The sequence below is a fragment of the Mesorhizobium sp. NFR06 genome, assembly GCF_900115245.1.
In the GTDB taxonomy this organism is placed as follows: domain Bacteria; phylum Pseudomonadota; class Alphaproteobacteria; order Rhizobiales; family Rhizobiaceae; genus Mesorhizobium.
This window is the reverse complement of record NZ_FOVT01000008.1, coordinates 110,176-222,014: the sequence shown is the minus strand read 5'-3', so window position 1 is coordinate 222,014 and position 111,839 is coordinate 110,176. Positions and strand designations below refer to the sequence as shown.

The window sequence follows — 111,839 nt, the reverse complement described above, 5'->3', positions numbered from 1 at the left end:
AACCTGCCGGTGCCGATGATCGGCTCGGGCAGGAACCCGTACCAGTTCATCTCGGTGTTCGACTGCGCGGAAGCCGCCCGCGCTGCCTGGAAAGCCGGCGTGCCGAACGAGGCGTATAATCTCGGCTCGCTTAATCCGCCGCCGGTCAAGAAACTGCTGGGCGACCTGATCCGGCATGCCGGCTCGAAGTCGGTCCTGCTGCCGACACCGGGCTGGGCGGTCAAGCGCACGCTCGACCTGCTCGACCTGATGAACATGCCGATCATGGATCCGGAGCAGTATCTGATCGCCGACGAGGAGTGCGTGCTCGACGTGTCGAAGGCCGAGCGCCAGCTCGGCTGGGTGCCGCAATATCGCGACGAGGACATGCTGATCGCCGCCTACAGCGAATATCGCGCCAAGAAGGACGGCCATGCCGTCGCCACCAACCACGTGCCTGCCGAATAAGGCGACGAAGGGGAGATTTCGAAATGACCGTCATGGCCAAGCCGGAACACAAGGGCACGCGCACGCTGGTCGAGGCGCCGGCGCTTTCGCCCACCACCATCGCCAAGCCCGACCTGATCAGCGTCGACCAGGCCAAGGCGATGGACGTCGCCCGCATCACCGATTTGTTCAAGGCGCATCTCAACCCTGGGCAGCTGCATTTCATGAAGCTGCTCGGCTTCCACAAGGTCAAGATCGAGCGCGCCGAAGGCATGTTCTACATCGACCAAAACGGCCGCAAGATCCTCGACTTCTTCGGCGGCTTCGGCTCGTTGGCCTTCGGCCACAACCATCCGCGCATCCTGGAAGCACGCAGGAAATTCCAGGAGGAAAAGCGCCAGGAGATCGCCATCGCCTTCATGTCGCAATATGCGGCGGCCCTTGCGCACAATATCGCCAAATGCTCGCCCGGCGATCTCGACATGGTGTTCCTCGGCTCATCCGGTTCGGAGGCGATGGAAGCGGCGGTGAAGCTTGCCGAGCGCGCCGCGGGCCTGAAGCGGCCGAAGGTCGTCTATGCCGAGAATTCCTTCCACGGCAAGACCAAGGGCGTTTTGGCGATCACCGACGGCCAGCTCTACCGCGCCGATTTCAAGGTGGCGGACAATGTCGTGCGCGTTCCCTTCGCCGACATCGACGCGGTCGAGCGCCTGTTCAAGAGCGATCCTGAGATCGGCGTCATCGTGCTGGAGACCATCCAGGGCGGCGGCGGCATCATCCAGGCGCCGGCCGAATACTGGCAGAGGCTGCGCGCGCTTTGCGACCGCTATGGCGTGCTGTGGGTCGCCGACGAGGTGCAGTGCGGCTATGGCCGCTCGGGCCGCTTCTATGCCTTCGAACATTACGGCGTGGTGCCGGATGTGACGGCGCTGGCGAAATCGCTCGGCGCCGGCAAGGCCGCCGTCGGCGCCATGATCGCCAAGCGCGATGTCTACATGAAAGCCTATGGCACGCCGAAGACCGCCATGATCCATGCCATGGCGACCTTCGGCGGCATGGGCGAAGCCTGCGTCACCGCGATCGAGGGGCTGAACGTGCTCTACGACGAGGGGCTGATCGACAACGCGGCCTCGACGGGCGAGTACCTTTTGCAGCGCCTGCAGGCGCTGAGGGAGAAGTATCCGAAGATCGTCAAGGACGTGCGCGGCAAGGGCTTTATGATCGGGCTCGAGTTCCACGATTTCTCGCAGACCCTGCCGATGGTGCTGCGTCCGGTGGTGAGCGTGCTCGACGACAAGCTGAAGGGCTCGCTGTCGGGCTTCGTCGGTTCGCTGCTGTTGCGCGACTACGATGTGCTCGTCGCCTTCACCGAGTACAATCGCAACGTCATCCGGCTCGAACCGCCGCTGATCTGCCAGCGCGAGCATGTCGACCGCTTCGTCGACGCCTTCGACAGCTTGCTGTCGCGCGGCATCGTGGCGATCGTGAAGGATTTCGTCAAAAGCCAGGTCGGCAAATAGAGGCCGCTGAGGATGCTGACCAGGCCGTCCGCTCAGACCAATCCGCTGGAACGGTTGACCGGCGCCGGCCTGGCGTGGGGCGAGGGGGCTTACGTGAAATCGGCGGCATCGATCGGGGCGGTTGCCTTCTCGCTCTATATCCTGCTCACCGCGGCGACGGCCTGGTTCATGCCCGACGCCAACTGGGACATGCTGCCCTATCTGGCGATCGCCGAGGAAGGCATCTATCCCGATCCCCAGGCGCTGCATGACTCTGCCTACAGCACGGTCAAAGCCGGGGTATCGGCGGGCGATTACAAGACGCTGACCGACGACGGTGGTGGCTTCCGCAGTCACATGACCGAGAATGCCAGCGACTTCCATTCGCTGCTCGGCATGTACCGGATCAAGTTCCTCTATGCCGGGATCCTGTCCGGCTTCAACCACGTCGTCTCGCCGGTCGGGGCGATGCGGCTGGTGCAGGTGTTTTCGGTGCTTCTGTTCGGCGCCGTCACGCTCGCCTGGCTGCGCGCGGAAAGTGCGCTGGCGCTGGCGCCGGTCGTCGGCGCGATCCTGATCATGGCCAATTTCGGCGACGCGGCTCGGGCGGCGACGCCCGATCTGTTGTGCTCGGCCCTGTTCCTCGGCGGGCTGTTTGCCTATGCGCGCAAGCGCGAGGCGGCGACGGCGGTCCTGCTTTTCCTCGCTTTCATGGCGCGGCCGGACAACATCGTCTTCCTAGCCGTCTTCGCCGCGCTGCTCGTCGCCTTCCGCGAGAGGGCGTGGGGCGCGCTGGTGGGCTTTGCAGCGTCCTTCGTCGCCTATTTCGCCATTTCGCATTGGGCCCAGCATCCCGGCTGGTGGCCGCATCTTTGGTTTTCCAGCATCGAGCAGCATTACAACATGGACGGGTTCGAGCCGCCGTTCTCGGCGGCCGCCTATCTGAAGGCCTTTGCCGCCTCGGTGATCCGCGCGATCAGCGTCAATAGCTGGGTCGGCGTGTCGGTGTTGGCGTTAGCCGGCTGGTTCGGGCTCGAGCGCGCCGGCTTCCGGCTCGAGCGTCGCGCCGGCATCCTGCTTGCGACGCTGGTGCTCGGCGTGCTGGCAAAGTTCGCCGTCTTCCCGATCCACGATACCCGCATCTATTTCCCCAATCTTCTGCCGCCCTTCCTGCTGCTGGCCGCGCCGCTGACGGCTTTGTGGGCAGCGGCGAGCCAGGGCGGGCGCCGCGCCGCGCCGCAGGTCGTTCCCGGAGACAAGTCATGAGCTCGCTTTCCAGCCTCGCGCGCATATTGTTGTCGCTCGGCCTGCCCGCCGGTCTGCTCGACCTCGGACCCTCGCTGCATGGCACGAAATTCCTCGCAAAGGCGGCGCTCAAGGCGCGCTTCGGCGGCCGGCCGTTCCAGATGGTCAATGTCGGCGCCTGCGACGGCGCGCTCTTCGACGATGTGACGCCATGGCTGCACCGCATTCCGGGCGCGCGCGCCATGTTGGTCGAGCCGATTCCCTACAACCAGAGGCGGTTGCGTTCCAACTATCCTGATACCGACCGCTTCATCATCGAGCCTGTCGCGGTGACAAGGACCAAGGGCACGATCACCGTCCATACCTTCGATGCCGCAGCGCTCGAAGCCGGCGCGCTGCCGATCGAGTTCATCGGCTGCTCGTCGGTCACCGACACTAATTTGATGTCGGGCAAGAACGCCTGGGGCGAGGTGGACGCCAACTTCAACAAGTTCGCGCCGCATCTGAAGGACATCGAGGTGCCGTCGGATACCTTGCAGGCGCTGCTCGACCGCAACGGCATCACCCATATCGACGCCTTCCTGGTCGATTGCGAAGGCGCCGACTGGATGGTGTTCGAGCAACTCGACCTCCAGCGCTACCGCCCCGGCATGGTCAAGATCGAGGTCGGCGCGCTGCCCGCCGCCGAGATCGGCCAGGTCGTGGTCAAGCTGAAGACCGCCGGCTACCAGGTCGGTTTCCAGGCCGAAGACATCTGGGCCTTCGCCTGAGGGAAACGCCTTCGGCGCCAAGCCTGCGTGCGCCGTCGCGCCGTACCTGCGGCGTGTCGCAAACAGGCGGTAGCCCAACCGTCGTCCTCTGCATATTGTGCGCCATTCGAACGGGCGCCAGCACGCCCGCTTTACCCTTTGGAGTTGCGGGCCATGGCAGAATTTCCGAAAAAGGCGAAGGTCGTCATCGTCGGTCTGGGCGGTATTGTCGGCGCGTCCGTCGCCCATCACCTGATCGAGCGCGGCTGGGACGACATTGTCGGCATCGACAAGTCGGGCATCCCGACCGATATCGGCTCGACCGCGCATGCTTCGGACTTCTGCTACACGACCAGCCACGACTTTCTGTCCTGCTGGACGACGCTCTACTCCATCGATTTCTACGAGAAGATGGGCCATTACGCGCGGGTCGGCGGCCTCGAGGTCGCGCGCGTCGGCGACGACGCCCGCATGGACGAGATCAAGCGCAAGATCGCCTCGGCCAAGTCTTTCGGCACCCGCGCGCGGCTGATCGAGCCGGCCGAGATCAAGCAGAAATTCCCGCTGATCGAGGAACATCTGGTGCAGGGCGGCCTGTGGGACCCGGATGCCGGCCTTGTCATTCCACGCTCGCAGACGGTGGCCGGCAAGCTGGTCGACCAGGGTGTCGCCGCCGGCAAGCTGCAGGCTTTCGCCAACACCTCGGCAAAGGAACTCATCGTCGAGAACGGCCGCATCAAGGGCGTCGTCACCGAACGCGGCACCGTCGAGGCCGATTATGTGGTGGTCTGCACCGGCATCTGGGGCCGCCTCACCGCGGCGCTGGTCGGCGAGGACCTGCCGGTGATGCCGATCGACCATCCGCTCACCTTCTTCGGCCCCTACAACGAGTTTGCCGGCACCGGCAAGGAGATCGGCTGGCCGCTGCTGCGCGACCAGGGCAACTCGGCCTATATGCGCGACACCGGCGATCCCAAGACCGCCGAAGGCGGGCAGATCGAGTGGGGCTACTACGAGGAGACCAATCCGCGCCTTTGCCATCCGCGCGATCTTCTCGAAAAGGATCAGGCGCGGCTGTCACCGTCGCAGCGCGACATCGACATGGAGCAGATCATGGCGCCGCTGGAGCGCGCCATGGAACTGACGCCGATCCTTGGCGAACTCGGCTACAATGAAGGCCATTCCTTCAACGGCCTGTTGCAGGTGACCACCGATGGCGGCCCGTCGATGGGCGAAAGCCAGAAGGTGAGGGGCCTCTGGTATGCCGTCGCCATCTGGGTCAAGGACGGCCCGGGCATGGGCAAGCTCATCGCCGACTGGATGACCGACGGCCGCACGTCGATTGATCATCACGCGATCGACTATGCGCGCTTCTACCCGCACCAGACCAAGGAACAGTTCATCTGGGATCGCTGCACCGAGACGGCGATGAAAGTCTACAATCCGGCAGTCCATCCGCGCGAGCCGTTCTCCAAGGGCCGCAACATCCGCCGCTCGCCGTTCTGGGAGCGCGAGAAGGAACTCGGCGGCTATTTCATGGAACTGGGCGGTTGGGAGCGCGCCCACGGCTACGCCGCCAACGAGCCTCTCCTGGAAAAATACGGCAACCGCGTGCCGGTGCGCGAGAACGAATGGGACAACCGCCATTTCTGGCGCGTCTCCAATGCCGAGCATCTGGCGATGAGCGAGGATTGCGGCATCGTGAACCTATCGCACTTCTCGATGTACGATGTCGAAGGACCCGACCATGTCGCGCTGCTGGAATGGTTGTGCGCGGCCAAGATCGGCGGCGACAACAACATCGGCAAGGGCATCTACACCCACTTCCTCGACGAGGAAGGCATGGTGCGCGCCGACTTCACCGTGATCCGCATGGCCGACCGCTGCCGGGTGATCGACGGCGCCGATGCCGGTCCGCGCGACTTCCGCTATATGCAGCGTACCGCGCAGGACAAGGGCTTCAACGCCACGGTTACCGACGTGACCGAGAAATACGTCACCATCGGCATCTGGGGGCCGAACGCCCGCACGACCTTGCAGAAGGTGGTGGAGGACCCGAACGGGTTGACGCCGGAGAATTTTCCGTTCGCCGCGATCAAGCCGATCAAGATAGCCGGCAAGGACGTCACCGCCTTCCGCATCTCCTATGTCGGCGAGCAGGGCTGGGAACTGCATATGCGCTACGAAGACGGCCTCGCCGTCTGGGACGCGCTGCGCGCCACCGGCGTCATGCCGTTCGGCGTCGAGACCTACGCCAATACGCGCCGCATGGAAAAGAGCCTCAGGCTGCAGAACGCCGACCTCCTGACCGAATACAACCTGCTCGAGGCCGACCTCGCCCGCCCGAAGGTCAAGGAGAACGACTTCTGTGGCAAGGCCAAGCACCTGGAATATCGCGCCCGCGAGCATCAGCCGGCGATGCTTTGCACGCTGGTGATGACCGAGAACACCGATGCCAAGGGCGTCGCGCGCTATCCTGTCGGCACCATGCCGGTGCTTGATCCGGCGACCGGCGAGACGCTGGTCGACGAGCTCGGCCGCCGCTCCTTCACCACCTCGGTCGCCTATGGCCCGACAATCGGCAAGAACATCGCGCTTGCCTATCTGCCTTGGGCCTACTGCCAGGAAGGCCGCAAGCTCAATGTCGAGTATTTCGACGAGACTTATCCGGTCGAGGTCGCCGCCGTCGGCTACAAGCCGCTCTACGACCCGGAGAACCTCAAGCCGAGGAGTTGAGGATCGCGGACCCAGAAACATGCAAAGCCCGGCTTCGGTCGGGCTTTTGCTTTTGTGCCGGCCGAGATTCTCGCGTAGAGCGGTTCACCGTTTCACGGAAACGGTGAACCGCTCTATCTCTTTGTTTTGACGCAATTCCGGACGGAAAACCGCTCACACTTTTCCTGGAATTGCTCTAGCGTTGCGCCGGGCGGAGTGGGCATAGTGCAACGGTTCGGCTGGGACAGGAAAAACGACGCGTTCGTCTTCACGCTGAAGGGGAACATTCCCGTTCATGTCAGTTGGACCTTTGCCATTCCCGCCGCACTCCCGTTCCTGCATGAATGGTCGAGGCGTCCCCAGGCCGCCCTGACCAATACCCTCATCTTTGCCGCGCTGCTGTTCCTGTCGGTGTTTCTGCATGAGCTTGCCCATGTCTGGGCGGCGCGGCGGCAAGGCATCGGGACCCAACGGATAGACCTCTATTTGTTCGGTGGAATTGCCTGGTTCAAGCCCGGTGTGGCCTCGCCTTATGGCTGGGCATGGATCGCCTTCGCCGGGCCGTTGGTGAACATCGTCCTGGCGACGGGCTTTGCCGCCGCCTATTACCTTTTTGCCTGGCCCTTGTCGCCTGTCGATCCGGACGGTCTTTTCAGTTTGCCGCCTCCGAGGCCGGACACGCTTCTTGAGTGGACGCTTTGGCTTGGCGTTCTGGTGAATACGGCTTTGGCCGTTCTCAACCTCCTCCCAGCCTATCCCCTCGATGGCGGTGCGATCGCCAGGCATCTGCTTGCGCCGCGCTTCGGCGCGGATACCGCCACGCGGATCGTCGGCTTCTGCGGGGTCGTGCTTTCAATCTTGCGTTTCGCGGTCATTGTGCCTGCGGCAACAGCCGGAATTCTGTTGTGGATTCCACCTTCCTTCAGGCCGAACTGGCGAGCGTTTCGCGCTGTTGGCAACAAGAAGCCTGTTCCGCAGCATCCGGCTTGATGTGCGGGAGGCCAGCGGCTTATGTGGCCCATCAGAGAACGCGAAAGCAACACGACCCATGCGCATCCTGTCCGACGCCTTCATTCCCGAACTTCCCAATCGCTACAACGGCAAGGTGCGCGAAAACTACGACCTGCCGGACGGGCGCCGCATCATCATCGCCACCGATCGTTTGAGCGCTTTTGACACGATCCTGGCCGCGATCCCGTTCAAGGGACAGGTCCTTACCCAGACGGCGCGCTACTGGTTCGAGGAAACCGCCGATATCTGTCCCAACCATGTGTTGGAATATCCCGACCCCAACGTCGTCGTCGGCACGCGGCTCGACATGCTGCCCGTCGAGATGGTCGTGCGCGGCTATCTGGCGGGAACCACCAGCACCTCCATCCTGACCAAGTACAGGAAAGGCGAACGGAGCTTCTACGGCCACACCTTTCCGGATGGGCTGCGCGACAATGAACGGCTGCCGGCGGCGATCATCACGCCGACCAGCAAGGCCGCCCATGGCGGCCATGACGAGCCGCTGTCGGAAGCCGAGATCATCGGACAGCGGCTGCTCACGCAGGCGCAATGGGACACCGTATCGCGCTATGCGCTGCAATTGTTCGCCCGCGGCCAGAAGCGCGCCGCCGAGCGCGGCCTGATCCTGGCCGACACCAAATATGAATTCGGCACGGCGCCGGACGGCGCCATTGTGCTTGCGGACGAAATCCACACACCCGACAGCAGCCGATACTGGATCGCGGCGAGCTACGACGAGGCTTTCGAAAGCGGCGCACGGCCGCAGAGCTTCGACAAGGATTTTGTCCGTTCCTGGGTGTCGGCCCGGTGCGATCCCTACAAGGACCCGATCCCCAAGATTCCCGACGAGATCATCAACCAGGCCTCGGCGGTCTATATCCAGGCCTACGAGGCGATCACCGGCGCGAAATTCGTGCCTGACCTTTCCGGAGACAGCGTGCTGGAACGCATCCGTTCGAATCTGGCGCGGTATTTTTAAGGGGCCTCGCGCCGGCTGAAATCCAACGCTGCGGAATTCTCGGCTTTTGCAGGCGGCGATTTTCGCCTAACCTTTCGCGCATGTCTGCTTATGCCCGCGCAAGGCATATCGTCTTGGGCAGCGCCGTGCTGGCGCTGGCACTTTGGCTGACGCCGGCAGCTTCTCCCGCCGAACCGGTCGATGTCGAACTGGTGCTGGCGGTCGATGTTTCGCTATCCATGTCGCCGGCCGAGCTGGAGATCCAGCGCCACGGCTATGCGGCGGCGCTCACGCATGACAACGTGCTGAAGGCCATCGCCGACGGCGTCTATGGCAAGATCGCCGTCACCTATGTGGAATGGGCCGGCACGACCTGGCAGCGGGTGATCGTGCCGTGGACGGTGATCGCCAACCGCAACGATGCCGAGAAGGTGGTGGCGCAGCTCAATGCCCGCCCGCCGGACAGCGCCCGGCGGACATCGATCTCCGGCGCGCTGAGCTTCGGCAGCGATCTCTTCGCCGAGAGCGGTTTCCAGGGCACGAAGCGCGTCATCGACGTTTCTGGCGACGGGCCCAACAACCAGGGCGCGCCGGTCGACCTCACGCGCGACGAGGTGGTCAAGCAAGGCATCACCATCAACGGTTTGCCGCTGATGACGCGCGGCGGCTTCAGCAGCGCCTTCGATGTCGCCAATCTCGACCGCTATTACAGTGATTGCGTCATCGGCGGACCGGGCGCCTTCATGATCCCGGTCAACGATTGGACGCAGTTTCCAGAAGCGATCCGCCGCAAGCTGGTGCTGGAGCTTGCCGGTCCGGCTTCACCGCAATGGGCGGCGGAGGAGGCCGCGCACCCGCCGGTCGTGCTCGCCGACGACACGCCCGCCACCGACTGCCTGGCGGGCGAGAAGATGTGGCGCAACCGCGGCTGGGGCATGCCGTGACGGATCGAGGAGCCGCGCTGGGTCCGCCGCCGCCCGGCATCGGATTGGACCATCGTCCAGTGGGGCTTGTGCTTCATTGACAAGCCTTTGGGCGTCTGTGAGACAATTTGTGCTCACCAAAAAAGGGGAACCACAATGAAAAGAACCACCATTTTAGCGGCGGCGCTGATGGCGGCCGCCGTGTTCGGCGCGCCAGCGATGGCTGCAACGTCGCTCACCATCGGCATCAGCGGCTGGACCGGCTTCGCGCCGCTGACTTTAGCCAAGCAGGCCGGGCTTTTCGAAAAGCACGGGCTCGACGTCACGCTCAAGAAAGTGCCGCAGGCGAGCCGCCCGCTGGCGATTGCCAGCGGCGACCTGCAATGCGCGGCGACCACGGTCGAGACCTGGATGGTGTGGAACGCCAGCGGCGTCGCCACCAAACAGATCTTCCAGCTCGACAAATCCTATGGCGCCGACGGCATCGTGGTGCGCAACGACATCAAGACCGTCGCCGATCTCAAGGGCAAGAATGTCGCCTCGTCCGCGCCTGGAACCTCGCCCTATTTCCTGCTCGCCTGGGTGCTCATCAAAAACGGCATGTCGACCAAGGATGTGACGGTCGTCAATCTGGAGCCGGATGCGGCGGCGCAAGCCTTCCTGGCCGGCCAGAACGATGCCGCCGTCACCTATGAGCCGTTCATTTCGGCGGTCCGCGACAAGACCGATCAGGGCCACATCCTGGCGACCACGCTCGACTATCCGATGGTGCTGGATACCGTCGGCTGCACGCCGGACTTCCTCAAGGCCAATCCCGACGCCGCCAAGGCGCTGGCCGACAGCTATTTCGACGCGCTCGAGCTGATCAAGAAGGATCCGCAGAAGTCCTATGAGATTATGGGTGCCGATGTGAAGCAGTCGGCCAAGGAGTTCGAGGATTCGGCCAAATACCTGAAATGGGCCGACAAGGCGGAGAACAAGCAGTTCTTCACCAAGGATTTTCAGGATTTTTCCAAGACCGCGGCTGAGCTGTTGCTGCAGATGGGGCTGATCAAGGAAGTGCCGGACGTGACGACGCTTGCCGACACCAGCGCAGTGGCCAACTGATCGCGCACACCCGATCGGCGGCGTCAGGCCGCCGATCCTTCTCCTTAAAGCGCGACCGTCCAGATACATTTTTGATTTCTACGCATGTCCCGAAACCGGTTCCCACCTTCAGGAGACATGCTTTAAGGACAGGGCCTGATGCTGCGTCCCTTGCATTCCGTTGCGCCGGGCACGCGAACCGTGCTCGGCATCTCCTTCTTCGTGCTGTTCGTGGCGTTCTGGGCGTGGATCACGCTCGGCGGTCATGTGAACCGGATTTTTCTCGCCGATCCGTTATCGATGCTGAAGGACGGCTGGCGGCTGCTCACCGAGGATCGTTTCTGGCTCGATATCCTGATCACGATCTGGCGCGTCTTCGGCGGCTTCGTGCTGGCCTCGATCGTCGCGGTGCCGATCGGCATCGCCATGGGCGCATGGAAGCCGGTGGAGGCGTTCCTGGAGCCGTTCGTGTCCTTCGCACGCTACCTGCCGGCGTCCGCCTTCATCCCGCTGCTCATCCTTTGGGCCGGCATCGGCGAACTCGAAAAGCTCCTGGTGATTTTCGTCGGCTCGGTGTTCCAGATCATCCTGATCGTCGCGGTCAAGGTCGGCAGCACGAGGCGAGACCTGGTGGAAGCCGCCTACACGCTGGGGGCGACCGACAATGGCATCGTCAAGCGCGTCATCATGCCGGCCAATGCACCGGAGATCGCCGAAACGCTGCGGCTGGTGCTCGGCTGGGCCTGGACCTATGTGATCGTCGCCGAGTTGATCGGCTCGTCGTCGGGCATCGGCTACATGATCATCAACAGCCAGTCGCGGCTGGCGACCGGGCAGATCATCTTCGGCATCATGGTCATCGGGTTGATCGGGCTCTTGTCGGACTTCGCCTTCAAGGCGCTCAACCGCTGGCTCTATCCATGGAGCCTGGCATGAGCAAGCTTCTCATCGAAGGCGTTTCGCGGACGTTTGCCGGGGTCAGGGGCGGGGAGCCGGTGCGGGCGCTGCAGCCCGTTGACCTGTCCGTCGCCGCCAATGACTTCATCACCATCCTCGGGCCGTCCGGCTGCGGGAAGTCGACGCTGCTCAGGATCGTCGCCGGACTTGAGGCGCCGAGCACCGGCAGCGTTCTGCTCGACGGCAAGGCGGTCACCCGGCCCGGACGGGACCGCGGCATGGTGTTTCAGTCCTACACCTTGTTTCCCTGGCTGACAGTCGCCGAAAACATCGGCTTCGGCCTGCGCGAGCAAGGTAGGCCTGAGCGCGAGCGCAACGAGATCGTCGCTTCTTACGTCGACCTCGTCGGGCTCAAAGGTTTCGAGAACCACTGGCCGAAGCAGCTTTCGGGTGGCATGCAGCAGCGCACGGCGATCGCGCGGGCGCTCGCCAACGATCCCGAGATCCTTTTGCTCGATGAGCCGTTCGGCGCACTGGACAACCAGACGCGCGGGCTGATGCAGGAACTGCTGCTCGGCATCTGGGAGCGGCGCAAGAAGACGGTGCTGTTCGTCACCCACGACATCGAAGAAGCGATCTTCATGGCCTCGCGGGTGATCGTCATGAGTGCCCGGCCCGGCCGCATCAAATCGGACGTGCCGGTCGACCTGCCGCACCCGCGCCATTACACGCTGAAGACCAGCCCGGAATTCTCCACGCTGAAGGCGCAGCTTACCGAAGACATCCGCATCGAAGCGATGCGGACCGCGCAGGCGCAATCCGCCTAGGTTTTCGACCCCTCAGGCCGCCAACAGTTGCTTGCGGTCGACGCGCTCCTGCTGCGGCGAGCGGGCGTAGAGCTCGCGATAGCATTTGGAGAAGTGCGAGGCGGAAACGAAGCCGCAAGCCACCGCCACTTCGACCACCGGCATCGACGACTGGATAAGGAGATGCCGGGCGCGATCGAGCCGGATCTCCAGATAGTAGCGGGCAGGGGAGCGGCCCATCTCCGTGCGGAACAGGCGCTCGATCTGCCGGCGGGAAAGATCGACATGGTCGGCGATCTCGATCAACGACAGCGGCTCGGAAAGGTTTGCCTCCATCAGCTCGATGATGGTGAGCACCTTGGAGTTCTGCACGCCGAGGCGGGCGCGCAACGGCAGGCGCTGGCGGTCGGTCGGGCTGCGCACGCGGTCGGTCAGCACCTGCTCGCAGACGCGATTGACGAGGCTCTCGTCGAAATCGTCGCCGATCAGCTTCAGCATCATGTCGAGCGCGGCGGTGCCCCCGGCGCAGGTATAGACGTTCTGATCGACTTCGAAGAGGTCGGCAAAGACGTTGGCTTTCGGGAAGGCCTCGGAGAAACCCGGCAGGTTCTCCCAGTGGATAGCGCAACGCTTGTTGGACAGGAGCCCGGCTGCGGCCAGGATATGCGCGCCGGTGCAAAGGCCACCCACGGCGACGCCGCGGTTGTATTCCTCGCGCAACCAGGCGAAGGCCGACTTGTTGTGGTAGCGCTCGACATTGATGCCGCTGCAGACGATCGCCATGTTCGGCCTGTCCGGCCCGGCCATCTTCTTGCGCTCTTCCTCGAGCGAGGTGTTGACGGCGCATTCGACGCCGTTCGAGGCGCGCACCGGCTTGCCGTCGATGCTGGCCAGCCGCCAGCGATAAGCCTCGTAACCGAGCATCCGGTTTGCCGAACGCAGCGGATCGAGCGCCGTCGCAAAGGCGATCATGGTGAAATCGGGAATGAGGAAGAATACAAACGATCTTTTGATCGGATGCTTAACGGCATTCACGGGAAACCTCACGCAGCCATGACGCGAACAGGATGTCGCGAACAGCATAGCGACATCAGGAAAAACCATTCCTGTCAATCGGGTAGGCGGCTAAGTGACGATTAAATTTGCGACACGGGTCGCAAATGGGCAATTGTCCGCGAGCAAGGGACACCGCCGGCCAGCCCATGAAGGTCGGCGCAGACGAAAACGCCGCCGCGGCGGTGCCGGGCGGCGTCTAAATCAGCTGAGTGCTGGACTTGTCTCAGGCAACGAAGCCGAGGCGCGCAGCAGCCATGGCGCCGGTCTGGCCGGGCATGGTATTGGCAAGGCGCTGACGCTCCAAAGCGGTCGTCAGGTTCATTTCGCGGCGGGTGAACAGGCGGGCAAAGAGCTTCATCATCATCTCCATTTGGTGCTCAGACGGGTCGCCTTCGCTTAATGGAGTGGGGCAGCTCGTTTCGGCTGACGGTGATATAGGCTCGCTTCAGCAGAAACTAAATCGCAAAAACGAAGCGCTTGTTATGAAAAGCGACATGGATTGCGACTTTTTTGGGCAGCCTGCCTGAAATTTACTATTGTTTACAGTGCTTTAATTCGCAAATTAACCCGCTATGCGGATGCTTCATATGCGTCATGCAAAGACCGCATGGCTGAAAAAAGTCGTTTGAGTGCAAATAAAAAGGCCTGCCGAGCTGACGCGGCAGGCCTTCAGAACTCCATACACACTTGGTTACTTTGCTCCGGCCCAGCTTCCGACGCCGTGACGCAGGCCGGTCTTTGCATCGGCGGCTTCCGGCCAGCCGATGTCCTTCTGCAGTTCGATCGGCAGCGCATGGATGGCGCGTTCGGTCTGGTAGCGGGCGCGGGCCGCGCTGAATTCGGTCGCAAGCCGACCAATGGACGACAGGATAGACATTTTCTTTCTCCTCTACGCGGGCAGGGAGGCGCCCGTCACTGTATTAAGTCAGGTCTGTTTCAGCTTCATTTCATGTCGATTGCAGGATTGTGTCGTGGCCCGTGAATGGCTGCTTTTGGCAGGATCCTGCATCGGTCAGGTTGACTATGCGCCTGGAGTGATGTTCAATCAAACGAAATGGAATGATCGATTGCATCAGAAAAATTGAAGGCAGGCTCCCATGAACGCCCCGCTCAATCACCCTTTGCCGCTGCTTGATCTCGATGTGCTGCGCACCTTCGTGGCGATTGCCGAGACGGGCAGCTTCACCACCGCGGCCAACGCGGTGTTCCGCACGCCGTCGGCCGTGTCCATGCAGATCAAGAAGCTGGAGGACATCCTCGGCCGCTCGGTCTTCGCGCGCGACGCGCGTTCGGTGACGCTGACCACGGACGGCGAAATGCTGCTCGGCTATGCCCGCCGGCTGTTGTCGATCAACCGCGAGGTGGTGTCGAAATTCATCATCCCCGACATTGTCGGCGTGGTTCGCCTGGGTTCCCCGGATGATTATGGCGAGCGTGTCCTGCCTCACGTGCTGAAGCGTTTCGCACAGTCGCATCCCTCGATTGCGGTCGACGTCACCATCGACCAGAGCATCAATCTGCGCCGCCGCATGGACGATCGCGCGCTCGACCTCACGCTGCTCACCAATTCCTACAAGACCAGCGCGATCGGCGCCGAGGTGCTTCTGACGGAGCCGATCGTGTGGGCCGGCGCCAAGGGCGGCTGCGCGCACCTGCGCGAACCGCTGCCGGTGTCGCTGTGGGAAGAAGGCTGCGCCTGGCGGGCCGGGGCGCTGGAAGCGCTCGGCCGCGAGGGCCGCAATTACCGCATCGCCTATATGAGCGCCCACACGGCCGGCCAGCGCGCCGCGATCATGGCCGACCTTGCCGTGGCGCCGCTGCCGAAGTCCTTCCTCGGCGACGACATGGTCTCGCTGGGCGCCAAGGACGGCATGCCGGACATCGGCACCTACAACCTCGCCATGGTGGTGGCGCCCGACGCCAGCGCGCCGGTGAAGGCCGTCGCCGACCATATCCGGGCGACTTTCGAACTGTTCCGCGAAACCGGCAAGTTCTGAGTTATTCGGCCGCCGGCGCGGGACCGGTTGCGAAGGCAGCTTTTGTCCCGCGTCGCGCGCGAGCCTGGCGCGCCGCAGGAACGGTAAGGAAGTTGACGATGCTGTCGCGGGCGCGGCGCGCCTCCGGCATCTCGATCAGCGGCCAGACGTGGAACATGCCTTCTTCATAGACCACGTCGACTTCGACGCCGGCGGCGCGCGCGCGTTCGGCGAAAATCAGATTGTCGGGGCTGAGCAGATCGCGCGAGCCGGTGAGCAGCAAGGTCTTTGGCAGCACCGATAGATCGCCGTAGAGCGGGCTGATGTGCCAGTCGGAGCGGTCGAAGCCGGCGCTGTAGAGCCGGATGGCCTCGAGCCCGCCGGGAATGCCGAGCCAGGGATCGTTGCGTTCCGCCTCGAACACTTCCGGATTTGACAGCGACATGTCGAGGCCGGGCGAGATCAGCACATGACGCGATGGCGAGGGCAGGCCCTCCTCGGCCGCCATCATGGTAAGCACGACGGCCATGTTGCCGCCGGCGGAATCGCCCATGAAGACGATGTCCTCGGCGCCGGTCTCTTCGAGCATGCGCCGGTAGACATCGCCGACCATGCCGAACATGTCATGGAAATCGTGCTCCGGCGCGATCGGATAGACCGGCACGGTGATACCGAAGCCGAGACGCTCAGCCATCTCGGCGATGAGCCCCCAATGGTAGGACGTGATCTGAAAGACAAAGGCGCCGCCATGCATGTAAAGGATGCGCCGGCGTTCGCCCGCTTTCGCGGCGATTTCATAGACGGGAAAGCCGTCGATTTCGGTCTCAGTGATGTCCAGCCGCGCTTTGAGCAAGGCGGGCGGATGATAGTCCTCGGTCTTGCGGGCATAGGCGATCCAGCGCTGCAGGTTCTCAGGACTGGAAAACGCCTTCTTGCGGCTGTGCCTCAGCACAAACGAAACGAGATGGCTTTTCAAACTGGGCATGCGAATACACGGACACCGACAGAGCCGACTAAGAGAATTCCCCCCGCTCTCCGAAGATTGTGCCACGGTTAAAAATGTCAAGGATTCACGCTGGCACATCGGCGTGATCCGATGGTGCCAGCTCTGTTTGAGCAATTCCGGAGGGACCTACGGCGAGTGACCGAGCTTATCCGCTGCGTACTTTTCCTGGGATTGCTCTAGCGCCGCGTCGGCAGCAGCGTCGCGCGCATTTTGTTGTCGCCGGTGGCCAAGGCCGCGTTGCGGCCCCGGCGCTTGCCGAGCAGCTTGCATTTGTCGGCGAAGGTCATCAGCGCGGCGTGCCCAGAAGCAGCGCATGAAGCGCTGCCTGCGGGTCGCTCGGTGGCGAAGCCGGCCAGCCGATATCCTTCTGTACATGCACCGGCAGGCTGTTCAGGGCATGGATGGCCTTGTTCCTGACATGAGCCTGCCTGATGGTCACACCGAAGCGACTGAGGCTATCGAACATAGACATTTTCATCTCCTTGAAGCGCGGCGACGGCCAAGGGTCTGATTTCATGCATGTCGCTTTCGGCCGCCATCCGATGTCCGTTAAATCGCTCACGCATGTATCGGATCGATTTCACGAAAACAGCGTTTCGGTTTCCGGATCGCGCGGATCCGGAAACATTTGCATACAAACAAATTGAGCGGAGCCGGCATGCCGGTTTCTGTCCGCATAACCGCCATCAGCGGTTGACAGTAGCGCGCGGCTGCATTGTTATTGTGCAATGCGATGTCGATTGTATGCGCTGCAACATAGCGCGAATTGGACCGGAGCATCGTGACGAGCATCCACAGTGTTCAATATCTGCGGGGCCTCGCCGCGTGCGCGGTGGTTTGCTTTCACGTCAGCGAGCAATTCGGCGGCCCGTTCGACGTCGGAGCGGCCGGTGTCGACGTCTTCTTTGTGATCAGTGGCTTCATCATGTGGGTGACGACGGCTGGCAGGCCCGCCGATCCATGGCGTTTCATGCGGCGCCGCATCACCCGGATCGTGCCCCTGTACTGGATCGTCACGCTCCTGACTGCGGCGGGCATCCTGCTCAAGCCGCAGTTCTTCTACGGCCATTTCTTCAGCGTCCAGAACTTCGTGGGCTCGCTGTTCTTCCTGCCGGTTCTACAAGAGAACGCGCTGCATCCGATCGTCATACAAGGTTGGACGCTTTGCTATGAAATGATGTTCTATCTGGTTTTCACCCTGGCCCTGTTCCTCGGGGAACGCTTGCGGTTCGGCTTCCTCACAGGCGCTCTTATTGCCATCGTGGCGCTGCATTTCGTCCTTCCCGCGGGATATGCACGTGCCTTCACCGATCCCGTCGTGCTGGAGTTTGCGGCCGGCGTCGTCGTGGGGCGCTTGTGGTTCCAGGGCGCCAGGCTACCGCTCGGAGCGGCGCTGGCGATGGCTGTCGCAGGATTTCTTCTGCTTGCGGCCAGCCCGCTGTTCGCTGTCGACATGCCTCGCGCCTTGCGTTGGGGGCTCCCGGCCACGCTGATCGTAGCGGGCGCCGTTTTTGCCGAGCGGGCGCGGCCATTCAAGCCCAGTGCCTTGCCCAGCTTTCTCGGCGACGCGTCCTATTCGATCTATCTCTGGCATGTCGTGATCGGTGTCCTGACGACGGGTGTCGTCCTCAGGATCGGGCTGCCGGCGGCGTTGCAGCCTGCGACTATCCTGGTCGGCACGCTTGCATTCTCGGCAATGCTTTATCTGGTCATCGAAAAGCCGTTGATCGCGCTGCTGCACCCGCAACGCGGTAAAGGCATCGTGAAGGCAAGCGGCGTCACGGCTGCGCGCGCCGCGGAATAAGGTCGAAAATCGGTAAGCCTAATCGCGGCCGCGCCGCGCCGCGCGCTCCTCGCGCGAGCGCCGGCGCGGGGTGGCGTCGCCGGCGGTGCCGTCCTCGCTCATTGCCTTGCGCGGCGGCAGCTTCACCGCGGCCGCCAGCTTCGGGAACGGGTCGACCTTATTCGGCAGCGCCATGGCGTAGACGAAGTGCTCCTGGAATTTTGATTCCAGCGCGGTCTCGATCTTCTCGATCCTGCTCACCGTCTCCTCGATCTCGCGGCGGTAACCGCGATTGAGAAGGGCCATGCGCGCGCCGGCGCCGGCGGCGTTGCCGACGGCCGAGACCTTGTCGAGGTCGCAATCCGGGATCAGGCCGAGCACCATGGCGTATTTCGGGTCGATGAAGGAGCCGAACGCGCCGGCGAAGTGGATGCGGTCGACATGGTCGGTGTGCTGTTTTTCCATCAACAGCTTGGTGCCGGCATAAAGCGCCGCCTTGGCAAGCTGGATGGCGCGCACGTCGTTTTGCGTGATGGTGATCTTCGGCCCGCCGTCCTTCAGCACATAAGAGAAGGTGCGGCCGTTTGGCACGATGCGCGGCGAGCGCGCGCCGAGCGATCCGTCGACGACACCGTCTTCCGAAATGATGCCGGCCAGATACATCTCCGCCACCACCTCGATGATGCCGGACCCGCAGATGCCGGTGACGCCGGTCGCCTGCACGCTTTCGGCGAAGCCCGGCTGATCCGACCACAGCTCCGAGCCGATGACGCGGTAGCGCGGCTCGAGCGTTTCGGGGTCGATGCGCACGCGCTCGATGGCGCCGGGCGCCGCGCGCTGGCCGCCGGAGATTTCCGCGCCCTCGAAGGCCGGCCCCGTGGGAGAGGAGGCCGCGACGACGCGCGTCGAGTTGCCGAGCACGATCTCGGCATTGGTGCCGACGTCGACGATCAGCATCATCTCGTCCTGGCGATGCGGGCCTTCCGACAGCGTTACCGCGGCCGCGTCGGCACCGACGTGGCCGGCGATGCAAGGCAGCATGTAGAGGCGCGCACCCTGGTTGAGCTTCAGGCCGATGTCGGAGGCCTTGATGCGCACCGCGCCGGAGACGGCAAGCGCGAAGGGCGCGCCGCCAAGTTCGGTCGGATCGATGCCGAGGAACAAATGATGCATGATCGGATTGCCGACGAAGACGGAATCCAGAATGTCGTTGCGCTGGACATTGCCTTCCGCGCAGACCTTGTCGACGAGGCCGGACACGGCTTCGCGCACGGCAACCGTCATGCCTTCGCGACCGTCCGGGTTCATCATCACATAGGAGACGCGGCTCATCAGATCCTCGCCGAAGCGGATCTGCGGATTGGACGTGCCCGAGGACGCGGCGACGCGGCCGGAGAGCAGCGAGACGAGATGCATGGCGATGGTGGTCGAGCCGATATCGCAGGCAAGGCCGTAGGCTTCGTTCTTCAGGCCAGGCCACAGCGCGATGACGCGCGCGATGTCGCTGTCGGCATCCTTGTGGATGGCGGCCGTCGCGGTCCAGTTGCCCTTGCGCAGGATGCCTTGCACCTGCGGCAACAGGTAGAAGTCGAACTCGAGGTTCTTGAAGCCCCAGTCCTTCATCAGCGCGATCTTGAGCCGGTCGAGATCGCCGAGCGGCTTGTGCATGTCGGGCTCTTCGATCTCGACATAGCACATGCGGATCGCCGTATCGCGGGCGATGATCCTGGTATCGGCGTCCTTGCGGATGGTCTGGGCGTTGATGACCGTATCCTGCGGCACGTCGATGACGAGGTCGCCGAGGATCTGCGCCGAGCAGGAGAGGCGACGCCGCTCGGGCAGGCCGCGCACGCGCTCGTAGCGCTCTTCCTTGGCGCCCTTGGGCGAGATGTGGTCGTCGGACGAGATGATCTTGTGCTTGGCGAAATTGCCTTCCTGGACCTCGATCTGGCAACGACCGCACGTGGCGCGGCCACCGCACACGCTTTCGACATAGACGCCAAGCTGGCGCGCGGCATCGAGCACCGGCGTTCCAATGGGGAACCGGCCGCGCTTGCCCGACGGCATGAACAATACGAGCGGATCGGTGATGTTGGGAGGAGGATTCATGCTGGCACGCGTTTCGATGGCAATGACCGATGCCGTTTAACGGATCGTTCTACTATTGGGCGGAGAGTCCGTTGGTCCAGGGGCCAGTCATGTCGGATCTTCTGCTCTCCGCAGTCTTCACCGCTTTCACCATGGTGCGCGTGCTGAAGGGTTCCGTGCTCAAGGGTTCTTGGCTGCGCAACCCGCAATACCTGGCCACCGGAATTCTCGGCGCAATAGCAGGAGCATTGCTGCTCAATGCGTATTGGCCCGCTTATGACGATGATTTCATCGTCGGCGGTGTGACGGCCATCTTCGGATCGTGGGCGGGAATGGCGTTGTTCGACGCCATCCTGGGCATCGCCTGACCGCAAAGCAGACTTGTCCGACCGCATCCATGATGCGATCGGACCGGCGCTGTTTGCGATGCGGCTCACGATTGCGCGCTTATCCCCTGGCCATGCGGGCTTCACGGCCGCCGCGCCGGCGTCCGCCATTGGCCGCACCTTCGCCCGGCGCGTTGACCGCGGTCGGAGCCGCGACGGCTTGGCCGCCTTCGGCCGGCTTGTAGTCCTTGTAGGTGCGGATCCAGTTGGTGCAGTTCTCGTCGGTGCCGTTCAGTACATTGGCGCCGCGCACGGCTTCCATTTCCTGCGGACGGACCGGGTTCATGATGGCGCTGGTCATGCCGGCGCCGATCACCATCGGGATGAAGGCAGCGTTGATGCCATGGCGGTGCGGCAGCCCGAAGGAGATGTTGGAGAGACCGCAAGTGGTGTTGACCTTGAGCTCTTCGCGCAGCCGGCGCAGCAGCGCGAAGACCTGGCGGCCGGCATCGCCCAGCGCGCCGATCGGCATCACCAGCGGGTCGACGACGACATCATGGGCGGGAATGCCGAAATCGGCGCAGCGCTGGACGATCTTCTTGGCGACGGCGAAGCGGACATCGGGGTCCATCGAGATGCCGGTCTCGTCATTGGAGATGGCGACGACCGGGACGTTGTACTTCTTGACCAGCGGCAGGATGGCTTCGAGCTTTTCTTCCTCGCCGGTGACGGAGTTGACCAGCGGACGGCCCTTGGCGACCTTGAGTGCCGCCTCGATCGCGGCTGTGACCGAGGAGTCGATCGAGAGCGGCAGGTCGACCAGGCCCTGCACGATCTCCACCGTCTGCACCAGCAGCGCCGGCTCGGTGGCGTTGGGGTCGACGGCGGTGACGCCGGCATTTACGTCGAGCATGGTGGCGCCGCAGGCGGCCTGCTCCAGCGCGTCCTTGATGACGGTCTCGAAATTGCCGGCCACCATCTCGGCGGCCAGCTTCTTGCGGCCGGTCGGGTTGATGCGCTCGCCGATCACGCAAAAGGGCTGATCGAAGCCGATGACGATTTCTCGGGTCGCCGAGGCGACGATGGTGCGGGTCATGAAATCTCTCCGTCGGGATATAAAGAGTTCTTTATATCGTTATCTGATCTTATTCAAGCGGATGGTGATTGGCCCGCCCTTAGACTCTAAGTTGATGTATGTCGTTGCCCCAAAACCGGTTCCCGCTTTTGGGCGACATACATCAGTGCGCGGTCTTCACCATGTCCACCTGGGTCTCGGTAATCTCGTCGTGCAGTATGTGATCCAACCGGTCGGCGACCATCTGGTCGTCGCGACGGATCTCACGCTTCCACGGCTGGCGGCCTTTCAGCACGCCGGATTCATCGACGATCTCGGCGACATATTCCTCCTGGCGGTAGGCCATCACATGGATGCCCGAGACACCGGGGATTTCCTTCACCTCGTTGATGATGTCGATGCAGAGTTGCTTGCCTTCCTTCTTCTGGTCCTGCGCGCCTTCGAGCCGCTTGATGATAGCATCGGGGATATGGATGCCAGGAACGTTGGACCGGATCCATTTCGCCGTCTTGGCGGAAGCGAGCGGCCCTACACCGCACAGGATGAAGACCCTCTCGGTGTGGCCGAGATCGCGCGCCTTCTGCATGAAGGTTCTGAACATCGGCACATCGAAGCAGTACTGGGTCTGTATGAACTGCGCGCCGGCGGCGATCTTCTTGCCGAGGTGGATCGGACGGAAATCGTAAGGCGGCGCGAAGGGGTTGACGGCGGCACCCAGGAAGACCTGCGGCGGCGTCGTCAGCTTGCGGCCAGACAGGAACTTGCCGTTGTCGCGCATGATGCGGATGGTTTCGAGCAGCGACATGGAATCGAGGTCGAACACCGGTTTGGCGCCGGGCTGGTCGCCGGCCTGCACGCCGTCGCCAGTGAGGCACAGCATGTTGGCGACGCCCATCGCCGCGCCGCCCAGCACGTCGCCCTGGATGGCGATGCGGTTCTTGTCGCGGCAGGCGATCTGCATGATCGGCGCATAGCCCATGCGGGTGAGGAGAGCGCAGATGCCGACCGAAGACATGTGGCAGTTGGCGCCTGAGGCATCGACCGCGTTGATGGCGTCGACCCAGCCGTCGAAGATCTTGGCGCGATTGTAGACGTCTTCCGGATCGGCGCTGTCGGGAGGGTTGAGCTCGGTGGTCACCGCGAACTCGCCGCGGCGCAGCACACGCTCCAGCCGGCCGCGCGAGGAATGGCCGGGCAGGGGATCGAGCGGCAGGTGGATGCCGGCCGGGTTCTCGTCGCGCTGGTGGGCGGTCATGCCGAAGCTCCGGGATTCTGGGGCGTCTCACGCGCGGCGGCAGCCTGCGCGGTCACCCGCAGCCACGCCGAGGTTTCGCGCAGCGACTGATCGACCGGCTTCTGCACGGTGAGGATATTGTCGCCATGCACCATGTTGCGCGAGCCTTCCCAGGCCTTGACCCAGACGCAAGGCATGTCCGGCTCGACCTCGCAATTGCCGTTGGCGCGCACGCCGCCGCAGGGGCCGTTGCGCAACTGCTTGGGGCAATTCATCGGGCAGGACATGCCGGTGGAGGAGAGCACGCACTGGCCGCACATGCGGCAGTCGAACATGAAGCCCTTGACGCGCTTTTCGATGAACTTCACCGGAGCCTCGACGCGGCCGTAGCCGATGCCCTTCCACAGAGGGTGCAGCAGCAGGAAAACATCGGCGAACCTGCCGTAGAACCATTCGAGCAATCGCGAATGCCGGACGGACCACAGTCTCACGGCGAAAGTGCGCTGGACGCGCCGCTGCGGCGAAACGTCGGCAGGCTTGTAGTCGGATTTCGGCGCTGCCTTCTTGACCAGAGTGGCCTGGGTAACCGCCGGCTGCTTGTCAGACATTTTCTTTCCCGCCAGCTTTGACCAGGGCGACCAGCCGCTCACGGTCATATTTCTTGTCGAGTTCCCGATAGGCCTTCTCGACCTCTGCTTCGATGTCGTCGCCGACCGGGATCGGATCGGCCTTGCGCCACTCCGCCAGATAGTCGTCGGTGCCGCCGGCGCCGGTGCGCATGGCGCACATGTCGATCGCCTCGGTGAAGCGCAGCGGCAATTCGCGCTTGGCGTTCTGCCGGCCTTTCCTGACGATGACCTGGGCAGGAATGTCGCGCCAATAGACGACGATCAGATCGGCCATGAATTCTTACTCCTCGAAGTCTTGGAGCATTGCCGCATGCGCTGATTTGCTGCTTGTTATGGGACGACGCGCGCGCCTTCAAAAGCGACGCTGTCGATTACCGGAAGGAAGGATCAATTGGGATCGCGCTCCGCGCCGAAGCGATCCGTTCAAAAATCTCATTCGTTTCCGAAGCCGCTTTCTCTCAAATCGGCGATGCGGACGATCATGCTTCGTTTGGGGTCGAATGGCAGGTCTTCAAAATCGAAGCTGCGATAGAAATTTCTCACGGCATCGTCGAGCGGATGGGTGAGGACGCCGAAGCATCCTATCTCGGTGGAGAACCGAACCGCAGTTCTGAGCGCGAACAACAGCAGCGAGCGCCCACAGCCCCTGTTCTGGTACCGGTTGTCCACGGCAAGTTGGCCAAGCAGTATTATGGGGACCGGATCAGGGCGATTGCGTTGCGCAGGCTTTGGCAGATATGCCCGCTCGATCTGGCCGGTGCTAAGGGCGACATAGCCGGCAATGAGACCGCTCGCGGGATCGCAGATGATGCTAGTGCGTGAGACACCGTCTTGTTGATTGCGCCAGGCATGGCGGCGAAACCAGTTGTTGAGCGACTCACGACCGCAGTCGAAAGCTTCCCTCTCGTCGTCGTCGGCAAGCCGTCGAGGCGGCGTCAGTCCTGCCATACAGGTCGCGATGCCGCGAGTTTTCGCAGTCCCGGCAACGACTTGGGCGGCGATTTCGCCCACGCCTCGAACTTTTCCCAATCGGCTGCCGGAATCGTCACGATACGTCCGTCCAGCACCTCCATTTCGGCGGCTTCGACGGCCTTGCGGCGGATGAAGTCGCTGAGGGTGGTGTTGGCCTGACTGGCAGCGGCTTCGAGTATCTCGCGTTCGTCGGAGGTTACGCGGAGGCTGAGGGGGGCCATATTGGACATTGGTGATCTCGCTTTCGGTATGACAATAGCATACGAAGCGGGTCGACTGATAGTGCCTACCAGATGCGCTTCGTTAGGCCGGTCCAGAGATAGAACCAGATCGTGGGATGAAACCACTGCTTCGACGGCAGGCCAGGATCGATCGTTGCGAGCCTCCCGGCCAGCGCATCTTTCACCGCCTCGGCGCAGACATCGCGCGAAAATGCCGCCTGGCGTAGCGCGTAGCTGGCGATAGTATCGCCCGCCTTTGGTTTGCCGCGCGCCTGCTTCAGCACCCCGCCGGTGTCGACGCCGGCATCGACCAGATGCACGGTGGTGCCGAAATTCTCCCGATCGCCGGACGCCAGCGCCCAGTAGCCGCCATTCATGCCGCGATATTTCGGGGCGATGCCGGCATGATAGTTGAGCACGGGACAAGGCATTTTTGCCAGCGTGTCCTTCGACAGCAGCCTGCAGCCGGCAAGCAGCACCACACCCGGATTGATCTTGATGACGGCCTCAAGGCATTCGGGCCCATTGGCCGAAGGCACATGGATGATCGTCTGGCCCTGCCGCGGCTCGGTGTCGAGCCTCTCTTCGGCAATCAATCGCGCGGCGTGACCGGCCAGGAAGCGCTTGCCGAGCCTGGTCAGCACCATGGTGCCGAGCTGGCCGCCGGCCGAGACCCAGCCCTGGCGCCGCGCGCGGCCCAGCAGCAAACGCTTCTTGGATTCAGGGGCTTCGAGGATGACGCTGACAGGACCGACCCGATCTGCAAGCGCATTCACGATGGCCCAGATATGCGGGCCACCTTCGGTGACGACCACGATCGGTCGCATGCTGGATTCCGACTCCGCCATTGGCAAGCTTCCGCGCTGGAAAACGGGCGCATGCTATTCTCGGCGGGTTAATCCTTGGTGTGCCAAAGGCTTGGGGTCGTGTGCCAAAGGTTTGGGTCAAGCGTCGGACAATCCGGCTCAGCGCTTGAACTCCATGATGTCGAGCTTCGATTCATAATAGGGCGCGGGGAATTCGATCCGCCACTCGCTGGCGCTGTTGCGGAAGGCGTAGCCGACCTGGTCGGTCTCGGGGCCGCTGCCGTAGGGCCTGGCCTTGTCGTCGTTGACCGAGAACGAGCCGAGATAGATGGCGCGCTTGTCGCCATCGTCGAAGAACCGGCCGGCGGTGCGCTGCGAGCCGCTGATCTTCGCAAGCCGCCAGCCGGAGCCGTCGTCGGTCACCTTGCATTTGAACCAGCCATAGATGACGAGTGGGCTCAAGCCGCCCGCCTTGATGGTGCGGCACTTCCAGTTGCCGGTGAGATCCTTGTCGGAGAAGGCGACCAGCGGCTTGGCGAGCAATGCATCGAGTTGCTTAACCTCGGCCGGATCGCCGGCCTTCGCTTCTTCAAGAGCGGCCTTGCGTGTCTCGCCATACTTATCCAACCGTGCCTTGTCGGCAGCCGTGATCAGCTTCTGCACCTCGCCGTCGGCATGGGCGGGCAGTGCGAAGCCGATGAGGCAAAGGGCTGCAAGCAGCAGGCGAGGGGTCATCGATGCGTATCCTGGATCAGGGGCTGGAATAGCCGTTTTATCTTCTGGCGCACAACTTACCCGTTCGCCGATCGGTGTCATCCGTGCTTAACAGCGCGAGAGCGGAAACAACGGTTGATCGATGCGTATCTTGCTCACGGGAGCATCGGGCTGGCTGGGCAGCGCGCTGGCGCCGAGGCTGAGGTCGCTCGGCCATGAATTGATTGGCCTCGATCCGGTTCCATCGAAGCAGACCGAGGTGGTCGGTTCGGTTGCCGATCGCCAGCTCGTCCTAAGGACCGTCGGCGAAAACGGCATCGAGGCCATCGTCCATAGCGGCGCGCTGCACAAGCCGAACATAGAGCACCATGAGAATGCTGACTTCGTCGCGACGAATGTGCAAGGCACGCTCAACCTGCTCGATGCGGCCGTGACCTGCGGCGTCCAGCGCTTCGTCTTCACCTCGACGACGTCGCTGATGATCTCGCAGGCAATCCGCGCCGGTCTCCGGGGCGGCGCGGGCAAGGCGGCCTGGCTGACAGAAGAGATGGCGCCGGAGCCGCGCAACATCTATGGCGTGACCAAGCTTTCAGCCGAGCATCTGTGCCGTCTTTATCACCTCCAATATGGCCTGCCGGTGGTGGTGCTGCGCACGGCGCGCTTCTTTCCCGAAGCCGACGACATGGCGCATGCGATCGAGCAATCCGATGCCAACACCAAGGCCAACGAGCTTTTGTTCCGGCGGCTGACGGTGGAGGATGCGGCGGAGGCTCATGTCGCGGCACTGGAGAAGGCGCCCCAGCTCGGTTTTGATACGTTTATCATTTCGGCACCGACGCCCTTCCGGCCTCAAGATTGCGCCGAATTGATCGCCGACGCGCCGGCGGTCGTCGCGCGCTATTTCCCGGATTATCCGACGCTCTATGCCAGGAAAGGGTGGACGATGTTCACCTCGATCGACCGCGTCTACGATCCGTCGCGGGCGAGGGTGCGGCTGGGCTTCGTGTGCAGGACGAGTTTTGCCGATGTGCTTGCCGCGCTGGGCGCGGAGGCGTGAGGGCCAGCCTTCTCAGGCCGTGCTCTGTGCCGCCCGCGCCAGTTCGCCTGTCAGGTCGCCATAGCCTGTCGTGCGGCGCTCATAGGTGAGCCCAAGCATGGCCGCGGCTTTCTCGGCGACCTTGTCGAGCTCCGGATCGTCGGTCTGGGCGAGATAGATCAGCTTCTCGTAGTTGCCGAAATAGTCCTTGATCAGCTCGGGATGCCTGTCGAGGCCGAGCGGTTTGATGAAGAACGCGTCGAACTGGCGGCAGAGGAAGTCGGTCATATAGAACGACGTCATGTCGTCGTCGGCGACCTTCGCGTAGGCGTCCATGCCCTGGTAGAAGGCAAAGCAATGCGGCCCCGCCATGCGCTCGACGCCATGCTTCTCGATGACGCGGTCGAGCAGACCGCCGGTGCCGCAGTCGGCATAGCCGACGAAGATGTGGCTGTAACCTTCCGCCTTGGCCTTGTCGATCGCCCTGTCCATCGCCGGCGCGATGCGGTCCGGGTAGAAATGGAACTCGGCCGGCAGGCAGGTCAGCTCGAGATGGTCGAGCTTCAGCTGTTGCTTGACGGCCAAAACCTCGCGCGCAATCATCCCGCAGGCGATGACGAGCAGCCTGTCTGTTTGATTCGGTTTCGTTTTTTGCGTTTTGACCAAGTCGAGCCGGCTTTCGCTACGGGGCTAATATCTGTCGAGGGAGACACCATTCATGAAACTGCTACGCATCGCGCCGATGGCCATTCTTGCCTGCGCGCTTGCACTCACCGCCTGCGCCAACACCATTCGGGGCGTCGGCAAGGATGTCAAATCGACGGCAAGGGCGGTCAAAGACACTGTCAACTGATTCGCAGCCTCGTCCATCATCTGGGAACAAAAAAGCCGCGCTGCAAGGCGCGGCTTTTCCTGTCGGTCCATCCTGATGCCTTGGATCAGGCGGTCGCGCGAACGTTGTGCTTGCGCTTCATGAAGTCCTTGGCGGTCTCGACCGCCACCGCCGCGTCGCGGCAATAGGCGTCGGCGCCGACGGCCTTGCCGAATTCCTCGTTGAGCGGCGCGCCGCCGACCAGCACAACATAATCGTCGCGGATGCCCTTTTCCTTCATCGTGTCGATGACGACCTTCATGTAGGGCATGGTGGTGGTAAGCAGCGCCGACATGCCGATGATGTCGGGCTGGTGCTGCTCGATCGCATCCAGATACTTCTCGACCGCATTGTTGATGCCGAGGTCGATGACGTCGAAGCCGGCGCCTTCCATCATCATGCCGACAAGGTTCTTGCCGATGTCGTGGATGTCGCCCTTGACGGTGCCGATTACCATCTTGCCCTGCTTGGGCGCGCCGGTGGCGGCGAGCAGCGGACGAAGGATCGCCATGCCGGCTTTCATCGCATTGGCCGAAAGCAGCACTTCCGGCACGAACAGGATGCCGTCGCGAAAGTCCTCGCCGACGATGCGCATGCCTTCAACCAGCGCTTCGGTCAACACTTTGTAAGGTGCCCACTTGCGCTCGAGAAGGATATTGGTGCCTTCCTCGATCTCTTCCTTCAGACCGTCGTAGAGGTCGTCATGCATCTGCTGCACGAGTTCGTCGTCGGAAAGCTCGGAAAGGATGATCTCGTCGTCGGACATTTTCTCGGGCTCCTTGCTGCTCGGAATGACTGCGGCAGCCTAAAAATCGATGCGCCAATACCTAACCCGCGAGGGCGACGTAGCCATAGCTGATTTGCGACTTCCCGCAAAAGGAAAGCGACTGAAAAATTAGCGGTTTTCTTGTCGATTTTGCGACAGGTGTTGGCGCTGGCTGGCCGTTTCCAATAGGGTGCATGGCTACGATCCGGGCAAGAGGCGGCAGCGACGTGCCGCAAGCCAGTCCAGGCCAGATTCATAGGAAGAACGATCATGAGCGATAACGCGGCAGTCGAGCAGGAAGCGTCAGGCGGACGGCGCGGACGTGGCGCCAGCGGCGGCGCAGCGGCACGCCGGGCGGCCCGTTCGGGCGGCGGTCCGGGCACGCAGCTCACCTACATCAAGCGTAAGATCAACGTCTACGAGGTCCTTGACGAGGAAGGCCTGGCGCTGATCGAGAAGAACACCGACACGGTGCTGGAAGAAATCGGCATCATCTTTCGCGACGATGCCGAGGCGCTGGCGCTCTGGAAAGAGGCGGGCGCCGACGTCAAAGGCGAGCGCGTGCACTTCCCCAAGGGCCTCTGCCGCTCGCTGCTGAAGACCGCGCCTTCGATCTACACCCAGCACGCGCGCAATCCGGAACGCTCGGTGCAGATCGGCGGCAACGCGACCGTGTTCGCGCCGGTCTACGGCCCACCCTTCGTGCGCGACCTCGACGGCAAGCGTCGCTACGCGACGATCGAGGATTTCCAGAATTTCGTGAAGCTCGCCTATATGGCGCCGTCGATCCACCATTCGGGCGGCACGGTGTGCGAGCCGGTGGACGTGCCGGTCAACAAGCGCCACCTCGACATGGTCTATTCGCATATCCGCTATTCGGACAAACCGTTCATGGGTTCGGTGACGGCGCCGGAACGTGCCGAGGACACGGTGGCGATGGCCAAGCTCGTGTTCGGCGACGACTTCGTCGAAAACAACACGGTGCTGACCAGCCTGATCAACGCCAACTCGCCGATGGTGTTCGACGAGACCATGTTAGGGGCGCTAAAAGTCTATTCGCGCCACAACCAGGCCTGCATCGTCACGCCGTTCATCCTGGCCGGCGCGATGAGCCCGGTAACCGTTGCCGGCACGCTGACGCAGGTGCTCGCCGAGGTGCTGGCCGGCGCCTCGTTCACGCAGTTGATCAAGCCCGGCGCGCCGGTGCTGTTCGGCACTTTCGCGTCGTCGATCTCGATGCAGTCGGGCGCGCCGACCTTCGGCACGCCGGAGCCGTCTCTGGTCTCCTATGGCGCCGCTCAGCTGGCGCGCCGGCTCGGCCTGCCGTTCCGCACCGGCGGCTCGCTCTGCGCCTCCAAGGTTCCGGACGCGCAGGCGGCCTATGAGAGCGCCAACACACTCAACTCGACGATCCTTGCCGGCACCAATTTCGTGCTGCATTCGGCCGGCTGGCTGGAGGGCGGCCTCGCCTCCTGCTACGAAAAATTCATGATGGACATCGACCAGCTCGGCATGCAGCAGAAGTTTTCCGAGGGCGTCGACCTGTCGGAAAACGGCCAGGCGATGGACGCCATCCGCCAGGTCGGTCCGGGCAGCCACTATCTCGGCTGCGACCACACGCAGGCGAATTTCCAGACGGCCTTCTATCGCTCCAGCATCGCCGACAACAATTCCTACGAGCAGTGGCTGGCCGAAGGCGAGAAGACAGCGCCGCAGCGTGCCAACGAGCTCGCCCGCCGCTGGCTGGAGAGCTATGAGGCGCCGCATCTCGATCCGGCCATCGACGAGGCGCTGAAGGACTTCATCGCCAAGAAGAAGGGCTCGATGGCCGACGCCTTCACGTGAAAGGAGCCCGAGTCAGGCCGGGCTAAAGTCGCCAACATCATTCACAAGGAAGTCTGGCGGAGCGCGTTCTCCGACCCGGACCGGAAGGGATGATCGTTGCGCGCGGCACAATTGAGGAGATTGCGGCCGCGCTGGCAGCTTTCGGCCTGATTTTGCGTGGCGGGTTCAATTTTGCCGGCGATGAAGCGGCGCCCGCCAGACCTTCCGGCGCTCTCGCCAAATCGGTGCTGCTGGTCGGACAAGCGGGCGCGGCGCCCTGGCCGCATTTCCAGCGCTGGCTGGAAAATCAACCGCAGCCGATCGCCGATCCGCTGGACACATGGTCGCGCGAAATGATCGGCGCCGTTGCCCGGCAATTCGATGCGCGCGCCGTGTCGCCCTCCGACCGGCCCTATCTGCCGTTCCAGCAATGGGCGATGCGAGCTGAAGGGCTGAAACCGTCGCCGCTCGGCATCCTCATGCATCCCACATATGGGCTATGGCACGCCTATCGCGGCGCGTTGCTGTTCGAGGACGAGATTTCTGTTCCCGAACCTCATGAAGCGATTCATCTCTGCGACCTATGTGTCGAAAAACCCTGCCTGAAATCCTGTCCGGTCGACGCGTATTCCGGGCAGGGATTTGCCCATGAAGCCTGTCTTGGGCATGTCCGCGGTCCTCTCGGCGCGCCTTGCCGGAAGGGCGGCTGCCTCGACCGCAACGCCTGTCCCTACGGCACAAGCTACCGCTATCCGCCGGAGGTGCAGGCTTTTCACATGGCGGCCTTCGCCAGGCTTTAAAGGCGCAGGCCGCCCGCACGAAATCTTGAATGGCCTGGTCCCGGAATGGCTTACCGGAACGGCGCGTGCCGATATCTATCGCACGACAGGCAACGGAGAGCATCATGGCCGGAAAGCAGATCGCGATTGAAACCAGAGACGGCGTGGCAAAGGCTGGGCTTTTCCGACCGTCCGGCAGGGCCATCGCCGGCGTCATCCTCTACATGGATATTTTCGGTCCGCGTCCGACGCTCGACCAGATGGCCGAACGCCTCGCGGGGAATGGCTATGCCGTGCTGGTGCCCGATCTCTTCTACCGCTACGCGCCGTATGGCCCTTTCGATCCCAAAACCGCCTTTGCCGAGGAAAAGACCAAGGCCTTGCTGTTGATGTTGAGCGGCGGCACGACGCAGGGCATGACCATCCGCGACAATGCCGGCTTCCTCGATGCGCTTGCGGGCGAAGGCATTGACGGGCCGATCGGCGTCGTCGGCTATTGCATGGGCGGCGCGCGGGCGCTGAACGCGGCTGCGACCTATCCGGACCGAATCGTTGCCGCGGCGAGCTTCCATGGCGGCAACCTGGCAAGTGACGCGCCCGACAGCCCGCACCGCAAGGCGGCATCGATCAAGGCGCGCGTCTATGTCGGCGTCGCCGGCGTCGATCGCAGCTTCCCGCCGGAACAGTCGGCGCGGCTGGCGGAGGCGTTGCGCGTGGCCGAGGTCGACCACACGATCGAAAACTATGCCGGCGTCGGCCATGGCTGGTGCGTTCCGGATCACAGCGTCTATGACGAGACCGGCGCCGAACGCCATTGGAAGCGGCTGACGACGTTTTTCAAGGAGACGCTGGGCTGAGTTAGCCCCATCAAACGTTGGCGCCGCCCCTCATCCGCCCTTCGGGCACCTTCTCCCCGTAGAACGGGGAGAAGGAAAAGGTGCAGCCGCAAAAAAATCTTTCCATCGCCCCAAGGATTAGCCATTAGCCTTCGTCCAACAGGCAAATGACGGCGATGATGCTGGACGACAGCGAAGCCTCCGATGCCGAACTGATCGGGCGGGCGAGGGACGGAGACAGGGGGGCTTTCGGCAAATTGCTCGAAAGGCACTATGGCTTCGTCTATCGCGCCGCCTACCGCTGGTGCGGCAGGAAAGCCGACGCCGAAGACATCGCCCAGGACGTTTGCGTCCGGCTGGGCCGGGCGATCCGCGACTATCAGGGCAGCGGCGCTTTCACGACATGGCTCTACGCCATGACGCTGAATGCAGCGCGCGACCTGATGCGCAAGCGCGCCCGCGACACCGCCAAGACCGAAGCCTATGGCGCCTACGCACTGATTTCCGGGGAAGGGGCGGCAGAGGCCCAGGATCCGGCCGACGCATTGTGGGCGGCAGTGCGGATGCTGCCCGACAAACAGCGCGATGCGGTGCTGCTGGTCTATGGCGAAGGCCTTAACCACGCCGCGGCCGCGGAGGTGATGGCGATCTCGGAGACGACGGTTTCCTGGCACATCCATGAAGCGAAGAAACGGCTGAAGGTACTCATGCGTTCAGTCGGGGAAGTGTGACCATGGTCGACGACAACGAACTCGAAAGGCTGCGCGACATCGCCGTACCGGCGCCGGACCGCGAGGCGAAGGCTCGCGCGCTCGCCGCCGCGATGCAGGTCTTTGACCTCGACGAAAGAATTTCGGCTGTCCCCCAAGGAACGTCTGCAGGCCTTCGTCTCACGGAGCGAGCAAGAAAGCTCTGGAGAGAAATCATGCAACGGAAACTCATTGCCACGCCGGCCATCACCGCGCTGGTCGCGCTGCCGATCGCCGGATATGCGACTTTTCAGATGTTGAAGGAGCAGCCGCCGGTTGTCGGCGGCAACGGCAAGGTCACCGAGACGGTAGCCGACAAGCCGGTGGCGCGGAAGCCTGCGCCAGAACAACCCGAGATCAACGAGCCGCTGGCGGCGCCCGCCAACGAGAAGAAGGCCAACGCGGACGCCGAGACCCGGGCCAGAGCCAACGCGCAGGTCGCGCCGGCGACGCCGCCCAAGCCGGCGACCGAGGTCGACAGCCTGCTCAAGCAGGAGGCGGCGCCCGAGGCGATGCCTGCTTTGCAACCCGCGCCGGCGCAGAGCGGCCAGTTGGCTGCCGGGGGCAAGGACGGCTCGTCCAACAGAACGATCATGTCTACGACGCCGCCTAGCGTCGATGAAGTCGAGCGGGCCGATCAGGCGCCGGCAGGGGCGGCTGCCGCCATCCCAGCGCCTCCTCCCGCTGTCGCCGATTCCAAGTTGATGGCGCAGCCTGCGCCCATGCAGGCCGACCAGATGCAGCCACAGGAGGAAAACCGCGACCGCATCGAGACCTTCAAGACCAATCCGGTGCACGAGGCTGCGCAGGACCCGGTTTCGACCTTCTCGATCGACGTTGACACGGCGTCCTATTCCTTCGTGCGGCATTCGCTCAAGGAGGGCGCTCTGCCTGACCCGGACACGGTCCGGGTCGAGGAGATGATCAACTACTTCCCCTATGACTGGAAGGGTCCGGAATCGGCTTCAACGCCGTTCAACTCGACCGTCACCGTCATGCCGACGCCGTGGAACGAGCACACCAAGCTCATGCATGTCGCGATCAAAGGCTTCGATGTGAAGCCGGCCGAGCAGCCGAAGGCCAATCTGGTGTTCCTGATCGATGTTTCGGGGTCGATGGACGAGCCGGACAAGCTGCCGCTGGTGAAATCCGCCTTCCGCTTGCTGGTCAGCAAGCTGAAGCCCGACGACACCGTCTCGATCGTCACCTATGCGGGCAATGCCGGCACGGTGCTGATGCCGACAAAGGCTGCGGAAAAGCAGAAGATCCTTGCCGCCATCGACAATCTGTCGCCCGGCGGCTCGACTGCCGGCGAGGAAGGTATCCGCGAAGCCTACAAGCTCGCCCAGCAATCCTTCGTCAAGGATGGCGTCAACCGCGTGATGCTCGCCACCGACGGCGATTTCAACGTCGGCCAGACCGATGACGACGATCTCAAGCGGCTGATCGAAAAGGAGCGCAAGACCGGCGTGTTCCTGTCGGTTTTCGGCTTTGGCCAAGGCAATCTCAACGACCAAATGATGCAGACCATCGCCCAGAATGGCAACGGCACGGCGGCCTATATCGACACACTCGCCGAAGCCGAGAAGGCGCTGGTCGAGGATGCCTCCTCGACGCTGTTCACCATCGCCAAGGACGTCAAGATCCAGGTCGAGTTCAACCCGGCCAAGGTGTCGGAGTACCGGCTGGTCGGTTATGAAACGCGCGCTCTGAACCGCGAGGACTTCAACAACGACCGCGTCGATGCCGGCGACATCGGCTCCGGCCATTCAGTGACGGCGGTCTATGAGATCACGCCGAAGGGCAGCGGCGGCGAGCGGGTCGACCCGCTGCGTTACGGCCAGGCCAAGGTCGACAATGGCGGCGTCGCCAATGCCGACGAGTATGCCTTCGTCAAGATCCGCTACAAACTGCCGAACGAGGACGTCTCGAAGCTGATCACGACGCCGGTGACGGCGGCCAACGAGGTATCGTCCTTCGACGCGGCCGGCGCTGACCAGCGTTTCTCGGTCGCGGTCGCCGCCTTCGGGCAGAAGCTTCGCGACGAGGACCAGACGGCGAATTTCGGCTACGACCGGATCGCGGAAATCGCCAATGCGGCGCGCGGCGCCGATCCGTTCGGCTACAGGGCGGAGTTCCTGTCGCTGGTGCGATTGGCCTCATCGCTGGCCGGCAACAAATAGGGCATTGCGACTTGAACGAAGGCCGGCGGGACAAATCCTGCCGGCCTTTCTATGATCGTTAAATTGCGCGGCTTTTCCGGAATATCATCGCAACGAGCCTCTGTTAGTCAATGATAGAGAGGTTTGAGGGATCGGCAGTGCATATCACGACAATCGGGAATGCGAACTCGACGGCGGCCAATGCGCCGGTGCGGGAAGCTTCCGCTCCTTTAGCGGAATCCACGCGCATCAGGAATGATGTCGACGCGGCCCGCACCACGGCGCTTTCGGCGCTCAACAACGACCGTTTTCGTGCGATGCTGGAACAGATCACCGACCCGCAAGCATCGGGCGCGTTGATGACGATGGGCGCCGAGAGCCAGGACGGCGTCGTCGTCGACTTCACTACGGCGCTGTCGCGCTACGCCGAAAACAGCAAGTAGAAACCGTATCAGGCGCGGCTGCGCCGGCGCTCGCGACGCGCTTCGCTGGTTTCGGCGGTGTTTGCCGTCGCCACCTTGTTGCGCATCGGGCCGATGCGCTCGATGATCGTCTCGACGGTCGGGCGGGTCGACTTGGTGTGCGCGTCCAGCGCCTTGCGCATGGCGGCGAGATGGGCGAACGAGGTGCCGCAGCAGCCGCCGACAATCTTGGCGCCGGCATCGACCGCCAACCGTACATAATCGGACATCAGTTCCGGCGTGCCGGAATAATGGATCTCGCTGCCGCGGAATTCCGGAATGCCGCAATTGCCCTTGACGATCACGGTCGCCTCCGGCTTCGCCGCGGTCATGTCGAGCAGCGAAGCAAGGATGTCGGCAGCGCCGACGCCGCAATTGGCGCCGACACCGAGGGGAGCCTGCGACAGGCCGTCGGCGACGGCGTGGATGTCCTTCGGCAGCAGACCCATCATGGTGCGGCCGGCCGTGTCGAAGGAACCCGTATAGGTGTAGGGCAGGCCGACGCGGATCGCCGCTTGCGCCGCGGCGCGGATCTCGTCGGGCGCCGACATCGTCTCGATCCAGGCGACTTCGGCGCCGCCGGCCTTGAGACCTTCGATCTGCTCGGCGAAGGCGTCGACCGCATCGTCATAGGTCATGGCACCGAGCGGCACCAGCAGTTCGCCGGTCGGGCCGACGGAGCCGGCGACGATCACCTTGCGGCCGGCCTTGTCGGCGACGGAACGGGCAATCTCGGCGGCGCGCTTGTTGAGCTCGTGAACACGGTCCTGCGCATGATGCAGCTTGAGCCGGTGGCGGGTGCCGCCGAAGGAGTTGGTCAGGATGATGTCGGCGCCGGCGTCGACGAAATTCTGATGCAGGCTGGCAATGGTCTCGGGCGCCGACTCGTTGAGCATCTCGGGCGCTTCGCCGGCCGGCAAGCCCATCGCGAACAGATTGGTGCCGGTGGCGCCGTCGGCCAGAAGCACGCCCTTTTCGGCAAGCAGTGCGTCAATCGGGTTGGTGGCGGTCATGGCTTTGGCCTTCGTGTTCCGAACTCAAATAACGATATAAAGAAGTCTTTATGTCCAGTCAACGAGCTTGCGGCCGGCAAGGCCCTATGCAGCCGGCGTGATCTCAATGAGCGGCGGGCAGGCCGACCGTCAGGATGATATCAATGCCGGCGATCAGACAGAGCCTGACGGGAAAGACATTCCGGCCAGCTTCTGGGTGAAGCTTGCCGTCTCATGCGCGTTGATGTCGGCGGCGCGGATCAGATTGTCGAAATGGCTGGTCAGCGTCCGGATCGGCTGGGTGGCGCTCAGCACGATATACATGTCGCCGACGTAAATCGCGGCGCGATAGGGGCCGAAGATCGTGTAGGGGATCGAATAGCGCATGCGGCCATCATAGAGGAACAGGCGGAAGGTCGGATAAAGGTCGTCGAGCAGCGCCGCCATGTGCAGCAATTGCTTGCGCCGTTCGACCTCCGGGAAACGGTCCCAGACACCCAGGCCGCGAGCAAAAATCTCCAGCGTGTGGCGCGGCATGCAGACCTCCATGTCGGTCTCCGGCCGCCTGGTGTAGTCGATGCGGTATTGCGTTTCGCCGGCTTGCGCCTCGCGGCTCTTGTTGGCGATGCCAGCCTCGTAATCGACCAGCGCCTCGGTGCGCAGCAGGTCGGGAATGCCGGCGGGCACATAACGGATCTTGGTGCCGGCCGCCTCGGCATGCCATTTGGCGAGCAGCGTGCGGTCGAAGCCGTCCGGCGCTTCCTCGATCTCGAGGCTTTCGCGGATTTCGCCGGTGACGCCTTCGTCGTGACTCAAGCCAAGCAGCCAGTCGAGCGACACCTTGAACTCGGCGGCGATGTTGAGCAGCGTTTCGGCCCGCGGCAGACGGGTCGAGGCGCCGGAAAGCAGTTGCGACAGCGCCGAGCGGTCGATGCCGACGGCCGTCGCGAAGGCCGACTGGTTCAGATCGGACCTTGTCAAGAGCAATTTCAGCCGCTCCCGGAAGATCGTCGACAGATCGCGCTTGTCCATCGGGCAGCTCCTGCTTGCGGGAGGAAAAATTTGCGCCGAGGCCCGCCTTGTCGCGCCCTAAGCGTAAATGAATCCCAAATTCTGTTTACAATATATAACATCTGCCTTTAAAAATGCGCATTCGCAACAGTTTGTGCGCTTTGTCGCGTTGATGTAACGGCAGGCTCCTGACACAATGTTGTCAGGAATCAAAGTGGTTCCGGCGACTGGAAGGCAGTGGTCGATAGCATGGCGAGCATGAACAAGAGACGTAGCAGCGCACCGGCGGTCGAGTGGCCGACTGTCTTCCTCACCCTCTTCTGCTACGGCGCCTGGCTTGCCACCGGCTTCCTTGTTTGGCCATCCTATCCGCTTCTGGCCCTCGCCGTCCTGCCCTTCATTTTGGCGCTGCAATCCTCGCTGATGCATGAGGCGCTGCATGGTCACCCGACCCGCAACGTCAGGATCAACGAAGCCTTCGTCTTCCTGCCGATCGGCATGGTGTGGCCGTTCCGCCGCTTCAAGACCATCCACCTGCGTCATCATGCCGACGAGCGTCTGACGGACCCGCTCGACGATCCGGAAAGCTATTACCAGGCGCTCTGGATGCATGAAGACCTGCCGCCGGCGATGAAGTTCCTGCTCAAGATCAACAACACCATGGTCGGCCGCTTCTTCCTCGGCCCGTGGCTGTCATCGGTCGGCTTCTTCATCGACGACGCCAAGCACATCGTCGCCGGTGACAAGACGATCCGCAGGGCGTGGCTGCTGCACGCCATCGGCCTGGCCGCGGTGGTGCCGGTCGTCACGTTCGGCTTCGGCATTCCGCTCTGGCTCTATATTCTGGTTCCGGTGTGGCTCGGCCAGTCGCTGATCTCGATCCGTACCTATGCCGAGCATCAATGGTCGGAGCACCCGGAAGGCCGCACGGTGATCGTCGAGCGCTCGCCGCTCTCCTTCCTGTTCCTCAACAATAATTTGCATTTCGTTCATCACAAGAGCCCGACGATCGCCTGGTACAGGCTGCCGAAGCTGTTCCGCGAGCGCCGCGACGAGTGGCTGCGGATGAACAACGGCTATGCCTATCCAAATTATTTTGCGATGCTGAGGGCCCACGCCTTCAAGGCCAAGGAGCCCATCGTCCATCCGGTGCTGCGGCGCGCGCCGGAGCCCGGCCGCGCTTTCAAGCCGCGCGTCAGGGCACGCAACGTCAGTGGACTTGGCACGGCCCCGGTTCCGGCGGAACCGCCAAAGGAATAAACTTGGACTGTCACCGCGGCGTGTCGCGGTCGGCGCCTGGCGCCAGGATTTAGTCAGTTTTCGAAAGCAGGGGTCAAACCCGGTATGAGTGAATTCGTTGCCGCGTTGCCGATGTATGACTGGCCCGAGGCGCGCGGCGAGGTCGACGCACAATGGGCGCGGCTCCGCGACGCCTTCCGGCAAAGGGGTATCGACGCGCCGGACGCAGTCGTGCGCAGCAATCGCGAACTGCCGGCGGTTCTCGGCGGCATCCTCGATGGCGCCGGAAGGCTGGTCGCGGCCGACCCGGCGACACTGCCACCGGACGAGTTCGATTTTCATCAGCTCTGGCTGAGCCCGGCGCTGCTGTTCGGGCAAACCTGCTGGGGGCCGATGGAACTCGGCCTTGCCGAGCATGTGCAGGTGATTGCCCAGCCTAACTACGATGCGTTCGAGGGCGGGCGGGGAGAACTCTATTCCAGCGCGCTGGTGATGCCCGCGGATGGTCGGCCGCCGGTAGCCTCGCCGAGGGACGGCAAGGCCGTCATCCCGATCGATCTTATTCGCGGCAAGCGCTTCATCTTCAACAATCCGGATTCGATGTCCGGGCTGATCGGGCTGCGGCGCGACCTGGAGGCGATGGGCGAAAGCCTCGACATCTTCGCCTCGCGCAGCGAAAGCGGCGGCCACCGGTCGTCGATCGTCGCGGTCGCCGAGGGCAAGGCGGGTATCGCGGCAATCGACTGCGAAAGCTGGGCGCTGGCGCAACGTTTCGAGCCGGCGGCACAGGCCGTCAAGGTGGTTGGCTGGACCGCACGGCGGAAGGGCTTGCCCTATATCACCGCCAGGACCACCCCGATCCCGATCGTTGCCGCGATGCGCGAGGCCGTCGCGGTGGTCGAACGCAGCGCTTCAGAGCAGCCGCTCGTCCAGCGGGTAGGCTGAAAGCTTCTCGTTGCCGGTATCGGTGATCAGGATCTGCTCCTCGATCTTGACGCCTTCGTGCCCGCCAAGCCTGCCGATATAGCTCTCGACGCAAAGCACCATGCCAGGTTCGAGCAACCCGTCCGGGGTGTCGGCGGTCCAGTCGCCGGCATGCGGCAGCGTCGGATATTCGTCCGCCAGGCCAACCCCATGATAGAGCACGCCGTAGCGTGTCGGATAACAATCGCCAGGCGGCACCGCCGAGCATTCGACGAGATCGCGGAAGGAAATGCCAGGCCGCATCAAATCCGTGTTGCGGGCGATCTGGTCGGCGGCGATGCGAAACAGGTCGCGCTGCTCGTTCGATGGTTTCTTGTCGCCGCAAAGCCAGGTGCGCGAGAGGTCGGCACAGAAGCCGTATGGACCGACGAGGTCGGTGTCGAAGGCGACGAGATCGCCGTCCTCGATCAAGCGCGAGGAGCATTCCTGGAACCAGGGATTGGTGCGCGGCCCTGACGACAGCAGCCGCGTTTCGATCCATTCGCCGCCGCGCGCGATGTTGCCGCGATGCAGTTGCGCCCACAATTCGTTCTCGGAAATGCCAGGCTTCAGCGCTGCTTCCATCTCGCGCATCGCCGCCTCGCAAGCGACGATGGCACGGCGCATGGCGAGGATCTCGTCCGGCGATTTGATGAAGCGCGCATTTTCCATGACCGCCTCGCCGTTGCCGACGGAAATGCCGCGGCGGCCGAGTTCTACCACGCCTTCCGGATTGATGTGGTCGACGGCTATGCGGCGGTTGCCGCCGCCATGCTCCGCCACCAAATCGGCGATGCCGGCTCCCCAGCGGTCGACCTTGAGTTCGGTCAACTCGCCGCTATAGAGATACATCCACGAGATCGCGGGCCGTACCTCGTCGGCGACACCGGCATGGTCCGACAGATGCTCGCAGGAGAAATAGTCGAACAGCACCACCGGGCCCTCGGTCGCGACAAAACAGTGCCGGGTCGGGTTGTGCGCGACCCAGAGCTGCATGTTGGTCGAGTCGGTCGCGTAGCGGATGTTGACGGGATCGTAGAGCAGGGCGCCGGCATAGTCGCGGCGCTTCAATTCGGCGCGAATGCGCTCCAGCCTGTATTTTCGCATTGCCGGAAGGTCCGGCGCGGCGACGCCGGCCGCCGCCCACTCGGCTTCGGCTATCGCGCCGTAGCCCAGCACATGCTGGTTGAGCGCGGCCGCCTTCTCGCGGGAGGCCGCGCGCAATGCTTCGACGGAGCCGGGTTCGAAAGGCATGATCTTGCGATGGCGGCCGAAGCGTTGGTTGTCCATGCTGTTCCCCCGGCGCTCTATTGCGCCGTAATCCTGTGCAGTCTGGTGATCGTCACCTGACGCGGCATGTCTCCCAAGAGCTGCGGCACCTCGACGCTTCGATGGATCGTGTCCATCGCATAGCCGGCCTTCGCGATCCTGTCGAAAACGACCGACGGAGGTTCTTTGTCGCCCATCAGGACAAGCACCGCCGGCTCGCGGATCGACTGCGCGAAGTCGGGTATCTCGTCATCGAGCACGATAAGGCCAGGATTGACCAGGCGCAGATTGCCGATCCAGAACCAACTCGAAACCACCGTGGTCACCGGCCCGTCGGCGGTTAGCTGGTCATAGAGCGCGCGATAGTCCATTCGCACGATGCGGCCGCGATTGTCGCCGCCGTTCAGGTGCATATGCCAGCTTACCGGCAGCACAAGGATCGCCACGACAGCGCCGGCAAAGACGATGGTGCCTTGCGCCTTTCTGCCTCTTTCCCCCATGGCGTCGAGGCGCATTGCGAGGACCGCGGGCAGCAGGACAAAGATGGGAAGCATCCAGCGGTCGCGAAACTGCGTCACGCCGCCGGCCAGCACCAGCACCAGAGTGACCAAAAGGCCAAAGGCAATTGCGCGCCACAGCAGCCTCTCAGGCCATGGACCGGGCTGAGGCGGCGGTGCCGGGCTCCTGCGTGCCAGGACGAAAGCAACGGCAAAGACGGCGACGGGCAAGGCGGCAAAATTGAGGATCGCCTTGGCCAAACCGAAGATGCCGAGAGCCGCTGTCCTTGCCGCGCTGCCGCCGCCGGCGACACCGAACCCTCCGCTGTGCGACAGGAAGTCTTGCGGGTGCGTGAGGCTCCAATAGGCTGTCGGCAGGCAGGCCAGGATCGCCACCGCCACGCTGATCAGGAAACGCCGGTCGAGGATTGCCGCACGCGTCTCGCGCAGCGAGAAAGCCGCCAGGAACAACGCCGTGAGGAAGATGACGATGTTGTATTTCGACAGCATCGCGGCCGCTGTCGCCAATCCAAACAGCGCATAGGACACGGCCGATCGACGCTTCTGCACCTCGACCAGCGCAAGCAGCAGCACCGAGGTGAAGCAGAATATGGCGGTCGAATGGGTGAGGGCGTGCTGCATTTCCCAGAAGATCTGCGGGAACAGCAACAGCCCGAACATGCCGGCTGCGGCGGCACGGCTCGAATAGCCGAGGCGGCGAATGGCAGCGAAATAAGCGACCAACCCCGCCGCCAGCAGGCCGTATTTCACAATCTTGAGGGCAAGCACGCTGGTCCCGACCAACGCGGCCGCGAGTATGGCGAGCCAGGTGAAGAGCGGCGGCTGCGAGCTGCCGTAGCCGGCCGCAAGAAACCGCATCTCCATCAATTGCTCTGAATCGTCGACGCCGACGCCTGTCCCAACGAAGTGGGAAGCAAGCGTCATCACGACGATCTGGGTTAGACAATAGATGAGGGCGAACGCGACGGCCGCGCTGACGGGACCGACCCGTTCATCGCAGAGCCAATCGGTCCATTTCTCTAGCTGCCGCAAGGGGATCGTCTTCTCATGCTGATGCGCCGGTGGTCGGCTCGACCATGCCATGCCAACCGGCGCAATCCAACAAGTCCCGGCGCGTCAGGTCCGCATCTTCTCGCCGCTCGGGTCGAAGGGCGGCTCGAGATTGATGCGGGCCGGGCGGCGGTGGCCGAGGATCTCGATCTCGAACAGGCCGGCGCTCTCGTCCTCGGCAAGTGCCGCCGGCACATAGCCCTGCGCCATCGATTTGCGGACGTAATGCGCGTAGCCGCCGGACGTCACCCAGCCGACGACACGCCATTCGCCCTCGACGATGCCGCGCACGGCTGAAGCGCCTTCCGCGGCCTTGGAGCCGCGCACTTCCTTGCCCGATGCATCGAAGCGCGGCGCTCCATAGCCATGCGGCTTCTCCACCGTGCCGTAGTCCTTGCCGACCTTGGCCCAGATCGGCTCGTCGCCCATCACATCGGCGTCTGCCGCATCGACGATGAAGGAAACGCGGCGCAGCTTCGGCCCTTGCGCCTGCTCCTTGGCTGACGCCTCGCGGCCGATGAAGTCGTTCTTCGCCAACTTGATGAAGCGGTCCATCGAGCCCTCGAAGGGTCCGTAGATCGGGCGCAATTCGCGGAACCAGGTCGGGAAGTTCTTTTCCAGGCGCATCGACAAAAGCGCGCGCATGCCGAAATCGACGAGACCGAACTCCGCGCCGGCTTCCTTGATCGCGTGATAGACGAGGCGCTGATAGGCGGGCGCCATCCAAATCTCGTAGCCGAGGTCGCCGGTATAGGTGATGCGGTTGACCATGCAGGGCGCGCCGCCGACCGCCATCTCGCGGAAATCCATGAAGCGGAAGGCCTTGGTCGAGACGTCGACGTCGACCAGCTTCTGCAAGAGGTCGCGCGACTTCGGCCCGGCGATCGACAGGCCGACCAGCGTCTGGTCGAAGCGGTGGATGCGCACCGAACCGTCCTTCGGCAGGTGCCTCTCGAACCAGCGCATGTGGTACTTCTGCGCGGCGGAGGAACCCCAGATCATGAAGCGGTCCTCGCCAGTCTTGGCGATGGTGAAGTCGCCAATCAGTTTGCCGAACTCGTTGACCATCGGCGTCAGCACGATGCGGCCGACCTTCGGCATGCGGTTGGTCATCAGCCGGTTGAGGAAATCCTCCGCGCCCGGTCCCGACACTTCGTATTTGGCGAAGTTGGCGATCTCGGTGACGCCGACCCGCTCGCGCGTGGCGCGCACTTCCTCGCCGATCGGGCCGAAATCGTTCGAACGGTGGAAGGAGACGATGTCCTTGGGCTCGGTGCCCTTCGGCGCGAACCAGAGCGGGGTCTCGAGGCCCCACGAGTCGCCCATGACGGCGTTGTTGGCAAGCATCGTGTCGTAGAGCGGCGTCGTCTGCGCCGGACGGGCGGCGGGCAGTTCCTCGTTGGGGAATCGGATCGAGAAGCGCCGCGAATAGTTCTCGCGCACCTTGGCGTTGGTGTAGCGGAGCGTCGCCCATTCGCCGAAGCGAGCGACGTCCATGCCCCAGATGTCGAAGCCCGGATCGCCGTGCACCATCCAGTTGGAAAGCGCGAGGCCGACGCCGCCGCCCTGGCTGAAGCCGGCCATGACGGCGCAGGCGCACCAGAAATTGGTCAGGCCCTGGACCGGGCCGACCAGCGGGTTGCCGTCCAGCGCGAAGGTGAAGGGGCCGTTGATGATCTGCTTGATGCCGGCCTTCTCGATGCCGGGGAAGTGCTTGAAGCCGATTTCCAGTGATGGCGCGATGCGGTCGATGTCGGGCGGCAAGAGTTCATGGCCGAAATCCCAGGGCGTGTTGACCGGCGACCACGGCTTGCAGGCCTTTTCGTAGGTGCCGAGCAGGATGCCGTTGCGCTCCTGGCGGGTGTAGATCTCGCCCTTGAAGTCGAGCACGCCGATCATCTCGCGACCGGTCGACTTGTTGAATTCCTCGACCTCCGGCATCGGCTCGGTGAGGAGATACATATGCTCCATCGCCAGCACCGGGAGTTCGACGCCGACCATGCGGCCGATCTCGCGCGCCCACAAGCCGCCGCAGTTGACGACATGCTCGGCGTGGACCGTGCCCTGCTCGGTGACGACGTTCCAGGTGCCGTCCGGCTGCTGCGTCAGGTCGACGACGCGGTTGCGCAGCACGATCTCGGCGCCGAGTTTCTTGGCGGCCTTGGAATAGGCGATGGTGGTGCCGGAAGGATCGAGATGGCCTTCGACGGGATCCCACATGGCACCGACGAAGTTCTTCTCGTCCATCAGCGGGAACATCGCCTTGGCCTCCGAAGGCGTGATCAGCTCGGTATCCATGCCGAGATAACGGCCCTTGGCGTGGGCAAGGCGCAGGAAGTCCATGCGCTCCGGCGTATCGGCCATCATCACGCCGCCGGTGAGATGCAGCGAGCAGGACTGGCCGGAGAGTTCCTCGATCTCCTTGTAGAGCTGGACCGTATAGGCCTGCAGCTTGGCGACGTTGGGATCGCCGTTCAGCGTATGGAAGCCGCCCGCCGCATGCCAGGACGAGCCGGAGGTCAGCTCCGAGCGCTCGATCAGCATGATGTCGGTCCAGCCGGCCTTGGCGAGATGGTAGAGCACCGAGCAGCCGACGACACCGCCGCCGATGACAACCGCTTTTACGTGGGATTTCATGAAGATAGGTCCGTCTTGTACAATGTGGAATCAGAAATGAAGGACAATTGGTCCGGCATCCAGCCTGGCCATTTGCAGATCAGAAGTCGGTCGGCGCGCCGCCTTCGGCGCGACGCTTGTCGACGAAGTCGTTGAGTTCCTCGCGGATGGCCGGATCCATGTACGGCTCCTCGTAGGAAGCAAGGCGCTCCTTCCAGACCTTGTTGGTGCGCTCGAGCGCCGTCGGCGAGCCCGCCTCGGCCCAGGTCTCGAAATTGCGCCAGTCGGAGACGATCGGCGAGTAGAAGGCGGTCTTGTAGCGCGCTTGCGTGTGCGGGGTGCCGAAGAAATGGCCGCCCGGACCAACCGATTGGATGGCGTCGAAGCCCAGCGCGTCCTCGGAGAGATCGAGCGGGGTGAGGAACTCGGCCACCATCTGCAAAAGGTCGATGTCGAGGATGGTCTTCTCGTAGGAGCAGCGCAGGCCGCCTTCCAGCCAGCCGGCGCCGTGCATCATCAGATTGCCGCCGCCCTGGATGGCTCCCCATAGCGAAAACACGCTTTCATAGGCCGCCTGGGCGTCGACCGTGTTGGCGGCGCAGGTGTTGGAGGTGCGGTAGGGGATGTTGTAGCGGCGCGCGAGCTGACCGCCGACGAGCTGCGCCTTCATATATTCGGGCGTACCGAAGGCCGGCGCGCCGGACTTCATGTCGACATTGGAGGTGAAACCGCCATAGCCGACCGGCGCGCCCTTCCTCACCATCTGCGCGAAGGCGATGCCGGAAAGCGCCTCGGCGTTCTGCTGCACCAGCGCGCCGGCGACGGTGACGGGCGCCATGGCGCCGGAGAGCGTGAACGGCGTGACGATGACGACCTGGCCCATGCTCGACATCTGGATGATGCCTTCCATCATCGGCACGTCGAGCTTGAGCGGCGAATTGGTATTGATGATGGTGAAGACCGACGGTTCCTGCATCAGCTGTTCACGGGTGATGCCGCGCGCGATGCGGGTGATCTCGATACCGTCGACGTTGCGCTCCTTGCCGAGCGAGTAGATGTGGAAGATCTTGTCGGTCAGCGTGGCAAGGTCGCGGATGCATTCCAGGTGCCGGACCGAGGGATGGATGTCGATCGGCTCCACGGGATAGCCGCCGGTGCAGTTCAGGATGTTGTGCATTTGCGCCAGGCGCAGGAAGTTGCGGTAGTCGACCTGGTTGCCGGGCCGGCGGCCGCGGTCGAGGTCGGAGCAGTTCGGCGCCGAGGCCATCATCGACAGGATGACGTTGTTGCCGCCAAAACGCAGATTGTGCGCCGGGTTGCGGGCATGCAGCGTGAATTCCGACGGGCAGTGCGAGACAAGCTCGAGGATCATGTCGCTGTCGAAGCGCACGCGCTCGCTGCCTTCGCGCACGTCCGCGCCATGCGCCTTCATGATGCGGCGGGCTTCGTCGTGCAGAACGTCGACGCCGATCTCCCTCAGCACGCGCAGCGAGGCGAGGTGGATCGATTCCAGTTCGTCGTCGGACACGAGCTTGGTCGGCGTCAGCGGATTCTTCAGCTGCCGGAAGGCCGGCTGTTCGAAGGCAGCAGAGCCGCCGGCACGCTTTCCGGCACGGCCGCCACGGCGGGCGCGATCTGTTGCCAATGCCGGTTCGGCGGGATGGAGGGCAGCGGTCATGACAAGCCTCAAGGATGCGAAAGTGGCGGCATAATGGACCGGCGGCGATGCAGCCGGTGAGGAGGCGGCGACCACTAGGACGAGGGAAGCGACATGCCGGAAGGGGAGCCTGCTGGCCTGCCGAATTGCCGCCGGCGAGGCATCCGTCCGGCTTCCGCAGCCGATAGAGGTCCGTACGAGACGGCCTGCCAGGGCGCGACCCGAGCGGAAACACTGCGCGTTTTCGAGGCGCTCCTGACAAGGATTGGCTGGAACATCCGCTTTCATCCGTGGTGGGCCTTATGGCAACCGGCCGTAAAGGCTAAAGCCTCGGAGCGAGCGATTGGAGCAGGAATGATGGCTCTGGCGGGTTCCGAGAGCGGCGAGACGGTGCAGTGGGCCGCGATCACCGGAGTGATCGCGACCGTGTCGGTGTTCGCCATCGCGCAGGGGCTTTCCTATCCGCTGCTCAGCTTCATCCTGCAGCGCCAGGGCGTTTCGCCGGCAATGATCGGGCTGTCGGCGGCGATGACGCCGGTCGGCTTCATCCTGTCCTCGCCGCTGATCCCGGAATTGGCGCGCCGGTTCGGGGCAGGGCGCACCGCGCTCACCTGCGCCGCGCTCTCGGCACTGGTGCTGGCGCTGATCGGCTGGACGCAAGATGTCTATCTGTGGTTTCCGCTGCGTTTCCTGATCGGCGTGGTGACCAACCCGCTTTATGTCTTGAGCGAAATCTGGGTAATTGCGCTCGCGCCGCCGGCGCGACGCGGTCGCGTCATGGGCATCTATTCCACCATCATTTCGGCGGGCTTCGCGGCCGGGCCGCTCTGCCTGCTCGGCGTCGGCACCGAAGGCTGGCCGCCTTTCCTTGTCGGCATCTTCGCCTTCCTGTTCTGTGGCGCCTGCCTGGCGGTCGTGGTGCGCCGGCTGCCAAAGGTCGACGAGGCCGAGAACAAGGTTTCGGTGCTGGGCTTCATGCCGTTGGCCTGGCTGCTTCTGTCGGCGGTCGTCGTCGCCGCCGGTTTCGAGCAGGCGATCCTGGCGCTGCTGCCGGTCTATGGAACGCATCACGGCATTCCCGAAGCGCGTATGTCGGCGCTGCTTTCGGTGATGATCGCGGGCAACATCGCCATGCAGGTGCCGCTCGGCCTGCTCGCCGAAAAGCTGACGGCGCGCCTGGTCCGCTTTGGCTGCGTGGCAGTGACGATCCTCGGTTGCGTGCTGTTGCCGGCGCTGATCGAGACGCCGCTGATCTGGGTCTGCGTCTTTGGATGGGGCGCCGTTTCCTACGGCATCTACACGATGTCGATCATCGAACTCGGCGAACGCTTCACCGGCTCGTCGCTCGTCGCAGGCAATGCCGCCTTCTCGCTGATGTGGGGTCTCGGCGGCATCATTGTGCCGCCGCTGACCGGCGGCGTGATGGATGTCATCGGCGCCGCGGGCCTGCCGGTCACGCTCGGTGCGATCTGCGCGGCGTTGGCGGCTGCGTCGGTCATTCGCAGGCGGATCGTCTAGGCGCCGGTGCCCAACCTTCCTGCCGCCTGAAAATGGCCCAGAGATCGCAATCGGCGTGATGTTCGGGCGGATAATATGTCCGGCGCAGCGTCTGCTGGATTTCGATGGCACGTTCAAAATTCGGAATCAATCCGACGCTTGAGAGCTCTGAATTCACGAATGCTTCGGGAAAGCCGCCGCAATTGCTCAACGTGCTATTGCCGACATCCTTGTCCATCAGATCGTAGCCCAGGAACACAAACCCGTCCCACGCAAGCGAGCGCACATCGACCGAAGGCCTTCGGATCACGCCAAGGATGTTGAGATCGCGCGTATCGGCCAACTCCGAGAGCAGGAAATCCAAATCGACAAAGAAGTTGAGCATATTGTCTTCCGTGACGATGTGCGGCCAGTAGCTCTCCTTGGTTTCCGGGAGTGCGAACGGGCAAAGCATCCCATCGAGCGTGACGACTTCGGTCAATTGGGCCAGGCCCGACCACTCGACGTATTCCTGCCATCCCGTGCCGTGGGACGGATCGAACTTCTCCGTTGCGATATAGAGACGCTGCATAACTTGCTCGCCTGCCGCGGCGATTTCGGATCGTCCTTTTTACCGTCTGGAATTGAATGTCGGTAGCGCCATGCCGATGTTTGTGGCACCGAGCATGACGAATTTTGGAGACCAGATGACCCAATCGAGCGCACAAAAGCAGCCGGCTTCGGCCGATAGCACTGAAGATCCCTTCCTCTGGCTGGAGGATCGCAACGGCAAGGAAGCGCTGGACTGGGTTCGTCGCCAAAATGCGCTGACGGTCGCCGAATTGCAGGGCGATCCTTCCTATCAGGCGACCTTCGAAACCGCGCTCGACCTGATGACGGCCGAGGACAATATTCCGGTCGGGGCGGCGCTGGCCGGCTACGTCTATAATTTTTGGCAGGACAAGACCAACGCGCTCGGCCTGTGGCGGCGCACGCTTGTCGCTTCCTACAAGACCGACAGACCGGATTGGGAGACGATCATCGATTTCGATCAGCTCTCGGCGAAGGAAGGGGTCAAGTGGGTGTTCGGCGGCGCAAGCCGGCTCTATCCCGATTTCAACCGCTGCCTGCTCTACATGTCGCCTGACGGCGGCGACGCCAACGAGATGCGCGAATTCGACATCGCGACGAAAACCTTCGTCGAGGATGGGTTTCGCGCGCCGGCCTCCAAGTCGGGCTTCTCCTGGCTGGACAAGGACACGGTGATCGTCTCGGCGGCTTTCGAGGAGGAAGACAAGACCCAGTCCGGCTATCCGCGCGTGATCAAGCTCTGGCGACGCGGCACGAAGCTGGAGGAGGCGACGCCGATCTTCGAAGGCGAGAAGCACGACCTCGCGGTCGGCGGCGGCGCCGAATATGACGGCGACAAGCGGCGTGTGCTGCTCGGCAAGACCATCGATTTCTTTACCTCGCACAGTTTTCTGCGGCTGGTTTCGGGGGAGAACAGGCGCATTCCTTTGCCCGACGACGCCACCGACACGGCGATTTTCAAGGGCCAGCTCATCTTCGGCGTGCGCAGCCCCTGGACGGCGCCCGACGGCACGCGCTGCCTGCCTGACGGGCTCTACTCGGTCGATTTCGACCGCTGGATCGAAACGGGTGCGTTCGAACCGATCGAGACGCTGCTCAAACCCGAGCACCGCGTTTCCATTGCGGGTCTGGCCAGGACGCAGGACCGGCTGTTCATCAACCTGATGGACAATGTGCGCGGCAAGGTCATCGCCTGCGACCGCACCGCCGATGGCTGGGCGCTGAGGCCGGTGGCGCTGCCCGAGAACGGCAATGTCGGCATCAGCCATGTCGAGCATTTCGGCTCGAGCGTCTCCTTCTCCTTCACCGATTTCCTGACACCGAGCTCGATCGTCTGGTCGGACGACAATGGCGAGACGCTGCAAACGGTGAAGTCGCAGCCGGCTCGCTTCGATGCCTCGCCTTATGTGTCGGAGCAGTTCGAGGCGCGATCGAGGGACGGCACGATGATCCCGTATTTCGTGGTGCGGCGCCGCGACCAGAAGGAGCCGGTGCCGGCGCTGCTCTATGGCTATGGCGGCTTCGAAGTGCCGCTGCTGCCGGGCTATGCCGGCATTCGCGGCAAGCTGTGGCTGGACAAGGGCAACGCCTATGTCCAAGCCAACATCCGCGGTGGCGGCGAGTTCGGACCGGCCTGGCACCAGGCGGCGCTCAAGGACAAGCGCCAGAACGCCTTCGACGATTTCGCCGCGGTGGCGCAGGATGTGGTCCGGCGCGGCATCACCACGGCCGCGCAGCTCGGTATCCAGGGCGGCTCCAACGGCGGCCTGCTCACCGGCGTCTCGCTGACGCAGCGGCCGGACCTGTTCGGCGCCGTCATCATCGACGTGCCGCTGCTCGACATGCTGCGCTATACCGAATTGCCGCCCGGTGCTTCCTGGATCGCCGAATATGGCGACCCGTCGAAGCCGGAGGAGGCGGCCTGGCTCAGCGCCTATTCGCCTTACCAGCACGTCGCGGCGAATGTTGCCTATCCTCCGGTGCTCTTGATGACCTCGACCGCCGACGACCGCGTCCACCCCGGCCATGCGCGCAAGATGGCCGCGCGGCTGCAGGAGGCAGGTCACGGCGGGACGATATTCTTCGAGGAGACCGAGGGCGGCCATGGCGGGCGCGGCGACCGCCGGCCCCAAGCGGCACAGACGGCGATGCGCTACATGTTCCTGCAGCGGGCGCTGACCGGAACGGCTTGAATTCCAGGCCTCAGGCGGCATAAGCTGCCGCCATGATCCGCTTCAGCACATCTGGCGCCTTCGGGGTCGCGGTGACGCCGTCGCCGCGCACCCTGCGCGCCGAGCTTTTGCGGCTGTGTGCCCGCATCGGCTATTCGCCGCCTGCCTTCCTCTGACGAATCCACCCCGGCCGTTGCCGGATTGATTCAAGAGGAAAGATCAAACCCATGACCTATCAGAACTATTCGCTGAAGCAGCTTCAGCAGATCGATGCCGCGCATCACCTTCATCCCTTCACCGACCACAAGGAACTGCGCGAAGCGGGCTCCCGCATCATCACCCGCGCCAGAGGGCCGTTCATCTACGATGCGGACGGCACCGAAATCCTCGACGGCATGGCTGGCCTTTGGTGCGTCAATGTCGGCTATGGCCGCGACGAACTGGCCGAGGCGGCGTACGCGCAGATGAAGGAGCTGCCTTACTACAACTCCTTCTTCAAATGCTCGACGCCGACGCCGGTGCTCTTGTCCAAGAAGCTGGCGGAACTGGCGCCCAAGCATGTCAGCCAGGTTTTCTACGGCTCGTCCGGGTCGGAAGCCAACGACACGGCGCTACGGCTCGTGCGCCACTATTGGGCGCTCGAGGGCAAGCCCGAGAAGAACCGCATCATCTCGCGCAAGATGGCTTATCACGGCTCGACGATCGCCGGCACGTCGCTCGGCGGCATGGAGCCGATGCACAAGCAGCTCGGCGGTGCGGTGCCCAATATCGTCCATGTGATGATGCCTTATGCCTATGAGCTCGCGCTGCCCGGCGAAAGCGACCATGATTTTGGCATCCGCGCGGCGAAGGCGGTCGAGGACGCGATCCTCGAAGCCGGCGCCGACAAGGTAGCCGCCTTCATCGGCGAGCCGGTGATGGGCGCCGGCGGGGTGAAGATCCCGCCGATGAGCTACTGGCCGGAAGTGGAGCGCATCTGCCGCAAATACGATGTGCTGTTGATGCTCGACGAGGTCATCACCGGCTATGGCCGCACCGGCGAATGGTTCGGGGCGCAGACTTTCGGGATCGAGCCCGACACCATCACCACCGCCAAGGCGCTGACCTCGGGCTACCAGCCGCTGTCGGCGCTGCTGGTCGGCGACCGTTTGGCCAAGACGCTGGTCGAGAAGGGCGGCGAGTTCTACCACGGCTATACCTATTCCGGTCATCCGGTAGCCTGCGCGGTGGCGCTCAAGAACCTCGAGATCATCGAGAAGGAAGGACTGGTCGAGCGGGTCAAGCACGACACCGGGCCCTATTTCGCACAGGCGCTGCAGGAGCGGATCGCAGGGCACCGGCTGGTCGGCGAGGTGCGTTCGATCGGCCTGATGGGTGCGATCGAGATCGTCAAGGACAAGGCGACCAAGGAACGCTATTTGCCGTCGGGAAGTGCCGCGGTCGTCGTTCGCGACCACGCGATCGCGCATGGCATGATGCTGCGGGCAACCGGCGACACGATGATCCTCTCGCCGCCGCTGATCTGGACGCGCGAGACGATCGACATGGCTTGCGATCGCATCGCCAAGGCGCTCGATCTCGCGGACGCGGATTTGCGCAAGCGCTGACGAGGCGAAACGGAGCCAGTCGTCATTCTATGGCGGAGCAAGGAGCGAAGCGACACGCGCAGACCATAGAATCCATGCCGTGACCTCCGCCGAGGGGTGCAGGGGAGCAGAATTCTGTGCCGTTGCAGAGCTTCGAAGTCACGGCATGGATTCCAGGGTCTCCGCGATGGAGCTTCGCTCCTGCTGCGCCCTGGAATGACGAAGTTTGCGACGTCCTCAAAACGCAAAAACCGCGTTCCGACGGGAACGCGGCTTTGCCAGATACACATGGCATTTCGCTACAAGAATACTTGCGAAACTTACGGGCTCCGGTACGCGAGACCTGATCCGGAGCGCCGGGCGGACGCGATGTCCGCCTCGCTGTCCGTTTTAAAGGCACATCGTTACCGGTGAGTTAGCGAGACCTTAAGCAAATCTAAATTTGCCGGCTTCGTACGGGCGGTCGATCAAGATAACCTTTGAAAAGCAGTGGCTTACGCCAAGTTGCCGCGCAGGAAATTAATAATGCCGGAAAAATCGGCGCCTGCGTGTCCTTGCGCATTGAACAAGGCATAAAGCTGGGTGGCTTCGGCGCCGAGCGGGGTCGCGGCGCCCGCGCTCTGCGCGGCTTCCTGCGACAATTTCAGGTCTTTCAGCATCAGGGCCGCGGCAAAGCCCGGCTTATAGTCGCGGTTGGCCGGCGAGGCCGGAACAGGACCGGGCACCGGGCAATAGGTGGTGAGCGACCAGCACTGACCCGACGAGGTGGAGGCGACGTCGAACAGCGCCTGATGCGACAGGCCGAGCTTTTCGGCCAGCACGAAAGCTTCGGCGACGCCGATCATCGAGATGCCGAGAATCATGTTGTTGCAGATCTTGGCGGCCTGGCCGGCGCCGTCGTCGCCGCAATGGACGATGCGCCCGGCCATCGGCTTGAGGATCGGCTCGGCAGCGGCAAAGGCCTCGTTCGACCCGCCCGCCATGAAGGTCAGCGTGCCGGCCGCAGCGCCGCCGGTGCCGCCGGAGACGGGCGCGTCGATCGACGGCAGGCCACGCTTCGCAGCAATCGCATGCGCCTTGCGCGCCGATTCGACGTCGATCGTCGAGGAATCGATGAACAGCGTGCCCTTCTTTGCCCTGGGCGTGATGTTTTCGTAGACCGACAGCACATGCTTGCCAGCGGGCAGCATGGTGATGACCACGTCGGCGTCTTTCACTGCGGAAACCGCATCGGCCATGACCGTTACGCCGTGGTCCCTAGCGACGGCGAGATTTTCCGGCATCAGGTCGAATCCGTTAACGGCATGCCCCGCCTTGACGAGGTTGGCGGCCATGGGATTGCCCATGTTGCCAAGGCCGATGAAGGCGATCGTTGCCATGGTAGTGCTCCGTGATTTGAGTAGGCAGCAGGCAGTAGGCAGTAGGCAGTAGGCAGTAGGCAGTAGGCAGTAGGCAGTAGGCAGTAGGGGATCTATTCAGGTGCGAGCTTGATAATAAGCTGGCGAAGCATTTTTCCGATGGCTTCTGTGGCTGACAGCATATGATGAATCTTATCACGAGTGGCCAGGCCGATGCGTTCAGCGATCTGGAGGTGCGTCTCGAGCTCCTTTAGAGAGCCTTGGGCTATCCTGAGAAACTGCTGATAAGAGCCGGTGTTATCTCGGCCGTAACCCTCCGCAATGTTTGCGGCGATAGATGTGGCTGAGCGGCGAATTTGGCTGGTCAGCCCATACAATTCCTCTTTTGGCCATGCCTTGGTCAACGAGTAGGTAGCGGCAGCCAAATCCATGGCTTGCTGCCAGACGATCAAATCCTTGTACGAGTTGATCTTGCCGGTCATCTTTCCCTACTGCCTACTGCCTACTGCCTACTGCCTACCAATCAGCGAGCGCGCGATGATGACGCGCATGATCTCGTTGGTGCCTTCGAGTATCTGGTGGACGCGCAGGTCGCGCACCAGCTTCTCGATGCCATAGTCGTGCAGATAGCCATAGCCGCCGTGCAATTGCAGCGCCTGGTTGGCGATGTCGAAGCCGATATCGGTGACGAAGCGCTTGGCCATCGCCGACCATTTACCGGCGTCGGGCGCATTGCGGTCGAGTTTCGAGGCAGCGGCGTAGAGGAAGATGCGGGCCGCCTGCAGCTCCGTCTCCATGTCGGCCAGCCTGAACTGCAGCGCCTGGAACTGGTTGATCTTGGAGCCGAAGGCCTTGCGTTCAGCCGTATAGGCAAGCGCCTTGTCGAGCGCCGACTGCGCGCCGCCGAGCGAACAGGCCGCGATATTGAGCCGGCCGCCATCGAGCCCCGCCATGGCGATGCCGAAGCCGGCGCCTTCGGTCGCAAGGAGATTTTCCACCGGCACCTTGCAGTCCTCGAAGATGACCTGGCGGGTCGATTGCATGTGCCAGCCCATCTTGTGCTCGTTGGCGCCGAAGGACAGGCCCGGTGCATCCTTGGGCACGACGAAGGTCGAAATGCCTTTCGGGCCGTCGCCGCCGGTGCGCGCCATGACGACATACAAGTCGCTATCGCCGGCGCCGGAGATGAACTGCTTGGCGCCGTTCAAGACATAGTCGCCGCCACTCTTCGCCGCCCGCGTCTTCAGCGCGGCGGCATCCGAACCCGAGCCGGGCTCGGTCAGGCAATAGCTCGCCAGCCATTCCATCGACGTCAGCTTCGGCAGGAAGCGCTGGCGCTGCTCGTCGCTGCCGAAGCGGTCGATCATCGAGGCCGCCATGTTGTGGATCGAAATGAAGGAGGAGAAGGCCGGGTCGGCGTGGGCGAGTGCCTCGAAGATCAGCACGGCATCGAGCCGTCCCAGCGCCGAGCCGCCGACGTCGTCGCGAACATAGATGCCGCCGAGGCCGAGCGGCCCCGTCTCGCGGATCACATCGGCGGGAAAGTGCTTTGCCTTGTCCCAGTCGAGCGCGTTGGGCGCGACGCGATCCGCCGCGAAGGCCTGGGCCATCTCCTGGATGGCGCGCTGTTCCTCGTTGAGTTCGAATTGGCCAACGCCCGCATCGACTGCCGCGTCCATGGCGTGCTCCCTGTCGTTCCAGGCCTTCTGGCCTGTCGTTTTTGGCTTTGCGCGCCGTTCAATCTAGACCAATGATGCCGCCGCGCAACCCGGCCTCCTGCGGACCGGCTGTGCATCGATTGATCAACGGAGCCTTGCGTGCCGACAATTTTCGATGAGTTGCTGGACCGGTTCCACGCCTATCTGGCCGGCTTCGACGGCGCGCTGGTTGTGGACGAAGTCGCGCGCATTGGCTGGGACATGCCTGCCCGTTCTCTCGAACCGCGCGCGCTTGGCTGCCTTGGCCATCTCGACCGCATTGCCGAGCTTGCATCGGCGGACACCAAGCCGCTCGCCCAGTTCGTTGCCGACCATCGGGCTGCGTTGCGTTGGGGGCAAACCTATACCGCCGCCGATTTCGGCCAGGGCTTCGTCGACAATTACGGTTGGCTGGAAGTGTTCGGCACGCGCGGGCATTTCGTCAATGAAGAGGTCGCGGCCGGGCTGCTGATCCTCGGGCCGGACATCGTCTATCCCGACCATCACCACATCGCTGAGGAAATCTACATCGCGCTCACCGGCGGTACGGAATGGCGGATGGGCGAGGGAAGCTTTCATACGCGCGATGCCGGCGAGATCATCCACCACGCCTCCAATGTCAGCCATGCCATGCGCACGGGAACGGAGCCGCTGATGGCGCTCTATCTCTGGCGCGGCGGCCCGCTGGCGCAGAAATCGACAATCGGCTCAGGAGGCCGAGGCTGATGGCCAAGGCGATCATGCTGCAGGGCACCGGCTCGGATGTCGGCAAGACCGTGCTGGTGGCAGGGCTTTGCCGGGCTGCGAAAAAGCGTGGGCTGAAAGTCAGGCCGTTCAAGCCGCAGAACATGTCGAACAATGCCGCCGTCGCCGATATTCCCGGCGGCGATAAGGCCGGCGAGGGCGAGATCGGCCGCGGGCAATGGCTGCAGGCGCTGGCCTGCGGTGTGCGGCCAACCGTGCATATGAATCCGGTGCTGCTCAAGCCGCAGAGCGATATCGGCTCGCAGGTGGTGGTGCAGGGCAAGGTGTTCGGCGAGGCGCGGGCGCGCGATTACCAGGCCATGAAAGCCGGACTGATGGACGCGGTGCTCGATTCCTGGGCCAAAGTGGGCGAGGGCGCCGACCTGGTCATCGTCGAGGGCGCCGGCTCGCCGGCCGAGATCAACCTGAGGAGCCGCGACATCGCCAATATGGGCTTTGCGACGCGCGCCAATGTACCGGTGATCCTGGTCGGCGACATCGATCGCGGCGGCGTCATTGCTGCCGTAGCCGGCACGCATCTCATCCTGCCGGAGGAGGACCGGCGCATGATCGCCGGCTATCTGATCAACAAGTTCCGCGGCGATGTCTCGCTGTTCGACGAAGGCATTAAGGCAATCGATAAATTCACCGGCTGGCGCTGCTTCGGCGTCGTGCCGTGGCTGAAGGCGGCCGGGCGGCTACCATCCGAGGATTCGGTGGTGCTCGAGCGCCTTGCTTCCGGCGAGAAGCGGGCGCTGAAGGTGGCGGTGCCGATGCTCGCGCGCATCGCTAATTTCGACGACCTCGATCCGCTCAAAGCCGAGCCGCAGGTCGAGGTGGTGTTTGTGCCGTCGGGCAAGAAGTTGCCCGAAGATGCCGGGCTGGTGGTCATCCCCGGCTCGAAATCGACCATCGGCGACCTGATGAAATTTCGCGAGAATGGCTGGGACCGCGATCTTGCCGCCCATCGCAAGCGCGGCGGCCATGTCGTCGGCATCTGCGGCGGTTACCAGATGCTCGGCCGCATGGTGCGCGATCCCGACGGCATCGAAGGCAGCGCGACCGAGGCCGAAGGCCTCGGGCTGCTCGACATCGAAACGGTGATGGAGCCTGAGAAGACCGTGCGCAATTCAAGCGCGCATTCGGTGCAGTTCGGCCTGCCGCTCGAGGGCTACGAAATCCATCTCGGCCGCACAACCGGCCCGGACACGGCGCGGCCGTCGGCGATCCTCAACGGCGTCGAGGACGGCGCGGTTTCCGCCGACGGCAAGGTGATCGGCACCTACCTGCATGGGCTGTTTTCCGCCGACGCTTTTCGCTCCGCTTACCTTGCGAGCCTCGGCGTCAAGGGAGGCGGCATCGACTACCGCGCCGAGGTCGAGAACGCGCTGGACGAGGTTGCGGCCGAGTTGGAGAGGTATCTGGACTGCGATGCGATTTTCGCGCTGGCGCGCTAACTGCTCGATGCTGAAGGTTGACGGCGACTTTACTGCATTGATGGAGCCGCTGCCTTGGCGGTTGGCTGGAACGCCCGTCCCGTCGTCATCCACGGCGGAGCAAGGAGCGAAGCGACGCGGCCCGAGGATCCATTCCGTGACGCTAAGGCGTTGCTACCGTGCAGAATTCTGCTCCGCTGCGCCCTTCGATCGAGGTCACGGAATGGATCCTCGGGTCCACGCGTCCGCTTCGCTCCCGCTCCGCCCGTGGATGACGAAGTTCAGATGCCTTCGCCAACCTTGAACGCTGGCGATGACAGAGCTACGCCTTCTCCGCGGCCTTCGGCCAATAGGTGCCGAAGGACCAGACGTTGCCTTCCGGGTCGAGGCAGATGAACTCGCGGCTGCCGTGGTCGCGGTCGACCAGTTCCTGGACGATCCTGGCGCCGGCCTTCTTCGCCCTCGCATAGGCGGCGTCAGCGTCATCGACGGCGATGTAGATAGACTTGCCGCCGCCGCCGCTTGGATCGCCGACCATCTTGCCGTAATCGTCGTCGCGCGCGCTGCCCAGCATGATCATCGAGGAGCCGAAGGTCAGTTCGGCGTGGTGGACCATGTCGCCCTCGCCATGGCGGGCGCGCAGTTCGAAACCGAAGGCTTCGCAGAGCCAGTCGATCATCTTGGCGGCGTTCCTGTAGCGCAGGGCGGGATAAATACGGGGTGCTTCCGTTGCCGTGGGCATGACGATCTCCTCGTTTGGGTCGATAAACCCAGTGTCGACCACGGCCGCCCTGGCGTCTTGAAGAAATGTTACCTACGCCGACGCCGCCAGCCCGGTCGGCGTCTCGCCGGCAAGCTGACGGAATTCGCGTACCAGATGCGCCTGGTCGGCATAGCCGCAATCGGCGGCGATGCCGGCCCAGTCGTCGCCCTGCCGCTTGGATAGCGAGAGCGCGCGGTTGAAGCGCACGATGCGCGACAATGTCTTTGGCCCGATACCGATCGCGTCGGTGAATTTTGCCGCAAGATGCTTGCGGCTCCAGCCGATCTCGCGGGCGAGCACCGCAATGCGCGTGCGGCCGCCGGAGGCTACGACGGTCCTATAGGCCCAGGCGATTTCGGGTGAAAGGGCGTTCGCCTCGGCAAGGCGGCCGGCGATATAGTTTTCGGCAATGTCGAAGCGCGCCTGTCAACCCGTTGCCTCGCCAAGCCGTTCGCGCAGCGCGATGCCGTCAAGGCCCAGCGCATGGTCCAACCCGACCATGCGATCGCGCAACTCGCTCATCGGCAGGCCGAAGAATTGCCTTGCGCCGAGCGGCGTGAAATTGACCTGGACACAGCAGCAGCCGCCAAAGGATTCGATCATCACCGGGCCGGCATAGAGGCCGGCGGCGAAGCTGGCGTAGCGATCGTTGTCGGCCGGGGCATGGCCGAGCCCGATGGCGAAGGGGTCGGCGAAGCTGATTACCAGCGGCACGGTGAGCGAGGCATATTCGACGATGCGGAAATGGCCGGGCATGGTCTCGCGATAACCGCAGATATCCGTGACGATGCCGGCAAGCGAAGCAGCGGGCTTGCGCCGGACCATCTCGAAATGGAGGGCCGGCGAGCTGTTGTCCTGTCGATGGCGTTCTGTCTCGTCGGACATTTCGTAAGCCTAGCAGAACACGTTCTCAAAAATCAAAAGCGCCCGGCAGGGCCGGGCGCTTCGAGTTGCCTGAGATTGTCTAAAGTGATCAACGCAATTCCGGACGGAAGGCTACGGCGAAGTCGCCGAGCCTAAACGCTGCACACTTTTCCTGGAATTGCTTTCAAGCGCCGCGCATCAGGCAGCCGGCGGCCAGCACGATGTAGGCGATGAGCATGATCCACACCGCCGCGAGAGGAATAAATGCAAGAAGGCCAAGAGCGGCGAGAAGGCCGATGATGGCGATGACCAACGAAATAATGAACACGAGTTGAGTAGGTGCACTGAGATTCATGTCCGGTTCCCTCCAACATGATTCGCACAACGGGAGTCTACCAGCAGGAGCCTCACGCACCAATGAGCTGGCGTAAGGGATTGGCCGGGTCGGAAAGCAGCTTCACCGCCAGCGCCACGCACACGATCACCAGCAGCGGCTTGATGAGTTTCGCGCCGATCCGGATGGCGAGGCTGGCGCCGACACGGGCGCCGATGAACTGCGCCACGCCCATCATCAAGCCGATCCTCCAATCGATGACGCCGACGGCGGCGAAGACGACGAAGCCGCCGATGTTGGAGGCGAAATTGAGCAGCTTGGTGTGCGCCGTGGCCTTGAGCACGCCATAGCCGGCCAAGGTGACGAAGGCGAGCATGTAGAAGGAGCCGGCGCCGGGACCGAAGACACCGTCATAGAAGCCGACCAGCGGCGGGATGATCACCCCGAACAGGAAAGGCGACAACCGCTCGGCGCGGTCGATGTCGTCCATATTCGGCTTCAGCGCGAAATAGAGCGCGATGGCGATCAGAAGCAGCGGCAGCAGGGCGCGCAGGAAATCACCCGGAACGACCGTCGCCAACAGGGCGCCGACCGCGCCGCCGACAAGCGCCAGCAGCGCCGACGGCAACTGGCGGCGCAGGTCGACTTGGCCGTTGGCGGCATAATGAATGGTGGCCGAGCCGGAACCGAACATGCCCTGCAGCTTGTTGGTGCCGAGCGCGGCGACCGGCGAAAAGCCGGCGAGCAGCAAAGCCGGAATGGTGATCAGCCCGCCGCCGCCGGCGATCGAATCGACAAAGCCGGCGGCAAAGGCGGCGGCGATGAGCATGAGGACGGTTTGCAGGGTAAGGTCGATCATCAGGCGAGGTCATTGCGAGGAGAACCGCCGCTTGCATCACGCCTGCCCAGTTTGCGCAAGAGCGATTCCACGCTAACAATCAACCGGAAACGCAAAGGGAGCTTGGTGGTGATGGCGCTGCTCGACCAGATACGTTCGATCTTCGACGGTGACCCAGGTGTGCGCAAGGTGGCAGACGATCCGGTGCTGTCGGCGGAATTGCTGATGCTGTTCCGCATGATCCTGGCCGACGGTTCCGTCTCGGAAAGCGAGATGGTTGTCTTCCGCCGCATCTGCAAGGAAGCCTTCGGCATCCCGGAGACCAGCATCGACAGCGTCATCGAATATCTCAACGACTATGGCTATGAGACCAACGGCTCGCAGGCGATCGCGCTGTTCCGCGACCTCGATGTCGAGCGCCGAAAGCTGCTTGCGCGCCACATGGCCGAAATCGCCAAGGCCGATTCGAAGCTGGCGGAGAGCGAAGTCCGGCTGCTGCGCCGCACGCTCGATCTGCTCGATATCAGTCCGGTCGATGTGGTGAGGCCGGAGGGCTGAGAGCCCGCGGTCTTTCACCCCTGTTCCTGCAAGCGTCGGGCGATCGCACGATGAAGATCGGGCGCCGCCGCGACAAGCGCTCGCGCGGGTTCCGAGCGGGGATGGTCGAGCACATCGCCGGTGCGGCCACGCTCGACGATCCTGCCCTCATGCATGACCAGCACCTCGTCCGCCATGGCGCGGGCGACGGTCAGGTCGTGGGTAATGAAGAGATAGGCGATGCCGAGCTTCTGGTTGAGCTCGGCGAAGAGATCGAGGATCTGGGCGCGGATCGAGACATCCAGCGCCGAGACCGGCTCGTCGGCAACCACCAGCTTCGGGCGGGTGATGATGGCGCGGGCGATCGACAGGCGCTGGCGCTGGCCGCCCGAGAATTCATGCGGATATTTGTCCATGTCGCGTGGACCGAGCCCGACTTCATCGAGCGCGTGCGCGACCATCTCGCGGCGCTCGGCCGTGGCCGGCTGCTTTTCCAGAAGATGCAGCGGCTCGGCTACCAGTTTCTCCACCTTGTGGCGCGGGTCGAAGGAGCCGTAAGGGTCCTGGAACACGACCTGCATGTCGCGCCGGGCCGGCCTAAGCGCCGGCTCCGGCTTGCCGGTGATGGTCTCGCCGCGAAAGCGGATCGTGCCGGCCGTCGGCTTGTCCAATGCGAGGATCATGCGGGCAAGCGTAGACTTGCCGCAGCCCGAGCGGCCGACGAGCGCCACCGATTGGGCAGGCTCGATGGTGAGCGAGACATCGTCGACGGCGCGGATCGGCTGCGCCGGCCGGAACAGGGACATGCGTCGTCCCGGATAGTCCCGGCCGACGCCTTCGACTTCGAGCAACGGTTTTGCCGACCCCGCAAGGTGCGGTTTCGGGCGCGCCGGCACATGCATGGAGGCCAGCGCAAGCTCGCGCGTGTAAGGATGCGATTGTTGCGACAGCGTGCGCGCCGTGTCGCCCGCTTCCATCACCTCGCCGTGGCGCAGGATGGTCAGGCGATCGGCCATCTCGGTCACCACGGCAAGGTCGTGCGAGATGAGCAGAAGACCCATGCGGTTTTCGCCGACCAGATCGCGCAGAAGATCGAGGATCTGCGCCTGCAGCACCACGTCGAGCGCCGTCGTCGGCTCGTCCGCGATCAGCAGTTTCGGTTTCAGCGCGCAGGCAATGGCAATGACGACGCGCTGGCGCTGGCCGCCGGAAAGCTCGTGCGGGTAGCGGGACAGCGGGAATTTGGCTTCCGGCAACCCCACGCGGTCGAGGATTTTTCGCGCGCGTTCCTCGGCTTCGGCGCGGCCGGCCCTGGTGTGCCAGCGAATCCCTTCGGCGACCTGTTCGCCGATGGTCTTGACCGGATTGAGCGCCGTCATCGGCTCCTGGAAAACCATGCCGATGTCGTCGCCGCGCAACGCGCACATCTGGTCCTCGGTAGCGGCGAGGATGTCGATGCCGTCGAAGGCGACGCGGCCCTCGGCGCGCGCCAGATGCGGCAGCAACCGCATGATTGTCAGCGCCGTCATCGATTTGCCGGAGCCGGATTCTCCGACCAGGCCGACAACCTCGCCCGGCGCGATCGTCAGCTCGACGCCTTTGAGGATTGGTGTGTCGCCGATCGTCAGCGACAGGTTGTCGATCTCGAGCAGGTTCATCCGCGCCGCCGCGATTTCGGATCGAGGATGTCAGCGATGCCGTCGCCGAGCAGGTTCAGCCCGAGCACGGTGATGACGATCGCCATGCCCGGAAAGATCGCCATCCAGGGCGCGGTCACCATGCGCGTCTGCGCGTCGAACAGCATGCGGCCCCAGCTCGGCATCGGCGGCTGGGCGCCGAGGCCGACATAGGAAAGCCCGGCTTCGGCCAGGATGCCCAGCGCGAACTGGATCGTGCCCTGGACCAGAAGCAGCGTCGCGACGTTGGGCAGGATGTGCTCGATGCTGATGCGCGTCATTCCCTTGCCGGCGGCGCGCGCGGCAAGGATGAATTCGCGCGGCCAGATGGCCAGCGCGCCGGCGCGGGCCACGCGGGCAAAAACCGGGATGTTGAAGATGCCGATGGCGATGATGGCGTTGACGGCGCCCGGACCGAAGATCGCGGTGATCATGATCGCCGAAAGCAACGCCGGAAAGGCGAAGACGAGATCGTTGACGCGCATCAGCGCCTCGTCCGCCATGCCGCCGCGCGCGGCGGCGAAGGCGCCAAGCGGCACGCCGATGCCCATGCCGATGCCGACGGCGACCAGCGCCACGGCGATCGAATTGCGGGCGCCGACCATGATCATCGACAGGATGTCGCGGCCGAAATGGTCAGTGCCGAACCAATGCGCCAGGGAGGGCGCCTGCGTCTTGTCTGCGATCACCAGCCTGGTGACGTCGTAGGGCGTCCACAGGAAAGAGAGCAAGGCGATTGCGGCAACCAGCAGAGTGATGACCAGACCGGTCAGGAAGGAGCGATTGCCGAAGGCTTTTGCCAATACGCCCGCAAGCGTTTCGTCAGGCAGGTCGACACGCATGGTCATCGGCGGCCTCGCAGGCGCGGGTCGACGATGGCGTAGGAGAAATCGACGATGAGGTTGATGAGGATCACGGCGGCAACCAGCAGCATGACGATGCTCTCGACCACGATCAGGTCGCGCTGGGTGATGGCCTGGAAGATCAGCCTGCCGAGGCCAGGCAGGTAAAAGACGTTCTCGATGATGATGGTGCCGGCGAGCAGGAAGGCGAATTGCAGGCCGAGGATGGTGAGCACGGGAATCATTGCGTTGCGCAGCGCGTGCCGCCAGAGCACGGCGCGGTAGGGCAGGCCCTTGGCGCGCGCGGTGCGGATATAGTCCTCGTTGAGCACCTCGATCAGCGCCGAGCGGGCGACGCGCGCCAGGATCGCCGCCTGCGGCAACGCAAGGGCGATGGCCGGCAGCAGCAGAGATTTCAACGCCGTCCAGACGCCTGCATTCCAGCCCGGAAAGCCTCCGGCCGGCACCAATCGCAGCCAGACGGCGAAGAGATAGATCAGCATCAGCGCAAACCAGAAATTCGGTACGGCGACGCCGAGCTGGGCTGCACCCATGGCAAGCGTGTCGCCGGCTTGGCCCTGGCGGCTGGCGGAGAACACGCCGACCGGAATGGCGATGACGGTCGAAAGCGCCAGCGCAATCAGCGCCAGCGGCAGGGAAACGGCAATGCGCTCGCGCACGAGGTCGATGACAGGCACCGAATAGGTGTAGGAGCGGCCGAAATCGAGGCTGACCAGCCCGCCCGCCCAGTGCAGATAGCGCAGCGCCACCGGCGCGTTCAGCCCCATCTGGTTGCGCAGCAGCTCAACCTGGTCGGCGCTGGCATTCAAGCCAAGCATCAAGCGTGCCGGGTCGCCGGGCAGGACCTCCATGACCGCGAATACCACCATCGAGGCCAGCACCAGGGTGAGGGCGGCGATGATCAGGCGCTTGAGGAGATAGGCGGTCATGAGAGGCGAACTCGCGAGAGTTCGTCATCCTGGGGCGAAGCAGGAGCGAAGCGACGTCGCGGAGACCCCAGGATCCATGCCGTGACGTGGACCGAAGAGCGCAACGGCCCAGAACAAACGCTGTCTCGCTCTGCCTGCGTCCACCTCAATTCTGCACCGCTGCGGTCCTCATAGGTCACGGAATGGATCCTAGGGTCTACGCAGCCGCTGCGCGTCTGCTTCGCCATAGGATGACGACTTGGACGATCCTCAATCCGTCCACTTCACCTTGGTCAGGTCATTGGCCGGGATCGGCGCGTTCTCCCAAAGGCCTTGCAGCTTGCCGTCCCAGACCCCGACCTTCGGCAATTCGTAAAGAAAGCCGACCACCGCGTCGTCGGCGAGGATCTTCTGCGCCTCGGCGTATAGTTCCTTGCGCCTGGCCTCGTCCGACGTCAGCTCCAGATCGGCGATGACTTTGTCGAAGGTCGGATTGTCGTAGTTGAAGTAGTAGCCCTTGCGCGAATAGATATCGATGTCGTTCGGCTCGGTGTGCGAGACGATGGTAAGGTCGTAGTCCTTCTTGGTAAAGACCTGGTCCAGCCATTGCGCCCATTCGACCGGAATGATCTCAAGATCGATGCCGACGTCGCGCAATTGCGACGCGATGATCTCGCCGCCAAGCCGGGCATAGGACGGCGGCGGCAGCTTCAGCGTCGCCTTGAAGCCGTTTTCGAGGCCGGCCTGCTTGAGCAGTTCCTTGGCCTTCGCCACATCGTGCGGGTAGCGGCCGGTGAGATCGACATAGTATTTGTTGGCCGGCGACATATGCGAGCCGATCGGCAGGCCGAGGCCGGCCGAGGCGCCGTCGATGATCGCCTTGCGGTCGAGGGCGTAGGAGATCGCCTGGCGCACCTGCAGCTTGTCGAAAGGCGGCTTCTGGTTGTTGATCGACAGGATCGTCTCGCCTTCCGTCGAGCCCACGACGACCTTGAAGCGCGGGTCGTCCTTGACCTGCGAGACGCTGTCCGGATCGAAGAACGGGAAGGCCTGGATGTCGCCGGAAAGCAGCGCCGGCACGGCCGCCGCGGCATCCGGCACGACGCGGAACTCGACCTTGTCGAGAAAGACAGGGTCGCCCCAGTAGCTGTCCGATTTCACCAGCGTGATCGACGAACCCTTGGCCCAGTTCTGAAACTTGAAGGGGCCGGTGCCGATGGGCTTTTCCTTGTTGGTGTCGGCGGATTTCGGCGACACGATCACAGCGTCGCCCCAGCCCATATTGTAGAGGAAGGAGCCCTGTGGGTGCGTCAGCGTGACCTTCACGGTCGCGGGGTCGACCACCTCGACCTTGTCGATGGCCGCGAACAATTGCTTTTGCGCGTTCACAGAATCTTTTGCGCGGGCGCGGTCGAGCGAGAATTTCACGTCCTCGGCGCTGAAGTTGGCCCCATCATGGAATTTCACGCCGGTGTGCAGCTTGAAGGTATAGACCTTGCCGTCATCCGAGATGGTCCAGCTTTCTGCGAGATCCGGTAGCACCTCGCTATTCGGGCCGATACGGGTCAGGCCCTCGAAGACGTTGGCGTAGGTGACTTCGCGGATCGCCGCGGCGGCGCCCGCCGTCGGGTCGAGATGCGGGGGTTCGAGCGGGATGCCGATGACCAGATCGGTGCGTGCGGCAAAGGCCGACGTGGCGGCGGCAAGCGACAGCAGCGCCGCGGCCAGGATGGTCTTCCACAGTTTCATCGCTGAACTCCCATTGCTCAAGCTGGCGGATAGAAGCGTGATTTGGCGTGCGAGTAAATTGCGTTTCGTGCTGCTGGACGGTTCCTGGAGGAATGTTTTTCCCGCTCAGTCGGTCGTACCTCTCAGCAAAATGTTGAGGCCGATCGCCATCACCTTGGCCGATTCCACCATGTCATCGATGCCCACCCATTCGTCCGGTCTATGCGCAAGGTCGAGAATGCCCGGACCGTAAGCGATGCAGTCGTAGAGATGGCCGATGCGGGCGACGTGCTTCTGGTCGTAGGTGCCGGGCGAGATCACGTAATCGGGCTCGCGGTCGAACACCTCCATGATGCCTTTGGCGACGGCCTTCACCACCGGTGCGTCGCGCTCGGTCATCAGCGGCAGCACCTCCATCAGGTCGCGGATCTCGTAGTCGAATTTATTCCGCTCACGCTTCAGCCGCTCGAGGATGCCGGTTACTTCGCCTTTGACGGTGGCGATGTCCTCTTCGAGCAGGAAGCGCCGGTCGATGGTGAGCCGGCAGGAATCCGGCACATTGGGCGAAGGGAGCCCCGGTCGGAAATCCTCGGTCTGGCCGCCATGGACGGAATTGATGTTCATGGTCGAGCGCCTGGCGCCTTCCGGCACCACCGGCATGCGCGTCATCTTGCGGTCGAGCGCCGGGAACAGTTCGTCCTCGAAGGCCTGCAGGACGGCGCCCATATGGCGCACCGCATTGTCGCCGAGGAACGGCATAGAGCCATGCGCGATCTCGCCCTTGGTCTCGATCTCGGCCCACCAGACGCCGCGATGGCCGAGGCAGATGCGGTCCTTGTTGAGCGGCTCCGGGATGATGACGTGGTCGACCTTCGGCTTCGAGAAATAACCGAGCCTTGCCAGATGGGCGACGCCGCCGAAGCCGCCCGATTCCTCGTCCGCCGTGCCCGATATTTCGATGGCGCCGGGGAAGTCGGGATAGGCTTCCAAGAAGGCCTCCGCGGCGATAACCGACGCGGCCAGCCCGCCTTTCATGTCGCAGGCGCCACGCCCATAGACGCGCCCGTCTTTGACCACGCCGGCGAAGGGATCGACGGTCCAGCCATCGCCGGCTTCGACCACGTCGATGTGCGAGTTGAAATGCACGCACGGCCCCGGCGAGCGGCCATCGATGCGGGCGACGACATTGACGCGCGGATAGCGGTCGCTGTCGCCGGGCGCGCCCTCGGCCCGGACAAACTCGGTCTCGAAGCCGAGTTTCTTGAGACGCGCACCCAAAAACTCGGCGCATGGCCGGTAGGCCTCGCCCGGCGGATTGACGGTCGGGAAGCGGATCAGATCCGCGGTCAGCGCAACGAGGTCGTCGACCCGGTTCTCGACCGCCGTGAGAAGTCGTTCATTCATTTGCGGATTGAAGAAGGAACTTGGCGCTTTTGCAAGCAACCAGTCGCGCATTGCCACACGACGATCTACGCATGGCCCAACCCCTTGCCTAAACCTGTGAGGGTGGGTGTCGTGGTGGCAACTATACCGGGAAATCGTTCAAATTCGTCGCATTGGATTGGCGGAATCATCAAGGAGTGTGTGGTACTTAACGCACCTGCCGGCAAAATGATGGAAAACCGCGTGAATGGCAGGGGGCATCAAAGGGGTTTGATCGCATGAAAAAGTTTGTTCTCATGGCAGCCGTGCTGGCAACCGCGTTGTTCGGCACGTCGATCGCCAGTCGGGCGGCGACGCTGGTCGCCAATATCGACGTCTCGTCGCAGACCATGACGGTCAGCAAATACGGTCAAGTCCTCTACCGCTGGAACGTGTCGACCGCGCGCAGGGGCTACTTCACGCCGCGCGGCAGCTACCGGCCGCAATGGACCGCCCGGATGTGGTATTCGCGCAAATATGACAATTCGCCGATGCCCTATTCGGTGTTCTTCCACGGCGGCTACGCCATTCACGGCACCGGGTCGATACGAAATCTAGGGCGCCCCGCCTCGCATGGCTGCGTGCGCCTGCATCCGGCCAATGCCGCGACCTTCTATGCGATGGTCAAGGAAGTCGGCTTCGGCAACACGCGGATCGTCGTCGCCAACTGAACGTGGGCGGCAGGCCGGCTGTTCCGGACGGAAGGCTACGGCGCGGCGCCGAGCCCAACCATTTCACGCTATTGGCTGGCCATCGCGGTCGCCCGTCCGCGCTTGCGGCGCCGGCCGCTGATTTCCCAGCGCTTGTGGAACCACATCCACTGTCCGGGATCCTCGCGCACCCAGCGCTCGACCACATCGGTGAGAAGCTGCGTGGTGGCATCGACGTCGACGCTGCCGTCTTCGGTGCGCGGCAAGGCCAGCTTGTCCTCGATTTCCAGGCGGAAGCGGTTGCCCGGCAACCTGACGCAGCGGGCTGGGTAGACATCGCAGTCGTAATGGCGGGCCAGCATGCCAAGCATCGGGTTGCTCTGGCACGGGCGGCCGAAGAAAGTCGTCTCCACACCGCCTGAAAATTTCTGATCGACCAGCACGCCGATATTGCCGCCGTTATCCAGGATGGCGGCAAGGGCGAACGACGCGCCGGTAGAGGAGGGGAGCAGGCCGCCCATCGAGGAGCGGCGCGTCGAGTGGATGTAGTCGGCGAGGTAGGGGTTGTTCGGCGGCCGAAACAGCGCGGTGATTTTCATGCCGAAGGTGGCGGCGGCCACCGGCAGCAGCTCGAAATTGCCGAGATGGCCGGTGAACAGGATATGCGGCTTCTTCTCGCCGGCGATCTCGACGAAATGCTCGATGCCGCGAACCTCGACCCGGCCCGGCTTCGAAGCGTTCGGATCGAAGTCGAACAGCGCGTCGAGGAAGATGTACTCGGCCGCGAGGCGAGCCATGTTGCCCCACATGTCGAGCGCGATGGCTTCGATGTCGGCGTCGCTCTTTTCCGGATAAGCAAGGCGCAGATTGTCGACCGCCACGCGGTGACGTCCGACCATCGGGCCGATGCGGCGGGCGGCGCGGTCGGCGAAGTTGAGCGCGCTGTCCGGCGGCAACAGTCGCAGCAGCGAGAGCAACACCATGGCGAGCCTGGCGACCAGCCAGTGCTCCATCTGGCGCAGCCGCCGGCCGTAGCGGAACATGAAGTCCCGGCGGGCTTTCCTGAACACTTTGCCGACCATCCGCTGCTAGAGCGTTTCACCGTTTCTCGGAAACGATGAAAGGCTCTCTATCTCCTTGTCTTGACGCTATTCCTGACGGAAAACCGCTTCACACTTTTCCTGGAATTGCTCTAGAGCATGATGCCGAAAAGTGTGAAGCGGTTTCGGACGGCATCATGCTCTATCTCTTTGATTTAGAGCCGGATTCAGATTTCAGGTCGACTCGACCTGAAATCATCCGGCTCTAGGAAACGCGCAGGATGATCTTGCCGAACACGTCGCGGCCTTCCATGCGCTTCAGCGCCGCATCGATGTCGTCGAAACCCACCTCGGTGTCGATCACCGGGACAACCAACCCGGCCGCCATCTTCTGCATGGCGTTTGCCATGTTCTCCATGCGGCAGCCGAAGGAACCGAGCAGCTTCAGCTGCTGCTGGAAGAGTTGCATCAGATTGATTTGCGTCGAAACGCCCGAGGTCGAGCCGCAGGTGACAAGGCGGCCGCCGCGCTTCAGGCACAGCATCGAGCCGGCAAATGTGTCGGCGCCGACATGCTCGAACACGACGTCGACGCCTTTTTTCTTCGTCAGCTTGCGCACTACGCCTTCGAAACGGTCCTCGCGATAGTTGATGACGTGGTCGGCGCCAAGCGCCTTCGCCTTGTCGATCTTGTCGTTCGAGCCGACGGTGGTGATGACGGTGCAGCCCAACTTCTTGGCGAGTTGGATGGCGGCAGTGCCGATGCCGGAGCCGCCGGCATGGACAAGGATGGTTTCGCTGGGTTCCAGCCTGGCATTGTCGAACAGCATGTGCTCGACCGTGCCGAAGGTGACGGGAGCGACCGCGGCGCCGATTTCCGTTACGCCGGGAGGAGCGGGCACCAGCAGGCGGGCCGGCAGGTTGATCTTTTCCTGGGCGAATCCGTCGAGGTGGAAGCCGTGGACGCCGGAAACATGCTCGCAGAGATTGTCGCGGCCTTCGCGGCAGGCGCGGCACAGCCCGCAGGTGCGCGCGCCGTAGATCGACACCAATTGTCGCGGCAAGAGGTTGGAGACGCCCGGTCCGACCGCCTCGACCTCGCCCGCGGCTTCGGCGCCGACGACCAGCGGCAGCTTGCGCTTGGCGAAAGCCATGCCGCGCCAGCCCCAGACATCGATATGATTGAGCGCCACCGCCTTGATGCGGAGCGTCACTTCGCCGAGCGAAGGCGGTGGGGGAGGTGGCAGGTCCACCGTTTCAAGGCGGCGGTCCTCGATAAGTTGCAATGCTCGCATTTGGCCTGTCGGGTTCTGTCAGAGCGGAAAAATCCGCTTAGACCGGTTCCCGCGCCATGACAAGGCAAGTGTTCTGGCCGCCGAAGCCGAAGGAATTCGACAGGACGGTGCCGACTTCGGCGTTGCGCTTCTTGTTCGGCACGACATCGAGCACGATTGCCGGATCGGGATTGTCGTAGTTGATGGTCGGCGGAATGACGCTTTCGCGCATGGTCATCAGCGAGAATGCCGCTTCGACCGCGCCGGCGGCCGACAGGGTGTGGCCGATCATCGACTTGTTCGACGAAATCGGCATCGAGCCGATCCGCTCGCCAAAGACGGTGGACAGCGACAGATGCTCCATCTTGTCGTTTTCCGGCGTCGAGGTGCCGTGCGCGTTGACGTAGTCGATCTCGTCTTCGCCGAGACCCGCATCGGCAAGGGCGGCGCGCACCGCAGCGATCGCCGGCGAGCCGTCGGGCTTGGAGCGGGTCCGATGAAAATCATCGGCCTTTTCGCCACAGCCGCGAATGATGCCCAGTATGGTGGCGCCGCGCGCGATTGCCGCCTCCAGCGATTCCAGCACCAGCGCGCCGGAACCTTCGGCCAGCACGAAGCCGTCGCGGTCCTTTGAGAAGGGCTTTGACGCCTTCTCGGGAATCTCGTTGTGGGTGGAGAGCGCCGACAGCAGCGAAAAACGGATCAGCGCCTCGGCGGTGGCCGAGCCATCGGCGCCGATCGACAGCGCCTTGTCGCACTCGCCGCGCCGAATCGCCTCGACGCCGAGCTGGATGGCGGTTGCACCCGAAGCGCAAGCGGTCGACAAGGTGATCGGCAGACCGCGCGTGCCGAAGCGGTCGGCCAGGCGGTCGGCTATGGTGCCGAACTGGGTGGTGTCGAAGATATCCAGTTCCTTCAGGCCTCGCGCGACTCTGAGCAGCCTCTCGGCGCCCGCGTCCTGCTTGTCGGAATTATAGAGCGAGAAGCGATCGGCCCAGTCGAGCTCGACCGGCGGCGATGCGAGGAACAAGGGGCCGGCGAAATCAACGGAGTCGAGCCCGGCCTCGGAAACCGCCTCCTGCGCCGCGGTCTCGGCCAGCTCATAGGTGAGGGGGCTGGCGCCCTTGGTGCTCGACGGCAGGAAATCGACCATGCCGGAGATGCGGGTATTGAGGTGATCGACCGGAAAACGGGTGATCGGATGGATGCCGGATTTGCCCGAGGTCAGCGCCGCCCAATTGTCGGCCTTGCCGACTCCGAGCGAGGTCACCACGCCGACGCCGGTAACGGCGACGATCGGCCTGCCCATATGATCGCGGAGATTGGCCATGTTGTGTCTGCCTCGGTCCAAAGCAATTCCAGGAGCGTGTCACGGTTTCCCGTCCGGAAATTGCGTAAAAACAATCTAAGCGGCTTTGACCAGCCCAAGGCCCTCGAATTGGTGATAGCCGATGGCCGTTGCAAGGATGGTCGCAGGCGCACCTTCGATTTGCCGTTCCACCGTGGCATCGAAGACAGGGTAGGCGGCCTTGCGGTCAACAGCCATCGCCGCCAGCGCAACCGCGAACGGGAACTGCGCTTCCTTCAGATGGCCGGTCAGCGTCGAGAAGGCGCGCGCCGCCAAAGCCGGATTGGCCTCGAGCGCCGCTTTTTCAGCGGCCGTGGCGGCATGTGCCCCAGAGGCGCCGGAGATGGTCAGCAACTCGCCGGGGGGCAATGCCGCCTGCTTCAAGAGCGCGGCGATCTCGGTGTTCAACTCGCCGTGCCGGCGTCTGGCGCGGCCGGAGAGAACCGGACCAAGCTCGGCGTAGATCCTGCGGCCGCGGCTTTTCGCGTGCTGGCGCTGCTCGAGCACCAGGAAGGCGCCGCCGGAGCCCGTCACCACGCCGCCGCCTTCGGCACCCTCGCGTTGCCAGACAGGCTTCCATGGGCCGCGATGCAGATAGCCGGCGAGCTCATAGCCGAGCAGCATGTCGGAATGCTCGGTCTGGAAAGCACCGCCAACCAGCACATGGGTCGACTGCCCCGAGCGGATGCGCGCGGCCGCAGTCTCCACAGCCGAAACGCCCGCACCTTCCTCGCCCATGAAGGTGCGGGAGGACCCGGTGACCTTATGGACGATCGAGATGTTGCCGGCGAGCAGGTTGGAGAGCTGGGCGAGGAACAGCGTCGGCCGCAATTCCGTGGTCAGCTTCTCGTTGAGCAGCACGTCGCGGTCGTTGCGGCTCTCGGAGGCTGCCAGGATCGCGGCATCGACGGCCTCGTCGCGTTCGCCGCCGCCGGCCGCCACCACCATGTCCATGGTGGCGCAAAGCTCGTCATTGCCCTTGATGCCGGCGTCGTCCAGCGCAAGGCCGGCGACATAGGTGCCGAGGCGCTGCCAGGTCTCCATCTGGCGCTGGTCGCCGCGCTTGGCGATCTGCAGGTTCCAGTCGATCTCGGGCAGGGGATGGATCGTATAGGGCGCGAAGCGCTGAGCCTCGAGCACCGGCCGGAAGCCGCGCTGCGTAAGCTTTTGCCAATGCGCGTCGGGGCCCTCTCCCAGCGAGGAGACAAGGCCTATGCCGGTGATGACGACGTCGTGGGAGCTCATGGGCGGCTGCGAGGGCGGCTGTGATGGGTGGTCAGGAGACCGGGCACGTCGAGACCGCGCCCGAGCCGGCTCAGGCAGCCTTGGCCGCGACCAGGGCGTCGATCTTGGCGCAGAGGTTCTTCATGACGAAGTAATCGTCGGTCGACGCCTTGCCGTCATTGACTTCCTGCGTCCACTTCTCGAGCGGCACCTTGATGCCGAATTCCTTGTCGATCGCAAAGACGATGTCGAGGAAATCGAGGCTGTCAATGCCGAGGTCGTCGATGGTGTGGCTTTCCGGCGTGATGGTGTCGATATCGATCTCGCTGGTATCGGCAATGATCTTGGCGACTTTCTCGAACGTGGTGGACAAGGGCTGTTCCTTCGGTTGCGGGCGGAATCTGTCCGCATCTTGTTTGGGCGCTGTCTAATCGGTTTTTCCCGGCAGGAAAAGGCCGAATGCGCCGGCCGCAGATGGGATGCCGGCTTTTGAACCGCAATCCAAAAGCCATGCTACGAGCTACCTGAATTGCGTTTGCGGTCGCAGCTGGTGGCATTTCTGCAACAAACACGACTTAAAAATGGATAACCGACCGTCAGAAAGTAACGCGCCCGAGCACCTTGAGGCCGTCGCCATCCGGCGCCACCACCACGGCCTCGCCCTCGCGCGGCGCCACGCCGGTGAGCGCTTCGATGTTTTCGAGATGCGTGACCAGCACCAGATTGTCGGAACCGGAATAGCCGCGGATCTCCTTCACGATCGCGGCCATCTGCGCCGCCTTTTCAGCAGGATCGGCTTTCAGCAGATCGAGCGGCGCGAAAGGCTGCGGCTCGGATTCGAAGGCGATGCGGGCGGTATCGAGGCAGCGGCAGTAGCGGCTGGAGAGCACGTGATCGATCGGGGCCGCGCGGGCCGCGAACAGGGCGCCGATGCGGCTTGCCTGCTGCTTGCCGCGCTCCGACAGGTTGAGCTGCGTGGCGCAATTGTCGATGGCGAAATTCACCGGGTCGGTCGCCCCCGTAACGAAGGCATGGCGAAGCAGCACGACATGGCCGCCGTCGCGCAGCAGCGCCCAACCGGCGTCGGTCGCGTGGGCAAGGCTCGGAGCAGTCAGGAGAAAAAGCGCCAGAACAATTCGCAGCATCGCAAGTCCTTTGGCGGCCCGACGGGGCCAAGGCGGTGATTGGCATATAGGGACCGCAAAGCCGGCCGGAAAACAAGCGGAGGGGCGGTGAGCGCCACACCGCGCCAATTGCACGGCGGTCAGGGCTCGCCTATCACGGGAAAAAACTTCCGCCCAAAATGACTCAGCTCACCGAAACCGTCCTATTCATCTTCAGCCTCGTCGCGCTCGGCTATCTGGCCGGGCTCACAGGCTATCTGAAGCCGGCGAGCGGGGAGGGCATTTCCGAATTCGCCGTCAACGTGGCGATGCCGCTGCTGTTGTTCCAGACCATGGTCAAATCGGATTTCCACGGCGTGGCGCCGTGGTCGCTATGGGCTGCCTATTTCGCGGCCGCCGCTATCACCTGGGCCGCGGGCCATCTGATCATGACCCGCGTCTTCGGCCGGGACGCCCGCGCCGGCATCGTCGGCGGCGTATCCTCGGCCTATTCCAACGTCGTGCTGCTCGGCGTGCCCTTCGTCCTCGGCATCTTCGGCGCCAGCGGCTTCGAGGTGCTGTCGCTGCTGGTCTCGGTTCACCTGCCGGTCATGATGATGGCCTCGATCGTGCTCTTCGAGATGTTCGGGCGTGGCAGCGGCGAGACGGTCCATCCGCTGCGTGTCGTCAAGAGCTTCCTCAGGCGGCTGTTCATCAATCCGCTGATCATCGGGATCCTGGCGGGGCTCGCCTGGCGTCTTACCGGCGCGCCGCTGCCGGATCTTGTCGAACGGCTGGTCGACACGCTGGCCGACACGGCCGGTCCGGTAGCGCTGTTCGCCATGGGGCTCAGCCTGCGCCGCTTCGGCATCTCCGGCAATATCAGGCCGGCGCTGGCGCTGTCGGGGCTGAAACTGTTCCTCATGCCGGCACTGGTGCTGGCGTTCGTCTGGCTGCTCGGCCTGCCGCCGCTGACCTCCAAGGTCGCGGTCGTCGTCGCCGCGCTGCCTTCGGGCATCAATTCCTATCTGATCGCCGTCCAATTCAACACCGGCCAGGCGCTGGCCTCGAACCAGATGACGCTTGCCACGGCAAGCGCGGTGCTGACCACGTCGTTTTGGCTGACGATCGCCGTCAACGTCTTCGGATAAAGGCCGATCGGCGTCGCCCGGCGTTCGATTTTTCTGGCCCAACCCCTATATGCCATCTTGCGATTGCTTGCCCGCCTTTCCCTAGGTAAGAGCAATGCGCCGGCGTGCGGCTCGTAAGCACGCCTCAACGGACATCGAGAAAAACGGCCCGATCAGCGCGCCGAACGGAGGCCAGACCATGCTTCAGAAAACCAGCCATTTCATGCGCCAGGCCAATCTCATCAATGGTGAATGGGTGCAGGCCGACAGCGGCCAGACCATCGACGTCAACAATCCGGCGACGGGCCTCAAGATCGGTACCGTGCCGAAGGCCGGCAGAGCGGAGACCCGCCGCGCCATCGAGGCCGCGGAGGAAGCCTTCAAGAGCTGGCGCAAGACGACCGCGCTCGAGCGCTCGAAGCTGTTGCGCAAGCTGCATGACGCGATGATGGACAATCAGGACGTGCTGGCCGAACTGCTCACCATCGAGCAGGGCAAGTCGCTGTTCGAATCCAAGGGCGAGATCGGCTCGGCCGCGGCTTATATCCTTTGGTTCGCCGAAGAGGGGCGCCGCACCTATGGCGATATCGTGCCGTCGCCGTGGGGCGACCGCCGCATCCTGGTGACCAAGGAGCCGGTCGGCGTCATCGCCGCCATAACACCGTGGAATTTCCCGTCCTCGATGTTGGCCCGCAAGCTCGGCCCGGCGCTGGCCGCCGGCTGCACGGCCGTGGTCAAGCCTGCCTCGCAGACGCCCTATTCGGGCCTCGCCTGGGGCGCGCTTGCCGAGGAAGTGGGCTTCCCCAAGGGCGTCGTCAACATCCTGACCGGGGCGGCCGGCGAGATCGGCGACGAAATCTGCGCCAATCCGCTGGTCAAGAAAATCACCTTCACCGGCTCGACCGAGGTCGGCAAGATCCTGATCCAGAAGTCGTCCGTCACCGTCAAGAAGGTGTCGATGGAGCTTGGCGGCAATGCGCCGTTCATCGTCTTTGACGATGCCGACATCGATCGCGCCGTCACCGGCGCCATCACCGCCAAGTACCGCAACTCCGGCCAGACCTGCGTTTGCACCAACCGCTTCTTGGTTCAGGCCGGCGTCTATGACAAGTTCGTCGAGAAGCTTGCCGCCGCCAGCGACAACCTCAAGGTCGGCTCCGGCCTGGAGGAAGGCGTGCAGCAGGGACCGCTGATCGACGAGAAGGCGGTCGAGAAGGTCGAGGAACTGATCGCAGACGCGACGTCGAAGGGCGGCAAGGTCGTCGCCGGCGGCAAGCGCCACGCGCTCGGCGGCTCGTTCTTCCAGCCGACCGTGATTTCCAATGCGACGCCGAAGATGCGCTTCATGAAGGAAGAAATCTTCGGGCCGGTCGCGCCCGTGTTCAAGTTCGACACCGAGGAAGAGGCGATCGCTTTGGCCAACGACACCGAGTTCGGCCTTGCCTGCTATTTCTACACCGGCGATCTGGGCCGTGCCTTCCGGGTCATGGAAGGGCTGAAATACGGCATGGTCGGCGTCAATGAAGGGCTCATCACCACGCCCGAGGCGCCGTTCGGCGGCGTCAAGGAATCGGGCCTCGGCAAGGAAGGCGGGCATCAGGGCATCGAGGACTATCTCGACACCAAATATGTCTGCATTGGCGGCCTCGGCCTCTGACACCGGCTGCGGATAGGGGCAGGCTTCGAGCCTGCCCTTGCCGGACGGTACGCCGTTGGCCTAAACCCATGGATCAGGAACTGACATTTCGGGCAAGGCGATGAAAGACGGCGAGGTCTTCGGCAGGACTCAAGCGGGCGAGGCCGTGCGCCGTTTCACCATCCGCGGCGGGGGCCTCACCGCCAACATCATCGGCCTCGGCGCGATCGTCCAGGATCTGCGCCTTGCCGGCCACGACGCGCCGCTGGTGCTGGGCTACGACCATTTCGAGGCCTACGAAACCGACCGTGCCTTCTTCGGGGCGGTTGTCGGCCGCTTCGCCAACCGCATCGGCGGCGGCCGGTTCACCATCGCCGGCAAGCGTTACCAGACCGAGCGCAATTTTCTCGGCAAGCACACGCTGCATGGCGGCTCGGAAGGCTATTTCCACCGGCCATGGGCCGTCTCGCTGCACGGCCGCGATTTCGTGACGCTGACGCTGCACGACCCGGACGGCGCAATGGGATTTCCCGGCGCGCTCGACGTCACCTGCACCTACCGGCTGAAGATCCCCGGCACGCTCAGCATGGAACTGACCGCGACCTGCGAGGAACCGACGCTGTGCAATCTCGCGCAGCATTCCTATTTCAATCTCGACGACGGCGGGGCCGGCGACATCCTCGACCACCGGCTGATGCTCAATGCCGGCGCCTACACGCCCGTCGACGACGAGATGATCCCGACCGGCGTGGTGAAACCCGTCGACGGCACGCCCTACGATTTCCGGCAGGCGCGACCGCTGCGCATGGAAATGGAAGGCGAGCAGCTTCGCTACGACCAGAATTTCTGCCTGGCCTCCAGCCGCGGACCGCTGCACCAGGCGGCCTGGGTGCAAGGCGCCAATTCCGGCGTCGAGATGGAAGTCTGGACCACCGAACCCGGCCTCCAGCTCTATATCGGCCAGTATGTTGCGCCGACATCGCCGGGGCTCAGTGGCCGCCGCTACAAGGCGTTTTCGGGCCTCTGCCTCGAAGCGCAGACCTGGCCGGACGCGCCGAACCGGCCCTACTTCCCGCAGGCGACGCTGTGGCCGGGGCAGATCTACCATCAGGTGACGGAATACCGGTTCCGCTTGCCCTAAGGTTCGTCGATACTGAAGTGATGTCTGCCTAAGCTTCGATGACGCTTAATTGTCGAAGGCGCTCTTCAATGTTTCGAACGGGGCCAGCGCGCCGCGAACCTGCACGACGGCGGCGGCGACGCGATGCGCGAGGCGAGCCGCCTCGGCGGGCGCATGGCCGGCAAGTCGCGCAGCGAGATAGCCGCCATTGAAGGAATCGCCGGCGCCCGTGGTGTCGACCGGCCTGGCCACGTGCACCGCCTCAATGCTCTGCGCATCGCCACTCACCGCAATCAATGCCGGCTGCTCGCCATTCTTGACGACGACTTCGCCGGCCAGCTTGCCAAGGCGCCTGGCGGTTCCTTGCGGTGTCTCGTCGCCGAACAGCATCTGCTCGTCAGGGAAAGTCGGCAGCGCGATGTCGGTGACCGCAAGCGCCTCGAGGATAGCGACCTGCGCTGCCTCGCGGCTCGGCCACAGACGCGGTCGATAGTTCGGGTCGAAGGCGACGAGCGAGCCGGTCTTGCGGGCCGCCGCCACGGCCGAAAGCAGGGTTTTGCACGCCGCCGCGTCGAGAATTGCGAGAGTGATTCCGGAGAAATAGATAAGTTCTTGGTTTTCAAGGCTTTTCGCCAGCCCGGGCGGATCGGAGGCGAGTTGGCGCGCGGCCGCATCCCTTCGCCAATAGGTAAAGGCGCGCTCGGCTCCGGTGAGGGTGATGGCGTAAATGCCTGGGCGTGCGCCGGCAATGACCGGACTGTTGCCTATGCCGATGCCGTTTGCGGCGAAGAAAGCGATCTGGTCGCGCGAGAAGGGATCGTCGCCGAAGGCCGACACATAGGTCGCGGGCCGATCCGGGCTCAACGCGTGCAATGTCCAGAGCGTGTTGAAGGTGTCACCGGCAAAACCCATGCGCCAGTTCGGTCCCGCCTGGCCCGACAGTTCGAGCATGCATTCGCCGATCGACGCGATTCCATTGGCCGCCATGCGGGCTTATCCCTTCCTAAGACCTTGTTGCTGTAGCTTTTTGCGAGCTGCGGCGCCATGCTTGGCTAAGGTCGAATTTTGCGCCAGTAGCGATTTCCCACAGGCAGGGCGGGATGCGATACGCGGCCCGTGACGTTAGCAGCCGAAGAGGAACGGGTTTGGCATCGATATGGCGTTACAGTCTTGCGGGTCTCGGCCTGGCCGCTTTGCTGGTGGGCATCGTGGCCGCCGTCTATCTGACGCTGCCGCAATCGGCTTCCGGTCCGGACACCTCGCGCTCGAAGAAGACGGCGAACGGCCTGTTCGTGGCAAGTTTCGAGCCGGAGCGTGGGGTCATCCGGCAGGGCGAGTTGCAGTCCTGGCTGCTGACGCTCAAGACCGCCGCCGGCGTGCCGGTGGAGGGGGCGGCCATTACCGTCTCCGGCGGGATGCCGCAGCACGATCACGGCCTGCCGACCAGTCCGCAGGCGACCGATTATCTGGGCGAAGGGCGTTATCGCATCGACGGCGTGAAGTTCACGATGAGCGGCTGGTGGCAATTGCGCTTCGCCATCTCGGCGGCGGCGGGCTCCGATTCCGTCGTCTTCAACGTCGTTTTGTGAGCGGGCAATGAGGCGTCTGGCCAGCGTGATGAGCCTGCTTGTTTTGGCCGCTCTCGCCCTGCTGGGCGGCTGCGGCGGGCCGCAGTTCAGCGACGCCGAGAAGAAGACCATCGCCTCGCTGGCACTCAACACGCTGCCTTCGCTGAAACCGGACACCACGAACCGGTACGCGGATGTGCCGGCTGCTGCCGCGCTCGGCTCGACGCTGTTCTTCGATGTCGGCATGAGCCGCGACGGCACGGTGTCGTGCTCGACCTGCCATAAGATCGACCGGCAGTTCCAGGACGACCTGCCGCAGGCGGTCGGCGTCAGCCGCACCAACCGGCGCACCATGCCGCTGGCCGGCGTGGCGCGCAATCCGTGGTTCTTCTGGGACGGGAGGCGCGACAGCCTGTGGGCGCAGGCGCTGACGCCGCTTGAAAATCCGCTGGAACAGGCCGGCAACCGGGCCGCCTTCGCGCATTACATCAAGAAGCGGTTCGGCGAACGCTATGAGCGCATCTTCGGACCGCTGCCCGATCTCTCGACCGTGCCGGCCAATGCCAGCCCACTCGGCGGCGACGCCGAGAAGGCGGCGTGGAACGCCATGCCCGCGGGCCAGCAAGAGGATGTCAATCGCGTCTATGCCAATATCGGCAAGGCGATCGCCGCCTTCGAGCGCTCGATCGAGCCTGCGCAAACGCGCTTCGATCGTTTCGCCATCGATCTTGCGACCGGCGCAGCGCCGCAAGGTGACGCGGCGTTCTCACCCGAAGAGATCCTTGGGCTGAAACTCTTCATCGGCAAAGCGAATTGCGTGACCTGCCACAACGGACCGCGCTTCACCGACAATTCCTTCCACAACACCGGCGTGCCGCCGGTCAACGGCTTGCCGCTGGATCGCGGGCGGGTCGATGCCGTGGCGCAAGTCGAGGCCGATCCGTTCAACTGTCTCGGCAAATTCCGCGACGGCGATGAAAGCGCCTGCCGCGAGCTGCGTTTCATGGTCAAGGACGGTCCGCAAATCGTGCGCGCCTACAAGACGCCGTCACTGCGCGGCGCCGCAAGCCGACCGCCTTACATGCATGCCGGGCAGTTCTCGTCGCTCGACGAGGTTGTGGCGCATTATTCGAGGGCGCCGCCTGCGGTTGAAGGTGTGTCGGAGGTGCATCCGCTCGATCTGTCCGACCGCGAGCGCACGGCCCTGGTGGCGTTTCTCAAGACGCTGTCGGAGTAAGGGTCAGCGGTCCTTCACAGTTTCCATCGCCACGAAGGTCGACGTCTGGGCGACATGCGGCAGGGCCGAGATGCGCTCGCCGAGCACCCGGCGATAGGCGGCGATGTCGGTGGTGCGCACCTTCAGGAGGTAGTCGAAGCTCGACGCCATCATGTGGCATTGCTCGATCTCCGGCACACCCTGAACGGCGCGATTGAAGGCATCGAGCGCTGCCGAGCGTGTGTCCGACAACTTCACCTGGACGAAGGCGACATGGCCTTCGCCCATGCGCTCGCGGTCGATGACGGCGCGATAGCCCCTTATGTAGCCGTCCTTCTCCAGCCGCTTCACGCGCGCCTGCACCGGTGTCTTCGAAAGGCCGACCTTGGTCGCCAGCTCTGACATGGAAAGCCGGCCGTCGCGTCCGAGGGCGGCGAGGATGTTGCGGTCGATGCGGTCCAATTGGTCTTCAGTCATCGATCTGGCAGTCAAAATGATGGGAATTGAGCCTATATGATAGATCGAATGGGCTATATTGTCGATTTCTTCGGACCGACTGGAATTCGCAGCTGTGCTAGCTTGCGCCATTCGGTCCGGTGGCCGCCGGACCGCTCCCCGTTGCTCGTTTTCATGGACCCGACATGCCGCTCGATGCCATCCGCCAGCAGATCCGCGCCAATTACCTTCCCGACGAAGACGAGGCGGTGAAGCGGCTGTCCGCGGCGGCCGGGCTTTCGGCCGAAGAGCGCAAGGCGATCTCGGCACGCGCCGCCGATCTGGTGCGCGCGGTGCGCGGCTCGACCGATCCCAGGCTGATGGAGGTCTTTCTCTCGGCATACGGCCTGTCGACCAAGGAAGGCGTGGCACTGATGTGTCTCGCCGAGGCGCTGCTGCGCGTGCCCGACGCCGAGACAATGGACGATCTCATCGCCGACAAGATCGCGCCGCATGACTGGTCGGCGCATTCGGGCGGTTCGACCTCGATTTTCGTCAACGCCTCGACCTGGGCGCTGATGCTGACCGGCCGCGTGCTTGACGAAGGCGAGGGCGGCATCGAAGGCACGCTGCGCGCAATGGTGCGCAGGCTTGGCGAGCCGGTGATCCGCAAGGCCGTGGCGGCGGCGATGCGCGAGATGGGCGAGCAGTTCGTGCTCGGCCGCACCATCGCCGAGGCCGTCAAGCGCGGCCGGCCGATGACGCAGAAGGGCTATTTCTATTCCTTCGACATGCTGGGCGAGGCCGCGCGCACCGAAGCCGACGCGCTGCGCTACCACCGGGCCTATGCGGATGCGATCTCCTCGCTCGATTCCGGGTCGAACGGCCCCGACATTCGTTACAATCACGGCATTTCGGTCAAGCTCTCGGCGCTGCATCCGCGCTACGAGGTGTCGCAGCGGGAAAAGATGCTGCCGGTGATGGCCGAGCGGCTTCTGTCGCTGGCGCTTGCGGCGCGGCATTCGCGCATGGGCCTCAACATCGATGCCGAGGAAGCCGACCGGCTCGACCTGTCGCTCGACGTTATCGCGAGAGTATTGGCCGAGCCGGAACTCGCCGGATGGGACGGCTTCGGCGTCGTCGTCCAGGCTTACGGCCCGCGCGCGGCTTTCACCATCGACTGGCTCTACGCGCTGGCAAAAAAGTATGACCGCCGGATCATGGTGCGGCTGGTGAAGGGCGCCTATTGGGACACCGAGATCAAGCGGGCGCAGACGCTCGGCCTGTCCGGCTATCCGGTCTTCACCCGCAAGGCCAACACCGATGTTTCCTATCTCGCCTGCGCGAAAAAGCTGCTGTCAATGACCGACCGCATCTACCCGCAGTTCGCCACGCATAACGCGCACACGGTCGCCGCCATCCTGTCGATGGCGAAGGATCGCGACAGCTTCGAGTTCCAGCGCCTGCACGGCATGGGCGAGGCATTGCATGAAACGGTGCGGCAGGCCGAAGGCACGCGCTGCCGCATCTATGCGCCGGTCGGCGCCCATTCCGACCTGCTTGCCTATCTGGTGCGGCGGCTGTTGGAAAACGGCGCCAACTCCTCCTTCGTCCATCAGTTGACCGACGAGGAGGTCGAGCCGGAAGAGATCGCGCGCGATCCGCTCGAAGCCGTCGAGACACAGGGTCCCGCCGCCAATCCCGCGATCGCGCCTCCCGCCGCGATCTTTGGCGCCAATCGGCGCAATTCCAAAGGATTCGACATCACCGATCCCGTGACGCTCGCGGCCCTCGACAAAGCGAGGGCGGAATTTGCCGGGGCGGACCGGTGGCATGCCAAGCCGGTCACGCGCGCCGCCGGTTACGGCCAGCCGCGCCAGATCGTCAATCCAGCCAAGCCCGACGAAATCGTCGGTACGGTGCACGAGGCCGCGGCCAAGCAGGTGGCGATCGCCGTGCGCATCGCCGTCGACGCCCAACCGGCCTGGGCAAAGCGTCCGGTTGCCGAGCGCGCCGCGATCCTCAACCGCGCCGCCGATCTCTATGAAGCCAACGCGGCCGAGTTTTTTGCGCTCGCGACGCGCGAAGCCGGCAAGTCGCTGGCCGACGGCGTCGCCGAGGTGCGCGAGGCGGTCGACTTCCTGCGTTATTACGCGGCCGAGGCGGCGAATGCCGAAGCGGGCACGCAAGCGCGCGGCGCGATCGTCTGCATCTCGCCATGGAATTTCCCGCTGGCGATCTTCACCGGCCAGATCGCCGCCGCGCTGGTCACCGGCAATTCGGTGATCGCCAAGCCCGCCGAACAGACGCCGCTGATCGCCTTCCGCGCCGTCGAAATGCTGCGCGAGGCCGGCGTGCCGGAGGATGTCATCCAGTTGCTGCCGGGCGACGGCCCCTCGGTCGGCGCGCCGCTCACCGCTGACTCGCGCATTGCCGGCGTCTGCTTCACCGGCTCGACCGAGGTCGCCAAGCTGATCGAGAAGCAACTGGCCGAAACCGCCGCGCCCGATGCCATGCTCATCGCGGAGACGGGTGGCTTGAATGCGATGATCGTCGATTCCACCGCGCTGCCCGAACAGGCGGTGCGCGATATCCTGGCTTCGGCCTTCCAGAGCGCCGGCCAGCGCTGCTCGGCGCTGCGCGTGCTCTATGTGCAGAAGGATGTCGAGAAGAAGATGCTGGAGATGCTGAAAGGAGCGATGGAAGCGCTCAATGTCGGCAACCCCTGGCTGATCTCGACCGATGTCGGCCCGGTCATCGACGACGCGGCGCAAGCCTCGATCAGCGACTACTGCAAGAAGAAGGGGCTGGAGGGCAGGCTGATCGCAAGGCTCGCAGCGCCGGCAAGCGGCCGTTTCGTCGCGCCGCATGTCTTCCGCGTCAGGGGAATCGAGGAGATGGAGCGCGAGGTGTTCGGCCCAGTGCTGCATGTCGCGACCTTCGACGCCGACGAGATCGACGCCGTGATCGCCGCCATCAATCGCAAGGGCTACGGCCTGACCTTCGGCCTGCACACCCGTATCGAGGGCCGGGTTCAGCATTTCGTCGACGGCATCCATGCCGGCAATATCTATGTCAACCGCAACCAGATCGGCGCCGTCGTCGGTTCGCAGCCGTTTGGCGGCGAAGGGCTGTCGGGCACCGGGCCAAAGGCCGGGGGGCCGCATTATCTGCGCCGCTTCCGCAAGGGGCCCGAGGCCGGCACCGAGCTTGGCGAGGGCCACAAGGTGACCGCGACCGAGCTTGCCGACAATTTGCCGGATCCGGCGCTGGGCGGCTGGTCGACGCGGCCGGATCGGGTCGCGATCCTGCGCAAGCATCTGCGTGGCAAGGGGGCGGCGGCGATTGCCGCGGCGGCGAGCCTCGATTTCGGCCAGGTCGACCTGCCCGGGCCGACCGGCGAGGCCAACACGCTGTCGCTGGCACCGCGCGGCCGAGTGCTCTGCCTCGGGCCGGATGCCGAGACGCTGCTGGCCCAGACGATCCAGGCCCTCGCGGCCGGCAACGCCGTGCTGGCGGTCGCGCCAGGCGCGCCTGCGGCGCTGTCGGCGCTGACCGGCAAGGGCCTGCCGCTCGCTGCTCTCGATGGCCGGCCGGACCCCGTCGAGGCGCGTTCGCTGCGTGTCGATGTCGTCGCCTTCTCCGGCACGCCGGAAGCGGCGCGCATCGTGCGCAAGGTGATCGCCGAGCGCTCCGGGCCGATCGTGCCGCTGGTCAGCGAGGTGCTGAACCCGGCGGCCTATGCGCATGAGCGCGCGGTATGCGTCGATACGACGGCGGCCGGCGGCAATGCCAGCCTGCTGGCAGCCGCATAACAGGCAAAGGACCACAAGCCGCCGCCGAGAGATAGCGGCGTCTCAGGCGCCTTCGACGACCGAAAAGCCCTCGAACTGAGGGTGGCCGAGATAGTGGACCTTCGAGCCTCCGGCATTGCGGTGGGCGGCGCGGAAATTCTCCGATTTCGTCCAGGCGATGAAATCCTCCTGGCTTGCCCAGACGGTATGTGAGGCGAAGAGCGTGTAGCCCTCGGTCTCGTTGACCGGGCCGCGCAGCAAGTGGAACTCCTTGAAACCCTGCATTTCGGAGAGGCTGGAGTCGCGGTTCTTCCAGACGTCCTCGAAGGCTTCTTCCGAGCCGTTCTGGGTTCATGGCGATGTACATTGGCTTCCTTTCGCAACGGACGAATTCAGACGTTTAGGATGCGAAGGCCTAAAAAGGGCCGATCCGGGCTCTGAACACCCAGCTCGACCGTCCGGTCTCGGGTGGAATGGGAGGGAACGGCGCCTGCTTGCGCACCAGCGTCAACGCGAATTCGTCGAGCTCGGCGGATCCCGAACTTTCGGCGAGCTGGACGTCGCTGATGCTGCCATCGGCCGCGACGACGAAAACCACCCTGGCATTGTTGCGAGCTTTTGCCTGGACCGACTTCGAAACGCGACGGTTGGCGCGGGCCAGCTTTTTCTGGATTTCACCGCTGTAGCGGGATTCCAGGGCGTTGCCGGCGGCGTCCTGTTTCTTGCCCTTGCTGGCGACAGCCGGCGCATCGCGGGTATCGCCATCCGCCGCGCCGCGCGGTTCAAAGGTCTCGCTTGGTCCCGCCGATCCGGCCGGCGCACTCGATGGTGCGCTCGCGGCCGGCGGCTGCTCGGGCTCGCCAGGGCGCGCTGCGGTGCGTTGCGTTTCGGCAGCAGGCGTCGGCTCGCTTCGCGCGTGAACGCTCTGATCATCCTGGCGCGGGGTGGCCGCCGCCAGAATATCGGGCGCCAGAATTTCGGGCACGGAAGCGGCATCTTCGACGGCTTCCGGCGGAGGCTCCGGCGCCACCGGTTGGCTTGCCGGCTGCAGCGCCTCGGCTGGCGGTCTGGACTGCGCGGCCTTGCGTTTCGCAGGCTGCGGATCGGGCACCAAGGTGACATCCACCGCGCCGGAAGCCTGGTCATCCAAGGCGCTGCCGATGACGCTGGGGCCGGACCGGTCGGCGCCCTCGGCCCGTATTGCGTCTGCGGAGTCGAATGTCCCGGCGGGGGCGATCAGAAACGCCGCTGCCGCGGCGCCATGGAGCAGGCCGGAGGCGAGGATTGCCACCGTCCATCTGCGGTCTCCGGCGGATTGCCGCGCCTGCATGAGCGGCTTGGCCGGCGTGATCGCCAGTTCACTGCCTGCATCGGAAGGGTGATTGATGTCCTGCATGTCTCGCGCGGAGACCTGCCGCGCGTGACATAGGCTTGTCAAATCAAGATCGGTTGCCGCCCATGGCGGCGGACCGTGGGCGGGCCGGGCCATGGCGTCATGCGGGAAGGCCGGATTCAATCCCACCTCTATTCGGCGAAAGCGATGGCGGTCTTGGTCGAAGTCTTCAACGCGCGCATGCAGGCCGCCGGCTCTACGCCATCGCCGGCGCATTCGGTCGCGCTGTTGATCAGCACGCGGCTGACCTTGCCACACTCGGCGCCGGCGAGGTCGAAGCGCGCGACCTTGGTCTTGCCGGCCGGCAGGTCCTTGAAATCGAGCACGGTCGGCCGGTCGACGACGCCGGCCTCGTTGAACAGCGCGATCTCGAAAGCCGCCTTCGACAGGTTGGCGCCGAGCGCGTTGTTGACGACGAAGGTCAGCCGGCAGCCCTTGTCGGAAGGCTGCGCGGCGTTGAGTCCGAGACTCAATGCCGGATCTGGAGCAGGGGCCGGCGCGGACTGGACCCACGCCGGCACAAGGCCGAGCGACATCGCCAGCGCCGAGGTCAAGAGACGAAGCGATGTCGTCAGGCTGCGCATGTCTGCTTAGCCCCCAAAGCGCATGGTCGCCGCCAGCTTCAGCGTGACGCCGGGTTCGTAGAGGACGGCGGTCGTGCTTCCGTTGAGCGGGTTGGTGTATTTGACGTCGAACAGATTGTCGGCGCGGAAGTCGAGCTTGAGATTGTCGGTCGCCTGGTAGCTGGCGAAGGCGTTGACCAGCGTATAGTCCTTGGCCACCGCATTGCCCTTGGGCTTGCCGTTGTGCTGCACTTCGCCGCCGACGGTCAGCTTGTCCTCGAGGAAGCGGAAGCCAAGCTGGGCCGTAACCTGGGAGGAGGGGATGGTCGCCAGATCGGCCCGCTCGCCTTCGTAGGAGATGGTGTGGCCGTTGATGATTGAGGCCGACAGGCCCGCATAGCCCCAGCCGGCATCATAGACGCTTTCCAGCTCGAAACCGTTGATCTTGGCCTTGGCGAAGTTCTGGTACTGGAAGCAGATCGGAATGCCGGGGCCGAACGGGCAGCCGCTGGTCGGGTCGAAGGGCGAGAGCGTCACGCCGTCGATATAGTCGTCGACATTGTTGTTGAAGTAGGCGGCCTTGAGCCGCAGCGCGTCGCCGCCCTCGAAGATGTCGTTCTGCTTGTAGTTGACGCCGAACTCGACGGTCTTGCCGGTCTCGGGCTTGAGGTTCGGGTTGGGCAGGAACGGAAAGCTGACGCCGGCCGGATGGTTGCCGCTGATCAGCGTCTCGGTCAGCGAGGGCGAGCGGTAGCCTTCCGCATAGGTGCCGTAGAATTGCAGACCAGCCAGACCGGCACTTTCGAAGGGCGAGACGCCGACGGTGATGCGCGGCGACACCCGGTCGCCGGATGTCTCGTGTTCGGAATCCTTCAGGCTGTAGTTGTCGTAGCGCAGGCCGGCAATGACCTCGAGCCACTCCCAGGTCAGCTTGTCCTGGACGTAGGCGCCGGAGACATTGCGCTTGCCGGACGGCGTATAGAAGGAGTCGCCGCCGGCCGTGCCGCCCGTCTCGACATCGTCGCCGACCCAGTCGCCGCCATAGGTCAGCTCATGCGCGACGCCGGCTGTGTCGAAGCGCGAGGTGTTCCAGATGTCGACGCCGGTCGTGCCGACATCGAAGGTCGACAGCGAGCCTACCGGCAGCACCACGGGCAAGCCGGTGACCGGATCGAAACGATTCTGCGCGGTAAGCGTCGTCAGGTCCAGATTGGTCTTGTTGTAGGAGGCGTTGATGTGGAGGTCGAGCCAGCTCCTGGCATCGTCGGTGATGTTGTAGCGGACCGTGAAAGTGTTCGACTTCAGGTCGACGTCATTGACCGGCACGCTGCCGCTGGTCTCCGTCCATCCATCGCTGGAGCCGACCCAGCCCAGCTTCAGTTCGCTGTTTTCGGTCGGGCGAATGGTGGTCTTGAGCAGGCCGCTCAACACATCGAAGCCGGTGCCGGCCACGGTGTCGCCGCCGCCGTTCTTGTAGTCGCCGTAGTTGCGGTAGACGATGTTGCCGAGAACATCCCAGTTCTCGTTGATCCGGTAGGCGCCGGTGGCGCTGGTGGTCCAGCCTTTGCCGTTGCTTTCATAGCGCCCGGTCAGCGACCCGGCCCATGTCTCATCCGGCTTGAGGAAATCATCGGCGTCCTTGGTGTCGAAGAAAACGACGCCGCCGATGGCGCCGGAGCCGTAGGTGTTGGCGACCGGGCCGCGGATGACGTCGACCGACTTGATGAGCTCGGGATCGACATAGAAGGTCGACTGCGTGCCATGGTCCGAGCGCTGGAAATCCTGCCGGGCGCCGTCGACGATCACCGCGACACGGCCGAAATCCTGCAGGCCGCGGATGTTGATGCTGGAGCTGACACGCCGCGCGTCGGCCTGCACGGTGACGCCGGGCACGCCGAGCAGCATCTCGTTCGGCGTCGTCGCCATGCGGCGGTCAAGTTGTTCCTGGCCGACATGGCTGGCGGAAGCCAGCGACTGGATCGCCGTTTCGCCGGTGCGGCTGATGACGAGGATCTTGTCGAGCAGCGTGGTGTCGCCGGATGCTTTCTCGTCAGCTCTCTTCTTTTGGTCGGGCTGTTGACTGGTCGGTTGCGCGGCCTGCTGTGCTTTTGCCGCCAGTGCGCCAAGCGCGATTGCCGCCGAACCGGTCATCAGTATAGCCATTGCCCGTGCCAACGATCGGAAGCCCGAGCCTGCGTTATCGCCCGCCAGGCCCGTCCGTCCCCAAGTCACCAACCCCATGCCCCAACTCCAATTTCCAGGCTCGTAGCTGGCTGGCCAGGGGCTCGCTCGCATTTTTGATCATGACCGGCGTCTTAAATCTTGACTCATTTAGTCCGGTAATGCACTGACTAGTAAACATGATTATTCTAGTCAAGAATTGAATCGGCATTTTACGAGGCAGCCGGCAGGTGGCCGGCAGAGCAAAGGGACCGACCCTATGAACACGCACAATCCCAATGACTTCCGCTACCGCGTCCGCCGTTCGGAGGACACGCAAATGCGCTACGAAAGGGTGCCGATGGCGGTGAGGACGCTGTCCAGCAACACGCTGTTCCAAGGCGAACATGAGATCGGCATCGAGCATCATGGCGCGCTTTACCGGCTGAAGATCACGCGCCAGGGCAAGCTGATCCTCAACAAATGATCAGTGTCGGCGGGCGGTAGACGAGCAGACATCACGCATTGCAGGTGGACGACATGGACCAGCGCGTTAAGCTGTCACCGGAAGACATCCGGCGGGCGCGGGAAGACAATCCGAAAATGCGGGAGCGCGATCTCGCCGCACAACTGGGCATTTCGGAAGCGGAGCTGGTCGCGGCGCATTGCGGCATCGGCGCTGTCCGTGTCGAGCCGCGCGTCAACGATCTGCTGACCGGCCTGGAGGCGGTCGGCGAGGTCATGGCGCTGACCCGCAACGAAAGCGCCGTGCACGAAAAGATCGGCGTCTACGACAAGGTCGTCACCGGCAATCACAACGCCATGGTGCTGGGCGAAGACATCGACCTGCGCATCTTCCCGAAGGTCTGGGCGCATGGCTTCGCCGTCGAGAAGCGCGACGGCGGCGACATCCGCCGCAGCCTGCAGTTCTTCGACGCGGCGGGCGAGGCCGTGCACAAGGTGCATCTGCGGCCGGCGTCGAACCTCTATGCCTACCAAAAACTGGTGGCGAGCCTCGAATCGCCTAACCAGGAGCCGACCGTTGCGGTCGCCGCAAATGTTCGGGAAAGCGAAGGCGGAGCGCAGGGTTCGGTCGCGACGATCGACGACCTGCGCGACCGCTGGAGCCGGCTCACCGACGTGCATCAGTTCTTCGGCATGCTGAAGACGCTGAAGCTCAGCCGCCGCGAGGCGGTGCGCATGGTCGGCCAGGACTATGCCTGGCTGCTCGACAAGGACGCGGTGAGCGCCATGTTCCATCACGCCGCGGCAGGCGAGACGCCGATCATGTGCTTCGTGGGCAATCGCGGCTGCATCCAGATCCATTCCAGCCCGGTCAAGTCCGTCAAGCCGATGGGCCCGTGGATCAACGTGCTCGACGAGACCTTCCACCTGCATCTGCGGACCGATCACATCCACGAAGTCTGGGCGGTGCGCAAGCCGACCAAGGACGGCCATGTCACCTCGCTCGAGGCTTATGACGCCAATGGCGGGATGATCATCCAGTTCTTCGGCAAGCGCCATGAAGGCGAGGGCGAGCGCGAGGACTGGCGTTTTCTCGCCGAGAACCTGCCCCGCATTCCCAGCCCGACCGCTGCATGAGGCAAGACCCAATGCGTGTTCATTTCCGGATTCGCGCGGCGCTTGCGCCGCTGTTCGCTAGCTTGCTTGCTTTCACGGCGTCGCCGGCCGGCGCTGACGAGGCTACCACCGTCTTCTCCGACACCTCGCGCATCGTCTCGGTCGGCGGCTCGATCACCGAGATCGTCTATGCGCTCGGCGAAGAAGGGCATCTCGTCGCCCGCGATTCGACGAGCTACTACCCCAGGGAGGCACTGAAACTTCCCGATGTCGGCTATATGCGTGCGTTGTCGCCGGAGGGGGTCTTGTCGGTCAATCCGAGCGGAATCCTGGCATTGCATGGCAGCGGCCCGAAGGAAGCGGTCGAGGTCTTGAAGAAGTCGAGCGTGCCTTTCATCGAGGTGCCCGAGCATTACAGCCATGAAGGCATCCTTAAAAAGATCCGTATCGTCGGCAAGGCGCTCGGCGTCGACGCCAAGGCCGAGAAGCTGGCGGCCGGGATGGATGCGAAGCTGAAGGCGGCGGAAAAGCAGACGGCCTCGATCAAGGAACGCAAGCGCATCCTGTTCGTGCTTTCGACGCAGGGCGGCAAGATCCTTGCCGCCGGCGGCGACACGGCCGGTGACGGCATCATCAAGCTGGCCGGCGCGGTCAACGCGGTCGAGGGCTTCTCCGGCTACAAGCAGATGTCGGACGAGGCGATCGTCACCGCCAGGCCGGATATTATCCTGACCATGCGGAATGCCGGGCCGCCGATCTCGGAAGACGAGCTGTTCGCCAATCCGTCGATCGCTTCGACGCCGGCGGGCGCGGCCCGTAAGGTGATCAGCATGGATGGCGGCTATCTGCTGGGCTTCGGGCCGCGTACGGCCGAAGCTGTTCACGATCTCGCTGTCTCGCTCTATGGCAACCAGGTCACGGACTGAGCGGTCATGGCCGAACTGTCTATTGCCGGCACGCCGGGCAGGGTGATGAAAGCCGATGGCGACCGCTCGGCGCGAGCAAGGCTCGTCATCCTGCTGTTGTGCCTGGCGCTCGCGCTCTCCGTTTTCCTGTCGCTGACATCGGGTGCTTCCGACGCCTCAGCCGTGCGCGTCATCCGCGACTGGTTTACGGGCGCCGTGCCTGCCGATGCGGCGCTTGCGGGGCGGGACCGGCTGATCGTCTATGACATCCGCATGCCGCGCGTGCTGCTCGGCGTGCTCATCGGCGCCGCGCTCGCCGTCTGCGGGGCGGTAATGCAGGGGCTGTTCCGCAATCCGCTTGCCGATCCCGGACTGATCGGCGTTTCCGCCGGCTCCAGCCTCGGCGCGGTGGCGATCATTGTGCTCGGCACGACCTGGCTTGCACCGGGCACGCTCGCGCTTGGCACGCTCGCGCTGCCGCTTGCGGCGTTCGTCGGCGGTCTGGCGGTGACCTTGCTGCTTTATGCCATCGCCACGCGCCAGGGGCGGACGTCGGTCGCCACGATGCTGCTTGCCGGCATCGCCATCAACGCCCTTGCCATGGCGCTCACCGGCATCCTTATCTTCATGGCCGACGATCGCCAGTTGCGTGACCTGACCTTCTGGCAGCTCGGTTCGCTTGCCGGCGCAACCTGGCCGAAGATCGGCACCGTCGGGCCGGTGATCGTGCTGGCGCTGTCGGCAATGCCGTTCCTGGCGCGCGGCCTCAACGCGCTGGCGCTTGGCGAAGCAACCGCCGGGCATCTCGGCATTCCGGTGCAGCGGTTGAAGTACACGGCCATCGTGGGGGGTTCGGCGGCGGTCGGCGCTTCGGTCGCGGTGAGCGGCGGCATCGGTTTCATCGGCATCGTCGTGCCGCATGTCCTGCGCCTGGCGATCGGCCCGGACAACCGCTATCTGCTGCCGGCCTCGGCCCTGCTCGGCGCGTCGCTGCTTCTGCTCGCCGACGCGGTCGCCCGCACCATCGTCGCGCCGGCCGAGCTGCCGATCGGCATCGTCACCGCCGTCGCCGGCGCGCCCTTCTTCCTGTGGATCCTGTTGCGCAAGCGCGGCATCGTCGATTTGTGAGTCTGCCATGGTCGAAGCGCGCGATATCTCAGTGGCGATCGGCGGCAAGCGCATCGTGTCGCATGTCGACTTCGCGGCGCGGCCCGGTGAGGTCTCGGCCATCGTCGGGCCGAACGGATCCGGCAAGACGACCTTGCTCAAGGCGTTGACCGGCGAGCTCGCCTATACCGGTACCGTCACGCTCAACGGTCACGACCTGTCGGTCATGAAGCCGGTCGAAGCGGCAACGCTGCGCGCCGTGCTGCCGCAGTCGACGGCGCTGTCCTTTCCCTTCACCGTACGCGAGATCGTGCGCCTTGGCCTGATCGGCGGGCGCTCGGGCGCGCTGCCCGGCGAAGATGCGCGCCTGCCTGAGCGGGCGCTGGCGCGTGTCGATCTCGACGGGTTTGCCGGGCGATTCTACCAGGAGCTTTCCGGCGGCGAGCAGCAGCGCGTGCAGCTTGCGCGCGTGCTGTGCCAGGTCTGGGCGCCGGGGCTCGAAGGGCGGCCGCGCTACTTGTTCCTCGACGAGCCGGTCTCCAGCCTCGACGTCAAGCATCAGCTCATCATCATGAACATCGCCCGCGATTTCGCACGGCGCGGCGGGGGCGTGGTGGCGATCCTGCACGACCTCAATTTGACCGCCATGTATGCCGATCGCATTTTCGTGCTGCATCACGGCCAACTGGCCGCTGCCGGGGCGCCAACGGACGTGCTCAACGACGAGCTGATCGAAAAGGTGTTCGACTGCCGTTTGAAGGTCGGTGCGCTTCCTGCAGGGAGCGTGCCGTTCGTGCTGCCGCAGTCGGCGGCTTAGGCCATTCCCGACATCGTCATCCACGGGCGGAGCGGGAGCGAAGCGGACGCGGAGACCCGAGGATCCATTCCGTTACACCAAACAAGAATGCAGCGATCCAGAAGATCCGCTGGCGCCGACGTCGCCAGTTCCGCACCGCCGTGACGCTCGGAGGTCACGGCATGGATTCCAGGGGTCTGCGCTGCGTCGCTGCGCTCCTTGCTCCGCCCTAGAATGACGAAGTCGTGGGCGGCGTCGCACCCGGGAAGTCGCGGGCGGCGGCGCCGTTCGAGAATCAAGCCGCAGAGCGCGATTACGCCGCCGGGGCGCGCTGTTCCAGAAGGTCGATGCCGAGCAGATGGCGCATGTTCGGCCGCGCGGCGACGAGGTCGGCGATCGTGTAGCGGGAAAGCACGGCGAAGAAGGCGTTGAGCGCCTCGCGCAGCGCCGAATTCAGGGCGCAGCTGTCGACCAGCGGGCATTCCGCGGCGTCGTTCTCGAAGCACTCGGCCATGGCGAAACTCTCCTCGGTGACGCGCACGACATCGAACAGGTTGATCTGCTCCGCCGCGCGGCCTAGCCGCACGCCGCCATTGCGACCGCGCACGGTTTCGACCAGGCCGGCCTCGACCAGCGGCTGCAGGATCTTGAACAGGAACAGCTCCGAAACCGAATAGGCGGCGGCGATCTCGGGGATTCGGCTCAGCCTGTCGGTATTTGCGGCGCAATACATCAGGATGCGCATCGCATAGTTGGTCTGGCGCGTGAGCCGCATGGTATTCCTCGCGAAAATATTAGCTTGAGCCGAATATGGCCCATAGTTTGGAACAATTCCAGACTGGACCGCTACATAGCTGAATAATCGTGTCAACTTTCTGTTCGTGTCGGCGCGCGGCCCGACATGCCCCGGCGCTTCGAGCGAGCGTTTCGCCGGGGCAGGCACTAGATAGGTGCAGGTGCAAATAGGAAACGGCCTTTCCATGTCACAGTCAGCTCCGGCCCTCGCGCCGGTTCGATTCGACGTCGATGCGCAAGCCAAGCTCTCCGCATTGCGGCGGACCAAATTCATCGCTGCCGCCGCTCTCGCCGTTTGCGTCCTGGTCTTCGCGATCGCCAAGTCTTTCCAGGGCAACTATCCGTGGCTCGGTTTGGTCGCCGCCTTCGCCGAGGCGGCGACCATTGGCGGCCTGGCCGACTGGTATGCGGTGGTCGCGCTGTTCAGGCGACCGCTCGGGCTGCCGATCCCGCACACCGCCATCATTCCGGAGAACCAGCACCGCATCGCCGACAATCTCGGCCGCTTCATCGAGGCCAACTTCCTGGCGCCGGAGCCGGTGCGCGAAAAGCTTGCCGAGGTCGACTTCGCCGCCCTGGTCGCCGACTGGCTGGCCGATGCCGAGCGCGCCGCCGGCCTGTCGCGATTCGTCGCCCGGCTGGTGCCGCAGACATTGACGGCCGTGGAGCAATCCGGGCTGCGCGACTTCGTCACCAGCCGCATGCTGGCGCAGTTCGAGAAGGTGCCGCTGGCGCCGCTCGCGGCGGACCTTCTGTCGGCGCTCACCGACGATCGCCGTCACCAGAAGCTGTTCGATGAATTCACCCGTGTCGTCGGGCGTTTCCTCAACGACGAGCAGGCGCTGGCTGCGATGCGCGAAAAGATCCGCGAGGAATTGCCGTCGCTGTTCAACCTGTTCCGTGCCGATGCCTATCTCTTGAAGAAGATCGTCGCTTCGGCGGGTGCGTTGCTCGACGAGGTGCGGGCCGATCCCGATCATCCGATGCGCGCCGAATTCGACCGCTTCACGCTTGGCTTCATCGAGCGGCTCAGGACCTCGAAGCAATATGCAAGGCGCGCCGAGAAGCTGAAGCGCGATTTTCTCGGCCGTCCGGAGGTGAGGGGGCTGGCAGGCGATGCCTGGGCAAGCCTGCGGCTGTTCATCGAGCAGGACGCCAATGCGCCGAACTCGATGATCCGCGAGCACCTCGCAGGCATGTTCGTCGAGGTCGGCCGGCATCTGGCCGACGACGCTCAGATCCGGGCCGACATGAACCAGGGTTTTGTCGTGGCGCTGGCTTCGTTCGTCGAAAGCCAGAAGAGCGGGGTGTCGAAATTCATCGCCGACCAGGTCAAGCGCTGGGATCTGGGGCAACTGACGCGACTGATCGAGATGAACATCGGCAAGGACCTGCAATATATCCGTTTCAACGGCATGGTCATCGGCGGGCTCGCCGGCCTCGCGCTCTACACGGCGGAGCGGCTGTTTCTCGTCAATTGACGGGAGCCCAGCGCGCACTATTCTCCTTGCAGGGCACCGCATGCGCGGTAAACGGGAGGCAGAGCATGGCAAAACAACCGGATTCCGACTCGTTCCTCGACATGTTCAGCAGGTTCGGCCGCGACTTGAAACTGCCGAATGTCGACGTCCAGGCGATCCTCGACCACCACCGCAAGAACCTCGAAGCGCTGGAAAAGTCGGCAAGGGCAAGTGCCGCCGGCGCGTCCTCGGTGCTGGCGAAGCAGCATGAGATGGTGCAGAACGCCATGCACGAGATCACCCGGATGGCACAGAACTATCAGGCGGCCGGCAATCCGCAGGACCTGATGACCAAGCAGGCCGAATTTGCCCGCCGGTCGTTCGAGACGACGCTGAAGAATGCCAGCGAAGTGGCTGACCTTGTGCGCAAATCCAGCACCGAATCGATCGAAATTCTGCGCGACCGGATCACGGATGCGATGGCGGAAGTACGCGCCGGCTACGAAAAGAAATAGCTTATCCGGCGGTTTCGGAACTCACCATCGACCGACATGCGATGCAACTGGCCCAAGCGCGGCGCGTTCTCGGCTTGCCGTAAAAGCATCAACTCTACCGGCGAAAATCGCGGATCCATGAATTGACAGAGGTTGCCGCTTCATGGTCGGGAGAAGGCGGAATGACGGGAAAGCAGGAATGACTGAAACACGGCCGAGAACGCCGCCGACCTTCGAGCAGTTGCGCACGATGTCTGGCCAGGAGCTTGGCGTGTCGGACTGGACGACGGTCGACCAGCGGCGCATCGACCAGTTCGCCGAATGCACGGGCGACCATCAGTGGATCCATGTCGATCCCGAGCGGGCAAAACGGCACAGCCCGTTCCGCACCACGATCGCGCATGGCTATTTGACTTTGTCGATCATCGGCGCGCTGGCCCTTGAAATGGGCATCGTGCCGGAAAACACGCAGGCCGCTTTCAACTATGGTTTCGACAAAGTCCGGTTCCTCGCGCCGGTAAGAGCCGGCGCGCGTATCAGGCTGCGCACCACCCTGCTCTCCATGGAGGATCGCGGCCCCGGCCAGTATCTGATGAGGGCGGCCAACACCGTCGAGATCGAAGGTGAGCAGAAGCCGGCATTGACCGCCGAGACGCTGGTGATGATGTATGAGCGCCGCAAGCGGGCAGGGGCATAGAGGCCGGTAGGGCGTTACCCTTGATAGCCAAGGCAGATCGCGCCCAGCGCGACAACGCCGCAGGCCGCAATCCGCTTCGGCGTCAGTGTCTCTCCCAGGAACAGCCTTCCGATCAGCACCGCGAAAACCACGCTCGTCTCGCGGATGGCCGTAACCGGACCGGCCGGCCCCAGAGCGAAGGCCGCGACCACGGCGCAATAAGCGATCAGGGCGAAAATTCCGCCGCCGAGCGCTTTCAGCGCGTCGGGCGACCGAAAGTCCACCGTGAGCCTGCCGCGGTAGACGATGAAGGTCACCGGCAGCAGCACGCCGTAGACCAACAACACCCAGGCCGTGTAGGCGCTTGAGCTTCCCGCCAACCGGACACCGATGGCATCGATAGTTGCATAGGCCGCGATGATCGCACCGGTCGCCAGCGCATAGAGGATCGATGTCTTTGCCGCGCGCCCTTTGCCAAGCGAAAGGCTCATGATGCCAAGCGCGGCGAGAACGACGCCAACGGTCTGAAGCGGGCTCAGACGCTCGCCCGCCAGAACGAAGCCGCCAAGTGCCACCAGGAGCGGCACAGAGCCGCGAACGATCGGATAGACCTGCCCCAATTCACCATGACGGTAGGCTGCCACCAGAAAGAAGCTATAGCCAACCTGAAGGCAGGCCGAGAGCATGATGTAGGGCCAGGCCGACGCCGCCGGCAGCGGGTGGAAGATTGCCAGCGGAATCGCGATGACCGTTGCCGAGAAGCTCATGACCGTGACGGTCCATAGCCTGTCGCTGCCGGTCCGCAGGAAGGCGTTCCAGCTGGCGTGCAGAATCGCGGCGAACAGTGCCAGGCCGATGACCGTCGCGCTCATTGTTGTTTCTCGCGCGTGGCGAGAATGGCCATCGCCGCCTTGCGGGCGTGGCGAATGGCGGCGTCGGGCTGTCCCATCCGGGCCATCAGCGTCGCACCTTCTATCAGCATCAGCAGGGCGGCCGAAGCGCTGTCGGCGTCGGCGGCGGACATCTTCTCTTCGAGGATCAGCCGCATGCGCCGCTTCAGGCCGTTTTTCTGTCCAGCGGCCGCCTGGAAGACTGGATGCGCAGGATCGCCGAATTCCGCCAGGGCATGGGCGAACAGGCAGCCGTGGAAGTCGGCGCTGTGGAACCAGCGACCGTAGCAGTCGAAAATCGTGGAGATCTTCCGGTCGGGCGTGGCCGCCTGCTCGGTGAGACGGTCGAGCTGTCGATCGAACCGCTCGGCCCGGTAGGCCAGAACCTCGACCATCAAATCGTCCTTGCTGGGGAAATGCCGGTACATGGTCATCTTGGCCACGTTGGCCTCGGCGATGATGCGGTCGATGCCAGTGGCATGAAAGCCGATACGCTTGAACAGCCCGTAGGCGGTTTCAATGATGTGCTGGCGCTTGTCGATCTTGGCTGGTTCAGTCATGGCGGGCATTGGTGGTGAGACAGGTCTGTCTCTATATGCACATGAGGACTGCCTGTCAATCGCCTGTTGCCCGATGCGCCTTGTGCGGCGATGCAAGAAGCACTCGCGTTGAGCCGGGTGGGGCAAGAGAGGCGCTCGGCACGCAAGGCCTTGCCTATGCAGCCTTGCGGCGGGATGCCGTCATCGCTTTCTCAAGGGCTCTGAAAATACGCTCGTCGCCGCACTGGGCGACGTTGAAGCGCATGAAGCGGCCGGCGGTGTGCGACAGGCTGAAGGCGTTGCCTGGCGCCAGCACGACATTGTCCGAGAGCGCGTGGCGCGCGACGTCGGCGGCGTCGATACCGTCAGGCAGCTGGCACCACAGGAACATGCCGGCGGGCTGGTCGATCCAGGGCGTGATGCCCAACACCTTCAGCCTGCCGTGGGTCTCGGCCATGGCGCGCGACAGGCGGCTGCGCAATTGCTCGACATGCTTGCGGTAGCTGCCATCCTTCAACAGGGTCAGCACCAGTTCCGAGGAGAGCCGCCCGCCGCCGAACGTCGTGGCGATCTTGAGATCGGTCAGGCCTTCCATCCAGTCGTGGGGCGCGGCGATGAAGCCGCAGCGCACCGAGGCCGACAGCGTCTTGGAGAAGGAACCGATCTGGACGACACGCTGCAGCCCGTCGAAGGCCGCGAGCCTCGGGGCAGGGCTGTGTTCGAAGTCGGCGAAGATATCGTCCTCGACGATGGTCAGGTCCGCCTGGTCGGCGAGCTTCAGCAGCCGATGCGCGGTGACCGGCGACAGGATCGCGCCGGTCGGGTTGTGGATGCCGGAATTGGTGATGTAGAGGCGCGGCCGATGCTCGGCGAGGGCCTGGGCGAAGAGCTCGATATCCGGCCCCGAAGGTGTGTAGGGCACGCCGACGACCTTGGCCTGATGGGCGCGCAACAGCGCGTGAAAATTGAAATAGCAGGGATCGTCGACCAGCACGGCATCGCCGGGCTCGAGCAGGAACCGGCACAAAAGGTCGATGGCCTGGGTGCCGCAATCGGTCAGCATGATCTGGTCGGGCGAGACCTCGACCCCATGCCCGGCCATGCGCCGCGCCAGCAATTGGCGTAAAGGCGGCAAGCCGAGCGGCGTGCCGTAATCGGCAAGCGCCACATCGTCCGCGCGGGCCGCGGTTCTCAGCGCGCGGCGCAAGGCGGCCTGCGGCATCCAGGACGCCGGCAGCCAGCCGCAGCCGGGCTTCAGCATATCCTCGCCCGCTTCCAGCGATTGCCGCGACACCCAGAGCGGGTCGACGGCCCGATCGAGCTTGGGACCGATTTCGCCCAGCGACAATGGCGCAAGCTGACCGGCGGCGTAGAAACCCGAGCCCGGGCGCGAGCGGATCGCGCCTTCCGCCGCAAGCCGCTCATAGGCCTCGACCACGGTCGATTTCGAGACCTGCATGGATTTGGCCATGGCCCGTATCGACGGCAGGCGGGCGCCGGGCGTCAGCGTGCGCGCCGCGATGCGCTGGCGGATCGCCGCCATGACGGTTTCGACGAGGGTAGCGCCGCTGGCATTTGGGCCAGGTCCGTCCATCTGTACTTTCCCGTAGACCATTACAGTTTTGTAGAATTGTACCCCATTGTCTCTGGCAATGCCATGACCTGCCCGCGTACGGAAGCGCAAACGGAGCAGATGATGGAAAAGAGTTTTGACGGCTGGCTCAGCGGCTTCATCGGTGTGCTGATCTTCAGCGGGTCGCTGCCGGCGACGCGGGTGGCGGTAATGGACTTCGACCCGACCTTCCTGACGTCGGCCCGGGCGGCTATCGCCGGCCTTCTGGGGATCGCGATGCTGCTGCTGTTCCGCGAGAAGCGTCCGGAGCGCAGGGATCTGGCCTCGCTCGTCGTCGTAGCGCTGGGTGTCGTGGTCGGCTTCCCGTTGCTGACGGCGCTGGCGCTGAAGCATGTCACCTCGGCGCATTCCATCATTTTCGTCGGCTTGCTGCCGTTGGCGACTGCCATCTTCGGCGTGCTGCGTGGCGGCGATCGTCCGCGCCCGGCCTTCTGGCTGTTTTCGTGCCTGGGCAGTGCGCTGGTCGCGGGCTTTGCCCTGATGCAAGGGGTGACAGCATCACCGGTCGGCGACGGCTTGATGCTGGCCGCCATTGTCGCCTGCGGACTGGGCTACGCCGAGGGCGCCGCGCTGTCGCGCCGGCTCGGCGGCTGGCAGGTGATCTGCTGGGCCTTGGCGCTGTCGCTGCCGGTCATGCTGGTGCTGACCTTGGCAACGCTGCCGCCGTCCTTCGCCGGCGTCGGCTCCAGCGCCTGGATCGGCCTTGCCTATGTCTCGCTGTTCAGCATGCTGATCGGCTTCGTGTTCTGGTATCGCGGCCTGGCGCAAGGCGGCATCGCCGCCGTCGGGCAGTTGCAACTGCTGCAGCCCTTCTTCGGCCTGGCGCTGGCGGCGAGCCTGCTGCACGAGCAGGTCAGCTCGATGATGATGGTCGTCACGCTCGGCGTCGTGGCCTGCGTGTTCGGGGCGAAGAAGTTCGCGCGGTAGGCGCCTACTGGAACTTCGTCACGACCCCAATCCCGATGCCCTCGAAGCCGCCCATCGCCATCAAGGCCGCGGGCGCCTCCTCGAGGCTGATCCTCTTGCCGACAAGCAGTTCCGGTTTCAGCTTGCCGGTGCGGATCATCTCCATCATCGCGGAATAGCGATAGGCCTGCATGCCGTGGCTGCCGCGGATCTCGAGCTCGAAGGCGATCACCTTGTCCATCGGCACTTGCGGGCGGGCGTGCTCGCCCAGCATCAGCCCAACCTGGACGTGACGGCCGCGCCGACGCAGATTGGCGATCGAGTTGAACGAGGTGGTCGGGTGGCCGAGGGCGTCCATCGACATATGCGCGCCGCCATTGGTGATCTGCTTGACGGCCTTGACCACATTCGGCGTCGTCGAGGCGTTGATGGTCGCCACCGCGCCGATCTTCCTGGCGAACTCCAGCTTTTCGTCGGCGATGTCGATGGCGACGACGTTGGCGCCCATGGCGCTGGCGATCATGATCGCCGACAGCCCGACGCCGCCGCAGCCATGCACCGCCACCCATTCGCCAGGCGTCACCCGGCCCTGGTCGACGATGGCGCGGAAAGAGGTGACGAAGCGGCAGCCAAGGCTGGCCGCGGTGGCGTATTCCATCTCTTCGGGCAGGCGCACCAGATTGGTGTCGGCATGCTCGATGCCGACATATTCGGCGAAGGAGCCCCAGCCGGTGAAGCCTGGCTGCGTCTGGTGCTCGCAGACCTGATGGTTGCCGGAGGTGCATTCGAAGCAGCGGCCGCAGCCGACCGCGAAGGGAACCGTGACGCGATCGCCGGCCTTCCAGCGGCTGACCTGCTTGCCGGCGGCGACGACCACGCCGGCCAGTTCGTGTCCGGGCACATGCGGCAAGGTGATGCCGTCGTCATGGCCCATCCAGCCATGCCAGTCGCTGCGGCAAAGACCGGTCGCCTCGACCTTGATGACGACGCCGTCTGCGGCGGGCTTCGGATCGGGCACGGTCCGGATCGTCGGCGCCTCGCCGAATTTCTCGAAGACGACAGCTTTCATGGGACAAGTCCTTGCGGGTTATTCGGCATCGATCTGGTTCTGTGGTGCTGCCTTCTCGAACGCCGGCAGCGCCATGCAGGCGGCGTGGATGCGCGCGATCACCGGGTAGGGCGCCATGTCGACGCCGAAACGGGCGTTGTTGGTGACCTGGGCGGCAAGGCAGATGTCGGCCAGGCCAGGCGTATCGCCATGGCAGAAGGTGCCGGTCTCGGGCGACGAGGCCAGAATCTTTTCAAGCGGCTGGAAACCTTCGTTCACCCAGTGCCGGAACCAGTTGACGACGTCTTCGTCACCCGCACCGAACAAGCTTCGCAGCGAAGTCAGCACGCGCAGATTGTTCACCGGATGGATGTCGCAGGCGATCATCTGCGCCAGCATCCGGACCCTGGCGCGCCCCAGTGCATCCTTCGGCAGCAGCGGCGGCTCGGGCTGGATCTCGTCGAGATATTCGATGATCGCCAGCGACTGGGTCAAAAGCGTGCCGTCGTCCAGAACCAGCGCCGGCACCAGCCCTTGCGGATTGACCGCGAGATAGGCTGGCTCGAGATGTTCACCATGGCGCAGATGATGCGGCACATAGGTGTAGCTCATCCCCTTCATTTCCAGCGCGATACGCACCCTGTAGGAGGTGGAGGAGCGGTAGTAATTATGGAGGACGAGATCGCTCATCGCCTTGGCTGCCCGATGGTCACCTCCACGCGACCGATGCCGTCGACGCCGCCGGTGATCCTGTCGCCCGCCTGGACCGCGCCGACGCCGGCTGGTGTGCCGGTGAAGATCAGGTCGCCGGGCTGGAGCTCGACCGCCTCGCTGCAGATCGAAATAATGTCCGCGATCGGCCAGATCAACTCGGCAAGGTCGCCGTCCTGCTTAACCGCGCCGTTGACGCCAAGCCAGATGCGGCCTTTCACCGGATGCCCTGTTTTCGCGGCCGGAACCAGCGGACCGCAGGGCGCCGACTGGTCGAACGCCTTCGACCAATCCCAGGGACGCGCCGCCTTCTTGGCCTGGTCCTGCAGGTCACGGCGCGTCAGGTCGACGCCGACGCCGTAGCCCCAGACATGGGTTAGCGCATCGGCTTCCGGAATGCGGAAGCCGGCCTTGCCGATGGCGACCACCAGCTCGATCTCGTGATGCAGGTCGGAGGTCAAGGGCGGGTAGGGGATCTCGGCGCCGCTGTCCACCACCGCGTCGGCCGGCTTGGTGAAGAAGAAGGGCGGGTCGCGCTCGTCATTGCCGAGTTCGCGCGCATGCGCGGCGTAGTTGCGGCCGACGCAGAAGATGCGGCGCACGGCAAAGCGTTCCGCCGAGCCGGCAACGGCAACCGAAGCGATCGCTGGCGGCGGAAGGACGAATTCTGGCATGGACTGGCTCTACGTCGGAATGAATCGTCCACACCTTCGGCCGATTTTGACGGGCGGGCAAGACCAAGGACGATCCGCGCGCATTGCCCTGTCGTTTCAATGACAACGCGCTCTGTACCATTGGGCGATAGACTATTTGGCAATAATCTGGCCATGGTCGCGGGACTATCCTGCGCCGGACGAAACCGAACCGAGGCCAAACCTCCGCAATGACCGCCGCCAGCGATCGCGCCCGCTTCCTGATCATCGACGACCACCCGCTGTTTCGCGAGGCGCTGCACAGCGCCGTGCAGATGGCCTATCCGGATGTCGACACCGTCGAGGCGCGCTCGATCACGGAGGCGATCGAGCTACTCGCCGACGCAAAGCCGTTCGACCTCGCGCTGCTCGATTTGAGCATGCCAGACGTGCATGGCTTCGAAGGATTGTTGCAGCTCAGGACCCGCTATCCGCGGCTGCCGGTGGTGATCGTGTCCGGCTACGAGGAGCCGAAGATCATCTCCGAGGCGCTGTCCTATGGCGCTGCCGGCTTCATCCCGAAATCGGCCCGCAAGAGCGACCTCGCCGCCGCCATCCGCTCTGTGATGGATGGCGCCGTCTATGTGCCGGAAAACTACGAGGGCCAGCCGCCGGATCCCGACAGCACCGACCGCGCCGACATGGTGCAGCGGCTGGCGAGGCTGACGCCGCAGCAGCTCAGGGTGCTGCAGATGCTGCGCCAGGGCATGCTCAACAAGCAGATCGCCTATGAGCTGCAGGTGGGCGAGACCACGGTCAAGGCGCATGTCTCGGAGATCCTGCGCAAGCTCAACGTCTACAGCCGCACGCAAGCGGTGATCGAGGTCTCGAAACTCGACAATGCGGAGCTGTTTCGGGACCAGGCAGGGTTTTGAGGGGTAACTCTAAGCCAGCAGATGCGCCAGCAGTGCGCGCAGCTGCGCCGGTTTCAGCGGCTTGCGCATCAGCTCTATGCCCGCCGCGCGGGCGGCCTTGGCGACTAGCTCGGAGCCGTCGGCGGTGACGATCAGGGCCGGCACCGGGCGGCTGAGATAGTCCCGTACCTCCGCTATGGTCGCGGTGCCCAGGTCGCCGCCGTCGAGATGCTGGTCGGCGATGACGATGTCGGGCACCCAGTCGGTATCGCCGAGCAGGTCCAGCGCATCGTCGGTCGAGGTCGCGGCACGGACCAGGCACTGCCAGCGTTCGAGCAGCGAGGTCATGGCGGAGAGCACGTCGGCGTCGTTTTCGACCAGAAGCACCTTGGTGCCGAACAGCCCGTAGCCGCGCGGGCGTTCCAGGTCGGCGATGGCCGCCGCCGGCTCGGCCGCCGCCATGCCGATCGGCGCGTCGATGTGGAAGATGGTGCCGCGCCCGACCTTCGAGGAAAAGGTGACGGGGTGGCCGAGCGCCGCGGCCATCCGGCGCACGATGGCGAGGCCGAGGCCGAGCCCGCCGGCCAGGCCGCCGTCAGTCAGGGTCGAGGTGCCGCGGTGGAACTCTTCGAACACGGCTTCGCGCTGGTCCTCGGGAATGCCGCAGCCGGTGTCGGCGACGTCGATGCGGATGGTGTCGCCGCGATGCCTGGTGCCGACCAGCACGCCGCCTGAGCGGGTATAGCGCAGCGCGTTGGAGAGGATGTTCTGCAAGATGCGCCGCAGCAGCGTGCGGTCGGAGCGCACGACGACATTGACCGGCCGGAATTTCAACGACAGGCCCTTCTTTTGCGCTTCCGGAAGAAAGTCCGAGCGCAGCGAGGAAAACAGCGCCTCCAGGCTGACGTCGCCGATTTCGGCCTGCACCACGCCGGCGTCGAGCTTGGAGATGTCGAGCAGCGTGCGCAGCAAATCTTCCATCGTCTCCAGCGAGCGCTCGACCTGGCGCACCAGCTTCCTGCCCTCATCGCTGGTCTGCACCTCGGCCAGCGCCGAGACCGACAGATGCGCGGCATTCAGCGGCTGCAGCACGTCGTGGCTGGCGGCGGCGAGGAACCTGGTCTTGGAGAGGTTCGCCAGCTCGGCGTTCTCCTTCGCCGCGCTGAGGTCGATGTTCGTCTGCTCGAGCCGGCGCAGCGTCGCGTGCAGTTCCTCGGTGCGGTTGCGCACCCGGTTTTCCAGCGAAATAGCGGTCTGGAACAGCGAGAAGGCGTTGCCCTGCTGGTCCATCGAACGCTCGACGCGGCTGACAAGCGCTGCGTTGATCTTTTTCAGCTTTTCGAGGTCGTTGATGTCGCGAAGCGGCATCTCGCTCACTCGGCCGCCTGGCGTTCGCCGAAGGCGATGCCGGTAAAGGTCTGGTTGAGGTGCATCGAGCGATACTGCTCGCCATAAGTGCCGAAGCCGATGACCTTGTTGGTCCGATAGAGCTCGGAAATGTCGCGGAAGACCTGACGGTTGCGCGCGTCGAGCCGGCGCAGCACGCAGTCGAAGCCGAGGATCATGTCGATGCCGCCGAGCCTGTGCTCGACATCCTGGAGAGCGGTGCGCGTCGATTCCACCATGTTCTTCGGCTGGGCGATGGAAAGCACCACGCCGTCATCGATGGCGCAGAAGAAGGACAACGAGCCGTCAGGGTGCATGCGCTGGATCGAGCGGCAGTAATATTCGCCGCCGACCTTCACGACGACGGGGTGCGAGGCGAAGCTGAGCGGCGTCAGCGTCTGCGGCAGGATACCGACGGAGGCTGCATATTCTTCCGCCGCGTTGGTGGCGTTGAATTCGCGCACGACACGATGGTCGGGGTCGGACGCCGTCACCACCAGCTTCTCGTCGGTCGGGATGAAATTGTCCGTCTTGAAGACGTGGAAGGGTATCTCGGTCGCGACCAGCACGATGATGGCGCTGTCCGACGCGACCCTGCCGTTGGCGATCAGACTGGTCGTCTCGAATTTCAGGTCGTCGCCGGCCGAGCCGCCGATCAGCGGGATGTCGTCCAGCCCCCAGTGGATGGCCGAGGTCACCGCTTCCTCGGCATAGGACAGCCCGTCGATGAAGCAGAGCGCGAATATGCCATTGGAGCGATCGTGGCCGACGCGCCCGCGCAGCAGGCGCCGCAGTGTCGCGACCTCGCCGGTGATCCTGTCCATGCCTGAGGAGGACAGGTTTTCGACCATGGTGGAGACGGTCGAAAACGACGTCGACGGCAGGAGCAACGCAAGGATATGCCCTTCCTCCAGTCCCTGCGGCGTGATCTCGCCGGCGGTCGAGCAGCCGGCATAGGCAAGGGAAGGCGCATGTAGTTTCAGCGCCTGGGCGAGCGCTGCCGCGTCGACCAGGCTCTGGGAGAAGAACAGAAGCGCGAAGCCGGCCTCGACGATTGCTGCTTCGGTCGCGATGGCCCGGGCAAAGGCATTCGGGTCGGGCTCATCGGTGGTGAGCGCCGAAAGGCCCGATGCGTAGCGCGTGCTCGAACTGGCCAGATGCCTTCTCCGCAATTCCTCCGACGCTATGCGTGTCTTTTTCTTATTTTATGCGTGTCTTTTCTTATGCGTCTCAGCCACGCTTCGCGTCGAGGGCATCTTTGCCTTCAATCCCCGATTTGGCAATGGGCCGGGCACCGTGCTCAGCAGCTTGCCGGCCATGACCGAAAGTACAATTGGCGGAATGCCGGCCGCGCTGTTTGTTACCGTTGCGCGAAATGAGGATAGCGCACTGCCGAAGCACGAGCACGGCATCGGCAAAGATGACCAAGGTCATACCCAGGGAGGTTGCATGTCGGACGTGTCGTTGACGGTGAATGGGAAACGGGTCAGCGGGAGTACCGAGGACCGAACGTTGCTGGTGCATTTCCTGAGGGAACATCTCGGTCTCACCGGAACGCATGTCGGTTGCGATACCTCGCAATGCGGCGCCTGCGTCGTGCATGTCGACGGCAGGGCGGTGAAGTCCTGCACGATGCTCGCGGTCCAGGCCTCGGGTTCGACCATCGTCACCATCGAGGGGCTGGCGAACGGCGCCGAGCTGCATCCGGTGCAGGCCGCGTTCAAGGAGCATCACGGGCTGCAATGCGGCTTCTGCACGCCCGGCATGATCATGGCGGCCACCGACATGATAGCGCACCATCCCGAGGGCCTCGACGAGGCGACGGTGCGCGCCGAACTCGACGGCAATATCTGCCGCTGCACGGGCTACCACAACATCGTGAAGGCGATCCTCGCCGCATCGCAGGCGATGTCGAAAGGGTCCAAGGGCAGGGCGAAGCAGGCAGCTTAGGAGTAGGCGGTAGGCAATAGGGAATAAGCAAACGGCGATACGACCGCGGGCCCTCACTACTGCCTAACTCCTACTGCCTATTCCCTTAAATTCGGGAGGAATTTCCTATGGGTATCGAAGGCGTCGGCGCTCGCGTGGCGCGCAAGGAAGACAAGAGGTTCATCACCGGCGGCGGCCGCTACGTCGACGACATGGTGGTACCCGGCATGAAGCATGCCGTGTTCGTGCGCAGTCCGCACGCGCATGCGCAGATCAAGAAGATCGACGTTAAGAAAGCGCAGGCGATGCCCGGCGTCGTCGGCGTCCTGACCGGCAAGGAACTCAAGGCCGACGGCATCGGCAATTTGATCTGCGGCTGGATGATCCATTCCAAGGACGGCACGCCGATGAAGATGGGCGCCTGGTCGCCGCTGGCGGTGGACAAGGTGCGCTATGTCGGCGACGCCGTGGTCATCGTCGTCGCCGACACCAAGGGCCAGGCGCGCGACGCGGCCGAAGCGGTCGAGATCACCTACAAGGAACTGAAGGCCGTGGTCGACGCCACGAAGGCCATTCAACCCGGCGCGCCACAGATCCATGGCGAGGCCGAGAACAATCTGATCTTCGACTGGGAACTCGGCGACGCCAAGGCGACCGACGCGGCGATCAAGTCGGCGGCCCATGTCACGCGCATGAAGATCGTCAACAACCGGCTGGTGCCGAACGCCATGGAGCCACGTGCGGCTCTTGGCCATTACGACAAGGCCGAGGACCACTACACCTGCTGGACGACGTCGCAGAACCCGCATCTCGCGCGGCTGGTGATGAGCGCGTTCTACAACGTCGCGCCGGAAAACAAGCTCAGGGTGATCGCGCCGGATGTCGGCGGCGGTTTCGGCTCCAAGATCTACATCTATCCCGAAGAGATCGTCTGCCTGTGGGCATCGAAGAAGACCGGCGTGCCGGTGAAATGGGTAGCCGACCGCACCGAAAGCTTCCTTTCGGACGCGCATGGTCGCGACCATGTCTCGACGGTGGAGATGGCCTTCGACAAGGACAACCGGATCACCGGCCTCAAGGTCGACACCATAGCCAATCTCGGCGCCTACATGTCGCTGTTCTCGTCCTGCGTGCCGACCTATCTCTACGCGACGCTCCTGTCGGGCCAGTACGACATCCCGGCGATCCACGCCAATGTGCGCACGGTCTACACCAACACGGCGCCCGTCGATGCCTATCGCGGGGCAGGGCGGCCGGAGGCCACCTACGTGTTGGAGCGGATGATGGAAACGGCGGCGCGCGAGCTTGGCGTGTCGCCGGCGGAACTCAGGCGCCGGAATTTCATCACGTCGTTCCCGCACCAGACGCCGGTGATCATGAACTATGATGCCGGCGACTATAACACCTCGCTCGACGCGGCGATGAAAGCCGCCGACTATGCCGGCTTCACGAAGCGCCGCGCTGACGCCGCCAAGCAAGGCAAGCTGCGCGGCATCGGCATGAGCTGCTACATCGAGGCCTGCGGCCTTGCGCCGTCAGCGGCGGTCGGCTCGCTTGGCGCCGGCGTCGGGCTGTGGGAATCGGCGGAGGTACGCGTCAATGCGGTCGGCACCATCGAGGTGCTGACCGGCTCGCACAGCCACGGCCAGGGCCACGAGACGACCTTCGCGCAACTGGTCACCCAGCGCTTCGGCGTGCCGATCGATTCCGTCTCGATCGTGCATGGCGATACCGACAAGGTGCAGATGGGCATGGGCACTTACGGCTCGCGTTCCGGCGCCGTCGGCATGTCGGCGATCGCCAAGGCGCTCGACAAGGTCGAAGCCAAGGCCAAGAAGATCGCGGCGCATCTGCTCGAAGCGGACGAAGGCGACATCGTCATCGAGAATGGCGAGGTCAAGGTTGCCGGCACCGACAAGAGCCTGCCCTGGCTCCAGGTGGCGCTTGCCTCCTACACCGCCCACAACCTGCCCGCCGGCATGGAGCCCGGCCTGAAGGAAACCGCCTTCTACGACCCGTCCAACTTCACCTTCCCGGCCGGCTGCTACATCTGCGAGGTCGAGATCGATCCGGAAACCGGACTGACGGAAATCGTGCAGTTCGTCGCGGCGGATGATTTCGGCAACATCATCAACCCGATGATCGTCGAGGGGCAGGTGCATGGCGGCATCGCGCAGGGCGTCGGCCAGGCGTTGCTCGAAGGGGCGTATTATGACGGCAATGGCCAACTGCTGACCGCGAGCTACATGGATTACACCATGCCTCGCGCGGCCGACCTGCCGTCCTTCAAGATCTCGACCTCGAACACGCCATGCCCTGGCAATCCGCTGGGCATCAAGGGCTGCGGCGAAGCCGGCGCCATCGGTTCGCCACCGGCGGTCATCAACGCCATCACCGACGCGCTCGGCGTCGTCGACATCGCCATGCCGGCGTCGCCCGCGACGGTGTGGGCAGCCATCCGCGCGACGAAGCACTGAGGAGGGACGAACATGTATTCGGTCAATTATCATCGCGCTTCCTCTGTCGCCGACGCCGCCAAGCAGCTCAAGAACGGCGACGCCAAGCTGCTCTCCGGCGGCATGACGCTGATCCCTGCCATGAAGACGCGGCTCGCGGCGCCGTCAGACCTCGTCGACGTGTCGCGGCTCAAGGAACTGCAGGGCGTCAAGGTGTCCGGCAAGACGGTCACGATCGGCGCGGCGACGACGCATTACGACGTCTCGACCGACGAGAAGCTGAAGAAGGCCTGTCCGGCGCTTGCGCATTTGGCATCCCTGATCGGCGACCCGGCCGTGCGCTACAAGGGCACGATCGGCGGTTCGATCGCCAACAATGATCCGGCGGCCGACTATCCGGCGGCGTTGCTGGCGCTCGGAGCGACGATCGTCACCAACAAGCGCGAGATCGCGGCGGAAAAATTCTTCAAGGGCCTGTTCGAGACGGCGCTGAAGGAGGGCGAGATCATCACGGCGGTGACCTTCACCGCTCCGGCCAAGGCCGCCTACCAGAAATTCCGCAACCCTGCTTCGCGCTATGCCATCGTCGGCGTGTTCGTCACCAAGGGCAAGGATGGGGTGCGGGCGGCGGTGACCGGGGCCGGCGAGGACGGCGTCTTCCGCTCCAAGGAAATCGAGGCGGCGCTGGCGAAGAATTTCGACGCCTCGGCGCTTGACGCCCTCAAAGTATCGGCAAAGGGGCTGATGGGCGATCTCCATGCCTCCGCCGACTACCGCGCCAATCTGATCGCGGTGATGGCGAAGCGCGCGGTGGCCGCGGCAAACGCTTGAACGCGCTCATTCCGGGTGAAACGAAGGGGGCCATCGCGGCCCCTTTTCTTTTGTATTCGCAACAACTTGGCGGGAATGGCCCGAGGATTCGCAGTTTCGCACTTGCACAATAATATCCCGCACTGCAAAATAAATGAGGCGGGAAGCGAAGCGGTTCCAGCACGGCCATCCGTGCCGGGCCATCGAGTTGCGAAGGACGGGCATGACCGACATCTCCGCAACGGCCGGTGTCCTGCCTCGGGCCACAGCCGACAAAGCCGCACGGACAAGGCTGGCCTATCTCGACGGCTGGCGCGGCCTGTCGATCGCCCTGGTGCTGATCGGCCATTTCTTTCCCGTACCGGGAATCAACCTCGGCGTTCTCGGCGTCGAGTTCTTCTTCGTGCTGAGCGGGCGGCTGATGGCCGAAATCCTGTTCATCGAGCGCTTTCCGCTGAAAAAATTCTTCAAGCGCCGCTTCTCGCGCATCTATCCCGCGCTGCTTGCGTTCGTGATCGCGGCCATG

General features: G+C 63.9%; 107 protein-coding genes and 2 pseudogenes (2 of these 109 only partly in view). 52 read left to right on the top strand and 57 right to left on the bottom strand.

Features of this window, described 5'->3' with window-relative positions:
- The 11 genes from F3H96_RS16750 to F3H96_RS16700 form a co-directional block, all read left to right on the top strand.
- Window positions 1–447: the 3' end of an NAD(P)-dependent oxidoreductase gene (locus F3H96_RS16750; protein WP_149802820.1), read on the top strand. It extends 561 nt beyond the left edge of the window; only the last 447 of its 1,008 coding nucleotides appear in the window; its start codon lies beyond the left edge, outside the window; its stop codon occupies window positions 445–447.
- A 23-nt stretch (window positions 448–470) separates the two neighbouring features.
- Window positions 471–1,946 carry an aspartate aminotransferase family protein gene (locus F3H96_RS16745; RefSeq protein ID WP_149802819.1) on the top strand — a complete coding sequence of 492 codons (1,476 nt, stop codon included), beginning with the start codon at window positions 471–473 and terminating at the stop codon, window positions 1,944–1,946.
- Between the two features lie 12 nt (window positions 1,947–1,958).
- Window positions 1,959–3,191, top strand: coding sequence for a hypothetical protein (locus tag F3H96_RS16740; RefSeq protein WP_149802818.1), 1,233 nt, complete (start codon window positions 1,959–1,961; stop codon window positions 3,189–3,191).
- Complete coding sequence (locus F3H96_RS16735) at window positions 3,188–3,940, top strand: FkbM family methyltransferase (RefSeq protein WP_149802817.1); 753 nt, start codon at window positions 3,188–3,190, stop codon at window positions 3,938–3,940. The genes F3H96_RS16740 and F3H96_RS16735 overlap by 4 nt, the downstream gene beginning before the upstream one ends.
- A 153-nt stretch (window positions 3,941–4,093) precedes the next feature.
- Window positions 4,094–6,655: an FAD-dependent oxidoreductase gene (locus F3H96_RS16730; RefSeq protein ID WP_149802816.1), complete on the top strand. Its 2,562-nt coding sequence runs from the start codon at window positions 4,094–4,096 to the stop codon at window positions 6,653–6,655.
- A gap of 204 nt (window positions 6,656–6,859) precedes the next feature.
- Window positions 6,860–7,624, top strand: a complete 765-nt coding sequence (locus F3H96_RS16725) for a site-2 protease family protein (RefSeq protein ID WP_149802815.1) — start codon at window positions 6,860–6,862, stop codon at window positions 7,622–7,624.
- 58 nt (window positions 7,625–7,682) lie between these two features.
- Window positions 7,683–8,624, top strand: a complete 942-nt coding sequence (locus F3H96_RS16720; RefSeq protein ID WP_149802814.1) for a phosphoribosylaminoimidazolesuccinocarboxamide synthase — start codon at window positions 7,683–7,685, stop codon at window positions 8,622–8,624.
- Window positions 8,625–8,704: 80 nt separating this feature from the next.
- Window positions 8,705–9,547, top strand: a complete 843-nt coding sequence (locus tag F3H96_RS16715) for a DUF1194 domain-containing protein (RefSeq protein WP_149802813.1) — start codon at window positions 8,705–8,707, stop codon at window positions 9,545–9,547.
- Window positions 9,548–9,682: 135 nt separating this feature from the next.
- Complete coding sequence (locus tag F3H96_RS16710; protein WP_149802812.1) at window positions 9,683–10,633, top strand: ABC transporter substrate-binding protein; 951 nt, start codon at window positions 9,683–9,685, stop codon at window positions 10,631–10,633.
- A 141-nt stretch (window positions 10,634–10,774) separates the two neighbouring features.
- A complete protein-coding gene (locus F3H96_RS16705) occupies window positions 10,775–11,548 on the top strand; it encodes an ABC transporter permease (RefSeq protein ID WP_149802864.1) in 774 nt (257 codons plus the stop codon).
- The gene (locus tag F3H96_RS16700) at window positions 11,545–12,336 is read left to right on the top strand and encodes an ABC transporter ATP-binding protein (RefSeq protein WP_149802811.1); all 792 of its coding nucleotides are present in this window, start codon (window positions 11,545–11,547) and stop codon (window positions 12,334–12,336) included. Before F3H96_RS16705 ends, F3H96_RS16700 begins: the two co-directional genes overlap by 4 nt.
- Window positions 12,337–12,348: 12 nt before the next feature.
- Here the strand turns inward: F3H96_RS16700 and F3H96_RS16695 are convergent, their stop codons facing one another.
- From F3H96_RS16695 to F3H96_RS16685, 3 genes are all read right to left on the bottom strand, one after another.
- Window positions 12,349–13,287 (bottom strand): GlxA family transcriptional regulator, encoded by a 939-nt coding sequence (locus tag F3H96_RS16695; protein WP_254633786.1) that lies wholly within the window; start codon window positions 13,285–13,287, stop codon window positions 12,349–12,351.
- 307 nt (window positions 13,288–13,594) lie between these two features.
- On the bottom strand, window positions 13,595–13,741 hold the full coding sequence (locus F3H96_RS16690; RefSeq protein WP_188131430.1) for a hypothetical protein: 147 nt from the start codon (window positions 13,739–13,741) through the stop codon (window positions 13,595–13,597).
- Between the two features lie 321 nt (window positions 13,742–14,062).
- Window positions 14,063–14,248: a hypothetical protein gene (locus tag F3H96_RS16685; RefSeq protein WP_149802810.1), complete on the bottom strand. Its 186-nt coding sequence runs from the start codon at window positions 14,246–14,248 to the stop codon at window positions 14,063–14,065.
- Window positions 14,249–14,468: 220 nt separating this feature from the next.
- On the opposite strand from F3H96_RS16685, the gene F3H96_RS16680 reads away from it, so the two are divergent.
- Window positions 14,469–15,368 (top strand): LysR substrate-binding domain-containing protein, encoded by a 900-nt coding sequence (locus F3H96_RS16680; RefSeq protein ID WP_149802809.1) that lies wholly within the window; start codon window positions 14,469–14,471, stop codon window positions 15,366–15,368.
- Window position 15,369: 1 nt separating this feature from the next.
- Here F3H96_RS16680 and F3H96_RS16675 read toward each other — a convergent pair whose 3' ends face one another.
- Both F3H96_RS16675 and F3H96_RS16670 read right to left on the bottom strand, forming a co-directional pair.
- The gene (locus tag F3H96_RS16675; RefSeq protein ID WP_149802808.1) at window positions 15,370–16,332 is read right to left on the bottom strand and encodes an alpha/beta hydrolase; all 963 of its coding nucleotides are present in this window, start codon (window positions 16,330–16,332) and stop codon (window positions 15,370–15,372) included.
- 307 nt (window positions 16,333–16,639) lie between these two features.
- A complete protein-coding gene (locus tag F3H96_RS16670) occupies window positions 16,640–16,825 on the bottom strand; it encodes a hypothetical protein (RefSeq protein WP_149802807.1) in 186 nt (61 codons plus the stop codon).
- A 309-nt stretch (window positions 16,826–17,134) separates the two neighbouring features.
- Here F3H96_RS16670 and F3H96_RS16665 point away from each other — a divergent pair, with 309 nt between their 5' ends.
- Complete coding sequence (locus F3H96_RS16665) at window positions 17,135–18,157, top strand: acyltransferase (RefSeq protein ID WP_244620044.1); 1,023 nt, start codon at window positions 17,135–17,137, stop codon at window positions 18,155–18,157.
- Between the two features lie 18 nt (window positions 18,158–18,175).
- On the opposite strand, the gene F3H96_RS16660 is transcribed toward F3H96_RS16665, so the two are convergent.
- A complete protein-coding gene (locus F3H96_RS16660; RefSeq protein ID WP_149802806.1) occupies window positions 18,176–20,245 on the bottom strand; it encodes an ASKHA domain-containing protein in 2,070 nt (689 codons plus the stop codon).
- An 89-nt stretch (window positions 20,246–20,334) separates the two neighbouring features.
- Between F3H96_RS16660 and F3H96_RS16655 the strand changes: the two genes are divergently transcribed.
- Window positions 20,335–20,592, top strand: coding sequence for a hypothetical protein (locus F3H96_RS16655; protein WP_244620043.1), 258 nt, complete (start codon window positions 20,335–20,337; stop codon window positions 20,590–20,592).
- Between the two features lie 79 nt (window positions 20,593–20,671).
- On the opposite strand, the gene F3H96_RS16650 is transcribed toward F3H96_RS16655, so the two are convergent.
- The 8 genes from F3H96_RS16650 to F3H96_RS16615 form a co-directional block, all read right to left on the bottom strand.
- Window positions 20,672–21,646, bottom strand: coding sequence for a methyltetrahydrofolate cobalamin methyltransferase (locus F3H96_RS16650; protein ID WP_149802804.1), 975 nt, complete (start codon window positions 21,644–21,646; stop codon window positions 20,672–20,674).
- A 142-nt stretch (window positions 21,647–21,788) separates the two neighbouring features.
- Window positions 21,789–22,880 carry a methylenetetrahydrofolate reductase gene (locus F3H96_RS16645; protein ID WP_149802803.1) on the bottom strand — a complete coding sequence of 364 codons (1,092 nt, stop codon included), beginning with the start codon at window positions 22,878–22,880 and terminating at the stop codon, window positions 21,789–21,791.
- Window positions 22,877–23,467 carry a methylenetetrahydrofolate reductase C-terminal domain-containing protein gene (locus F3H96_RS16640; RefSeq protein WP_149802802.1) on the bottom strand — a complete coding sequence of 197 codons (591 nt, stop codon included), beginning with the start codon at window positions 23,465–23,467 and terminating at the stop codon, window positions 22,877–22,879. The genes F3H96_RS16645 and F3H96_RS16640 overlap by 4 nt, the downstream gene beginning before the upstream one ends.
- On the bottom strand, window positions 23,460–23,762 hold the full coding sequence (locus tag F3H96_RS16635) for a virulence factor (RefSeq protein ID WP_149802801.1): 303 nt from the start codon (window positions 23,760–23,762) through the stop codon (window positions 23,460–23,462). Before F3H96_RS16635 ends, F3H96_RS16640 begins: the two co-directional genes overlap by 8 nt.
- Window positions 23,763–23,920: 158 nt before the next feature.
- Window positions 23,921–24,436, bottom strand: a complete 516-nt coding sequence (locus F3H96_RS16630) for a GNAT family N-acetyltransferase (RefSeq protein WP_149802800.1) — start codon at window positions 24,434–24,436, stop codon at window positions 23,921–23,923.
- Complete coding sequence (locus tag F3H96_RS16625; RefSeq protein ID WP_149802799.1) at window positions 24,424–24,690, bottom strand: DUF6290 family protein; 267 nt, start codon at window positions 24,688–24,690, stop codon at window positions 24,424–24,426. The genes F3H96_RS16630 and F3H96_RS16625 overlap by 13 nt, the downstream gene beginning before the upstream one ends.
- Before the next feature lie 56 nt (window positions 24,691–24,746).
- Window positions 24,747–25,529, bottom strand: a complete 783-nt coding sequence (locus F3H96_RS16620) for a formyl transferase (RefSeq protein ID WP_149802798.1) — start codon at window positions 25,527–25,529, stop codon at window positions 24,747–24,749.
- A 117-nt stretch (window positions 25,530–25,646) separates the two neighbouring features.
- Window positions 25,647–26,222 (bottom strand): DUF4893 domain-containing protein, encoded by a 576-nt coding sequence (locus tag F3H96_RS16615; protein WP_149802797.1) that lies wholly within the window; start codon window positions 26,220–26,222, stop codon window positions 25,647–25,649.
- 121 nt (window positions 26,223–26,343) lie between these two features.
- Here F3H96_RS16615 and F3H96_RS16610 point away from each other — a divergent pair, with 121 nt between their 5' ends.
- Window positions 26,344–27,258, top strand: coding sequence for an NAD(P)-dependent oxidoreductase (locus F3H96_RS16610; RefSeq protein ID WP_149802796.1), 915 nt, complete (start codon window positions 26,344–26,346; stop codon window positions 27,256–27,258).
- Window positions 27,259–27,270: 12 nt separating this feature from the next.
- Here the strand turns inward: F3H96_RS16610 and F3H96_RS16605 are convergent, their stop codons facing one another.
- Window positions 27,271–27,903, bottom strand: coding sequence for a DUF1638 domain-containing protein (locus F3H96_RS16605; protein WP_149802795.1), 633 nt, complete (start codon window positions 27,901–27,903; stop codon window positions 27,271–27,273).
- 52 nt (window positions 27,904–27,955) lie between these two features.
- Between F3H96_RS16605 and F3H96_RS16600 the strand changes: the two genes are divergently transcribed.
- Window positions 27,956–28,090, top strand: a complete 135-nt coding sequence (locus tag F3H96_RS16600; protein ID WP_036258641.1) for an entericidin A/B family lipoprotein — start codon at window positions 27,956–27,958, stop codon at window positions 28,088–28,090.
- An 85-nt stretch (window positions 28,091–28,175) separates the two neighbouring features.
- Here F3H96_RS16600 and F3H96_RS16595 read toward each other — a convergent pair whose 3' ends face one another.
- Entirely contained in the window at window positions 28,176–28,874 is a 699-nt protein-coding gene (locus F3H96_RS16595) for a B12-binding domain-containing protein (RefSeq protein WP_149802794.1), read from the bottom strand.
- 270 nt (window positions 28,875–29,144) lie between these two features.
- Here F3H96_RS16595 and F3H96_RS16590 point away from each other — a divergent pair, with 270 nt between their 5' ends.
- The 6 genes from F3H96_RS16590 to F3H96_RS16565 all read left to right on the top strand — a co-directional run bounded on the left by F3H96_RS16590 (window position 29,145) and on the right by F3H96_RS16565 (window position 35,667).
- On the top strand, window positions 29,145–30,719 hold the full coding sequence (locus F3H96_RS16590; RefSeq protein WP_149802793.1) for a trimethylamine methyltransferase family protein: 1,575 nt from the start codon (window positions 29,145–29,147) through the stop codon (window positions 30,717–30,719).
- 89 nt (window positions 30,720–30,808) lie between these two features.
- Entirely contained in the window at window positions 30,809–31,498 is a 690-nt protein-coding gene (locus tag F3H96_RS16585; protein WP_149802792.1) for a 4Fe-4S dicluster domain-containing protein, read from the top strand.
- Window positions 31,499–31,602: 104 nt separating this feature from the next.
- Complete coding sequence (locus F3H96_RS16580; protein WP_149802791.1) at window positions 31,603–32,334, top strand: dienelactone hydrolase family protein; 732 nt, start codon at window positions 31,603–31,605, stop codon at window positions 32,332–32,334.
- A 146-nt stretch (window positions 32,335–32,480) separates the two neighbouring features.
- A complete protein-coding gene (locus F3H96_RS16575; protein WP_149802790.1) occupies window positions 32,481–33,044 on the top strand; it encodes an RNA polymerase sigma factor in 564 nt (187 codons plus the stop codon).
- Between the two features lie 2 nt (window positions 33,045–33,046).
- Window positions 33,047–35,245: a VWA domain-containing protein gene (locus tag F3H96_RS16570; protein WP_149802789.1), complete on the top strand. Its 2,199-nt coding sequence runs from the start codon at window positions 33,047–33,049 to the stop codon at window positions 35,243–35,245.
- A 137-nt stretch (window positions 35,246–35,382) separates the two neighbouring features.
- Window positions 35,383–35,667 (top strand): hypothetical protein, encoded by a 285-nt coding sequence (locus F3H96_RS16565; RefSeq protein WP_244620042.1) that lies wholly within the window; start codon window positions 35,383–35,385, stop codon window positions 35,665–35,667.
- Between the two features lie 8 nt (window positions 35,668–35,675).
- Here F3H96_RS16565 and bmt read toward each other — a convergent pair whose 3' ends face one another.
- Both bmt and F3H96_RS16555 read right to left on the bottom strand, forming a co-directional pair.
- Window positions 35,676–36,698, bottom strand: a complete 1,023-nt coding sequence (gene bmt / locus F3H96_RS16560; protein ID WP_149802788.1) for a betaine--homocysteine S-methyltransferase — start codon at window positions 36,696–36,698, stop codon at window positions 35,676–35,678.
- Between the two features lie 153 nt (window positions 36,699–36,851).
- Window positions 36,852–37,709, bottom strand: coding sequence for a helix-turn-helix transcriptional regulator (locus F3H96_RS16555; protein ID WP_149802787.1), 858 nt, complete (start codon window positions 37,707–37,709; stop codon window positions 36,852–36,854).
- Window positions 37,710–37,937: 228 nt separating this feature from the next.
- Between F3H96_RS16555 and F3H96_RS16550 the strand changes: the two genes are divergently transcribed.
- Both F3H96_RS16550 and F3H96_RS16545 read left to right on the top strand, forming a co-directional pair.
- A complete protein-coding gene (locus tag F3H96_RS16550) occupies window positions 37,938–38,948 on the top strand; it encodes a fatty acid desaturase (protein WP_149802786.1) in 1,011 nt (336 codons plus the stop codon).
- Window positions 38,949–39,032: 84 nt separating this feature from the next.
- Window positions 39,033–39,872, top strand: coding sequence for a PhnD/SsuA/transferrin family substrate-binding protein (locus F3H96_RS16545; protein ID WP_149802785.1), 840 nt, complete (start codon window positions 39,033–39,035; stop codon window positions 39,870–39,872).
- On the opposite strand, the gene F3H96_RS16540 is transcribed toward F3H96_RS16545, so the two are convergent.
- The 4 genes from F3H96_RS16540 to F3H96_RS16525 all read right to left on the bottom strand — a co-directional run bounded on the left by F3H96_RS16540 (window position 39,840) and on the right by F3H96_RS16525 (window position 47,021).
- Window positions 39,840–41,180, bottom strand: coding sequence for a Xaa-Pro peptidase family protein (locus F3H96_RS16540; RefSeq protein WP_149802784.1), 1,341 nt, complete (start codon window positions 41,178–41,180; stop codon window positions 39,840–39,842). The two genes, F3H96_RS16545 and F3H96_RS16540, sit on opposite strands and share 33 nt — an antisense overlap.
- A gap of 17 nt (window positions 41,181–41,197) precedes the next feature.
- Window positions 41,198–42,601, bottom strand: coding sequence for a glycosyltransferase family 39 protein (locus F3H96_RS16535; protein WP_188131427.1), 1,404 nt, complete (start codon window positions 42,599–42,601; stop codon window positions 41,198–41,200).
- Window positions 42,602–42,793: 192 nt separating this feature from the next.
- Window positions 42,794–45,364, bottom strand: a complete 2,571-nt coding sequence (locus F3H96_RS16530) for an FAD-dependent oxidoreductase (protein ID WP_149802782.1) — start codon at window positions 45,362–45,364, stop codon at window positions 42,794–42,796.
- A 79-nt stretch (window positions 45,365–45,443) separates the two neighbouring features.
- Window positions 45,444–47,021: a trimethylamine methyltransferase family protein gene (locus tag F3H96_RS16525; RefSeq protein WP_149802781.1), complete on the bottom strand. Its 1,578-nt coding sequence runs from the start codon at window positions 47,019–47,021 to the stop codon at window positions 45,444–45,446.
- A gap of 336 nt (window positions 47,022–47,357) precedes the next feature.
- Between F3H96_RS16525 and F3H96_RS16520 the strand changes: the two genes are divergently transcribed.
- Window positions 47,358–48,518: an MFS transporter gene (locus F3H96_RS16520; protein WP_149802861.1), complete on the top strand. Its 1,161-nt coding sequence runs from the start codon at window positions 47,358–47,360 to the stop codon at window positions 48,516–48,518.
- Here F3H96_RS16520 and F3H96_RS16515 read toward each other — a convergent pair.
- On the bottom strand, window positions 48,496–49,068 hold the full coding sequence (locus F3H96_RS16515) for a hypothetical protein (RefSeq protein WP_149802780.1): 573 nt from the start codon (window positions 49,066–49,068) through the stop codon (window positions 48,496–48,498). The two genes, F3H96_RS16520 and F3H96_RS16515, sit on opposite strands and share 23 nt — an antisense overlap.
- Window positions 49,069–49,183: 115 nt before the next feature.
- On the opposite strand from F3H96_RS16515, the gene F3H96_RS16510 reads away from it, so the two are divergent.
- Genes F3H96_RS16510 through F3H96_RS16500 form a run of 3 tightly spaced genes read left to right on the top strand, consistent with a single transcriptional unit; the run spans window position 49,184 to window position 52,845 of the window.
- Window positions 49,184–51,259 (top strand): prolyl oligopeptidase family protein, encoded by a 2,076-nt coding sequence (locus F3H96_RS16510; RefSeq protein ID WP_149802779.1) that lies wholly within the window; start codon window positions 49,184–49,186, stop codon window positions 51,257–51,259.
- A gap of 32 nt (window positions 51,260–51,291) precedes the next feature.
- Window positions 51,292–51,414 carry a hypothetical protein gene (locus F3H96_RS16505; RefSeq protein WP_041003987.1) on the top strand — a complete coding sequence of 41 codons (123 nt, stop codon included), beginning with the start codon at window positions 51,292–51,294 and terminating at the stop codon, window positions 51,412–51,414.
- Between the two features lie 51 nt (window positions 51,415–51,465).
- A complete protein-coding gene (locus tag F3H96_RS16500; protein ID WP_149802778.1) occupies window positions 51,466–52,845 on the top strand; it encodes an aspartate aminotransferase family protein in 1,380 nt (459 codons plus the stop codon).
- A gap of 473 nt (window positions 52,846–53,318) precedes the next feature.
- On the opposite strand, the gene mmsB is transcribed toward F3H96_RS16500, so the two are convergent.
- The 3 genes from mmsB to F3H96_RS16485 form a co-directional block, all read right to left on the bottom strand.
- Window positions 53,319–54,203: a 3-hydroxyisobutyrate dehydrogenase gene (mmsB, locus tag F3H96_RS16495; protein WP_149802777.1), complete on the bottom strand. Its 885-nt coding sequence runs from the start codon at window positions 54,201–54,203 to the stop codon at window positions 53,319–53,321.
- A 92-nt stretch (window positions 54,204–54,295) separates the two neighbouring features.
- Window positions 54,296–54,664 carry a four helix bundle protein gene (locus F3H96_RS16490; RefSeq protein WP_149802776.1) on the bottom strand — a complete coding sequence of 123 codons (369 nt, stop codon included), beginning with the start codon at window positions 54,662–54,664 and terminating at the stop codon, window positions 54,296–54,298.
- Between the two features lie 27 nt (window positions 54,665–54,691).
- On the bottom strand, window positions 54,692–55,861 hold the full coding sequence (locus F3H96_RS16485; protein WP_149802775.1) for an isobutyryl-CoA dehydrogenase: 1,170 nt from the start codon (window positions 55,859–55,861) through the stop codon (window positions 54,692–54,694).
- A gap of 138 nt (window positions 55,862–55,999) precedes the next feature.
- Here F3H96_RS16485 and F3H96_RS16480 point away from each other — a divergent pair, with 138 nt between their 5' ends.
- Both F3H96_RS16480 and F3H96_RS16475 read left to right on the top strand, forming a co-directional pair.
- Entirely contained in the window at window positions 56,000–56,605 is a 606-nt protein-coding gene (locus tag F3H96_RS16480) for a dimethylsulfonioproprionate lyase family protein (protein ID WP_149802774.1), read from the top strand.
- Window positions 56,605–58,080: a cobyric acid synthase gene (locus F3H96_RS16475; protein ID WP_149802773.1), complete on the top strand. Its 1,476-nt coding sequence runs from the start codon at window positions 56,605–56,607 to the stop codon at window positions 58,078–58,080. The genes F3H96_RS16480 and F3H96_RS16475 overlap by 1 nt, the downstream gene beginning before the upstream one ends.
- A gap of 301 nt (window positions 58,081–58,381) precedes the next feature.
- Here F3H96_RS16475 and F3H96_RS16470 read toward each other — a convergent pair whose 3' ends face one another.
- The 4 genes and pseudogenes from F3H96_RS16470 to F3H96_RS16455 form a co-directional block, all read right to left on the bottom strand.
- Entirely contained in the window at window positions 58,382–58,801 is a 420-nt protein-coding gene (locus tag F3H96_RS16470; protein ID WP_149802772.1) for a VOC family protein, read from the bottom strand.
- A 72-nt stretch (window positions 58,802–58,873) separates the two neighbouring features.
- Window positions 58,874–59,707: pseudogene (locus tag F3H96_RS16465) on the bottom strand (helix-turn-helix domain-containing protein).
- Between the two features lie 163 nt (window positions 59,708–59,870).
- Entirely contained in the window at window positions 59,871–60,041 is a 171-nt protein-coding gene (locus tag F3H96_RS16460; protein ID WP_149802771.1) for a hypothetical protein, read from the bottom strand.
- A gap of 52 nt (window positions 60,042–60,093) precedes the next feature.
- On the bottom strand, window positions 60,094–60,879 hold the full coding sequence (locus F3H96_RS16455) for a TSUP family transporter (protein WP_149802770.1): 786 nt from the start codon (window positions 60,877–60,879) through the stop codon (window positions 60,094–60,096).
- A 105-nt stretch (window positions 60,880–60,984) separates the two neighbouring features.
- Between F3H96_RS16455 and F3H96_RS16450 the strand changes: the two genes are divergently transcribed.
- Window positions 60,985–61,416 carry a TerB family tellurite resistance protein gene (locus F3H96_RS16450; RefSeq protein WP_149802769.1) on the top strand — a complete coding sequence of 144 codons (432 nt, stop codon included), beginning with the start codon at window positions 60,985–60,987 and terminating at the stop codon, window positions 61,414–61,416.
- Window positions 61,417–61,430: 14 nt separating this feature from the next.
- On the opposite strand, the gene F3H96_RS16445 is transcribed toward F3H96_RS16450, so the two are convergent.
- From F3H96_RS16445 to F3H96_RS16425, 5 genes are all read right to left on the bottom strand, one after another.
- Window positions 61,431–63,053 (bottom strand): dipeptide ABC transporter ATP-binding protein, encoded by a 1,623-nt coding sequence (locus tag F3H96_RS16445; protein ID WP_149802768.1) that lies wholly within the window; start codon window positions 63,051–63,053, stop codon window positions 61,431–61,433.
- Window positions 63,050–63,919, bottom strand: coding sequence for an ABC transporter permease (locus F3H96_RS16440; protein WP_149802767.1), 870 nt, complete (start codon window positions 63,917–63,919; stop codon window positions 63,050–63,052). Before F3H96_RS16440 ends, F3H96_RS16445 begins: the two co-directional genes overlap by 4 nt.
- Entirely contained in the window at window positions 63,916–64,863 is a 948-nt protein-coding gene (locus tag F3H96_RS16435; protein ID WP_149802766.1) for an ABC transporter permease, read from the bottom strand. The genes F3H96_RS16440 and F3H96_RS16435 overlap by 4 nt, the downstream gene beginning before the upstream one ends.
- A 249-nt stretch (window positions 64,864–65,112) precedes the next feature.
- Entirely contained in the window at window positions 65,113–66,591 is a 1,479-nt protein-coding gene (locus F3H96_RS16430; RefSeq protein ID WP_149802765.1) for an ABC transporter substrate-binding protein, read from the bottom strand.
- A gap of 105 nt (window positions 66,592–66,696) precedes the next feature.
- Window positions 66,697–67,974, bottom strand: a complete 1,278-nt coding sequence (locus tag F3H96_RS16425; RefSeq protein ID WP_149802764.1) for an acetylornithine deacetylase/succinyl-diaminopimelate desuccinylase family protein — start codon at window positions 67,972–67,974, stop codon at window positions 66,697–66,699.
- A gap of 257 nt (window positions 67,975–68,231) precedes the next feature.
- Between F3H96_RS16425 and F3H96_RS16420 the strand changes: the two genes are divergently transcribed.
- Window positions 68,232–68,663, top strand: a complete 432-nt coding sequence (locus tag F3H96_RS16420) for a L,D-transpeptidase (protein ID WP_149802763.1) — start codon at window positions 68,232–68,234, stop codon at window positions 68,661–68,663.
- Window positions 68,664–68,731: 68 nt separating this feature from the next.
- Here the strand turns inward: F3H96_RS16420 and F3H96_RS16415 are convergent, their stop codons facing one another.
- From F3H96_RS16415 to F3H96_RS16385, 6 genes are all read right to left on the bottom strand, one after another.
- Entirely contained in the window at window positions 68,732–69,724 is a 993-nt protein-coding gene (locus F3H96_RS16415) for a lipid A biosynthesis lauroyl acyltransferase (protein ID WP_149802762.1), read from the bottom strand.
- Window positions 69,725–69,947: 223 nt separating this feature from the next.
- Window positions 69,948–70,976, bottom strand: coding sequence for a zinc-binding dehydrogenase (locus F3H96_RS16405; protein WP_149802760.1), 1,029 nt, complete (start codon window positions 70,974–70,976; stop codon window positions 69,948–69,950).
- A gap of 37 nt (window positions 70,977–71,013) precedes the next feature.
- The gene (locus F3H96_RS16400; protein WP_149802759.1) at window positions 71,014–72,285 is read right to left on the bottom strand and encodes a beta-ketoacyl-ACP synthase; all 1,272 of its coding nucleotides are present in this window, start codon (window positions 72,283–72,285) and stop codon (window positions 71,014–71,016) included.
- Window positions 72,286–72,360: 75 nt separating this feature from the next.
- Window positions 72,361–73,548 (bottom strand): beta-ketoacyl-ACP synthase, encoded by a 1,188-nt coding sequence (locus F3H96_RS16395; RefSeq protein ID WP_149802758.1) that lies wholly within the window; start codon window positions 73,546–73,548, stop codon window positions 72,361–72,363.
- Window positions 73,549–73,618: 70 nt separating this feature from the next.
- Entirely contained in the window at window positions 73,619–73,900 is a 282-nt protein-coding gene (locus F3H96_RS16390; RefSeq protein WP_027167184.1) for an acyl carrier protein, read from the bottom strand.
- 223 nt (window positions 73,901–74,123) lie between these two features.
- Complete coding sequence (locus tag F3H96_RS16385; RefSeq protein ID WP_149802757.1) at window positions 74,124–74,672, bottom strand: histidine phosphatase family protein; 549 nt, start codon at window positions 74,670–74,672, stop codon at window positions 74,124–74,126.
- Between the two features lie 158 nt (window positions 74,673–74,830).
- On the opposite strand from F3H96_RS16385, the gene F3H96_RS16380 reads away from it, so the two are divergent.
- From F3H96_RS16380 to F3H96_RS16370, 3 genes are all read left to right on the top strand, one after another.
- On the top strand, window positions 74,831–75,781 hold the full coding sequence (locus tag F3H96_RS16380) for an AEC family transporter (RefSeq protein ID WP_149802756.1): 951 nt from the start codon (window positions 74,831–74,833) through the stop codon (window positions 75,779–75,781).
- Window positions 75,782–75,959: 178 nt separating this feature from the next.
- A complete protein-coding gene (locus F3H96_RS16375) occupies window positions 75,960–77,417 on the top strand; it encodes an NAD-dependent succinate-semialdehyde dehydrogenase (protein WP_149802755.1) in 1,458 nt (485 codons plus the stop codon).
- Window positions 77,418–77,517: 100 nt separating this feature from the next.
- Window positions 77,518–78,537, top strand: a complete 1,020-nt coding sequence (locus tag F3H96_RS16370; protein WP_149802754.1) for an aldose epimerase family protein — start codon at window positions 77,518–77,520, stop codon at window positions 78,535–78,537.
- 45 nt (window positions 78,538–78,582) lie between these two features.
- Here F3H96_RS16370 and F3H96_RS16365 read toward each other — a convergent pair whose 3' ends face one another.
- The gene (locus tag F3H96_RS16365) at window positions 78,583–79,503 is read right to left on the bottom strand and encodes a sugar kinase (RefSeq protein ID WP_149802753.1); all 921 of its coding nucleotides are present in this window, start codon (window positions 79,501–79,503) and stop codon (window positions 78,583–78,585) included.
- A gap of 158 nt (window positions 79,504–79,661) precedes the next feature.
- On the opposite strand from F3H96_RS16365, the gene F3H96_RS16360 reads away from it, so the two are divergent.
- Window positions 79,662–80,105: a FixH family protein gene (locus tag F3H96_RS16360; protein WP_149802752.1), complete on the top strand. Its 444-nt coding sequence runs from the start codon at window positions 79,662–79,664 to the stop codon at window positions 80,103–80,105.
- A 7-nt stretch (window positions 80,106–80,112) separates the two neighbouring features.
- Window positions 80,113–81,321, top strand: a complete 1,209-nt coding sequence (locus F3H96_RS16355) for a cytochrome c peroxidase (RefSeq protein ID WP_149802751.1) — start codon at window positions 80,113–80,115, stop codon at window positions 81,319–81,321.
- Between the two features lie 3 nt (window positions 81,322–81,324).
- On the opposite strand, the gene F3H96_RS16350 is transcribed toward F3H96_RS16355, so the two are convergent.
- A complete protein-coding gene (locus tag F3H96_RS16350) occupies window positions 81,325–81,777 on the bottom strand; it encodes an Lrp/AsnC ligand binding domain-containing protein (protein ID WP_149802750.1) in 453 nt (150 codons plus the stop codon).
- Between the two features lie 164 nt (window positions 81,778–81,941).
- On the opposite strand from F3H96_RS16350, the gene putA reads away from it, so the two are divergent.
- The gene (putA, locus tag F3H96_RS16345; protein ID WP_149802749.1) at window positions 81,942–85,550 is read left to right on the top strand and encodes a bifunctional proline dehydrogenase/L-glutamate gamma-semialdehyde dehydrogenase PutA; all 3,609 of its coding nucleotides are present in this window, start codon (window positions 81,942–81,944) and stop codon (window positions 85,548–85,550) included.
- Between the two features lie 42 nt (window positions 85,551–85,592).
- Here the strand turns inward: putA and F3H96_RS16340 are convergent.
- The 4 genes and pseudogenes from F3H96_RS16340 to F3H96_RS16325 all read right to left on the bottom strand — a co-directional run bounded on the left by F3H96_RS16340 (window position 85,593) and on the right by F3H96_RS16325 (window position 89,648).
- Window positions 85,593–85,896, bottom strand: a pseudogene (locus F3H96_RS16340) (antibiotic biosynthesis monooxygenase).
- 48 nt (window positions 85,897–85,944) lie between these two features.
- Window positions 85,945–86,820: an energy transducer TonB gene (locus F3H96_RS16335; RefSeq protein WP_244620041.1), complete on the bottom strand. Its 876-nt coding sequence runs from the start codon at window positions 86,818–86,820 to the stop codon at window positions 85,945–85,947.
- A 233-nt stretch (window positions 86,821–87,053) separates the two neighbouring features.
- On the bottom strand, window positions 87,054–87,506 hold the full coding sequence (locus F3H96_RS16330) for a hypothetical protein (protein WP_149802748.1): 453 nt from the start codon (window positions 87,504–87,506) through the stop codon (window positions 87,054–87,056).
- 6 nt (window positions 87,507–87,512) lie between these two features.
- A complete protein-coding gene (locus tag F3H96_RS16325) occupies window positions 87,513–89,648 on the bottom strand; it encodes a TonB-dependent hemoglobin/transferrin/lactoferrin family receptor (protein ID WP_244620040.1) in 2,136 nt (711 codons plus the stop codon).
- 337 nt (window positions 89,649–89,985) lie between these two features.
- Here F3H96_RS16325 and hemP point away from each other — a divergent pair, with 337 nt between their 5' ends.
- From hemP to F3H96_RS16300, 5 genes are read left to right on the top strand one after another with little or no spacing between them, the layout of a single operon-like run.
- Window positions 89,986–90,132: a hemin uptake protein HemP gene (hemP, locus tag F3H96_RS16320; RefSeq protein ID WP_245436211.1), complete on the top strand. Its 147-nt coding sequence runs from the start codon at window positions 89,986–89,988 to the stop codon at window positions 90,130–90,132.
- Between the two features lie 53 nt (window positions 90,133–90,185).
- Window positions 90,186–91,247 carry a hemin-degrading factor gene (locus tag F3H96_RS16315; protein WP_149802745.1) on the top strand — a complete coding sequence of 354 codons (1,062 nt, stop codon included), beginning with the start codon at window positions 90,186–90,188 and terminating at the stop codon, window positions 91,245–91,247.
- Between the two features lie 11 nt (window positions 91,248–91,258).
- The gene (locus tag F3H96_RS16310; RefSeq protein WP_188131425.1) at window positions 91,259–92,152 is read left to right on the top strand and encodes a hemin ABC transporter substrate-binding protein; all 894 of its coding nucleotides are present in this window, start codon (window positions 91,259–91,261) and stop codon (window positions 92,150–92,152) included.
- A gap of 6 nt (window positions 92,153–92,158) precedes the next feature.
- Window positions 92,159–93,259, top strand: coding sequence for an iron ABC transporter permease (locus F3H96_RS16305; RefSeq protein WP_149802743.1), 1,101 nt, complete (start codon window positions 92,159–92,161; stop codon window positions 93,257–93,259).
- Between the two features lie 7 nt (window positions 93,260–93,266).
- Entirely contained in the window at window positions 93,267–94,055 is a 789-nt protein-coding gene (locus tag F3H96_RS16300; RefSeq protein ID WP_149802742.1) for a heme ABC transporter ATP-binding protein, read from the top strand.
- Window positions 94,056–94,347: 292 nt separating this feature from the next.
- On the opposite strand, the gene rirA is transcribed toward F3H96_RS16300, so the two are convergent.
- Window positions 94,348–94,809, bottom strand: a complete 462-nt coding sequence (gene rirA / locus F3H96_RS16295; protein ID WP_149802741.1) for an iron-responsive transcriptional regulator RirA — start codon at window positions 94,807–94,809, stop codon at window positions 94,348–94,350.
- A gap of 205 nt (window positions 94,810–95,014) precedes the next feature.
- Between rirA and F3H96_RS16290 the strand changes: the two genes are divergently transcribed.
- From F3H96_RS16290 to F3H96_RS16280, 3 genes are all read left to right on the top strand, one after another.
- Complete coding sequence (locus F3H96_RS16290) at window positions 95,015–96,310, top strand: DUF445 domain-containing protein (RefSeq protein WP_149802740.1); 1,296 nt, start codon at window positions 95,015–95,017, stop codon at window positions 96,308–96,310.
- Window positions 96,311–96,375: 65 nt separating this feature from the next.
- On the top strand, window positions 96,376–96,804 hold the full coding sequence (gene phaP, locus F3H96_RS16285; RefSeq protein ID WP_149802739.1) for a TIGR01841 family phasin: 429 nt from the start codon (window positions 96,376–96,378) through the stop codon (window positions 96,802–96,804).
- Window positions 96,805–96,982: 178 nt separating this feature from the next.
- On the top strand, window positions 96,983–97,480 hold the full coding sequence (locus F3H96_RS16280; RefSeq protein ID WP_149802738.1) for a MaoC family dehydratase: 498 nt from the start codon (window positions 96,983–96,985) through the stop codon (window positions 97,478–97,480).
- A gap of 14 nt (window positions 97,481–97,494) precedes the next feature.
- Here the strand turns inward: F3H96_RS16280 and F3H96_RS16275 are convergent, their stop codons facing one another.
- The 3 genes from F3H96_RS16275 to F3H96_RS16265 all read right to left on the bottom strand — a co-directional run bounded on the left by F3H96_RS16275 (window position 97,495) and on the right by F3H96_RS16265 (window position 100,482).
- The gene (locus F3H96_RS16275; protein WP_149802737.1) at window positions 97,495–98,331 is read right to left on the bottom strand and encodes a DMT family transporter; all 837 of its coding nucleotides are present in this window, start codon (window positions 98,329–98,331) and stop codon (window positions 97,495–97,497) included.
- A complete protein-coding gene (locus tag F3H96_RS16270; protein WP_149802859.1) occupies window positions 98,328–98,909 on the bottom strand; it encodes a TetR/AcrR family transcriptional regulator in 582 nt (193 codons plus the stop codon). Before F3H96_RS16270 ends, F3H96_RS16275 begins: the two co-directional genes overlap by 4 nt.
- Window positions 98,910–99,063: 154 nt before the next feature.
- Window positions 99,064–100,482 carry a PLP-dependent aminotransferase family protein gene (locus F3H96_RS16265; RefSeq protein ID WP_149802736.1) on the bottom strand — a complete coding sequence of 473 codons (1,419 nt, stop codon included), beginning with the start codon at window positions 100,480–100,482 and terminating at the stop codon, window positions 99,064–99,066.
- 102 nt (window positions 100,483–100,584) lie between these two features.
- Here F3H96_RS16265 and F3H96_RS16260 point away from each other — a divergent pair, with 102 nt between their 5' ends.
- Window positions 100,585–101,448, top strand: coding sequence for a DMT family transporter (locus F3H96_RS16260; RefSeq protein WP_149802735.1), 864 nt, complete (start codon window positions 100,585–100,587; stop codon window positions 101,446–101,448).
- 4 nt (window positions 101,449–101,452) lie between these two features.
- Here the strand turns inward: F3H96_RS16260 and F3H96_RS16255 are convergent, their stop codons facing one another.
- From F3H96_RS16255 to F3H96_RS16245, 3 genes are read right to left on the bottom strand one after another with little or no spacing between them, the layout of a single operon-like run.
- Window positions 101,453–102,496 (bottom strand): zinc-dependent alcohol dehydrogenase family protein, encoded by a 1,044-nt coding sequence (locus F3H96_RS16255; protein ID WP_149802734.1) that lies wholly within the window; start codon window positions 102,494–102,496, stop codon window positions 101,453–101,455.
- Window positions 102,497–102,514: 18 nt separating this feature from the next.
- Complete coding sequence (gene maiA / locus F3H96_RS16250; RefSeq protein WP_149802733.1) at window positions 102,515–103,165, bottom strand: maleylacetoacetate isomerase; 651 nt, start codon at window positions 103,163–103,165, stop codon at window positions 102,515–102,517.
- The gene (locus tag F3H96_RS16245; protein ID WP_149802732.1) at window positions 103,162–103,860 is read right to left on the bottom strand and encodes a fumarylacetoacetate hydrolase family protein; all 699 of its coding nucleotides are present in this window, start codon (window positions 103,858–103,860) and stop codon (window positions 103,162–103,164) included. Before F3H96_RS16245 ends, maiA begins: the two co-directional genes overlap by 4 nt.
- 209 nt (window positions 103,861–104,069) lie before the next feature.
- On the opposite strand from F3H96_RS16245, the gene F3H96_RS16240 reads away from it, so the two are divergent.
- Window positions 104,070–104,753 (top strand): response regulator transcription factor, encoded by a 684-nt coding sequence (locus F3H96_RS16240; RefSeq protein WP_149802731.1) that lies wholly within the window; start codon window positions 104,070–104,072, stop codon window positions 104,751–104,753.
- Between the two features lie 9 nt (window positions 104,754–104,762).
- Here F3H96_RS16240 and F3H96_RS16235 read toward each other — a convergent pair whose 3' ends face one another.
- The 3 genes from F3H96_RS16235 to F3H96_RS16225 are packed head-to-tail and all read right to left on the bottom strand — an operon-like array spanning window position 104,763 to window position 107,546.
- Window positions 104,763–106,100 (bottom strand): hybrid sensor histidine kinase/response regulator, encoded by a 1,338-nt coding sequence (locus F3H96_RS16235; protein WP_149802858.1) that lies wholly within the window; start codon window positions 106,098–106,100, stop codon window positions 104,763–104,765.
- Between the two features lie 5 nt (window positions 106,101–106,105).
- Window positions 106,106–107,290 (bottom strand): FIST N-terminal domain-containing protein, encoded by a 1,185-nt coding sequence (locus F3H96_RS16230; protein ID WP_244620039.1) that lies wholly within the window; start codon window positions 107,288–107,290, stop codon window positions 106,106–106,108.
- A 58-nt stretch (window positions 107,291–107,348) separates the two neighbouring features.
- Window positions 107,349–107,546 (bottom strand): hypothetical protein, encoded by a 198-nt coding sequence (locus tag F3H96_RS16225; protein WP_149802729.1) that lies wholly within the window; start codon window positions 107,544–107,546, stop codon window positions 107,349–107,351.
- A gap of 21 nt (window positions 107,547–107,567) precedes the next feature.
- On the opposite strand from F3H96_RS16225, the gene F3H96_RS16220 reads away from it, so the two are divergent.
- The 4 genes from F3H96_RS16220 to F3H96_RS16205 form a co-directional block, all read left to right on the top strand.
- Complete coding sequence (locus F3H96_RS16220) at window positions 107,568–108,068, top strand: (2Fe-2S)-binding protein (protein ID WP_149802728.1); 501 nt, start codon at window positions 107,568–107,570, stop codon at window positions 108,066–108,068.
- Window positions 108,069–108,175: 107 nt separating this feature from the next.
- Window positions 108,176–110,524: a xanthine dehydrogenase family protein molybdopterin-binding subunit gene (locus F3H96_RS16215; RefSeq protein ID WP_149802727.1), complete on the top strand. Its 2,349-nt coding sequence runs from the start codon at window positions 108,176–108,178 to the stop codon at window positions 110,522–110,524.
- 12 nt (window positions 110,525–110,536) lie between these two features.
- Window positions 110,537–111,334, top strand: a complete 798-nt coding sequence (locus tag F3H96_RS16210) for a xanthine dehydrogenase family protein subunit M (protein WP_149802726.1) — start codon at window positions 110,537–110,539, stop codon at window positions 111,332–111,334.
- Window positions 111,335–111,536: 202 nt separating this feature from the next.
- Window positions 111,537–111,839, top strand: partial view of an acyltransferase gene (locus F3H96_RS16205; RefSeq protein WP_149802725.1) — the start only. It continues 720 nt past the right edge of the window; the window shows 303 of its 1,023 coding nt (coding positions 1–303); the start codon lies at window positions 111,537–111,539; the stop codon falls past the right edge of the window.

Bases quoted from the DNA above. Each gene is read 5' to 3' on its own strand.
- F3H96_RS16405 (WP_149802760.1), bottom strand. From the start codon at position 70,976: ATGCGAGCATTGCAACTTATCGAGGACCGCCGCCTTGAAACGGTGGAC.
- F3H96_RS16685 (WP_149802810.1), bottom strand. From the start codon at position 14,248: ATGTCTATCCTGTCGTCCATTGGTCGGCTTGCGACCGAATTCAGCGCG.
- F3H96_RS16600 (WP_036258641.1), top strand. From the start codon at position 27,956: ATGAAACTGCTACGCATCGCGCCGATGGCCATTCTTGCCTGCGCGCTT.
- F3H96_RS16680 (WP_149802809.1), top strand. From the start codon at position 14,469: ATGAACGCCCCGCTCAATCACCCTTTGCCGCTGCTTGATCTCGATGTG.
- F3H96_RS16575 (WP_149802790.1), top strand. From the start codon at position 32,481: ATGACGGCGATGATGCTGGACGACAGCGAAGCCTCCGATGCCGAACTG.
- F3H96_RS16330 (WP_149802748.1), bottom strand. From the start codon at position 87,506: ATGCGCAGCCTGACGACATCGCTTCGTCTCTTGACCTCGGCGCTGGCG.
- F3H96_RS16245 (WP_149802732.1), bottom strand. From the start codon at position 103,860: ATGCCAGAATTCGTCCTTCCGCCGCCAGCGATCGCTTCGGTTGCCGTT.
- F3H96_RS16235 (WP_149802858.1), bottom strand. From the start codon at position 106,100: ATGCCGCTTCGCGACATCAACGACCTCGAAAAGCTGAAAAAGATCAAC.
- F3H96_RS16400 (WP_149802759.1), bottom strand. From the start codon at position 72,285: ATGGCCAATCTCCGCGATCATATGGGCAGGCCGATCGTCGCCGTTACC.
- F3H96_RS16645 (WP_149802803.1), bottom strand. From the start codon at position 22,880: ATGACCGCCCACCAGCGCGACGAGAACCCGGCCGGCATCCACCTGCCG.
- F3H96_RS16270 (WP_149802859.1), bottom strand. From the start codon at position 98,909: ATGACTGAACCAGCCAAGATCGACAAGCGCCAGCACATCATTGAAACC.
- F3H96_RS16510 (WP_149802779.1), top strand. From the start codon at position 49,184: ATGACCCAATCGAGCGCACAAAAGCAGCCGGCTTCGGCCGATAGCACT.
- F3H96_RS16280 (WP_149802738.1), top strand. From the start codon at position 96,983: ATGACTGAAACACGGCCGAGAACGCCGCCGACCTTCGAGCAGTTGCGC.
- F3H96_RS16585 (WP_149802792.1), top strand. From the start codon at position 30,809: ATGATCGTTGCGCGCGGCACAATTGAGGAGATTGCGGCCGCGCTGGCA.
- F3H96_RS16700 (WP_149802811.1), top strand. From the start codon at position 11,545: ATGAGCAAGCTTCTCATCGAAGGCGTTTCGCGGACGTTTGCCGGGGTC.
- F3H96_RS16370 (WP_149802754.1), top strand. From the start codon at position 77,518: ATGAAAGACGGCGAGGTCTTCGGCAGGACTCAAGCGGGCGAGGCCGTG.
- F3H96_RS16730 (WP_149802816.1), top strand. From the start codon at position 4,094: ATGGCAGAATTTCCGAAAAAGGCGAAGGTCGTCATCGTCGGTCTGGGC.
- F3H96_RS16635 (WP_149802801.1), bottom strand. From the start codon at position 23,762: ATGGCCGATCTGATCGTCGTCTATTGGCGCGACATTCCTGCCCAGGTC.
- F3H96_RS16720 (WP_149802814.1), top strand. From the start codon at position 7,683: ATGCGCATCCTGTCCGACGCCTTCATTCCCGAACTTCCCAATCGCTAC.
- bmt (WP_149802788.1), bottom strand. From the start codon at position 36,698: ATGACCGCCACCAACCCGATTGACGCACTGCTTGCCGAAAAGGGCGTG.
- F3H96_RS16530 (WP_149802782.1), bottom strand. From the start codon at position 45,364: ATGAAATCCCACGTAAAAGCGGTTGTCATCGGCGGCGGTGTCGTCGGC.
- F3H96_RS16355 (WP_149802751.1), top strand. From the start codon at position 80,113: ATGAGGCGTCTGGCCAGCGTGATGAGCCTGCTTGTTTTGGCCGCTCTC.
- F3H96_RS16420 (WP_149802763.1), top strand. From the start codon at position 68,232: ATGAAAAAGTTTGTTCTCATGGCAGCCGTGCTGGCAACCGCGTTGTTC.
- F3H96_RS16580 (WP_149802791.1), top strand. From the start codon at position 31,603: ATGGCCGGAAAGCAGATCGCGATTGAAACCAGAGACGGCGTGGCAAAG.
- F3H96_RS16545 (WP_149802785.1), top strand. From the start codon at position 39,033: ATGAGTGAATTCGTTGCCGCGTTGCCGATGTATGACTGGCCCGAGGCG.
- F3H96_RS16610 (WP_149802796.1), top strand. From the start codon at position 26,344: ATGCGTATCTTGCTCACGGGAGCATCGGGCTGGCTGGGCAGCGCGCTG.
- F3H96_RS16740 (WP_149802818.1), top strand. From the start codon at position 1,959: ATGCTGACCAGGCCGTCCGCTCAGACCAATCCGCTGGAACGGTTGACC.
- F3H96_RS16695 (WP_254633786.1), bottom strand. From the start codon at position 13,287: ATGATCGCCTTTGCGACGGCGCTCGATCCGCTGCGTTCGGCAAACCGG.
- F3H96_RS16375 (WP_149802755.1), top strand. From the start codon at position 75,960: ATGCTTCAGAAAACCAGCCATTTCATGCGCCAGGCCAATCTCATCAAT.
- F3H96_RS16300 (WP_149802742.1), top strand. From the start codon at position 93,267: ATGGTCGAAGCGCGCGATATCTCAGTGGCGATCGGCGGCAAGCGCATC.
- F3H96_RS16470 (WP_149802772.1), bottom strand. From the start codon at position 58,801: ATGCCCACGGCAACGGAAGCACCCCGTATTTATCCCGCCCTGCGCTAC.
- F3H96_RS16455 (WP_149802770.1), bottom strand. From the start codon at position 60,879: ATGATCGACCTTACCCTGCAAACCGTCCTCATGCTCATCGCCGCCGCC.
- F3H96_RS16715 (WP_149802813.1), top strand. From the start codon at position 8,705: ATGTCTGCTTATGCCCGCGCAAGGCATATCGTCTTGGGCAGCGCCGTG.
- F3H96_RS16735 (WP_149802817.1), top strand. From the start codon at position 3,188: ATGAGCTCGCTTTCCAGCCTCGCGCGCATATTGTTGTCGCTCGGCCTG.
- F3H96_RS16415 (WP_149802762.1), bottom strand. From the start codon at position 69,724: ATGGTCGGCAAAGTGTTCAGGAAAGCCCGCCGGGACTTCATGTTCCGC.
- F3H96_RS16690 (WP_188131430.1), bottom strand. From the start codon at position 13,741: ATGGAGATGATGATGAAGCTCTTTGCCCGCCTGTTCACCCGCCGCGAA.
- F3H96_RS16260 (WP_149802735.1), top strand. From the start codon at position 100,585: ATGGAAAAGAGTTTTGACGGCTGGCTCAGCGGCTTCATCGGTGTGCTG.
- F3H96_RS16220 (WP_149802728.1), top strand. From the start codon at position 107,568: ATGTCGGACGTGTCGTTGACGGTGAATGGGAAACGGGTCAGCGGGAGT.
- F3H96_RS16435 (WP_149802766.1), bottom strand. From the start codon at position 64,863: ATGACCGCCTATCTCCTCAAGCGCCTGATCATCGCCGCCCTCACCCTG.
- F3H96_RS16500 (WP_149802778.1), top strand. From the start codon at position 51,466: ATGACCTATCAGAACTATTCGCTGAAGCAGCTTCAGCAGATCGATGCC.
- F3H96_RS16620 (WP_149802798.1), bottom strand. From the start codon at position 25,529: ATGGCGGAGTCGGAATCCAGCATGCGACCGATCGTGGTCGTCACCGAA.
- F3H96_RS16595 (WP_149802794.1), bottom strand. From the start codon at position 28,874: ATGTCCGACGACGAGATCATCCTTTCCGAGCTTTCCGACGACGAACTC.
- F3H96_RS16675 (WP_149802808.1), bottom strand. From the start codon at position 16,332: ATGCCCAGTTTGAAAAGCCATCTCGTTTCGTTTGTGCTGAGGCACAGC.
- F3H96_RS16550 (WP_149802786.1), top strand. From the start codon at position 37,938: ATGGCGAGCATGAACAAGAGACGTAGCAGCGCACCGGCGGTCGAGTGG.
- F3H96_RS16290 (WP_149802740.1), top strand. From the start codon at position 95,015: ATGTCACAGTCAGCTCCGGCCCTCGCGCCGGTTCGATTCGACGTCGAT.
- F3H96_RS16395 (WP_149802758.1), bottom strand. From the start codon at position 73,548: ATGAGCTCCCACGACGTCGTCATCACCGGCATAGGCCTTGTCTCCTCG.
- F3H96_RS16590 (WP_149802793.1), top strand. From the start codon at position 29,145: ATGAGCGATAACGCGGCAGTCGAGCAGGAAGCGTCAGGCGGACGGCGC.
- F3H96_RS16265 (WP_149802736.1), bottom strand. From the start codon at position 100,482: ATGGACGGACCTGGCCCAAATGCCAGCGGCGCTACCCTCGTCGAAACC.
- F3H96_RS16615 (WP_149802797.1), bottom strand. From the start codon at position 26,222: ATGACCCCTCGCCTGCTGCTTGCAGCCCTTTGCCTCATCGGCTTCGCA.
- hemP (WP_245436211.1), top strand. From the start codon at position 89,986: ATGCGCTACGAAAGGGTGCCGATGGCGGTGAGGACGCTGTCCAGCAAC.
- F3H96_RS16520 (WP_149802861.1), top strand. From the start codon at position 47,358: ATGGCTCTGGCGGGTTCCGAGAGCGGCGAGACGGTGCAGTGGGCCGCG.
- F3H96_RS16655 (WP_244620043.1), top strand. From the start codon at position 20,335: ATGTCGGATCTTCTGCTCTCCGCAGTCTTCACCGCTTTCACCATGGTG.
- F3H96_RS16310 (WP_188131425.1), top strand. From the start codon at position 91,259: ATGCGTGTTCATTTCCGGATTCGCGCGGCGCTTGCGCCGCTGTTCGCT.
- F3H96_RS16430 (WP_149802765.1), bottom strand. From the start codon at position 66,591: ATGAAACTGTGGAAGACCATCCTGGCCGCGGCGCTGCTGTCGCTTGCC.
- F3H96_RS16660 (WP_149802806.1), bottom strand. From the start codon at position 20,245: ATGAATCCTCCTCCCAACATCACCGATCCGCTCGTATTGTTCATGCCG.
- F3H96_RS16215 (WP_149802727.1), top strand. From the start codon at position 108,176: ATGGGTATCGAAGGCGTCGGCGCTCGCGTGGCGCGCAAGGAAGACAAG.
- F3H96_RS16640 (WP_149802802.1), bottom strand. From the start codon at position 23,467: ATGTCTGACAAGCAGCCGGCGGTTACCCAGGCCACTCTGGTCAAGAAG.
- F3H96_RS16460 (WP_149802771.1), bottom strand. From the start codon at position 60,041: ATGAATCTCAGTGCACCTACTCAACTCGTGTTCATTATTTCGTTGGTC.
- F3H96_RS16325 (WP_244620040.1), bottom strand. From the start codon at position 89,648: ATGGCTATACTGATGACCGGTTCGGCGGCAATCGCGCTTGGCGCACTG.
- F3H96_RS16240 (WP_149802731.1), top strand. From the start codon at position 104,070: ATGACCGCCGCCAGCGATCGCGCCCGCTTCCTGATCATCGACGACCAC.
- F3H96_RS16425 (WP_149802764.1), bottom strand. From the start codon at position 67,974: ATGAATGAACGACTTCTCACGGCGGTCGAGAACCGGGTCGACGACCTC.
- F3H96_RS16745 (WP_149802819.1), top strand. From the start codon at position 471: ATGACCGTCATGGCCAAGCCGGAACACAAGGGCACGCGCACGCTGGTC.
- F3H96_RS16440 (WP_149802767.1), bottom strand. From the start codon at position 63,919: ATGACCATGCGTGTCGACCTGCCTGACGAAACGCTTGCGGGCGTATTG.
- F3H96_RS16670 (WP_149802807.1), bottom strand. From the start codon at position 16,825: ATGTCTATGTTCGATAGCCTCAGTCGCTTCGGTGTGACCATCAGGCAG.
- mmsB (WP_149802777.1), bottom strand. From the start codon at position 54,203: ATGGCAACGATCGCCTTCATCGGCCTTGGCAACATGGGCAATCCCATG.
- F3H96_RS16535 (WP_188131427.1), bottom strand. From the start codon at position 42,601: ATGACGCTTGCTTCCCACTTCGTTGGGACAGGCGTCGGCGTCGACGAT.
- F3H96_RS16305 (WP_149802743.1), top strand. From the start codon at position 92,159: ATGGCCGAACTGTCTATTGCCGGCACGCCGGGCAGGGTGATGAAAGCC.
- phaP (WP_149802739.1), top strand. From the start codon at position 96,376: ATGGCAAAACAACCGGATTCCGACTCGTTCCTCGACATGTTCAGCAGG.
- F3H96_RS16625 (WP_149802799.1), bottom strand. From the start codon at position 24,690: ATGTCCAATATGGCCCCCCTCAGCCTCCGCGTAACCTCCGACGAACGC.
- F3H96_RS16555 (WP_149802787.1), bottom strand. From the start codon at position 37,709: ATGGACAAGCGCGATCTGTCGACGATCTTCCGGGAGCGGCTGAAATTG.
- F3H96_RS16315 (WP_149802745.1), top strand. From the start codon at position 90,186: ATGGACCAGCGCGTTAAGCTGTCACCGGAAGACATCCGGCGGGCGCGG.
- F3H96_RS16365 (WP_149802753.1), bottom strand. From the start codon at position 79,503: ATGGCGGCCAATGGAATCGCGTCGATCGGCGAATGCATGCTCGAACTG.
- F3H96_RS16710 (WP_149802812.1), top strand. From the start codon at position 9,683: ATGAAAAGAACCACCATTTTAGCGGCGGCGCTGATGGCGGCCGCCGTG.
- F3H96_RS16630 (WP_149802800.1), bottom strand. From the start codon at position 24,436: ATGGCAGGACTGACGCCGCCTCGACGGCTTGCCGACGACGACGAGAGG.
- F3H96_RS16350 (WP_149802750.1), bottom strand. From the start codon at position 81,777: ATGACTGAAGACCAATTGGACCGCATCGACCGCAACATCCTCGCCGCC.
- maiA (WP_149802733.1), bottom strand. From the start codon at position 103,165: ATGAGCGATCTCGTCCTCCATAATTACTACCGCTCCTCCACCTCCTAC.
- F3H96_RS16210 (WP_149802726.1), top strand. From the start codon at position 110,537: ATGTATTCGGTCAATTATCATCGCGCTTCCTCTGTCGCCGACGCCGCC.
- F3H96_RS16525 (WP_149802781.1), bottom strand. From the start codon at position 47,021: ATGACCGCTGCCCTCCATCCCGCCGAACCGGCATTGGCAACAGATCGC.
- F3H96_RS16505 (WP_041003987.1), top strand. From the start codon at position 51,292: ATGATCCGCTTCAGCACATCTGGCGCCTTCGGGGTCGCGGTGACGCCG.
- F3H96_RS16540 (WP_149802784.1), bottom strand. From the start codon at position 41,180: ATGGACAACCAACGCTTCGGCCGCCATCGCAAGATCATGCCTTTCGAA.
- F3H96_RS16485 (WP_149802775.1), bottom strand. From the start codon at position 55,861: ATGGACGCGGCAGTCGATGCGGGCGTTGGCCAATTCGAACTCAACGAG.
- F3H96_RS16445 (WP_149802768.1), bottom strand. From the start codon at position 63,053: ATGAACCTGCTCGAGATCGACAACCTGTCGCTGACGATCGGCGACACA.
- F3H96_RS16275 (WP_149802737.1), bottom strand. From the start codon at position 98,331: ATGAGCGCGACGGTCATCGGCCTGGCACTGTTCGCCGCGATTCTGCAC.
- F3H96_RS16475 (WP_149802773.1), top strand. From the start codon at position 56,605: ATGGCCAAGGCGATCATGCTGCAGGGCACCGGCTCGGATGTCGGCAAG.
- F3H96_RS16255 (WP_149802734.1), bottom strand. From the start codon at position 102,496: ATGAAAGCTGTCGTCTTCGAGAAATTCGGCGAGGCGCCGACGATCCGG.
- F3H96_RS16380 (WP_149802756.1), top strand. From the start codon at position 74,831: ATGACTCAGCTCACCGAAACCGTCCTATTCATCTTCAGCCTCGTCGCG.
- F3H96_RS16650 (WP_149802804.1), bottom strand. From the start codon at position 21,646: ATGACCCGCACCATCGTCGCCTCGGCGACCCGAGAAATCGTCATCGGC.
- rirA (WP_149802741.1), bottom strand. From the start codon at position 94,809: ATGCGGCTCACGCGCCAGACCAACTATGCGATGCGCATCCTGATGTAT.
- F3H96_RS16385 (WP_149802757.1), bottom strand. From the start codon at position 74,672: ATGCTGCGAATTGTTCTGGCGCTTTTTCTCCTGACTGCTCCGAGCCTT.
- F3H96_RS16490 (WP_149802776.1), bottom strand. From the start codon at position 54,664: ATGACCGGCAAGATCAACTCGTACAAGGATTTGATCGTCTGGCAGCAA.
- F3H96_RS16515 (WP_149802780.1), bottom strand. From the start codon at position 49,068: ATGCAGCGTCTCTATATCGCAACGGAGAAGTTCGATCCGTCCCACGGC.
- F3H96_RS16570 (WP_149802789.1), top strand. From the start codon at position 33,047: ATGGTCGACGACAACGAACTCGAAAGGCTGCGCGACATCGCCGTACCG.
- putA (WP_149802749.1), top strand. From the start codon at position 81,942: ATGCCGCTCGATGCCATCCGCCAGCAGATCCGCGCCAATTACCTTCCC.